Annotated in this window: 106 protein-coding genes, 3 rRNA genes and 4 pseudogenes (2 of these 113 running past the window's edge); 58 read left to right on the top strand and 55 right to left on the bottom strand. The window is 69.6% G+C overall.

Features of this window, described 5'->3' with window-relative positions; genetic code table 11:
- From FNV62_RS25125 to rrf, 4 genes are all read left to right on the top strand, one after another.
- Positions 1–85, top strand: partial view of a MarR family winged helix-turn-helix transcriptional regulator gene (locus tag FNV62_RS25125; protein WP_054230573.1) — the 3' end only. It extends 476 nt beyond the left edge of the window; the window shows 85 of its 561 coding nt (coding positions 477–561); its start codon lies off the left edge, out of view; its stop codon occupies positions 83–85.
- Positions 86–751: 666 nt separating this feature from the next.
- Positions 752–2,277, top strand: a 16S ribosomal RNA gene (locus tag FNV62_RS25120).
- 314 nt (positions 2,278–2,591) lie between these two features.
- Positions 2,592–5,713, top strand: a 23S ribosomal RNA gene (locus tag FNV62_RS25115).
- Between the two features lie 92 nt (positions 5,714–5,805).
- Positions 5,806–5,922: ribosomal RNA gene (rrf, locus tag FNV62_RS25110) — 5S ribosomal RNA — on the top strand.
- Together the 16S, 23S and 5S rRNA genes form the textbook arrangement of a ribosomal RNA operon.
- Positions 5,923–6,073: 151 nt before the next feature.
- Here rrf and FNV62_RS25105 read toward each other — a convergent pair.
- Positions 6,074–6,835, bottom strand: coding sequence for a CDP-alcohol phosphatidyltransferase family protein (locus tag FNV62_RS25105; RefSeq protein WP_054232199.1), 762 nt, complete (start codon positions 6,833–6,835; stop codon positions 6,074–6,076).
- A 123-nt stretch (positions 6,836–6,958) separates the two neighbouring features.
- Here FNV62_RS25105 and FNV62_RS25100 point away from each other — a divergent pair, with 123 nt between their 5' ends.
- Positions 6,959–7,501: a GNAT family N-acetyltransferase gene (locus FNV62_RS25100; protein WP_143602207.1), complete on the top strand. Its 543-nt coding sequence runs from the start codon at positions 6,959–6,961 to the stop codon at positions 7,499–7,501.
- A 23-nt stretch (positions 7,502–7,524) separates the two neighbouring features.
- Here the strand turns inward: FNV62_RS25100 and FNV62_RS25095 are convergent, their stop codons facing one another.
- The 11 genes from FNV62_RS25095 to FNV62_RS25045 all read right to left on the bottom strand — a co-directional run bounded on the left by FNV62_RS25095 (position 7,525) and on the right by FNV62_RS25045 (position 20,772).
- Positions 7,525–9,036 (bottom strand): type IV secretory system conjugative DNA transfer family protein, encoded by a 1,512-nt coding sequence (locus FNV62_RS25095; RefSeq protein ID WP_143608561.1) that lies wholly within the window; start codon positions 9,034–9,036, stop codon positions 7,525–7,527.
- Between the two features lies 1 nt (position 9,037).
- The gene (locus FNV62_RS25090) at positions 9,038–10,462 is read right to left on the bottom strand and encodes an ATP-binding protein (RefSeq protein ID WP_054232202.1); all 1,425 of its coding nucleotides are present in this window, start codon (positions 10,460–10,462) and stop codon (positions 9,038–9,040) included.
- Between the two features lie 14 nt (positions 10,463–10,476).
- A complete protein-coding gene (locus FNV62_RS25085; RefSeq protein WP_143608559.1) occupies positions 10,477–12,036 on the bottom strand; it encodes an SCO6880 family protein in 1,560 nt (519 codons plus the stop codon).
- Positions 12,033–13,349, bottom strand: coding sequence for a hypothetical protein (locus FNV62_RS25080; protein WP_143608558.1), 1,317 nt, complete (start codon positions 13,347–13,349; stop codon positions 12,033–12,035). The genes FNV62_RS25085 and FNV62_RS25080 overlap by 4 nt, the downstream gene beginning before the upstream one ends.
- Positions 13,339–14,199 carry a hypothetical protein gene (locus FNV62_RS25075; RefSeq protein WP_143608556.1) on the bottom strand — a complete coding sequence of 287 codons (861 nt, stop codon included), beginning with the start codon at positions 14,197–14,199 and terminating at the stop codon, positions 13,339–13,341. Before FNV62_RS25075 ends, FNV62_RS25080 begins: the two co-directional genes overlap by 11 nt.
- Before the next feature lie 186 nt (positions 14,200–14,385).
- The gene (locus tag FNV62_RS25070) at positions 14,386–14,694 is read right to left on the bottom strand and encodes a hypothetical protein (protein ID WP_054232206.1); all 309 of its coding nucleotides are present in this window, start codon (positions 14,692–14,694) and stop codon (positions 14,386–14,388) included.
- Between the two features lie 562 nt (positions 14,695–15,256).
- Positions 15,257–16,594, bottom strand: a complete 1,338-nt coding sequence (locus FNV62_RS25065) for a S53 family peptidase (protein WP_143627162.1) — start codon at positions 16,592–16,594, stop codon at positions 15,257–15,259.
- 378 nt (positions 16,595–16,972) lie between these two features.
- A complete protein-coding gene (locus tag FNV62_RS25060) occupies positions 16,973–18,349 on the bottom strand; it encodes a peptidase S8 (protein ID WP_373559491.1) in 1,377 nt (458 codons plus the stop codon).
- Positions 18,350–18,721: 372 nt separating this feature from the next.
- Positions 18,722–19,624 (bottom strand): class A beta-lactamase, encoded by a 903-nt coding sequence (gene bla / locus FNV62_RS25055; protein WP_143652102.1) that lies wholly within the window; start codon positions 19,622–19,624, stop codon positions 18,722–18,724.
- The gene (locus FNV62_RS25050) at positions 19,618–19,854 is read right to left on the bottom strand and encodes a DUF397 domain-containing protein (protein ID WP_097285312.1); all 237 of its coding nucleotides are present in this window, start codon (positions 19,852–19,854) and stop codon (positions 19,618–19,620) included. The genes bla and FNV62_RS25050 overlap by 7 nt, the downstream gene beginning before the upstream one ends.
- Before the next feature lie 72 nt (positions 19,855–19,926).
- The gene (locus FNV62_RS25045) at positions 19,927–20,772 is read right to left on the bottom strand and encodes a helix-turn-helix domain-containing protein (RefSeq protein ID WP_143608552.1); all 846 of its coding nucleotides are present in this window, start codon (positions 20,770–20,772) and stop codon (positions 19,927–19,929) included.
- Between the two features lie 268 nt (positions 20,773–21,040).
- On the opposite strand from FNV62_RS25045, the gene FNV62_RS25040 reads away from it, so the two are divergent.
- The 3 genes from FNV62_RS25040 (at position 21,041) to FNV62_RS25030 (ending at position 23,881) form a co-directional block, all read left to right on the top strand.
- On the top strand, positions 21,041–21,799 hold the full coding sequence (locus FNV62_RS25040; RefSeq protein ID WP_143627160.1) for a trypsin-like serine peptidase: 759 nt from the start codon (positions 21,041–21,043) through the stop codon (positions 21,797–21,799).
- 183 nt (positions 21,800–21,982) lie between these two features.
- Complete coding sequence (locus FNV62_RS25035; RefSeq protein WP_054232356.1) at positions 21,983–22,990, top strand: NlpC/P60 family protein; 1,008 nt, start codon at positions 21,983–21,985, stop codon at positions 22,988–22,990.
- A 189-nt stretch (positions 22,991–23,179) separates the two neighbouring features.
- The gene (locus tag FNV62_RS25030) at positions 23,180–23,881 is read left to right on the top strand and encodes a phosphatase PAP2 family protein (RefSeq protein WP_143608550.1); all 702 of its coding nucleotides are present in this window, start codon (positions 23,180–23,182) and stop codon (positions 23,879–23,881) included.
- Positions 23,882–24,020: 139 nt separating this feature from the next.
- On the opposite strand, the gene FNV62_RS25025 is transcribed toward FNV62_RS25030, so the two are convergent.
- The gene (locus FNV62_RS25025) at positions 24,021–25,607 is read right to left on the bottom strand and encodes an FAD-binding oxidoreductase (RefSeq protein ID WP_143608548.1); all 1,587 of its coding nucleotides are present in this window, start codon (positions 25,605–25,607) and stop codon (positions 24,021–24,023) included.
- Between the two features lie 191 nt (positions 25,608–25,798).
- Positions 25,799–25,975, bottom strand: a complete 177-nt coding sequence (locus tag FNV62_RS54665) for a hypothetical protein (protein ID WP_169081059.1) — start codon at positions 25,973–25,975, stop codon at positions 25,799–25,801.
- A 141-nt stretch (positions 25,976–26,116) separates the two neighbouring features.
- On the opposite strand from FNV62_RS54665, the gene FNV62_RS25020 reads away from it, so the two are divergent.
- Together FNV62_RS25020 and FNV62_RS25015 are read left to right on the top strand one after the other, a co-directional pair.
- Complete coding sequence (locus tag FNV62_RS25020) at positions 26,117–26,932, top strand: hypothetical protein (RefSeq protein ID WP_375336757.1); 816 nt, start codon at positions 26,117–26,119, stop codon at positions 26,930–26,932.
- Between the two features lie 132 nt (positions 26,933–27,064).
- Positions 27,065–27,250, top strand: coding sequence for a hypothetical protein (locus FNV62_RS25015; RefSeq protein WP_054232359.1), 186 nt, complete (start codon positions 27,065–27,067; stop codon positions 27,248–27,250).
- 42 nt (positions 27,251–27,292) lie between these two features.
- Here FNV62_RS25015 and FNV62_RS25010 read toward each other — a convergent pair whose 3' ends face one another.
- Positions 27,293–27,625: a metal-sensitive transcriptional regulator gene (locus FNV62_RS25010; protein ID WP_143652101.1), complete on the bottom strand. Its 333-nt coding sequence runs from the start codon at positions 27,623–27,625 to the stop codon at positions 27,293–27,295.
- A 362-nt stretch (positions 27,626–27,987) separates the two neighbouring features.
- Here FNV62_RS25010 and FNV62_RS25005 point away from each other — a divergent pair, with 362 nt between their 5' ends.
- Both FNV62_RS25005 and FNV62_RS25000 read left to right on the top strand, forming a co-directional pair.
- Positions 27,988–28,608: a DUF47 domain-containing protein gene (locus FNV62_RS25005; protein WP_054232360.1), complete on the top strand. Its 621-nt coding sequence runs from the start codon at positions 27,988–27,990 to the stop codon at positions 28,606–28,608.
- Between the two features lie 5 nt (positions 28,609–28,613).
- Positions 28,614–29,612 (top strand): inorganic phosphate transporter, encoded by a 999-nt coding sequence (locus FNV62_RS25000; RefSeq protein WP_054232361.1) that lies wholly within the window; start codon positions 28,614–28,616, stop codon positions 29,610–29,612.
- A gap of 689 nt (positions 29,613–30,301) precedes the next feature.
- Here FNV62_RS25000 and pstB read toward each other — a convergent pair.
- The 11 genes and pseudogenes from pstB to FNV62_RS24945 form a co-directional block, all read right to left on the bottom strand.
- A complete protein-coding gene (gene pstB, locus FNV62_RS24995) occupies positions 30,302–31,078 on the bottom strand; it encodes a phosphate ABC transporter ATP-binding protein PstB (RefSeq protein WP_054232362.1) in 777 nt (258 codons plus the stop codon).
- 53 nt (positions 31,079–31,131) lie between these two features.
- Positions 31,132–32,196, bottom strand: coding sequence for a phosphate ABC transporter permease PstA (gene pstA / locus FNV62_RS24990; protein WP_060900135.1), 1,065 nt, complete (start codon positions 32,194–32,196; stop codon positions 31,132–31,134).
- Positions 32,193–33,203, bottom strand: coding sequence for a phosphate ABC transporter permease subunit PstC (gene pstC, locus FNV62_RS24985; RefSeq protein WP_097285307.1), 1,011 nt, complete (start codon positions 33,201–33,203; stop codon positions 32,193–32,195). Before pstC ends, pstA begins: the two co-directional genes overlap by 4 nt.
- 104 nt (positions 33,204–33,307) lie before the next feature.
- Complete coding sequence (pstS, locus tag FNV62_RS24980) at positions 33,308–34,444, bottom strand: phosphate ABC transporter substrate-binding protein PstS (RefSeq protein ID WP_054232365.1); 1,137 nt, start codon at positions 34,442–34,444, stop codon at positions 33,308–33,310.
- A 264-nt stretch (positions 34,445–34,708) separates the two neighbouring features.
- A complete protein-coding gene (locus FNV62_RS24975; protein ID WP_143627157.1) occupies positions 34,709–35,131 on the bottom strand; it encodes an NUDIX hydrolase in 423 nt (140 codons plus the stop codon).
- Positions 35,132–35,141: 10 nt separating this feature from the next.
- Positions 35,142–36,245, bottom strand: coding sequence for a CHAD domain-containing protein (locus FNV62_RS24970; RefSeq protein WP_054232367.1), 1,104 nt, complete (start codon positions 36,243–36,245; stop codon positions 35,142–35,144).
- Positions 36,226–38,457: an RNA degradosome polyphosphate kinase gene (locus FNV62_RS24965; RefSeq protein ID WP_054232368.1), complete on the bottom strand. Its 2,232-nt coding sequence runs from the start codon at positions 38,455–38,457 to the stop codon at positions 36,226–36,228. Before FNV62_RS24965 ends, FNV62_RS24970 begins: the two co-directional genes overlap by 20 nt.
- A gap of 318 nt (positions 38,458–38,775) precedes the next feature.
- Positions 38,776–39,732, bottom strand: a complete 957-nt coding sequence (locus FNV62_RS24960; protein ID WP_143627155.1) for a hypothetical protein — start codon at positions 39,730–39,732, stop codon at positions 38,776–38,778.
- Positions 39,729–40,754, bottom strand: a complete 1,026-nt coding sequence (locus FNV62_RS24955) for an ABC transporter permease (protein ID WP_143627153.1) — start codon at positions 40,752–40,754, stop codon at positions 39,729–39,731. Before FNV62_RS24955 ends, FNV62_RS24960 begins: the two co-directional genes overlap by 4 nt.
- Before the next feature lie 386 nt (positions 40,755–41,140).
- Positions 41,141–41,638 (bottom strand): annotated as a pseudogene (locus FNV62_RS58040) (ATP-binding cassette domain-containing protein); the annotation flags it as partial.
- Positions 41,635–42,021 (bottom strand): GntR family transcriptional regulator, encoded by a 387-nt coding sequence (locus FNV62_RS24945; protein ID WP_143608540.1) that lies wholly within the window; start codon positions 42,019–42,021, stop codon positions 41,635–41,637. The pseudogene FNV62_RS58040 and the gene FNV62_RS24945, both read right to left, overlap by 4 nt.
- A 168-nt stretch (positions 42,022–42,189) precedes the next feature.
- Between FNV62_RS24945 and FNV62_RS24940 the strand changes: the two genes are divergently transcribed.
- The 5 genes from FNV62_RS24940 (at position 42,190) to FNV62_RS24920 (ending at position 46,988) form a co-directional block, all read left to right on the top strand.
- Positions 42,190–42,732 carry an RNA polymerase sigma factor gene (locus tag FNV62_RS24940; RefSeq protein WP_060895010.1) on the top strand — a complete coding sequence of 181 codons (543 nt, stop codon included), beginning with the start codon at positions 42,190–42,192 and terminating at the stop codon, positions 42,730–42,732.
- Entirely contained in the window at positions 42,729–43,763 is a 1,035-nt protein-coding gene (locus FNV62_RS24935) for a zf-HC2 domain-containing protein (protein ID WP_225900362.1), read from the top strand. The genes FNV62_RS24940 and FNV62_RS24935 overlap by 4 nt, the downstream gene beginning before the upstream one ends.
- Positions 43,760–44,620 carry an ABC transporter ATP-binding protein gene (locus tag FNV62_RS24930; RefSeq protein ID WP_097285303.1) on the top strand — a complete coding sequence of 287 codons (861 nt, stop codon included), beginning with the start codon at positions 43,760–43,762 and terminating at the stop codon, positions 44,618–44,620. The genes FNV62_RS24935 and FNV62_RS24930 overlap by 4 nt, the downstream gene beginning before the upstream one ends.
- On the top strand, positions 44,617–46,191 hold the full coding sequence (locus FNV62_RS24925; RefSeq protein ID WP_143627149.1) for an ABC transporter permease: 1,575 nt from the start codon (positions 44,617–44,619) through the stop codon (positions 46,189–46,191). The genes FNV62_RS24930 and FNV62_RS24925 overlap by 4 nt, the downstream gene beginning before the upstream one ends.
- Positions 46,192–46,286: 95 nt before the next feature.
- Entirely contained in the window at positions 46,287–46,988 is a 702-nt protein-coding gene (locus FNV62_RS24920; RefSeq protein ID WP_225900361.1) for an ABC transporter, read from the top strand.
- Between the two features lie 159 nt (positions 46,989–47,147).
- Here the strand turns inward: FNV62_RS24920 and mshD are convergent, their stop codons facing one another.
- The gene (gene mshD / locus FNV62_RS24915) at positions 47,148–48,074 is read right to left on the bottom strand and encodes a mycothiol synthase (RefSeq protein WP_097285301.1); all 927 of its coding nucleotides are present in this window, start codon (positions 48,072–48,074) and stop codon (positions 47,148–47,150) included.
- A 200-nt stretch (positions 48,075–48,274) separates the two neighbouring features.
- Between mshD and FNV62_RS24910 the strand changes: the two genes are divergently transcribed.
- The 4 genes from FNV62_RS24910 (at position 48,275) to FNV62_RS24905 (ending at position 52,514) form a co-directional block, all read left to right on the top strand.
- Positions 48,275–50,074, top strand: a complete 1,800-nt coding sequence (locus FNV62_RS24910) for a bifunctional metallophosphatase/5'-nucleotidase (RefSeq protein ID WP_143627147.1) — start codon at positions 48,275–48,277, stop codon at positions 50,072–50,074.
- A 244-nt stretch (positions 50,075–50,318) separates the two neighbouring features.
- Positions 50,319–50,456 carry a hypothetical protein gene (locus FNV62_RS54660; protein WP_169081058.1) on the top strand — a complete coding sequence of 46 codons (138 nt, stop codon included), beginning with the start codon at positions 50,319–50,321 and terminating at the stop codon, positions 50,454–50,456.
- Between the two features lie 70 nt (positions 50,457–50,526).
- The gene (locus FNV62_RS54655) at positions 50,527–50,667 is read left to right on the top strand and encodes a hypothetical protein (RefSeq protein ID WP_169081057.1); all 141 of its coding nucleotides are present in this window, start codon (positions 50,527–50,529) and stop codon (positions 50,665–50,667) included.
- Between the two features lie 92 nt (positions 50,668–50,759).
- Positions 50,760–52,514 (top strand): ABC transporter ATP-binding protein, encoded by a 1,755-nt coding sequence (locus FNV62_RS24905; protein ID WP_143627145.1) that lies wholly within the window; start codon positions 50,760–50,762, stop codon positions 52,512–52,514.
- Here FNV62_RS24905 and FNV62_RS24900 read toward each other — a convergent pair.
- From FNV62_RS24900 to FNV62_RS24880, 5 genes are all read right to left on the bottom strand, one after another.
- Positions 52,490–53,194 (bottom strand): response regulator transcription factor, encoded by a 705-nt coding sequence (locus tag FNV62_RS24900; RefSeq protein ID WP_143602185.1) that lies wholly within the window; start codon positions 53,192–53,194, stop codon positions 52,490–52,492. The two genes, FNV62_RS24905 and FNV62_RS24900, sit on opposite strands and share 25 nt — an antisense overlap.
- Positions 53,195–53,524: 330 nt before the next feature.
- On the bottom strand, positions 53,525–54,988 hold the full coding sequence (locus FNV62_RS24895) for a sensor histidine kinase (RefSeq protein ID WP_413083865.1): 1,464 nt from the start codon (positions 54,986–54,988) through the stop codon (positions 53,525–53,527).
- Positions 54,988–55,719 carry a response regulator transcription factor gene (locus FNV62_RS24890; RefSeq protein WP_054232381.1) on the bottom strand — a complete coding sequence of 244 codons (732 nt, stop codon included), beginning with the start codon at positions 55,717–55,719 and terminating at the stop codon, positions 54,988–54,990. Before FNV62_RS24890 ends, FNV62_RS24895 begins: the two co-directional genes overlap by 1 nt.
- Positions 55,720–56,158: 439 nt before the next feature.
- Complete coding sequence (locus FNV62_RS24885; RefSeq protein WP_097285296.1) at positions 56,159–56,407, bottom strand: hypothetical protein; 249 nt, start codon at positions 56,405–56,407, stop codon at positions 56,159–56,161.
- A 34-nt stretch (positions 56,408–56,441) separates the two neighbouring features.
- The gene (locus tag FNV62_RS24880) at positions 56,442–57,662 is read right to left on the bottom strand and encodes a S1C family serine protease (RefSeq protein WP_143602183.1); all 1,221 of its coding nucleotides are present in this window, start codon (positions 57,660–57,662) and stop codon (positions 56,442–56,444) included.
- Positions 57,663–58,028: 366 nt separating this feature from the next.
- Between FNV62_RS24880 and FNV62_RS24875 the strand changes: the two genes are divergently transcribed.
- On the top strand, positions 58,029–59,774 hold the full coding sequence (locus FNV62_RS24875) for a trypsin-like serine protease (protein ID WP_143627141.1): 1,746 nt from the start codon (positions 58,029–58,031) through the stop codon (positions 59,772–59,774).
- A gap of 147 nt (positions 59,775–59,921) precedes the next feature.
- Here FNV62_RS24875 and FNV62_RS24870 read toward each other — a convergent pair whose 3' ends face one another.
- Positions 59,922–60,944 (bottom strand): LacI family DNA-binding transcriptional regulator, encoded by a 1,023-nt coding sequence (locus tag FNV62_RS24870; RefSeq protein ID WP_054232385.1) that lies wholly within the window; start codon positions 60,942–60,944, stop codon positions 59,922–59,924.
- A gap of 71 nt (positions 60,945–61,015) precedes the next feature.
- Positions 61,016–61,807, bottom strand: a complete 792-nt coding sequence (locus FNV62_RS24865; protein ID WP_054232386.1) for a response regulator transcription factor — start codon at positions 61,805–61,807, stop codon at positions 61,016–61,018.
- A 285-nt stretch (positions 61,808–62,092) separates the two neighbouring features.
- Here FNV62_RS24865 and FNV62_RS24860 point away from each other — a divergent pair, with 285 nt between their 5' ends.
- From FNV62_RS24860 to FNV62_RS24830, 8 genes are all read left to right on the top strand, one after another.
- Positions 62,093–62,989 carry an alpha/beta hydrolase gene (locus FNV62_RS24860; RefSeq protein ID WP_097285293.1) on the top strand — a complete coding sequence of 299 codons (897 nt, stop codon included), beginning with the start codon at positions 62,093–62,095 and terminating at the stop codon, positions 62,987–62,989.
- Positions 62,990–63,071: 82 nt separating this feature from the next.
- A complete protein-coding gene (locus FNV62_RS24855) occupies positions 63,072–63,326 on the top strand; it encodes a MoaD/ThiS family protein (RefSeq protein WP_054232388.1) in 255 nt (84 codons plus the stop codon).
- A gap of 8 nt (positions 63,327–63,334) precedes the next feature.
- Positions 63,335–64,519: a hypothetical protein gene (locus FNV62_RS24850; protein WP_143627139.1), complete on the top strand. Its 1,185-nt coding sequence runs from the start codon at positions 63,335–63,337 to the stop codon at positions 64,517–64,519.
- Positions 64,520–64,669: 150 nt separating this feature from the next.
- Positions 64,670–65,422, top strand: a complete 753-nt coding sequence (locus tag FNV62_RS24845) for a DUF2993 domain-containing protein (RefSeq protein WP_054232389.1) — start codon at positions 64,670–64,672, stop codon at positions 65,420–65,422.
- A 263-nt stretch (positions 65,423–65,685) separates the two neighbouring features.
- Positions 65,686–65,766 (top strand): putative leader peptide, encoded by an 81-nt coding sequence (locus FNV62_RS58035; RefSeq protein WP_350310325.1) that lies wholly within the window; start codon positions 65,686–65,688, stop codon positions 65,764–65,766.
- A 140-nt stretch (positions 65,767–65,906) separates the two neighbouring features.
- Entirely contained in the window at positions 65,907–66,746 is an 840-nt protein-coding gene (locus tag FNV62_RS24840) for a sulfurtransferase (RefSeq protein WP_060897694.1), read from the top strand.
- Positions 66,747–66,776: 30 nt separating this feature from the next.
- The gene (locus FNV62_RS24835; RefSeq protein WP_054232391.1) at positions 66,777–67,064 is read left to right on the top strand and encodes a DUF1416 domain-containing protein; all 288 of its coding nucleotides are present in this window, start codon (positions 66,777–66,779) and stop codon (positions 67,062–67,064) included.
- Between the two features lie 88 nt (positions 67,065–67,152).
- Positions 67,153–67,413 (top strand): DUF3099 domain-containing protein, encoded by a 261-nt coding sequence (locus FNV62_RS24830; RefSeq protein ID WP_054232392.1) that lies wholly within the window; start codon positions 67,153–67,155, stop codon positions 67,411–67,413.
- Positions 67,414–67,495: 82 nt separating this feature from the next.
- On the opposite strand, the gene FNV62_RS24825 is transcribed toward FNV62_RS24830, so the two are convergent.
- A complete protein-coding gene (locus FNV62_RS24825; RefSeq protein ID WP_054232393.1) occupies positions 67,496–67,858 on the bottom strand; it encodes a DsrE family protein in 363 nt (120 codons plus the stop codon).
- Positions 67,859–68,008: 150 nt separating this feature from the next.
- On the opposite strand from FNV62_RS24825, the gene FNV62_RS24820 reads away from it, so the two are divergent.
- From FNV62_RS24820 to FNV62_RS24795, 6 genes are all read left to right on the top strand, one after another.
- Entirely contained in the window at positions 68,009–68,797 is a 789-nt protein-coding gene (locus FNV62_RS24820; RefSeq protein WP_225900360.1) for a hypothetical protein, read from the top strand.
- A complete protein-coding gene (locus FNV62_RS24815) occupies positions 68,794–69,678 on the top strand; it encodes a hypothetical protein (protein ID WP_225900359.1) in 885 nt (294 codons plus the stop codon). Before FNV62_RS24820 ends, FNV62_RS24815 begins: the two co-directional genes overlap by 4 nt.
- On the top strand, positions 69,675–70,625 hold the full coding sequence (locus FNV62_RS24810) for a hypothetical protein (RefSeq protein WP_143627137.1): 951 nt from the start codon (positions 69,675–69,677) through the stop codon (positions 70,623–70,625). Before FNV62_RS24815 ends, FNV62_RS24810 begins: the two co-directional genes overlap by 4 nt.
- Positions 70,626–70,873: 248 nt before the next feature.
- On the top strand, positions 70,874–71,449 hold the full coding sequence (locus FNV62_RS24805; protein ID WP_097285290.1) for an FABP family protein: 576 nt from the start codon (positions 70,874–70,876) through the stop codon (positions 71,447–71,449).
- An 84-nt stretch (positions 71,450–71,533) separates the two neighbouring features.
- Positions 71,534–71,971: a Fur family transcriptional regulator gene (locus tag FNV62_RS24800; RefSeq protein WP_054232396.1), complete on the top strand. Its 438-nt coding sequence runs from the start codon at positions 71,534–71,536 to the stop codon at positions 71,969–71,971.
- Between the two features lie 9 nt (positions 71,972–71,980).
- Positions 71,981–72,946, top strand: a complete 966-nt coding sequence (locus FNV62_RS24795; RefSeq protein WP_054232397.1) for a YgfZ/GcvT domain-containing protein — start codon at positions 71,981–71,983, stop codon at positions 72,944–72,946.
- Positions 72,947–72,973: 27 nt separating this feature from the next.
- Here the strand turns inward: FNV62_RS24795 and dtd are convergent, their stop codons facing one another.
- Entirely contained in the window at positions 72,974–73,411 is a 438-nt protein-coding gene (gene dtd, locus FNV62_RS24790; protein ID WP_097285289.1) for a D-aminoacyl-tRNA deacylase, read from the bottom strand.
- 258 nt (positions 73,412–73,669) lie between these two features.
- On the opposite strand from dtd, the gene FNV62_RS24785 reads away from it, so the two are divergent.
- The 3 genes from FNV62_RS24785 to FNV62_RS24775 all read left to right on the top strand — a co-directional run bounded on the left by FNV62_RS24785 (position 73,670) and on the right by FNV62_RS24775 (position 77,216).
- Positions 73,670–74,389 (top strand): hypothetical protein, encoded by a 720-nt coding sequence (locus tag FNV62_RS24785; protein WP_054232399.1) that lies wholly within the window; start codon positions 73,670–73,672, stop codon positions 74,387–74,389.
- A 237-nt stretch (positions 74,390–74,626) separates the two neighbouring features.
- Positions 74,627–75,604: an asparaginase gene (locus FNV62_RS24780; RefSeq protein ID WP_143627135.1), complete on the top strand. Its 978-nt coding sequence runs from the start codon at positions 74,627–74,629 to the stop codon at positions 75,602–75,604.
- Between the two features lie 319 nt (positions 75,605–75,923).
- Complete coding sequence (locus FNV62_RS24775; protein ID WP_143627133.1) at positions 75,924–77,216, top strand: GNAT family N-acetyltransferase; 1,293 nt, start codon at positions 75,924–75,926, stop codon at positions 77,214–77,216.
- A 229-nt stretch (positions 77,217–77,445) separates the two neighbouring features.
- Here FNV62_RS24775 and FNV62_RS24770 read toward each other — a convergent pair whose 3' ends face one another.
- Positions 77,446–77,631: a hypothetical protein gene (locus tag FNV62_RS24770; protein WP_054232402.1), complete on the bottom strand. Its 186-nt coding sequence runs from the start codon at positions 77,629–77,631 to the stop codon at positions 77,446–77,448.
- A 170-nt stretch (positions 77,632–77,801) separates the two neighbouring features.
- Between FNV62_RS24770 and FNV62_RS24765 the strand changes: the two genes are divergently transcribed.
- Positions 77,802–78,722 (top strand): winged helix-turn-helix domain-containing protein, encoded by a 921-nt coding sequence (locus tag FNV62_RS24765; protein WP_097285286.1) that lies wholly within the window; start codon positions 77,802–77,804, stop codon positions 78,720–78,722.
- An 18-nt stretch (positions 78,723–78,740) separates the two neighbouring features.
- Here the strand turns inward: FNV62_RS24765 and FNV62_RS24760 are convergent, their stop codons facing one another.
- Positions 78,741–78,929 carry a hypothetical protein gene (locus FNV62_RS24760; RefSeq protein WP_054232404.1) on the bottom strand — a complete coding sequence of 63 codons (189 nt, stop codon included), beginning with the start codon at positions 78,927–78,929 and terminating at the stop codon, positions 78,741–78,743.
- 215 nt (positions 78,930–79,144) lie between these two features.
- Between FNV62_RS24760 and FNV62_RS24755 the strand changes: the two genes are divergently transcribed.
- Together FNV62_RS24755 and FNV62_RS24750 are read left to right on the top strand one after the other, a co-directional pair.
- Positions 79,145–80,026 (top strand): GntR family transcriptional regulator, encoded by an 882-nt coding sequence (locus FNV62_RS24755; protein WP_097285285.1) that lies wholly within the window; start codon positions 79,145–79,147, stop codon positions 80,024–80,026.
- Complete coding sequence (locus FNV62_RS24750) at positions 80,026–80,763, top strand: HAD family hydrolase (protein ID WP_054232406.1); 738 nt, start codon at positions 80,026–80,028, stop codon at positions 80,761–80,763. The genes FNV62_RS24755 and FNV62_RS24750 overlap by 1 nt, the downstream gene beginning before the upstream one ends.
- Before the next feature lie 52 nt (positions 80,764–80,815).
- On the opposite strand, the gene FNV62_RS24745 is transcribed toward FNV62_RS24750, so the two are convergent.
- Positions 80,816–81,004 (bottom strand): hypothetical protein, encoded by a 189-nt coding sequence (locus FNV62_RS24745; protein ID WP_143612198.1) that lies wholly within the window; start codon positions 81,002–81,004, stop codon positions 80,816–80,818.
- Between the two features lie 194 nt (positions 81,005–81,198).
- Here FNV62_RS24745 and FNV62_RS24740 point away from each other — a divergent pair, with 194 nt between their 5' ends.
- Both FNV62_RS24740 and FNV62_RS24735 read left to right on the top strand, forming a co-directional pair.
- The gene (locus tag FNV62_RS24740) at positions 81,199–82,104 is read left to right on the top strand and encodes a GntR family transcriptional regulator (protein WP_097285283.1); all 906 of its coding nucleotides are present in this window, start codon (positions 81,199–81,201) and stop codon (positions 82,102–82,104) included.
- Between the two features lie 255 nt (positions 82,105–82,359).
- Complete coding sequence (locus FNV62_RS24735) at positions 82,360–84,597, top strand: aminoglycoside phosphotransferase family protein (RefSeq protein ID WP_225900358.1); 2,238 nt, start codon at positions 82,360–82,362, stop codon at positions 84,595–84,597.
- A 46-nt stretch (positions 84,598–84,643) separates the two neighbouring features.
- On the opposite strand, the gene FNV62_RS24730 is transcribed toward FNV62_RS24735, so the two are convergent.
- Positions 84,644–85,615 (bottom strand): zinc-binding dehydrogenase, encoded by a 972-nt coding sequence (locus FNV62_RS24730; RefSeq protein ID WP_143602164.1) that lies wholly within the window; start codon positions 85,613–85,615, stop codon positions 84,644–84,646.
- Between the two features lie 157 nt (positions 85,616–85,772).
- On the opposite strand from FNV62_RS24730, the gene FNV62_RS24725 reads away from it, so the two are divergent.
- Positions 85,773–86,378, top strand: a complete 606-nt coding sequence (locus FNV62_RS24725; protein ID WP_054232410.1) for a TetR family transcriptional regulator — start codon at positions 85,773–85,775, stop codon at positions 86,376–86,378.
- Positions 86,379–86,467: 89 nt separating this feature from the next.
- Here the strand turns inward: FNV62_RS24725 and FNV62_RS55805 are convergent, their stop codons facing one another.
- Entirely contained in the window at positions 86,468–86,764 is a 297-nt protein-coding gene (locus tag FNV62_RS55805; protein WP_225900357.1) for a hypothetical protein, read from the bottom strand.
- Between FNV62_RS55805 and FNV62_RS24720 the strand changes: the two are divergent.
- Positions 86,651–88,634: pseudogene (locus FNV62_RS24720) on the top strand (HelD family protein). The gene FNV62_RS55805 and the pseudogene FNV62_RS24720 sit on opposite strands and share 114 nt — an antisense overlap.
- A 113-nt stretch (positions 88,635–88,747) precedes the next feature.
- Here the strand turns inward: FNV62_RS24720 and FNV62_RS24715 are convergent.
- From FNV62_RS24715 to FNV62_RS24705, 3 genes are all read right to left on the bottom strand, one after another.
- On the bottom strand, positions 88,748–89,416 hold the full coding sequence (locus tag FNV62_RS24715; protein ID WP_143627130.1) for an SDR family NAD(P)-dependent oxidoreductase: 669 nt from the start codon (positions 89,414–89,416) through the stop codon (positions 88,748–88,750).
- Positions 89,417–89,549: 133 nt separating this feature from the next.
- Positions 89,550–90,398 carry a nitroreductase/quinone reductase family protein gene (locus tag FNV62_RS24710; protein ID WP_143627128.1) on the bottom strand — a complete coding sequence of 283 codons (849 nt, stop codon included), beginning with the start codon at positions 90,396–90,398 and terminating at the stop codon, positions 89,550–89,552.
- A 321-nt stretch (positions 90,399–90,719) separates the two neighbouring features.
- Positions 90,720–91,616: a sigma-70 family RNA polymerase sigma factor gene (locus FNV62_RS24705; protein WP_205522524.1), complete on the bottom strand. Its 897-nt coding sequence runs from the start codon at positions 91,614–91,616 to the stop codon at positions 90,720–90,722.
- A gap of 72 nt (positions 91,617–91,688) precedes the next feature.
- Between FNV62_RS24705 and FNV62_RS24700 the strand changes: the two genes are divergently transcribed.
- The 5 genes from FNV62_RS24700 to FNV62_RS24680 all read left to right on the top strand — a co-directional run bounded on the left by FNV62_RS24700 (position 91,689) and on the right by FNV62_RS24680 (position 95,981).
- A complete protein-coding gene (locus FNV62_RS24700; protein ID WP_205521737.1) occupies positions 91,689–92,465 on the top strand; it encodes an SDR family oxidoreductase in 777 nt (258 codons plus the stop codon).
- A 258-nt stretch (positions 92,466–92,723) separates the two neighbouring features.
- The gene (rox, locus tag FNV62_RS24695; RefSeq protein WP_143627126.1) at positions 92,724–94,163 is read left to right on the top strand and encodes a rifampin monooxygenase; all 1,440 of its coding nucleotides are present in this window, start codon (positions 92,724–92,726) and stop codon (positions 94,161–94,163) included.
- Positions 94,164–94,273: 110 nt separating this feature from the next.
- The gene (locus tag FNV62_RS24690) at positions 94,274–94,801 is read left to right on the top strand and encodes a helix-turn-helix domain-containing protein (RefSeq protein WP_060894463.1); all 528 of its coding nucleotides are present in this window, start codon (positions 94,274–94,276) and stop codon (positions 94,799–94,801) included.
- A gap of 99 nt (positions 94,802–94,900) precedes the next feature.
- On the top strand, positions 94,901–95,491 hold the full coding sequence (locus FNV62_RS24685) for a hypothetical protein (RefSeq protein ID WP_060894462.1): 591 nt from the start codon (positions 94,901–94,903) through the stop codon (positions 95,489–95,491).
- Positions 95,492–95,642: 151 nt separating this feature from the next.
- Positions 95,643–95,981 carry a DUF2516 family protein gene (locus FNV62_RS24680; protein ID WP_054232467.1) on the top strand — a complete coding sequence of 113 codons (339 nt, stop codon included), beginning with the start codon at positions 95,643–95,645 and terminating at the stop codon, positions 95,979–95,981.
- A gap of 199 nt (positions 95,982–96,180) precedes the next feature.
- Here the strand turns inward: FNV62_RS24680 and FNV62_RS24675 are convergent, their stop codons facing one another.
- From FNV62_RS24675 to FNV62_RS24665, 3 genes are all read right to left on the bottom strand, one after another.
- Positions 96,181–97,515, bottom strand: coding sequence for a PP2C family protein-serine/threonine phosphatase (locus tag FNV62_RS24675; RefSeq protein WP_097285276.1), 1,335 nt, complete (start codon positions 97,513–97,515; stop codon positions 96,181–96,183).
- 366 nt (positions 97,516–97,881) lie between these two features.
- A complete protein-coding gene (locus tag FNV62_RS24670) occupies positions 97,882–98,964 on the bottom strand; it encodes a C40 family peptidase (protein ID WP_143602153.1) in 1,083 nt (360 codons plus the stop codon).
- 429 nt (positions 98,965–99,393) lie between these two features.
- Positions 99,394–100,215 carry a class I SAM-dependent methyltransferase gene (locus tag FNV62_RS24665; protein ID WP_143627124.1) on the bottom strand — a complete coding sequence of 274 codons (822 nt, stop codon included), beginning with the start codon at positions 100,213–100,215 and terminating at the stop codon, positions 99,394–99,396.
- A gap of 278 nt (positions 100,216–100,493) precedes the next feature.
- Here FNV62_RS24665 and mshA point away from each other — a divergent pair, with 278 nt between their 5' ends.
- The 3 genes and pseudogenes from mshA to FNV62_RS24650 all read left to right on the top strand — a co-directional run bounded on the left by mshA (position 100,494) and on the right by FNV62_RS24650 (position 104,199).
- Positions 100,494–101,831 carry a D-inositol-3-phosphate glycosyltransferase gene (mshA, locus tag FNV62_RS24660; RefSeq protein WP_054232420.1) on the top strand — a complete coding sequence of 446 codons (1,338 nt, stop codon included), beginning with the start codon at positions 100,494–100,496 and terminating at the stop codon, positions 101,829–101,831.
- A 53-nt stretch (positions 101,832–101,884) separates the two neighbouring features.
- Positions 101,885–102,376, top strand: a complete 492-nt coding sequence (locus FNV62_RS24655) for a YbjN domain-containing protein (RefSeq protein WP_054232421.1) — start codon at positions 101,885–101,887, stop codon at positions 102,374–102,376.
- A 138-nt stretch (positions 102,377–102,514) separates the two neighbouring features.
- A pseudogene (locus FNV62_RS24650) lies at positions 102,515–104,199 on the top strand (glycosyl hydrolase family 28-related protein).
- A gap of 64 nt (positions 104,200–104,263) precedes the next feature.
- Here the strand turns inward: FNV62_RS24650 and FNV62_RS24645 are convergent.
- Entirely contained in the window at positions 104,264–105,064 is an 801-nt protein-coding gene (locus FNV62_RS24645; RefSeq protein ID WP_097285272.1) for a helix-turn-helix transcriptional regulator, read from the bottom strand.
- A gap of 49 nt (positions 105,065–105,113) precedes the next feature.
- Between FNV62_RS24645 and FNV62_RS24640 the strand changes: the two genes are divergently transcribed.
- The gene (locus FNV62_RS24640) at positions 105,114–105,560 is read left to right on the top strand and encodes a DUF2000 domain-containing protein (RefSeq protein ID WP_143627122.1); all 447 of its coding nucleotides are present in this window, start codon (positions 105,114–105,116) and stop codon (positions 105,558–105,560) included.
- 96 nt (positions 105,561–105,656) lie between these two features.
- Here FNV62_RS24640 and FNV62_RS24635 read toward each other — a convergent pair whose 3' ends face one another.
- Positions 105,657–106,910 carry an MDR family MFS transporter gene (locus FNV62_RS24635; protein ID WP_179858212.1) on the bottom strand — a complete coding sequence of 418 codons (1,254 nt, stop codon included), beginning with the start codon at positions 106,908–106,910 and terminating at the stop codon, positions 105,657–105,659.
- Positions 106,911–107,062: 152 nt separating this feature from the next.
- On the opposite strand from FNV62_RS24635, the gene FNV62_RS24630 reads away from it, so the two are divergent.
- Positions 107,063–107,824, top strand: coding sequence for a phosphoglyceromutase (locus FNV62_RS24630; protein WP_095853931.1), 762 nt, complete (start codon positions 107,063–107,065; stop codon positions 107,822–107,824).
- 100 nt (positions 107,825–107,924) lie between these two features.
- Here the strand turns inward: FNV62_RS24630 and FNV62_RS24625 are convergent, their stop codons facing one another.
- The 4 genes and pseudogenes from FNV62_RS24625 to FNV62_RS24610 all read right to left on the bottom strand — a co-directional run bounded on the left by FNV62_RS24625 (position 107,925) and on the right by FNV62_RS24610 (position 109,755).
- Entirely contained in the window at positions 107,925–108,197 is a 273-nt protein-coding gene (locus tag FNV62_RS24625; RefSeq protein WP_097289054.1) for a ribosomal protein L7/L12, read from the bottom strand.
- 124 nt (positions 108,198–108,321) lie between these two features.
- A pseudogene (locus tag FNV62_RS55800) lies at positions 108,322–108,465 on the bottom strand (site-specific integrase); the annotation flags it as partial.
- Between the two features lie 79 nt (positions 108,466–108,544).
- On the bottom strand, positions 108,545–109,006 hold the full coding sequence (locus FNV62_RS24615; protein ID WP_225900355.1) for a hypothetical protein: 462 nt from the start codon (positions 109,004–109,006) through the stop codon (positions 108,545–108,547).
- A 338-nt stretch (positions 109,007–109,344) separates the two neighbouring features.
- Positions 109,345–109,755 (bottom strand): cupin domain-containing protein, encoded by a 411-nt coding sequence (locus FNV62_RS24610; RefSeq protein WP_143602144.1) that lies wholly within the window; start codon positions 109,753–109,755, stop codon positions 109,345–109,347.
- Between the two features lie 582 nt (positions 109,756–110,337).
- Between FNV62_RS24610 and FNV62_RS24605 the strand changes: the two genes are divergently transcribed.
- Complete coding sequence (locus FNV62_RS24605) at positions 110,338–110,610, top strand: hypothetical protein (protein WP_143611295.1); 273 nt, start codon at positions 110,338–110,340, stop codon at positions 110,608–110,610.
- Positions 110,611–110,817: 207 nt separating this feature from the next.
- On the opposite strand, the gene FNV62_RS54650 is transcribed toward FNV62_RS24605, so the two are convergent.
- The gene (locus FNV62_RS54650; protein ID WP_167552125.1) at positions 110,818–110,970 is read right to left on the bottom strand and encodes a hypothetical protein; all 153 of its coding nucleotides are present in this window, start codon (positions 110,968–110,970) and stop codon (positions 110,818–110,820) included.
- Positions 110,971–111,158: 188 nt separating this feature from the next.
- Complete coding sequence (phoU, locus tag FNV62_RS24600) at positions 111,159–111,848, bottom strand: phosphate signaling complex protein PhoU (protein WP_054232434.1); 690 nt, start codon at positions 111,846–111,848, stop codon at positions 111,159–111,161.
- 237 nt (positions 111,849–112,085) lie between these two features.
- Between phoU and FNV62_RS24595 the strand changes: the two genes are divergently transcribed.
- Positions 112,086–112,536 carry the 5' portion of a sensor histidine kinase gene (locus FNV62_RS24595; protein WP_054232435.1) on the top strand. It continues 827 nt past the right edge of the window, so 451 of the gene's 1,278 nt are visible here — the first part of the coding sequence; it begins with the start codon at positions 112,086–112,088; its stop codon lies beyond the right edge, outside the window.

The following is a 112,536-nucleotide window of genomic DNA, read 5'->3' as shown; positions in this document are numbered from 1 at the left end:
CCTCGGCGAGGTCCTGACGCGTCTTCTACGACGCGTGGAGCACGCCCAGCCGGACGCGGGCGGCCGGCTCAGCGACCTCGATTAAAAGATCTTGACAGGGATGGTTGACACCACCCTGCTGGATCCGTAAAGTTCTCCGAGTTGCCACGGGGCCGTAACGGTTCTGCGGCAGCACCTCCGCCGCAGAAGCGGCACCCCAACCACCAGCACGATCTCCCAAACGGGTGAATTCGGCGTGCCCGAATTCAATTTGCTTGGGGCGCGGCGGTCCGATTAGGAACTGCCGAGAGGATCCGCTAAAGTTTGGGACGTCGGAACGGCCCAAGGGCCGGGAAGACAAGCCCCGCTGACTGGGAATCAGGCCCGAAAGGATCTGATAGAGTCGGAACCGCCGGAAAGGGAAACGCGAAAGCGGAAACCTGGAAAACGCCGAGGAAATCGGATCGGGAAACGGTCTGATAGAGTCGGAAACGCAAGAACAAAGCAGGACCGAAGGGAAGCGCCCGGAGGAAAGCCCGAGAGGGTGAGTACAAAGGAAGCGTCCGTTCCTTGAGAACTCAACAGCGTGCCAAAAATCAACGCCAGATATGTTGATACCCCGTCTCCGGCCGATCGGTCGGGGCGAGGTTCCTTTGAAGAAGTCCTGCCGGGCATGGTCTCGGTGGGCGCACAGCGAGGACGCTGTGAACCGAGGGGATTATTCCTCCTCTTGGTTCCGCTCTCGTGGTGTCGTCCCGATTACGGGAAAACATTCACGGAGAGTTTGATCCTGGCTCAGGACGAACGCTGGCGGCGTGCTTAACACATGCAAGTCGAACGATGAAGCCCTTCGGGGTGGATTAGTGGCGAACGGGTGAGTAACACGTGGGCAATCTGCCCTTCACTCTGGGACAAGCCCTGGAAACGGGGTCTAATACCGGATAACACCTGCCCGGGCATCCGGGTGGGTTAAAAGCTCCGGCGGTGAAGGATGAGCCCGCGGCCTATCAGCTTGTTGGTGAGGTAGTGGCTCACCAAGGCGACGACGGGTAGCCGGCCTGAGAGGGCGACCGGCCACACTGGGACTGAGACACGGCCCAGACTCCTACGGGAGGCAGCAGTGGGGAATATTGCACAATGGGCGAAAGCCTGATGCAGCGACGCCGCGTGAGGGATGACGGCCTTCGGGTTGTAAACCTCTTTCAGCAGGGAAGAAGCGAAAGTGACGGTACCTGCAGAAGAAGCGCCGGCTAACTACGTGCCAGCAGCCGCGGTAATACGTAGGGCGCAAGCGTTGTCCGGAATTATTGGGCGTAAAGAGCTCGTAGGCGGCTTGTCACGTCGGGTGTGAAAGCCCGGGGCTTAACCCCGGGTCTGCATTCGATACGGGCTAGCTAGAGTGTGGTAGGGGAGATCGGAATTCCTGGTGTAGCGGTGAAATGCGCAGATATCAGGAGGAACACCGGTGGCGAAGGCGGATCTCTGGGCCATTACTGACGCTGAGGAGCGAAAGCGTGGGGAGCGAACAGGATTAGATACCCTGGTAGTCCACGCCGTAAACGGTGGGAACTAGGTGTTGGCGACATTCCACGTCGTCGGTGCCGCAGCTAACGCATTAAGTTCCCCGCCTGGGGAGTACGGCCGCAAGGCTAAAACTCAAAGGAATTGACGGGGGCCCGCACAAGCAGCGGAGCATGTGGCTTAATTCGACGCAACGCGAAGAACCTTACCAAGGCTTGACATACACCGGAAAGCATTAGAGATAGTGCCCCCCTTGTGGTCGGTGTACAGGTGGTGCATGGCTGTCGTCAGCTCGTGTCGTGAGATGTTGGGTTAAGTCCCGCAACGAGCGCAACCCTTGTTCTGTGTTGCCAGCATGCCCTTCGGGGTGATGGGGACTCACAGGAGACTGCCGGGGTCAACTCGGAGGAAGGTGGGGACGACGTCAAGTCATCATGCCCCTTATGTCTTGGGCTGCACACGTGCTACAATGGCAGGTACAATGAGCTGCGAAGCCGTGAGGCGGAGCGAATCTCAAAAAGCCTGTCTCAGTTCGGATTGGGGTCTGCAACTCGACCCCATGAAGTCGGAGTTGCTAGTAATCGCAGATCAGCATTGCTGCGGTGAATACGTTCCCGGGCCTTGTACACACCGCCCGTCACGTCACGAAAGTCGGTAACACCCGAAGCCGGTGGCCCAACCCCTTGTGGGAGGGAGCTGTCGAAGGTGGGACTGGCGATTGGGACGAAGTCGTAACAAGGTAGCCGTACCGGAAGGTGCGGCTGGATCACCTCCTTTCTAAGGAGCATCTAGGCTGCCGGGCTTGCCCGGTGGTCCAGGGCCATTACGTCGGCACACGTTCGACGGTGGTTGCTCATGGGTGGAACGTTGATTATTCGGCGCACTTGACTGTCTTCTCCTTCCAGTACTGCTCTTCGGGGCGTGGAACGAATGAGGGAAGCGGCGAGGGTGCCGGGCACGCTGTTGGGTGTCTGAGGGTATGGCCGATTGGCTGCCTTCAGTGCCGGCCCCAGTGCACTCGAACCGGAAGGTTCGGGGTGATGGGTGGTTGGTCGTTGTTTGAGAACTGCACAGTGGACGCGAGCATCTGTGGCCAAGTTTTTAAGGGCGCACGGTGGATGCCTTGGCACCAGGAACCGATGAAGGACGTGGGAGGCCACGATAGTCCCCGGGGAGTCGTCAACCAGGCTTTGATCCGGGGGTTTCCGAATGGGGAAACCCGGCAGTCGTCATGGGCTGTCACCCATACCTGAACACATAGGGTATGTGGAGGGAACGCGGGGAAGTGAAACATCTCAGTACCCGCAGGAAGAGAAAACAACCGTGATTCCGGGAGTAGTGGCGAGCGAAACTGGATGAGGCCAAACCATATGCGTGTGAGACCCGGCAGGGGTTGCGTATGTGGGGTTGTGGGATTTCTCTTTCACGGTCTGCCGGCCGTGAGACGAGTCAGAAACCGTTGATGTAGGCGAAGGACATGCGAAAGGTCCGGCGTAGAGGGTAAGACCCCCGTAGTCGAAACGTCAACGGCTCGTTTGAGAAACACCCAAGTAGCACGGGGCCCGAGAAATCCCGTGTGAATCTGGCGGGACCACCCGCTAAGCCTAAATATTCCCTGGTGACCGATAGCGGATAGTACCGTGAGGGAATGGTGAAAAGTACCGCGGGAGCGGAGTGAAATAGTACCTGAAACCGTGTGCCTACAAGCCGTGGGAGCGTCGGGCAAGCACTTGTGCTTGCCTCGTGACTGCGTGCCTTTTGAAGAATGAGCCTGCGAGTTTGCGGTGTGTTGCGAGGTTAACCCGTGTGGGGAAGCCGTAGCGAAAGCGAGTCCGAATAGGGCGATTTAGTAGCGCGCTCAAGACCCGAAGCGGAGTGATCTAGCCATGGGCAGGTTGAAGCGGCTGTAAGAGGTCGTGGAGGACCGAACCCACCAGGGTTGAAAACCTGGGGGATGACCTGTGGTTAGGGGTGAAAGGCCAATCAAACTCCGTGATAGCTGGTTCTCCCCGAAATGCATTTAGGTGCAGCGTCGTGTGTTTCTTGCCGGAGGTAGAGCACTGGATAGGCGATGGGCCCTACCGGGTTACTGACCTTAGCCAAACTCCGAATGCCGGTAAGTGAGAGCGCGGCAGTGAGACTGTGGGGGATAAGCTCCATGGTCGAGAGGGAAACAGCCCAGAGCATCGACTAAGGCCCCTAAGCGTACGCTAAGTGGGAAAGGATGTGGAGTCGCAGAGACAACCAGGAGGTTGGCTTAGAAGCAGCCACCCTTGAAAGAGTGCGTAATAGCTCACTGGTCTAGTGATTCCGCGCCGACAATGTAGCGGGGCTCAAGCGTACCGCCGAAGTCGTGTCATTGCAGCAATACGCCCAACGGCGGCTGTGATGGGTAGGGGAGCGTCGTGTGCCGGGTGAAGCCGCGCCGGAAGGCAGTGGTGGACGGTTCACGAGTGAGAATGCAGGCATGAGTAGCGATACACACGTGAGAAACGTGTGCGCCGATTGACTAAGGGTTCCTGGGTCAAGCTGATCTGCCCAGGGTAAGTCGGGACCTAAGGCGAGGCCGACAGGCGTAGTCGATGGATAACCGGTTGATATTCCGGTACCCGCTGTGAAGCGTCAAACATTGAACCAGGCGATGCTAAGTCCGTGAAGCCGCCCCGGAGCCTTCGGGCAAAGGGGAGTGGTGGAGCCGACGGACCAGACCTGCAGTAGGTGAGTGATGGGGTGACGCAGGAAGGTAGTCCATCCCGGGCGGTGGTTGTCCCGGGGTAAGGGTGTAGGACGTCAGGTAGGTAAATCCGCCTGGCACATAGTCTGAGACCTGATGCCGAGCCGATTGTGGTGAAGTGGATGATCCTATGCTGTCGAGAAAAGCCTCTAGCGAGTTTCATGGCGGCCCGTACCCTAAACCGACTCAGGTGGTCAGGTAGAGAATACCGAGGCGTTCGGGTGAACTATGGTTAAGGAACTCGGCAAAATGCCCCCGTAACTTCGGGAGAAGGGGGGCCATCACCGGTGAGAGGATTTACTCCTTGAGCTGGGGGTGGCCGCAGAGACCAGCGAGAAGCGACTGTTTACTAAAAACACAGGTCCGTGCGAAGCCGTAAGGCGATGTATACGGACTGACGCCTGCCCGGTGCTGGAACGTTAAGGGGACCGGTTAGTCACTCTTCGGGGTGGCGAAGCTGAGAACTTAAGCGCCAGTAAACGGCGGTGGTAACTATAACCATCCTAAGGTAGCGAAATTCCTTGTCGGGTAAGTTCCGACCTGCACGAATGGCGTAACGACTTCTCGACTGTCTCAACCATAGGCCCGGTGAAATTGCACTACGAGTAAAGATGCTCGTTTCGCGCAGCAGGACGGAAAGACCCCGGGACCTTTACTACAGTTTGATATTGGTGTTCGGTTCGGCTTGTGTAGGATAGGTGGGAGACTTTGAAGCGGCAGCGCCAGCTGTTGTGGAGTCGTCGTTGAAATACCACTCTGGTCGTGCTGGATGTCTAACCTGGGTCCGTGATCCGGATCAGGGACAGTGTCTGATGGGTAGTTTAACTGGGGCGGTTGCCTCCTAAAGAGTAACGGAGGCGCCCAAAGGTTCCCTCAGCCTGGTTGGTAATCAGGTGTTGAGTGTAAGTGCACAAGGGAGCTTGACTGTGAGACCGACGGGTCGAGCAGGGACGAAAGTCGGGACTAGTGATCCGGCGGTGGCTTGTGGAAGCGCCGTCGCTCAACGGATAAAAGGTACCCCGGGGATAACAGGCTGATCTTCCCCAAGAGTCCATATCGACGGGATGGTTTGGCACCTCGATGTCGGCTCGTCGCATCCTGGGGCTGGAGTCGGTCCCAAGGGTTGGGCTGTTCGCCCATTAAAGCGGTACGCGAGCTGGGTTTAGAACGTCGTGAGACAGTTCGGTCCCTATCCGCTGCGCGCGTAGGAATATTGAGAAGGGCTGTCCCTAGTACGAGAGGACCGGGACGGACGAACCTCTGGTGTGCCAGTTGTCCTGCCAAGGGCATGGCTGGTTGGCTACGTTCGGGAGGGATAACCGCTGAAAGCATCTAAGCGGGAAGCCTGCTTCGAGATGAGTATTCCCACCCCCTTTGAGGGGTTAAGGCTCCCAGTAGACGACTGGGTTGATAGGCCGGATCTGGAAGGCGGGTAACCGCTGGAGGTGACCGGTACTAATAGGCCGAGGGCTTGTCCTCAGTTGCTCGCGTCCACTGTGTTGGTTCTGAAACCACGAACAACCCCGTTGTCGGGCCACGGCAATGGTGCGGTAGTTACAGTTTCATAGTGTTTCGGTGGTCATAGCGTGAGGGAAACGCCCGGTTACATTCCGAACCCGGAAGCTAAGCCTCACAGCGCCGATGGTACTGCAGGGGGGACCCTGTGGGAGAGTAGGACGCCGCCGAACAAATTTTGAGAAGAGCCCCAACTTCGGGTAGGTACCCGAAGTTGGGGCTTTTTTGCGTTCACTCCTGTGTCCGGCTGCGGAGGCGGCGGGTGCATGCGGGGCCGGACACCGGCCCCGCATGCACTCACTCGGGTCCTTGCAGGTGACCCGGTTACTTCAGGCGGGACGACGCGACGATCGAGACGATGTGCGCGGGGACCAGCAGCCAGACGATCGCCGTCACGGCCACGGTCGCGATCTTCGTCGCCGTCAGGTCGCCGAGCGCCAGGTCGACGATCGCCGTCACGAGCAGCAGGATGGTGCACTCGATGCCGTTGACCAGGCGGTGGAGGCCGACGGCCGAGGTGAGGCGGCGGACCCGGGCGAGGCCGCTGGAGCGCGGGACGACGGACTGGTCGGTGGCCTTCTGCATGCCGCTGTCGGAGCGGGCCACGTGGACGAGGTCCGAGGACGACTTCAGGAGCAGCACGCCGATCGCGGCCGCCAGGCCGGCCACCAGGTAGAGGTTCAGGCCGAGTTCGGCGGCGCGGATGCCCATGCCGACCATGACCGCGGCGTCGGCGAGGTAGGCGCCGAGGCGGTCCAGGTAGACGCCGAGCGGGCTGAACTGGCGTCGCCAGCGGGCCACTTCGCCGTCCACGCAGTCCAGGAGCAGATACAACTGCATGAAGAGGACGGACAGTACGGCCCCGCCCAGGCCGGGGACGACCAGGGCGACTCCGGAGAGTACGCCCGCGAAGACCATGACCGTCGTGATCTGGTTCGGCGAGACGCGGGTGCCCAGCATCAGCCGGGTCACCCGCAGGGAGAGCGATCGCATGTAAAGGCGGCCGGCCCAGTGTTCCGCCCTGCTCTCCAGCTTGCCCGCGGGGTGGATGACCTCGCGGAGTTCCTCTAGTTGGACCTTGGTCATGCGGCTTTCTCCCCTGGGATCAATGTGAGTACAGGGAAGAGCATGACGGGGTCCAGGACGGCGGGGATCGGCAGGGTGGAATTCAGGTGAGCGACGTCGGACGCGAAGACTACGGTGGGTTCCATGAACCATGTGATTCGTTCCATAAGGTCCGACGAGTGGCCCGCGGTCAAGGAGTTGAGGCTTGCCGCCCTGCAGGACCCGGTCGCGCATCTCGCGTTCCTCGAGACCTACGAGCAGTCGGCGGCCCGGCCCGACTCGTTCTGGCAGGAGCGGGCGGAAGGTGCCGCCGAGGGGGACGGGGCGCGGCAGTTCGTCGCGGTCGGGCCGGACGGGGTGTGGGCGGGTTCCGTGGTCATGCTGGTCGAGAAGGCCGGGCAGCAGGACTTCTTCGATGCCGTGATCGACCAGGACCAGGGGCATCTGGTCGGTGTCTTCGTGCGGGCCGAGCACCGGGGGAGCGGTGTGACGGACGCGCTCGTCGACGGCGCTCTCGCCTGGGCCTGGGAGCGCGGGCTTGAACGTGTACGGCTGTTCGTGCACGAGAAGAACGGGCGCGCCGAGGCCTTCTACCGCAAGACGGGGTTCGTGCCGACCGGGGGATCCGTGGCATCCCAGGGGAACGAGGGGACCCGCGATCTGGAGTTTGTGATCGTCAGGTCGTAGGTGCCGTCAGGTCGTAGGTGCCGTCAGACCGGGAGTTCGTGCTGGGGCCAGCGGGCCCTGGCCTGCTCCTGGGAGCGGAGGAGGGCCAGGGTGGGCAGGCCCTGGTCGGCTCCGGTGGCGAGCAGCTCCGGGAGCTGGGGGAGCGGGGCCACCGCGGCGACGTCGTCCAGGACGAGCGTAAGTGGTGGGTCGAGGCGACCGGAGGATGACCGTTCGGCCATGCGCCGGCCGCGCTCGACCACGCTTGAGGCGAGGGCCGTCAGGAGCGGCATCGCGCCGGGGTTCGCCTTGGGGTCCTCGATGGGTTCACCGACCACATAGAGCGTGCCCCCTTCGTTGACGAAGGAATCCAGCACGAGGGCGTCACTTCGGTTCGGGGTGCAGGATTCGCGCACGTTGACCGTGAAGAGGGCGGACAGAGCGCGGGCCGTCAACTCCTGTGCTATGTCGCGGCGTTCCGGGTGTGAGGTGAGGGCGGCCTCGAGTTCGCCCGCCGCGCCGGAGGCGGCCTTGGGGTTCGTGCGGAGGGCTCGTACGGCGTCCTGCACCTGGGTGCCCTGGGCCCAGCGGTGGACGTGGCGGAAGGCCTTGCCCTCCACCGCGGCGGCGTGCAGATAGCTGCGCAGGAGCGTTTCGGCGACGTCTGCCATGGCCTGGTCGACCTTGGCGGTGGGGCGTACGGGGCCGAGGAGGGCGATGGCTCTCGACGCGGCCGTCGCCTTGTCCTCGCAGCCGGTGGAGGGGGACCAGTGGAGGCGGGCCGGGGTGTCGCAGAGGTGAGAGGGGTCGTAGAGGAGGACGGGGCCGAGTTTGGCTCTGGCGTCCTTGGTTTCCGACCAGATGGCGGGGTTGGAGGTGACCACCAGGGCGGGGCCGTCCGCGTCTCGTACGGCCTGCGTCGCGGTGGGGCGGCGGGTTTCGGCGGGGCCGAGGATGAGCGCGCCTGCGGCGCGGGTTCCTTCCCACCCGCCCACCCGTTTACCGTCCGCTGCCAAAGAAGCCGTCGAAAGCGGTGGCTGCGAGGTCTCCTTGGACAGCTCGGCCGGCTGCGGCTCGGGTCGAGGCAGCGGGACCTCGTGATGCGGGGGGACCTGTTCGGCGACGGGGGCCGGAGCCGGTTCAGGTACCGGCGTCGGCGCCTGTCTCGCGTACGCCCCCGCCCTGCGTCTCGCTCGGACCGCACGCCACCGTGCCCACGTCCCCATCACGAAGACGGCCATCACGACCAGCACCATCAGCTGGCCGATGAACAGGCCCCAGAAGAGCCCGTATCCCGAGAGCTGGTCCGCGGGGGTGTCCGGCCAGGCGCCCGTCACGTCGTGCGGGTGCCCGATGAGGTGCCGCAGGGCCAGCGGCGTACGGGCGAAGGTGACCGCGTTCGGCCAGGCGCCGTGGGCGAACCAGCCGGCGAGCCCGGTGGCCGACCAGATCAGGAAGGTCATGCCGAGAAGGAAGGCGAGCACCCCGACCAGCAGGCCGTCCGGGATGCCGCCCTCGCTCTCCGCCTTGCGGCGGTCCCGCCCGTCCCGGCTCATCTCACGCCACCGTGGACTCGGACGAACCGTCGAGATCGGCGAGGTGCTGCTCCACGAAGGCCGCGGCGCGCTCCTCGGCCTCGAGTTCGGCGGCGCGCAGCGCGTCGTCGGCGAGGTGGTCGGCGGAGGACTCGGTCATGGCGCGGTCGGTGAAGACCAGGGGGCGTTCGGTCTCGGTGATGAGGTGTTTGACCACCTGGACGTTGCCGTTGACGTCCCAGACGGCGATACCGGGCGTCAGGGTCGGGATGATCTCGACGGCCCACCGGGGCAGGCCGATCACCCGGCCCGTCGCCCGTGCCTCGTCCGCTTTCTGGGCGTAGATCGTCCGGGTGGACGCCATCTTCAGGATCGCGGCCGCCTCCTTGGCCGCCGCGCCGTCCACCACGTCGGACAGGTGGTGGACGACCGCCACGAAGGACAGACCCAGGCGTCGGCCGAACTTCAGCAGGCGCTGGAAGAGCTGGGCCACGAAGGGGCTGTTGATGATGTGCCACGCCTCCTCCACCAGGAAGATGCGCTTCTTGCGGTCGGGGCGGATCCAGGTGTGTTCGAGCCACACGCCGACGATCGCCATCAGGATCGGCATGGCGATGGAGTTGCGGTCGATGTGGGACAGGTCGAAGACGATGAGCGGGGCGTCGAGGTCGATGCCCACCGTCGTGGGGCCGTCGAACATGCCCCTGAGGTCACCGTCGACCAGGCGGTCGAGGACCAGGGCCACGTCCAGGCCCCACGCCCGTACGTCGTCTATGGCGACGTTCATCGCCTCGGCCGACTCCGGCTCGGGGTGCCGTAGTTGTTCGACGATGTCCATCAGGACGGGCTGGCGATCGAGGATCGTCTCGTTGACATAGGCGTGTGCGACCTTGAGGGCGAAGCCGGAACGCTCGTCGAGGCCGTGGCCCATCGCGACCTCGATGATCGTGCGCAGCAGGGCCAGCTGGCCCGTCGTCGTGATCGCCGGGTCGAGCGGGTTGAGGCGGATGCCCATGTCCAGGGCCGCTGTCGGGTCCAGGCGGATGGGAGTTATTCCCAGCTCTTCCGCGATGAGGTTCCACTCGCCGACGCCGTCCTCGCCCTGTGCGTCGAGCACGACGACCTGGCGGTCGCGGAAGCGCAGTTGGCGCAGGACGTAGGTCTTCTCGAGCGCCGACTTGCCGTTGCCGGACTCGCCGAGCACCAGCCAGTGGGGCGCGGGGAGCTGCTGGCCGTACAGCTGGAAGGGGTCGTAGATGTAGCCCTTCCCGGAGTAGACCTCGCGTCCGATGATGACGCCCGAGTCGCCGAGGCCGGGTGCGGCGGTCGGCAGGTAGACCGCCTGGGCCTGGCCCGTGGAGGTGCGCACGGGCAGGCGGGTCGTCTCGACCTTGCCGAAGAGGAAGCCCGTGAAGGCGTCCGTCGCGGCGGACAGCGGATCCCGCATCAGAACATCAGCTCCTACCTGCGGATTCCGGTGGCGAACGGCAGTGTGTTGACGAAGGCCCGGTGGTGCTCGCGGTCGCACCACTCCAGCTTCAGATACGACTTTCCGGCGGAGGCGCGGATGGTGCGCTTGTCGCGGGCGAGGGCCTCCGGGGAGCGGGAGCTGACCGTGATGTAGCCGACGAGGTTGACGCCGGCGGCGCCGCTCGCGAGGTCCTCGCCGCGCTGGTCCAGGCGGTTGTGGGAGGCGATGTCACGGGGGTCGACCGTGCGGTTCATCTTCAGCTGGCGGCTGGCCTCGGCGTCGTCGTTCGTCTTCTCCGTCAGCATGCGCTCGATGGCGACCTCGGTGGGTTCGAGGTCCATCGTGACGGCGACGGTGCGGATGACGTCCGGGGTGTGGACCAGGAGCGGGGCGAGGAAGTTCACGCCGACCGGGGTCATCGGCCATTCCTTCACCCACGCCGTGGCGTGGCACCAGGGGGCGCGGGTGGAGGACTCGCGGGTCTTCGCCTGGAGGTAGGTGGGCTCCATGGCGTCGAGCTCGGCGGGCCAGGCATTGCGTTTCGTCATCGCCTGGATGTGGTCGATCGGGTGGTCGGGGTCGTACATGGAGTGCACGAGGGAGGCCAGTCGCCCCTGACCGAGCGGCTGGCGTACGCGGATGTCGGCTTCCTGGAGGCGGGAGCAGATGTCGGTCAGCTCGCGTGCCATGACGACGGCGAGCCCGGCGTCGCGGTCCAGCTTCTTGCCGCCCTGGGGACGGGCGGCGCGCGCCATGGCCTGGGCCTCGGCGGCGAGTTCACGGTTGTAGTGCATGCACGCGACGAGGTAGGCGCGGTGCTGCTCGCTGCTGGTGGACACCATGGACTGGAGCTGGTCGTAGGACTGCTGGAGCCAGGCCGGTGCCTTCTCGTCCCCGCGCTGGGAGACGTCCTTGGCGTGGGCGTCCGGGTCGGCGGGGAGCGTGCGGGCGAGCATCTGGAGGCGGGTGACGAAGCCGTCGCCGTTCGCCACGTGCTTGAGCAGCGTGCCGAAGCGGTCGACGAGGGCCTCCTGGTCCTCGCTGTCGCGCAGGCCGACGCCCGGGCCCTCGATCTCGATCGCGGCGGTGACGGTGCGGCGGTCGGCGTGCAGGAGTACGGCGATCTCGTCGGGGCCGAAGGGGGCCGCGAGCCAGGAGATCCGGCCGATGCCGGGCGGCGGCCCGATCTCGACCTCCTTGCCGTCCAGACGCGTACCGGCCTCCTGGACGCTGCTGCGGTACGTCGTGCCGCTGCGCAGGTTGCGCTTGTAACTGCGGTTGATCTCGAACCACTTGTAGAACGTGCGGCGCTTGTACGGGATGTACACCGCGGCGATGGCCACCAGCGGGAAGCCCATCAGCAGCACGATCCGCAGGGACAGGACGGGGACGAGCAAGCCGCACATCATGCCGAGGAACGCGCCCGCGATGATGAGCGCGATCTCGCCGGACTCGCGGTTCCGGCCGACGATCGCGTTCGGCCGGGCGCGGCCGATCAGATATGTACGGCGGGGCGTGACCGGATGGGACACGTGGGAATCGGTCGTCAACGCCCTTCACCTCCCGTGCGGTTGGTACTGCTGCTGTTGCGGGTGTTGCCGGTACGTGGTGGGGGTGCGGCGGGGGGGACAGATCCGCCGCCTCCGTTCGGCGTACGGGTGCTGTGGGCGGACACGCCTCCGGAGACGGGGTTCGCGGGGCGCGGCTGGCTGTTGCCGCCGCCTGCGCCGTTGTTGTCGGCGCGGGTGCTGTGGGTCTTGATGCCCTGGGCGACCAGGGTGGCGGGGGAGCTGATCACGGCCGCGGCCTTGCCTTCGGCGCCCTGCATGATGCGGTTGTTGCGGCCGTTGGCGATCTCGTCGCCGAAGCCGGGCACGAAGCGGTAGATCATCGCGCTGGCGAAGATGGCGAGCAGGATGATCGCGAGGCCGGAGACGACGGCGGAGAAGGAGTCCGGGCCGCCGTTGGTCGACAGCGCGCCGGCCAGGCCCAGCACGATCACGATGACCGGTTTCACCAGGATGACGGCGATCATGATGCCGGCCCAGCGGCGGACGTGGCCCCACAGGTTCTTGTCGACGAGCCCGGCGTAGACGACGGTGCCGAGCAGGGCGCCGACGTACAGCAGGGCGGCGCGGATGACGAGCTCCAGCCACAGCACGCCCGCGGCCAGGATCGACACCAGGGAGACGACGATCAGCATGATCGGGCCGCCGCCGATGTTCTGGCCCTTGGCGAGGGCACCGGAGAAGGTGCCGAAGAAGGTGTCGGTCTGGTTGCCGGTGGTCTTGGCGAGGACGTCGGTGACGCCGTCGCTCGCCGAGACGACGGTGTAGAGGATCAGCGGGGTGAACGCCGACGCCAGCACCGTGAGCCAGAGGAAGCCGATCGCCTCGGAGATCGCGGTGCCGAGGGGAACGCCTCGCACCGCCCGCTTCGCCACGGCCAGCAGCCACAGGAGGAGGGTGAGGATGGTGGACGCGGCGAAGACCACGGCGTACTGCTGGAGGAACTTCTGGTTCGTGAAGTCGACGTTCGCCGTGTCCTTGACCGCCGCGGAGAGCTTGTCGATGGTCCAGGACGCGGCTTCGGCGCAGCCCTTGGCCAGCGAGGAGAGGGGGTCGAGCGTGGAGGTGGTACCGGGGTCGGTGGTGACACCACTGGTGCTGCCCTTTTCGCAGTACTTCTTGGCCTCGCCGGAGATGAGCCTGCACGAGTCGGCCGAGGCGCTCGCACTCGCACTGGGACTGGGGCTCGGGCTCGGTGGAGCCGCGTAGGCGTGGGATGCCAGCAGAACGACCGCGGTCTGTACGGCCGCGACGGCGCCGGTGAGCTTGAGTACACGGCGCGGGCTACCGGGCATAAGTGAACCCTCCGTACTCCTCGATGACCTTGCTGATCTCGTCGGAGGTGGCGGCCTTGTCGTCGCCGGGGACCGGGGCGGGGCCGTCCTTCTGCGAGTCGGTGACGATCTTCCAGTCCCCGCCGGACCACTGGAGCTCGAAGGTCCACGTCTTCCAGGTCGAGGTGACGGGGTCGGTCGAGTTCTGCGCGGACATTCCGATGAGTCCCAGGTACCAGACCGACACCTTGGCGTCGGTGGCGCTGTACCGCTCGACCTTGCTGCCGACGGGGATCGTGCGGGAGACGAAGGTGCTGCCCTGGGGCGCGTTGCCGGCCGCGTCGAGTCCCAGCTTGTTGAGGAAGCCCGTCGAGTAGGCGTCGTCCAGCGGGCCCTGGAGCCGGCCGGCCGCGGCGGAGGTGTAGAGGGTGTCGACCAGGTTGTGCCGACCGGCCTTCTGGAACATGCTCGTCGACCCCAGCGCCACCGCGTAGTTCGCCGCCGCGCTCTGCGCGCCCTGCTCGCTGTGCGTGAACCCCGTGGGGATTCCCCCGGTGTTCGTGTCCACCGGGCGTTGGCCCGAGGGGGCCGTGGGGGAGGTCTTGCCGGCGTTGCCGCCTCCGTTGCCGCTTCCGGAGGAGGAAGAGGAATCGTCTCCTCCACGGTTCGCGAAGGCGATGGCCGCGATGAGGAGGACGACGACGCCGACCACCGTCACCAGGCTCCGCGAGGAGGAGCGGCCGCGGCGGGCGCCGCCGTAGACGTCTCCGGGACGGTCGGGGAGGCGGGTCCGGGTCTGGCCCGTGCCTCCGTATCCCCCGTCGTCGCCGCGGGAGCCGTCCCCGTATCCGGGTTCGTCACCGAGACTCATGTCGCGTACGCCCCCTCAACCTCTTCCTGAACCGCGTAGTACGACGGTAGTCGTGCTGGTTCCCGCGCGGACGCGGTGTGGTGACTCGACATCAGGGAAACGCAACCTCAGCCGGTGGGCACGACGGACGGGTGGGTCGGACAGGGAAGGAGGAGACGAGGTGAGGAGCCGGGTGCCCGGCCGAAGCTAGACGGCCATGCCGTACACGATGGTGAAGAGCGTGCCGAGGGAGCCGATGATGAAGACCCCGGTGAGGCCCGCGATGATCAGACCCTTGCCCTGTTCGGCGCTGAAGGTGTCGCGGAGCGCCGTTGCTCCGATGCGTTGCTTCGCCGCTCCCCAGATCGCGATCCCGAGGCAGAGCAGGATGGCGACGGCCATCACGACCTGGATCATCGTCTTGGCCTCGTTGCCCAGGCTGCCGAAGGGACCCCAGTCCGGGGCGATTCCGCCGATGATTGTGGTGATGTCGCCCTTGTCGGCTGCGAAAAGCATGTAAGTCACCGCCCCTAGTGGGTAGTTCTGCACCCCCTGCCACTGTGCGCAGAGGTCGGGCCCATTCTCGCCGACAATGCCGCTGTCGTATGTCGACTTGGCGTCATTGATTGGCGGTTTTCGTACGAATCCCTTGTCACCGGCGTACGCGGGCCCCTTTCGGGAGGCGTGCGACGGTATGCAAAGAGTCGTATGGTCACTCTGTGTATCACGGCTGGTCACGCCGGGCAATGAAGTCGAACCGGAACCTGTCGTGTGGTTCCGTCGTTAACCCCTTCTACGACGAGTGCGGGGTGGTCACCCCACCGCTCCTCGCAGCATCCCTGCGTGCCCGTCGTGTTTCTGACGGGTCGTCGAGCCGATGTTCTCCGGGTCGCGCGTCCGCCCGATGTGGACGCACGGCCGCTGCCCCGAAGGCTATCCCCGTCGCCGTGGCGCACGGAAACGGGCCGCGGCTGGTTGCCGCGGCCCGTTCCCCGCACTGCCGGAGGATCCCCACGTCCTCCCCGGCAGTTCCCCCCGCTTTCCCGTGCTTTCGGGGGTTTTCCGTGTCTCCGGCGGGTCAGCCGGTGAAGGCCGAGACTCCCTCCGGGGTGCCCCAGCCGGTCGGGCCGTCGTAGCCCGACTTGGCGGTGCACAGATAGCTGGAGCCGCAGCTGCCGTTGCTGCCGGAGGTGACGTCGTTGAGGGCCGAGGTGCCGGCCGACGCGTAGGGGAAGGACGCCGGGTAGGAGCCGCTGGAGGGGGTGCCGCCGAGGGCGTACACACCGGCGATGATCGGCGAGGACGCGCTCGTGCCACCGAAGGTGTACCAGCCGGCCGTGACCCCGTAGGAGTCGTAGACCGAGACGCCGGTGGCCGGGTCGGCGACGGCCGAGACATCGGCGATGGTCCGCTTCGAGCAGCCCGTGTCCGTCTGCCAGGTCGGCTTCGCGTCGTAGGAGGAGCAGCCGGAGCCGGTGCCCTCGGTGCTGCTGGTCTCCCAGACGCTCTCGGTCCAGCCGCGGCTGTTGGAGCTGGTGGACAGGGCGGTGCCGCCGACGGAGGTCACGTACTTGGAGGCGGCCGGGTACTCGGCGCCGTAGCCGGAGTCTCCCGCGGAGACGGTGATGGCGACGCCGGGGTGGTTGAAGTACGAGGTGTCGTAGGAGGTGTCGGAGGAGGACTCCGAGCCGCCGTAGCTGTTGGAGACGTACTTCGCGCCCAGGGTGACGGCCTCGTTCACCGCCTTGCCGAGGTTGGCCATGGTGGCGGAGGTGGCCTCGACGAGCAGGATGTTGCAGTTCGGGCAGATGGCGCTGGCCATGTCGACGTCGAGGGAGATCTCCTCGGACCAGCCGGCGTCACTGGAGGGCAGGGAGGTCGTCGAGCCGGTCTGACTGACCTTCTTGAAGCAGCCGTTGGCCGTGGTGCAGGCCGACAGGCCGTAGTACGAGCGGTACTTGGCGAGGTCCGCCTCGGCGTTCGGGTCGTTGTACGCGTCGACGATCGCGATGGTCTCGCCCGAGCCGTTGGAGGCGGCGGCGGAGGTCAGGCCGTAGGCGCTCTGGAGGTTGCTCGGCCCGTACCCGGACGGGGTGGCGGCGTCGGCGGCCTTCGGAGTGACGGCGTCCGCGTGGGCGTTGGCCTTCTGGAAGGCGGTCGTGCCGCCGGTGACCCGCAGCGCCTTGCAGGCCATCCGGCCCTTCGCGGGGGTGGAACAGGCCGGGCTCCACGTCACCTTGGAGGAGGTGGAGGTGGCAGCTGGGGTGGCCTTGGCGGCCGGGGCGGCGCTCGCGGGGCCCGCGGCGCCGAAGCCGGCGAGGACGAGAGCCGCGGTGCCGACGGCGGCCGCGCCGATACGGCGCCACCTGCCGCGTACGGCGGGTCTGGCAGGCTCTTGGGGATTCGAGGTACGCAACGGACAGCCTCCTGAGAGTGTTTGACAGGGGCAGTGCGGGTGCGCCGCCGGTGCGGTGTCCCCGGCGGAGGGCCGAGCGGCCCGCCGATGACCATCCTCTTGTTGAGTACGTGACAACAAGAGCCGTCTGGAATCCTGACTTCCGCATTACTGAACGAGGCCGCCGCGTTACTCCTCGATGGCCGCTCGATGGACTGCGGCTGAGCGCAACTTGACGCAACTCACAGCCAGGTCAAGGGATTTACCAAAGTTTCCGACCGGGTGGACGTGATGGCGAACGGGCCGCGGCAGGCTGCCGCGGCCCGTCTCGGGCACCGCCGGTGGATCCCCACTCAGTCCGTCGCCCGGCGGCTCCGTGCCGTGCGGAGGGTGATGCGATCAGCCGGTGAAGGCCGAGACTCCCTCCGGGGTGCCCCAGCCGGTCGGGCCGTCGTAGCCCGACCTGGCGGTGCAGAAGTAGCTCGTGGAGCAGGAGCCGTTGCTGCCCGACGTCACGTCGTTGAGCGCGGACGTGCCGGCCGAGCCGTACGGGAACTGCGCCGGGTACGAGCCGCTGGACGGGGTGCCGGCCAGGGCGTACACGGCCGCGATGATCGGCGAGGAGGCGCTGGTGCCGCCGTAGGTGACCCAGCCGGTGCCGTCGCCGTAGGTGTCGTAGACCGAGACGCCGGTGGCCGGGTCGGCGACGGCCGAGACGTCCGCGATCATGCGCTTCGAGCAGGAGGTGTCGGTCTGCCAGGTCGGCTTCGCGTCGTAGGAGGAGCAGCCGGAGCCGGTGCCCTCGGTGCTGCTGGTGTTCCACACCTTCTCGGTCCAGCCGCGGCTGTTGGAACTCGAGGAGAGGGCGGTGCCGCCGACGGAGGTCACGTACTTGGAGGCGGCCGGGTACTCGGCGCCGTAGCCGGAGTCACCCGCGCTGACCGTGATGGCGACGCCCGGGTGGTTGAAGTACGAGCTGTCGTAGGAGGTGTCGGAGGAGGACTCCGAGCCGCCGTAGCTGTTGGAGACGTACTTCGCGCCGAGCTTGACCGCCTCGTTCACCGCGGTGCCGAGGTTGGCCATGGAGGAGGACTTCGCCTCGACCAGCGTGATGTTGCAGTTGGGGCAGACGGCGCTGGCCATGTCGAGGTCGAGCGAGATCTCACCGGCCCAGCCGCTGTCGGCGGAGGGCAGGGAGGTCGTCGAGCCCGTCTGGCTGACCTTCTTGAAGCAGCCGTTGGCCGTGGTGCAGGCCGACAGGCCGTAGTACGAGCGGTACGCGGCGAGGTCGGAGGCCGCGTTCGGGTCGTCGTAGGCGTCGACGATCGCGATGGTCTCGCCCGAGCCGTTGGAGGCGGCGGCGTCGGTCAGGCCGTAGGCGTCCTGGAGGTCGCTGGGGCCGTAGCCGGTGGGGGAGTCGGCGGCGGCCTTGGGGGTGACGGCGTTCGCGTGGGCGTTGGCCTGCATGAAGGCGGTCGTGCCGCCGGTCACGCGCAGCGCGTTGCAGGCCATCTCCCCCTTCTTCTTGGGCTCGGCGCAGGAACGGGTCCAGGTGACCTTGGTGGAACCGGCCTTGGCGGCGGTGCTCTTGCTCACGACGGTCTTCGTCGCGGTCGTGCCGGCCGCCGCGCTCGCGTCGACGGCGGTGCCGAAACCGGCCACCAGGAGGGCGGCGGTGGCGGCGGCCGCGGAGCCCAGGCGGCGCCAGTTGGTGCGCGCGGCCGATCTGTTGCCGGGTGTGGGGGACGTGGGGGGTATGGGGGGTGTAGTACGCAACGTACAGCTCCTGAGAGAGGGTGACAGGGGCGGTGCGGGTGCTGTTGCCGTCGGTGCGGTGTCCCCGGCGGCCGGGCCGTGTGACCCGCGTAGACACTCGCTTGTTGAGTACGCGACAAACAAGAGTGATCTGGAATTCTGACTTCCGCCTTACCGAACCCGGGTGATCGGGTTACCCCTCAATGGCCCCTTGATGGCTGGAAGTTGACGTCGGCTTGACTCGTCTCGCGGATCGGCTGTGCATCGGGTGAGGCGCGGGTGGCGATGGCGGAAGCCGCCGCCCGTGGGCCGCGGATCGCACGAACGCGGCGTACACGGGGGCGGCGTCGGCCGAGTGACGACGGGGGTCGCCGACTGTCTCGGAGGCTCGCGTCAGCCCACGGCCGCGGCCAGGACCGAGGCCGCGGCGGCGACGAGAGGGCTGTCGGGGGCGGCGTCCTGCGCGGGTTTGGTGCTGAGGACGGCGAGGGCCACGGGGGCACCGTCCGGGGTCCAGGCGATGCCCACGTCGTTGCTGGTGCCGTAGTCGCCGGTGCCGGTCTTGTCGGCGATCGTCCAGTCCTCGGGCAGGCCCGCGCGGAAACGGTCGCCGCTGGTGGTGTTGCCGAGCAGCCACGTCGTCAGGCGGTCACGGTCGCGGTAGTGGAGCGCGTCGCCGAGGACGAGCCGGGCGTAGGTGCCCGCGATGGCACCCGGGGTGGTCGTGTCCTCCACCCGCCAGGGCTCCGCCGTGTTCAGCTCCGGCTCCCAGCGGTCCAGACGGGTCTTCGGGTCCCCCAGCGAGCGGCAGAAACGCGTGATCGCCGTGGGGCCGCCCAGCTCGCGGAGCAGCAGGTTGGCCGCCGTGTTGTCGCTGTAGCGGATCGCCGCGTCGCACAGCTCCCCGACAGTCATGCCGCCCGCCAGGTGCTCCGGCTCACCCGTCTTCGGCGAGTACCCGGCGAGGTCCGCCGCCGTGTAGTGGATGCGCCGGGCGAGTGTCTCCCCGTGCCGGTCCAGGTCCCGCAGCACGGCCGCCGCCGCGAGCGTCTTGAACACCGAGCAGAGAGGGAAGCGTTCCGCCGCGCGGTGGTGCACGGTGGCCTTCGTCCTCAGGTTGTACGCGAACGCGCCGATCCGCGCCCCGTGTCGCGCCTCCAGCTCTCGCAGTCTGGCGCGGGTGTCCCGCTGCCGGGGATCCTCCGCGTACGCCGGTCCCGCGCCGAGCGCGAGGGTGGCGGCGGTGGTGGTGGCCGCGGTGAGCAGGGTGCGGCGTGATGTCGTGGTTCCTAAGATCTCTCGTCCTCCAGTCCTTCCACGAAGTGGTCGAACTCGCCCGCCTGTACGCCCAGGACGAAGGCGTCCCACTTCTTCCGAGTGGTAGTGACGATGTTGGTGGGGTCGCTGGTTTCGCGGATGTGGACCAGGTCGTCGGCGCCGAAGGCGAGTTCGATCCAGGGGCCGGGTCCGGTCGCGTCGTCCGGGGCGGCGCGGACCCAGTCGAGGTCCGGGGGGACGTCAGCCACGGGGGGCTTCCCTAGGGGTGAGGAGGTGGGCGTGGAGGGCGGCGGGGGTGGCGGTGGGCATCTCGGTACTTTTCACAGGTCGTGGATCAGCTTGTGGATGAAGTCGCGCGAGTGCTCGGGGGCGAGGGACACCGATTCCATCCGGTCGAGGAGGGCGCGGTACATCCGCAGCAGGGGTTCGGCGTCGAGGAACACCGGGCCGTGGGACTGGTCGAGGCGCACGGTGTCGAGCGGGGGGACCGGTCCGTCGGCGTAGAAGACCGACTGGCCGGAACCCGGGAAGGATCCGGAGGCGAACGGGAGCACCCTGAGGGTGATGTGGTCCCGCTCGCTCATGTCCAGCAGGTGCCGCAGCTGGGACGTGGCCACGGTGAGGCCGCCGAACCGCATGCGCAGGGCCGCCTCGTGGATGACCGCCACCAGAGCGGTCGGGGCGTCCGCGAAGAGGACGGTCTGGCGCTTGACGCGGAACGACACCCGGTGCTCGATCTCCGGTGGTGAGAGCTCCGGCACGACGTGCCGCAACAGCTCACGGGCGTGATCGGTGGTCTGGAGCAGGCCCGGGATGTGCATGGTGACCGCGGTACGCAGCCGCCCGGCGTGGTGCTCCACCTCGGCGAGGTCCAGCAGTGCGGCGGGCAGGATCTCGCGGTACTCCTCCCACCAGCCGCGCGAGCGCTCGGTGGTCATGGCGCTGAGCGCGTCGACGAGGGCCTGGTCCGAGCAGCCGTAGTGGCGGGCGAGCGCGCGCACCCGTTCGGCGCTCACGCCCACGCGCCCGGCCTCCATGTTGCTGACCTGGGTCTGCTTGATGCCCATGAGCCGACCGGCCCCGGTGGCGGTCAGGCCCGCGCGCTCCCGGAGTTTGCGCAGCTCCACGCCGAAGCGGAGTTGGCGACCCGTCGGGTTGCTCCTCACGGGCTCCTCCGTCTCCTGGGTGTCGCCGGTCGCCCGCACGAATGATAGTGAACCCGATCCCTGCCAGCCGGTGAATGTGTTCACCGTTCGGCGTGTTCGTCCACAGGCTGTGGGCAGTTCGGGGCGTCGAGTGTGCGTGCGAGGGCCGGGATTGGGCCGTACGGTGGACCTGCCGTCGTGACTCCGTTGGCTCCCACCGGTGACTCATAGGAGATTCTCAGTGTGGTTCCAGGGTTTTTCTTAATTCCGTGGGCCAGAGTGTGAACCGATGAAGCGCACCACTCGTCCCCCTGGCAACCGGCGGAACGCTTTGTTCGTCGTGGTCGTGATGCTGGCCGTCACGTCCGCGTCCGTGGCGTCCGCCGACGACGGCCCCGGGCCGTTCGGCGTGACCGTGCAGGCCGACACGAACAAGGCGAGCGCCCGTGTGGGCGCCTTGTTCGGCGCGGGTGACGGCCTGAGCGGACACTTCTGCACCGCCTCTGTCGTGCACAGCGAGGGGCGGGACCTCCTGGTGACCGCCGCACACTGTCTTGACGGGGGCGGAAAGTTGCGGTTTGCCCCGGGATATCGGGACGGCAAGGCGCCGTACGGGATCTGGGACGTCAAGAAGACCTTCGTCGGTGACGCCTGGACCGGCGGTCAGGACGAGGACAGTGACGTCGCCTTCGCCGAGGTCGCCAAACAGGGCGCGAAGGGCATCGAGGACGTCGTCGGCGGGAACGGCCTCGCCACGGGGCGGGAGACCGGGGCCACCGCCGTCACGGTCACCGGCTACCCCAGCACCCTCGACGCGCCGATCACCTGTACGAACAAACCGACCGCCCACAGCCGCTCCCAGCAGCGCATCGAGTGCCCCGCCTTCGCCGGCGGCACCAGCGGCAGCCCCTGGGTGAACGGCGACGGGGAGGTCGTCGGGGTCATCGGCGGCCACGAGGCGGGCGGGGACACCGACGACGTCTCGTTCAGCGTCGTCCTCGGGAAAGAGGCCGCGAAGTTGTACAAGGTGGCGCGCAAGGGCGGCTAGGGGCGCGCGGGGCGGGTTCGACGTGTGCGGGGCGAGGTCGGGGCGTACGGGGCGGCGTCGGGGCGTACGGGAGGGGTTCGGGGCGCACTTCGCGCCCCCGTTTCTTGTCGTGTGTGATCGTTTCCTCGCGCAGGGGTCGCCTCTAGACTGACGTCCGGCGGACTCCCGTGCGGCGAGGGGCGGTTGACGGTGCGTAAGACGTGGGTCGTGGTGACCGCCGTCGCCGGGGTGGGGCTCGCCTTCACGTCGGCGCTGGTCGTCGGCGTCTACATGGTGGCCGGGAACCTCGCCAACGGGGTCGGCGGCGGATCGGTCGGGCTCGCCAAGGGCGCCGTGCCGGCCGCGTACCAGACGCTCGTACAGAAATGGGGCAATCTGTGCGGCGCGATCAATCCGGCGCTGCTCGCCGCACAGCTGTATCAGGAGAGCGGATTCAACCCGAACGCCAAGAGTCCGGCGGCGGCGGAGGGCATAGCGCAATTCATCCCCGGCACCTGGGCCACGCACGGAATCGACGGCAATGGGGACGGCAAGCGCGACGTATGGGACCCGAATGACGCGATTCCGTCGGCCGCCTCCTACGACTGCAAGCTCGCGTCCTATGTGAAGGACGCGCCCGGGAACCTCACCGAGAACATGCTCGCCGCTTACAACGCGGGGGCCTACGCGGTCATCAAGTACGGGGGCGTGCCGCCGTACAAGGAGACCCAGAACTATGTGAAGACGATCACGACTCTGGCGAAGAGCTTCGCGCGTCCGGTGAGCCGGGTGGATCCCTCTCAGCAGGCCGCCGCGGCGATCTACTACGCGCAGAAGAAGCTCGGCACGCCCTACCTGTGGGGCGGCAACGGAACCGCTGACCAGGGCGGGCGCTTCGACTGCTCGGGTCTGACCAAGGCGGCGTACGAGAGCGTCGGAGTCACCCTGCCGCGCGTCGCCAACGACCAGTACAACGCCGGACCGCACCCCGCGCGCGCGGAACTGCTTCCGGGCGATCTGGTGTTCTTCTCCGACGACCTCACCAACTCGCGGGCCATTCGGCACGTCGGTATCTATGTGGGTGGCGGGTACATGATCGACGCACCGCGAACGGGTGCCGTCATCCGCTTCGACCCCATCGACACCCCCGACTACTTCGGCGCGACCCGCGTGACCGAAGATGGCGCGAAAGCGTTGCCGACGACGGTTTGATCCCACCCCTGAGCTGCGGCGATGTATCTCTCTTCGATAACGTCTGCGTGATCTTTCGGTGGAGGGTGGAACGTACTGAAGGGGAATGTGCGTTCCTGTTGACGTAGAGCGATCTACGACCACGGGGGTGGATCGGGCGGCGCACGAAAGGCTGCGCCCGCGGAAAGACGACGAAGGGGCCGCAGCACCATGGCTGGACTCGCCGAATCCGGTTCGAACCCCGACGTGGACCTGCTGTACGACATCAACGGCCTCGCCAAGGACGCGCCGCACTGGTTCGACCGCGGCATGGAGTTCGTCGGCGAGTACGGGCTGCTGCTCGCCCTGGTCCTGCTGGTGCTGTGGTGCTGGTGGACCGTACGGCGGCGCGGCGACGAGAACGCCGCCTCGTCGGTGGCCGCGCTCGTCTGGGCCCCCCTCGCGGCCGGCGTCGCGGTGCTGGTGAACGTGCCGATAAGGGGCTTCGTGGAGCGGCCCCGCCCCTTCGTGGACCACCAGGGGCTCGACGTCCTGGTCGGTGGCAAGACCGACTTCTCCTTCGTCAGCGACCACGCGACGCTCACCATGGCGATCGGCGTCGGACTGTTCGTCGCGAACCGGAGGTTCGGGCTCGCCGGGCTAGGGATCGCGCTGCTCGAAGGCTTCTGCCGGGTCTACATGGGCGTGCACTACCCGACGGACGTCATCGGCGGCTTCGCGCTCGGCACCGCCGTCGCCCTGCTGCTGTCCCCGCTCGCCATGGCCCTGCTGACCCCGGTGATGAAGGCCGTGGAGCGCTCGCCGCGCGCCGGATGGCTGATCCGGGCGCGGAGCGTGGGGCATGCGGGGCAGGAGGCGCTGATTCCCGGGGCGCGGGCGGAGCGCCCCGAGGAGCCGGACCTCGCCGCGTAGACGCTCCGCCGGGTGGCGGTCGCCGGCTCGCGGGCCCCTGGGTGTGGTCGCGGGTCTGTGGGTGATCGCGGGTGTGGTTGCCGGTCCGCGGGTCCGTGGGGGTTGGTCGCTCAGTTCCTCGCGCCCCTTGCGGGGGCGCTCAGAGTGACTGGGGGAAGGTGAAGAAGCGGTTCGGGTCGTACTGCTTCTTCAGGGCCGCCAGGCGGGTCGCCGCGTCGCCGTAGTAGGCCTTGCGCCAGTTGGTGAGGGTCGCGTCCGTGTAGTTCTGGTAGGCGGCACCCGAGGCATAGGGGGCCATCGCCGAGTGGGCGGAGGTCAGCCAGGACTGGACCGTGGTGCCGGAGCCGCCGGCGCCCCAGGAGGCGATGTACTGGGCGAGCATGCGGGAACGCCGGTGCACGAACGCCGTCGCGGTCGGCGAGACCCGGTTGACCGCACCGCCCAGTGCGGTGAGCGCGATGCTGCCCGCGCCGCCGCGGACCGAGGAGATCTGGTGCAGCAGCGTCTGGATGCCGGCCGCGGAGATCGAGCGGTCGAAGAAGTCCGAGCGGGCCGCGTACGTCTCACGGCCGAGGGCGCCCTGCGAGGAACGGCCCGGCGTCGAGCCCGGCAGATGGCACTGGGCCTCGGTGGGGAACGAGGAGCAGCCCGCGTACGCCTCCATCGACTCCTTGTAGGAGTGCTTCCTGAGCGAGACGCTGCGCGCGGGGGCGCCGACCCTGGTGGCCAGGCGGTCCACGGCGTTCTGGAGTTCGCCGTAGGTGCCCAGGGAGAAGGCGGCGACGGAGACGGTGGGGGTGCCGCTGCCGTTCTCCAGGTGGAGCGAGGACCAGATCTCGTCCGGCTGGCTGGGGCCCCACTCCTGCCAGGCCTTCACCACGGCGGCGGCCTTCGCCCAGGGCCACGTCATGTACGCCGACACGGCCTGCGGGGCGGCGTGGGTCTTGAAGCGCAGCTCGGTGACGACACCGAAGTTGCCGTTGCCGGCGCCGCGCAGGGCCCAGAAGAGGTCCTTGTTCTCGCTCGCGTTCGCCACGACCTGCTTGCCGTCCGCGGTGATCAGCGTCGCCTGGGTGAGGCTGTCGCAGGTCAGGCCGTACGCCCGTGACACCACGCCGTGGCCGCCGCCGAGGGTCAGACCGGAGACGCCGACGGTCGGGCAGGAACCGGCCGGGATCGTGACGCCCTTCGCGGCGAGCGCGCGGTAGACGTCGATCAGCTTGGATCCGGCGCCGACCACCGCCTCGTTCGCGGACGCCCGGATGGTGTTGAGCTTGGACACGTCCAGGATCAGCCGGCCGTTTCCGGAGGACCAGCCCGCGTAGGAGTGGCCGCCGTTGCGGATCGACAGCGGGATGTTGTGGGCGCGGGCGTAGGCCATGGTCGTACGGATGTCGTCCGCGTGGGCGACGTACGCGACGGCGGTGGGCTTCAGGGAGTCGAAGCGGGTGTTGTACAGCTGGTGGGCCGTCGACCAGCTGCGGTCGCCGGGGCGGACCAGCGAGCCGTCGAGGTCCTTGGCGAGGGCCGTCCAGTTGGCGGCGGCGTGGGCGGCCACGCCGCTGCCCGTGCCGCTCTTGCCCGCGCTGGTGGTGGCCGTCCGCAGGGAGGTGTCGGCCGCGTCCGTGGCCGCCGCCTTGCCCCCGCTGCCCTTGGCGTTGCACGCGGCCGTGGCAGCCGCCGCGAGTGCGGCCGCGCCGCCACCTATGAACGTACGCCGTTGCATGTGCGCCTCCCGTTGCTTCCCGTGCGTGGGACGAGACGTGTGCCGGGTCCTGGGGGTTCCGCGGCGGACGCGCGCGGGACGGAACCGGGACATGACCGTGATCGCGCGCGGATCTCGCCCCATCTTGAACCTGGTCCAGGCCTTTTTCGGCTGAGGGCGGGCGAGAAGTTGGTCACGCCGCTTTCGGGGCGCTACGCGAGCGGTGTGTTCACCAAGTGGCCCTCGGCGTCGGTGCGGGCCAGGCTGCGGGCGCGGCGGGCCGGTCCTTGCCAGCCGCAGGTGCAGCGCGCCAGACAGAAGCGACCCTGCTCGATCGTCGTCGTTCGGTGTTCCTGGACGGGGTGGGTCTCCTCCGGCTGCTGCGCCACGCCGACAACGTTACCCAAGGCAAGCAAATGAATCGCCACCGCGTGACGGCCGTCCCTACCCGTCGTTAACCGGAACGACAGGAGGCCCGGGACGGACCGGCTGGGGGTCGGCGGACGATGGTGGCGCAGCAGCAGAGTCGGATGAGCACGGGCGTCGTCGCGGTCGCGATGGCGGGGCTCATGGTCTGCGTCGGCGGATGTTCCGTCGGCCGGGCCGGTGCCGAGGACGCGCGCGAAAGCATCACCTCCGTCGAGGTGCTGCACCGGGCCGCCGCCACACTGGAGCGCGCCGGCAGCGCCAAGACCCGTACGTCGATGGAGATGGCCACCGGCGGGACCCGGGTCACCATCCGCGGCCAGGGTGTCTACGACTTCAAGAAGCAGCTGGGGCAGTTGAAGGTGCTGCTGCCGCAGGATCCCGCGGGCGCCGTCGAGCACCGGCCGATCACCGAACTCCTCGCCCCGGGCGCCCTGTTCATGAAGAACCGCGGTGCCGGTGTCCCCGCCGACAAATGGGTGCGCGTCGACACGGCCACCCTCTCCGACGGGAACCTCGTGACCGGCGGCGCCACCGACCCGTTCGCCGCGGCGGAGTTGCTGCGGGGGGCGCGGACGGCGACGTACATGGGGAGGACGGAGGTGGCCGGGACACCGGTGCGGCACTATCGCGGGACCGCCGACCTGGACATCGCCGCGCGGAGCGCCTCGCGGGGGAACCGGAAGGCACTCGCGGCGGCGGCGAAAGGGTTCGCCACCAACGAAGTCCCGTTCGACGCCTACCTCGACGACCAGGGGCGTGTCCGCAAGCTCCGCAACCGGTTCAGCTTCATCAACGGGCGGCAGAAGGGCACCGTCGCGGTCGCCTCGACGACCTTGCTGTACGACTTCGGGGTCCCCGCCCATGTGCGGCTTCCGGAACCCGAGGACATCTTCGCGGGGAAGATCGCGGAGCCGTAGACGTCCGTCCGTCGGCGTGGCTGCCGGTGTGTGGATGAGGACGAGTTGGGGGCTGGAAATGGCCCTTCCGTGCCATGCGCGGTGTGTAGGCCGCTCCCTACTCTAGGAAGTCGGTGACGGCAGGAAGAGGTGATGCACGTGGCTCCGGTCGGCGGTACGGCAGTTCAGGACCACGTGGCCCTCGCCGAGATCGAGCTGTGCGGCGACCTGATCATCGCGGCCTCGGCCGCCCACGAGGAGCGGCTCAGCCTGGAGAGCATCGACGAGGTACTGAAGGTGGCCGAGGAGCGCACCCGGGGGACCGGCACGGGGGAGTAGGCCCGCTTCACGTCCGCACTTCGGTGTCCCCCGGTGCTTGTGTCATGTGCGCAGCAGGCGGCCGATCGCCTTCGTGGCCTCCTCGACCTTCGCGTCGACCTCCTCGCCGCCCTTGAGGGCCGCGTCCGCGACGCAGTGGCGCAGGTGTTCCTCGAGGAGCTGGAGCGCGAAGGACTGGAGGGCCTTCGTGGAGGCGGAGACCTGGGTGAGTATGTCGATGCAGTAGACGTCCTCGTCGACCATCCGCTGCAGACCGCGGATCTGGCCCTCGATGCGGCGCAGGCGCTTGAGGTGTTCGGCCTTCTGCTTGTGGTAGCCGTGGATGCCGCGGTCGTGCTCGGTCACGACGCCCCCGGCCTCGACTCCACCGCTCACGACGTCCGGGCTCCCGGCTCCGTCGCTCCCGACGTCCTCGCTCCCGACTTCCTCGGTATCGGTGGGGGCCTGGGTGTTCGAAATGTCCGGGACCTCCTGAACCGATTTGGCCTTGCCGGAGGGCGCCGTCGCGCCGGCCTCGGTGGTCGTCATCGCGTCCTCCTGATGGTCCGGTATATATACCCCTGGCGGGTATATGGTAACGAACTTTGCTGGGTATAGGGCCCTTGCCGGATGCAGGGACCGGACCCTGTGCTGATCACTGTGCCTGATGGGCGACACTGGGGGACGGCCGGTTAGCCGTGGCCGGATGATGCGCCTAGCATCAGCCTGACCGAACAAAAGGACTCCGAGGACCCCAAGTGCGCTTTCGTCTGACCCCCAGGGAGACGAGCTTCTACGACATGTTCTCCGCCTCCGCGGACAACATCGTCACGGGCTCGAAACTCCTGATGGAACTGCTCGGGGCGGACGCCTCCGCCCGGGCCGAGATCGCAGAGCGCATGCGGGCCGCCGAACACGCCGGTGACGACGCCACTCACGCGATCTTCCACCAGCTGAACTCCTCCTTCATCACGCCGTTCGACCGCGAGGACATCTACAACCTGGCCTCGTCCCTCGACGACATCATGGACTTCATGGAGGAGGCCGTCGACCTGGTCGTGCTGTATCAGGTCGAGGAGCTCCCCAAGGGTGTGGAACAGCAGATCGAGGTACTGGCCCGGGCCGCCGAGCTGACGGCCGAGGCCATGCCGAACCTGCGGACGATGGACAACCTCACCGAGTACTGGATCGAGGTCAACCGGCTGGAGAACCAGGCCGACCAGATCCACCGCAAGCTGCTCGCCCACCTCTTCAACGGCAAGTACGACGCCATCGAGGTCCTGAAGCTCAAGCAGATCGTGGATGTGCTGGAGGAAGCGGCCGACGCGTTCGAGCATGTGGCGAACACGGTGGAGACCATCGCCGTCAAGGAGTCCTGAACTCCGTGGACACCTTTGCGCTGGTCGTGACCATTCTGGTCGCGCTCGGATTCACGTACACGAACGGCTTCCACGACTCGGCGAACGCCATCGCCACGTCGGTGTCCACGCGGGCGCTGACCCCGCGGGCCGCGCTCGCCATGGCCGCGGTGATGAACCTCGCCGGTGCGTTCCTCGGGAGCGGGGTGGCGAACACCGTCAGCAAGGGGCTGATCGCGACGCCCGAGGGGTCGAAGGGGATGGGGATCCTCTTCGCCGCGCTCGTCGGGGCGATCGTCTGGAACCTGGTCACCTGGTACTTCGGGCTGCCGTCGTCCTCCTCGCACGCGTTGTTCGGGGGACTGGTGGGGGCCGCGCTCGCGGGCGGTACGAGGGTGCTGTGGTCCGGGGTCGTGGACAAGGTCATCATCCCGATGTTCCTGTCGCCGGTCGTCGGTCTGATCGTCGGCTATCTGGTCATGTGCGCGATCATGTGGCTGTTCCGGCGGGCCAATCCGCACAAGGCCAAGCGGGGGTTCCGTATCGCGCAGACGGTGTCCGCGGCGGGGATGGCCCTCGGGCATGGTCTTCAGGACGCCCAGAAGACGATGGGTGTCGTGGTGATGGCGCTCGTCATCGGCGACGTCCAGAAGTCGGACGACCCGATTCCGGTGTGGGTGAAGATCGTCTGTGCGGTGATGCTGTCGCTGGGGACGTACGCCGGTGGGTGGCGCATCATGCGGACGCTCGGGCGCAAGATCATTGAGTTGGATCCGCCGCAGGGGTTCGCCGCGGAGACGACGGGGGCGTCGATCATGTTCGCCACGGCGTATCTCTTCAAGGCGCCGATCTCGACGACGCATGTCATCACTTCGGCGATCATGGGTGTCGGGGCGACGAAGCGGGTGAACGCGGTTCGTTGGGGTGTCGCCAAGAACATCGTCCTGGGGTGGTTCATCACGATGCCGGCGGCGGCGCTGGTGGCTGCCGCCAGCTTCTGGGTCGTGGACCTGGCGTTCCTGTAGGACGCCGAACGCACGAACGCTTCTCGCCCCCGCCGCCCCTACCCGACCCATCCCCAGGGGCTCCGCCCCTTCCACCCCGCCAGGGGCTCCGCCCCCGGACCCCCGATCGCCCAAAGGGCTCGTCCTCAAACGCCGGACGGGCTGACTGACACGGGCCGGGGTGGGTGGGGCATCGGCCCCCGACCTCGTCCTTGAACGCCGGACAGACTGAAAGATGTAGGCCGGGGGGCCGGGGCATCCGCCTTCGGCCTTGTCCTCGAGCGTCGGACGGGCTGACAGATGCGGGCCGAGGCGAGGTTTTCAGGGGCGCGGGGAACTGCGCGAGCAGCCCCCACCGGCCGGTAGCCGAAGGTCTCGGGGTGGGCGGCGGATTCGGGGCGAAGCCCCGCTTCTGGGGGCGCGGGGAACTGTGCGCCGAGCCGTCGCCGGGCCCGCAGCCAAATGAATTGTGGGGCGTAGCCCCGCTTCTGGGGGCGCGGGGAACTGCGCGAGCAACATCCGTCGGCCCGCAGCCGGAAGACTTCCCGACCCCGACCGACCCCTCGCTCTTGGCCCCGCCCTTGGCACTCGTCCTCGTCCCCGTCCCCGTCGAAGACGAGCGGGCCCGCCCCCGGGAGCCAGGGGCGGGCCCTTCTCGTCCTCGCGGTGGCACCGCCATGCAGCACCGCGAGGGGTATGGGGGAAACGGCTCAGCCGAAGCGGCCGGAGATGTAGTCCTCCGTGGCCTGCACCGACGGGTTGGAGAAGATGCGCTCCGTGTCGTCGATCTCGATGAGTCGTCCCGGCTGGCCCACCGCGGCCAGGTTGAAGAACGCGGTGCGGTCGGAGACGCGCGCGGCCTGCTGCATGTTGTGCGTCACGATGACGATCGTGAAACGCTCCTTCAGCTCACCGATCAGGTCCTCGATGGCGAGGGTCGAGATCGGGTCCAGGGCCGAGCAGGGCTCGTCCATGAGGAGGACCTGCGGCTCCACCGCGATCGCCCGCGCGATGCACAGACGCTGCTGCTGACCACCCGACAGACCCGAACCGGGCTTGTTGAGGCGGTCCTTGACCTCGTTCCAGAGGTTCGCGCCCTTGAGGGACTTCTCGACGACGTCGTTCAGCTCGGACTTCTTGTACGAGCCGTTCAGACGCAGACCCGCCGCCACGTTGTCGAAGATCGACATGGTGGGGAAGGGGTTGGGGCGCTGGAAGACCATGCCGATCGTGCGGCGCACGGCGACGGGGTCGATGCCGTGGCCGTACAGGTCCTCGTCGTCGAGGAGGACCTTGCCCTCGACCCGGCCGCCGGGGGTGACCTCGTGCATACGGTTGAGCGTGCGCAGGAACGTCGACTTGCCGCAGCCGGAGGGGCCGATGAACGCCGTCACCGAGCGCGGCTCGACCGTCATCGAGATGTCTTCGATCGCCTTGTGGGAGCCGTAGTAGGCGGTGAGACCGCTTACGTCGATTCGCTTGGCCATGTCAATCACTGCTTCTTTCGAGGGGGATGCTGCTGGTCGCTGATATGGCCGCGTCAGCGACCTGTCTTCGGTGCCTTCCAGCGGGCGATGCCGCGGGCCACCATGTTGAGAATCATCACGAAGGCGATCAGGGCGAGCGCAGCCGCCCAGGCACGGTCGTACGCCGCGTTCGAACCGGCGCTGTTCGCATACTGCTGGTAGATGTACAGCGGCAGCGAGGCCTGCGCTCCGGAGAACGGGTTGGTGTTGATGAAGTTCGTGCCCCACACCAGCAGCAGCACCGGGGCGGTCTCGCCCGTGATGCGTGCGACGGCAAGCATGACACCGGTCGTGATGCCACCGATCGAGGTCGGCAGGACCACCTTGAGGATCGTGCGCCACTTGGGCACGCCGAGCGCCAGGGAGGCTTCCCGCAGCTCGTTCGGTACGAGCTTGAGCATCTCCTCGGTGGAGCGGACCACGACGGGCATCATCAGGATGGCCAGGGCCAGCGAACCGGCGAAGCCGAAGGGCTGCAGGTCCATGATGAGCATCAGGCTCAGGATGAACAGACCGGCGACGATCGAGGGGATGCCCGTCATCACGTCGACGAAGAAGGTGATGGCCGTGGAGAGCTTGCCGCGCCCGTACTCCACCAGGTAGACCGCGGTGAGTACACCGATCGGCGCCGCGATCAGGGTGGCGAGACCGACCTGCTCCAGCGTGCCGATGATGGCGTGGTAGATGCCGCCGCCGGGCTCGGAGTCCGCGACCACGCCCATCGAGTGGGTCAGGAAGTAGACGTCGAAGACCTTCACACCGCGCTTGACGGTGGTCCAGATCAGGGAGGCCAGCGGGACGACGGCGATGAGGAAGCAGACCCAGACGAGGCTGGTCGCGACGCGGTCCTTGGCCTGACGGCGGCCCTCGACGCGCGCGGCGATGCCGTACGTACCGAGGACGAAGAGGATTCCGGCGATCAGGCCCCACTGGACCTTGCTGTCGAGACCGCCGACCAGGCCGATGACCACGGCGAGCACGACGGCGCCGGCGGCGATCGCCCACGGGGACCACTTCGGCAGGGTCGCGCCGCGCAGGGTGCTGGGGCGCTTGTCCATGGCGGGTGCTGAGTGGCTCATGCGTTGGCCCCCGAGTACTCCGCGCGACGGGCGATGATGACCCGGGCCGCGCCGTTGACCAGCAGGGTGATGACGAAGAGGACCAGACCGGACGCGATCAGCGCGTCACGGCCGTCCGCGGTCGCCTCGCCGAACTTGCTGGCGATGTTCTGTGCGAAGGTGCCGCCGCCCGGGTCGAGCAGGCTGGCGTTGATGTCGAAGGTCGGCGAGAGGACCGTGGCCACGGCCATCGTCTCACCGAGCGCGCGGCCGAGACCCAGCATCGACGCGGAGATGACGCCGGAGCGGCCGAAGGGCAGCACCGACATGCGGATGACCTCCCAGCGCGTGGCGCCGAGGGCCAGCGCGGCCTCCTCGTGCATCTGCGGGACCTGGCGGAAGACCTCGCGGCTCACGTTGGTGATGATCGGCAGGATCATGATCGCGAGCAGGATGCTGACGGTGAGCATCGAGCGGGGCGCGCCGCCCTGCCAGCTGAAGATGCCGGTCCAGCCGAAGTACTTGTCCAGCCAGCCGAAGAGGCCGTTCATGTGCGGCACCAGGACGAGGGCGCCCCACAGGCCGTAGACGATGGACGGCACGGCGGCGAGCAGGTCGATCACGTAGGCGACCGGGCCGCTCAGCCTGCGCGGTGCGTAGTGCGTGATGAACAGCGCGATGGCGACCGCGACCGGAACCGCCAGGGCCATGGCGATGATCGAGGAGACCACCGTGCCGAAGGCCAGGACGGCGATGCCGAAGACCGGCGGGATGGTGTTGGTGTTCCACTCGAAGGTGGTGAGGAAGTTGCCGTGGTCCTTGCTGATCGCGAGCGAGGCGCGATAGGTGAGGAAGACCGCGATGGCGGCCATGATCACCAGCAGGAAGATGCCCGACCCGCGGGAGAGACCGAGGAAGATCCGGTCACCGGGTCGGGTGGCGCCGCGGCCCGCGCGCTTCTGCACGGCCACGGAAGGCTGGGGGGTGGGGGGAGGTGCTGCGTCTGTGTTCTGTGTCGATATGTCCATCGGGATCTCCGGTCTGCAGAGCCGTACTTGGTGTGCGGCTCCTGGCGGCGGTGCACCGGACGGTGCGGCCCGGCCCCGAACCGGGGCCGGGCCGCACACTTAGGTCAGCTCAGGCCCGCGATGGTGGTGCGGACCTTGGCGATGATGTCGGCCGGGATCGGCGCGTAGTCGATGGAGGAGAGGACCTTCTGGCCGTCCTCGCTCGCAATGTAGGTCAGGAACGCCTTCGTGGCGGCCAGCGAGTCCGACTTGTTGCCCTTGTCGCAGACGATCTCGTACGTGACCAGGGTGATCGGGTAGGCGCCGTCGGCCTTGGTGGCGCGGTTCAGCTTGAGCGCGAGGTCCTTGCCCGTGCCGATGACCTTGGCGTCCGCGATGGCCTTGGTGGCGTTCTCGACGGTGGCGTCGACCGGGGCGCTGGCGCCCGTGTCGATGCTGGCCGCCTTGATGCCGTCCTTGGCGAACGACAGCTCCATGTAGCCGATGGCGCCGGCGGTCTGCTTCACCTGCTGGGCGACACCGGAGGACTGCGGAGCGGACTGGCCGCCCTTCGCCTGCCAGGCCTTGCCGCCGGAGTACTTCCAGTCGGCGGGGGCCGCGGCGATGAGGTACTTGGTGAAGTTGTCCGTGGTGCCGGACTCGTCCGAGCGGTGGAACGCCTGGATCTTGAGGTCGGGCAGGTTGACGCCCGGGTTCAGCTTCGCGATCGCCGGGTCATTCCACTTGCTGATCTTGCTGTCGAAGATCTTGGCGACCGTCGAGGCGTTCAGGACCAGCTTGTCGACGCCCGGGACGTTGAAGCCGACCGCGATCGGGCCGCCGACCATCGGGAGGTCGATGCCCTGGCCGCCACCGGTGCACATCTTCTTGGAGGCGGTGATCTCTTCGGGCTTCAGTGCGGAGTCGGAGCCGGCGAAGGCGACCTGGCCCTGGGTGAACGCGGTGACGCCGGCGCCGGAGCCGCCGCCCTTGTAGTTGATCTGCACGCCGGAGCAGGCGGCGCTGAACTCCTTGACCCAGGCGTCGATCGCGTTCTTCTGCGCGGACGAGCCGTCGGCGAGCAGCTGGCCCTTGGCGTTGTCACACTTGATCGAGCTGGCGGAGCCCGTCGTCGCGCCGCCCGTGGCGCTGCTCTTGCTGCCGGTGTCGTCGGAGCCGCACGCCGTGAGGGCCAGGGCGCCGGAGACGGCGACAGCACCGAGCGAAAGGGCGCGAAGCCGGTTCTTGCGCTGAAGCTTCACTGTTGGGGTGTTCCTTCCAGGAGCCGCCGTCTGGTTGGCGGCGTGCGAGGTCTGTGTGATGCGGACGCAGGAGGCGTTCCGCACCGGGTAAGGCCGAAATTAGGCAGATCAGGTGAAGGCGTCGATGGCCGTAAGTGAACGGAGGGTGAACCCCTGTGGGCGGTGCGGTGAGGTCACGGAACGCTTACGTCGAGGACACGGTGGGATCCCGATCGTTGTTACTGCATGTGACCGGGTGTGTACGTATATGGCCGAAAGGTTCGGCTAGGTGAGGTGCAACACGCTCAGCAGGGCGTCGACCAGATCGGCGTCCCTGGGCTGGGTCAGACGGTCGCGGGCCGCCGCGGGGGAGAGCCACAGGACGCGGTCGACCTCGTCGTTCGGAGTGAAGTGGCCGTCCGTCGCCTCGGCAGCCCAGTAGCGGACCTCCTTGGGGCGGCCGGCGACGGGATAACGGAGGGTGGGCAGGGCCGTGCCGGGCACGGCGGTGTACCCCGTCTCCTCCCGGACCTCCCGCAGTGCCCCAGAGAGCGGTTCCTCGCCGCGCTTGAGCTTGCCCTTCGGATGCGACCAGTCGTCGTACTTCGGCCGGTGGACGAGACATATCTCCAGCTCACCGCCGAGTGGCGAGCGGCGCCACAGGACGCAGCCCGCCGCCCGTACGGCCTTGAAGGTGTCCTCGGTCATCAGGCCTCCCTCACGGGGTGCGCACGGTTTCCTTCTGCCAGTTCTGCTGGAACGCGAACCGTGCCGCCTCCACCTCGTGCCGCTGGTCGGCGTGGAGCACGCCGAGCGCGTACGCGGTGGCCGGGGCGATGCGCGGGGTGCGGGCCGCCGCCGCGGCGGCCGCGGCCGCCTCCGCCGCGTCCCGGTGTCGGTTGAGGGCCTGACCCGCGCGGAGCAGTCGTACGTCGATGGGGGCGTCCTCCCCGTAGAGGACCTCGCACGCGTAGCGGTGCAGGCGCAGCAGCAGCCGGACCTGGTGCCAGGGCGCGTCCTGGGGGTGGGGCGCGGTGTCCGCGGAGAGGCCGTGCACGAGGGCCTCGGCGTTGTACGGGTGGCCCGCGGTGACCAGCGGCAGCGCGGCGACCGCGTCGGTCAGCCGGTCGGACGCGGCGGCGGCCAGCGGGCGCAGGTCGGCCGTGGCGGCCGCCGGGGTGAGCGGCACCTCGCTGGCGAGCACGGCGACGCTGTCCGCGACGGCGTGGAAGCGGGAGGAGCCGAGCGCCTGCAGCGCGGCCGAGTGGGCCCGGGTGCGGGCCAGCGTCAGCTGGCGGTCGAGCAGCGCGCCCGCCTTCGCGGCGCCGACGGTCAGACTGCCTTTGGCCGGCGCGCCGGTGTCCTGCGCGGCCTGTGCCGGGAAGCCGGCCGCGCCCGAGAGCCGGTTCAGCGCGCCGATCAGCCGTTCCAGGCGGGCCGCGTAGGCGTGTTCACGGGCCAGGGTGCCCGAGAGCCACGCCAGTTCGGGCCGCATGCCCTCCGACCACTCCGCGTCGAGCAGCGGTCGGAAGGTGTGCAGGGTGCCGCTGATGCGGCGGGCCGAGCGGCGCAGGGCGCGCGCCGCGTCGACCGATTCCCCGGAGCCGTTCTCTCCCGCTCGTGACCCGTCCCGCGACTCGGCGCGCGACTCCGTTCTCGGCTTCGCCCGGGCGGTGGTACCCGCGTCGGAGCCGTTCTCCCGGTGCTGTCGCAGGGAGCGGAGGAACTCCGTGGCCTGGGCCCTCAGGTAGCCCGCGAGGGCGTCTCCTGACATGGGCCCGGCCGGGGAGTCGGTGGGGGGTTCAAGGTGTTGCTGTGCCACGCCGGCGCCTCCGGGCGTCTATGAGCATCTCCTGGACGTTGCGCAGGGGTTGGCCATCCGCGTCGGTCGAGTGCCGGGTCCACTCGCCGTCCGGGCCCAGGTGCCAGGAGGCGGTGGTGTCGGACATCCCGGTCTCGAACAGCCGGTTGAGGGCTGCGCGGTGTGCCGGGTCGGTGATCCTGACCAGGGCCTCGATCCGCCGGTCCAGGTTGCGGTGCATCATGTCCGCGCTGCCGATCCAGACCTCGGGCTCGCCGCCGTTGCCGAAGGCGAAGACACGGGAGTGTTCGAGGAACCGGCCGAGCACGGACCGTACGCGTATGTTTTCGGACAGGCCGGTGACGCCCGGCCGGACCGCGCAGATGCCACGCACCCACACGTCGACGGGCACTCCGGCCTGGGACGCGCGGTACAGCGCGTCGATGATCGCCTCGTCCACCATCGAGTTGCACTTGATGCGGACGTAGGCGGGGCGTCCGGCGACGTGGTGCTGGACTTCCTTGTTGATCCGCGCGATCAGCCCGTCGCGCAGGGACTTGGGGGCGACGAGCAGACGGCGGTAGGTCTCGCGGCGCGAGTAGCCGGAGAGCCGGTTGAAGAGGTCCGACAGGTCCGCGCCGACCTGCGGGTCGGCGGTGAGCAGGCCGAGGTCCTCGTACAGCCGGGCGGTCTTCGGGTGGTAGTTGCCGGTGCCGACGTGGGAGTAGCGCCGGAGCGTCTCCCCCTCCTGGCGGACGACCAGCGACAGCTTGCAGTGGGTCTTCAGCCCGACGAGCCCGTACACGACATGGCAGCCCGACTCCTCGAGCTTGCGGGCCCACTTGATGTTGGCCTGTTCGTCGAAGCGCGCCTTGATCTCGACGAGGACGAGGACCTGCTTGCCGGACTCGGCGGCGTCTATCAGCGCGTCGACGATCGGCGAGTCGCCCGAGGTCCGGTACAGCGTCTGCTTGATGGCCAGCACGTCCGGGTCGGCCGCCGCCTGCTCCAGGAAGGCCTGTACGGAGGTGGAGAAGGAGTCGTACGGGTGGTGCAGCAGGACGTCGCGCTCGCGCAGGGCGGCGAAGATGTCGGGCGCGGACGCCGACTCGACCTCGGCCAGGTCGCGGTGCGTTCCCGCGATGAACTTCGGGTACTTCAGCTCGGGCCGGTCGAGGGCGCCGATGCCGAAGAGGCCGGTGAGGTCCAGGGGACCCGGCAGCGGGTACACCTCGGCCTCGGAGATCTTCAGTTCCCGTACGAGGAGATCGAGGACGTACCGGTCGATGGACTCCTCGACCTCCAGGCGCACCGGCGGCCCGAAGCGGCGCCGCATGAGTTCCTTCTCCAGCGCCTGGAGCAGGTTCTCGGCGTCGTCCTCCTCGACCTCCAGGTCCTCGTTCCTGGTCAGCCGGAAGGTGTGGTGCTCCAGGACCTCCATGCCCGGGAAGAGCTCCTCCAGGTGTGCCGCGATCACGTCCTCGATGGGGACGTAGCGGTTGGGGGAGGCTTCCAGGAAGCGGGAGAGCAGCGGCGGGACCTTGACGCGCGCGAAGTGCCGGTGGCCGCTGACCGGGTTCCGTACGACGACCGCGAGGTTCAGGGACAGACCCGAGATGTACGGGAAGGGGTGCGCGGGGTCGACCGCCAGCGGGGTCAGGACCGGGAAGATCTGGTGCCGGAAGAGGGTGAAGAGGCGGGCCTGCTCCTTCTCCGTCAGTTCGCTCCAGCGGACCAGATGGATGCCCTCCTCCGCGAGTGCGGGGGCGACGTCCTCCTGGTAGCAGGCCGCGTGCCGGGCCATGAGCTCGCGCGAGCGGGCCCAGATCATCTCCAGGACCTCGCGGGGCTGCAGGCCGGAGGCGGACTTGGTGGCCACGCCGGTCGCGATGCGGCGCTTCAGTCCGGCCACCCGGACCATGAAGAACTCGTCCAGGTTGCTGGCGAAGATCGCCAGGAAGTTCGCCCGTTCGAGCAGGGGCGTGCTCGGGTCCTCGGCGAGCTCCAGCACCCGCTCGTTGAACGCGAGCCAGCTGCGCTCGCGGTCGAGGAACCGGCCCTGCGGCAACATGATGCCGTCCTGCACCAGGTCCTCGTAGGCGTCGAGGTCGGCGTCGATGTCGGGCTCGAGGTCGGAGACGTTCGCCGCCACGGTGTGCGGGCGGTGCGCGGCGATGGAGCCGACGGAGGGCTGAGGGTGCTGCACCGGTGCCTGGGCGCTGGGCTGGTTCATGGACCCATTCTTCCGCGCCGGGAGCGAGACCGGCGCGTCGGAGAGCGCGAGCGGCAACGGGGTGAGGCGGATGTTCCCGTTCCGCGACCCCGGTACCGCCTTGCTCCCCGTCGTCGGAGAGGTCTCGTGCTCCGGCGGAGGCGACGGCTCTGGCACGGCGGGCTTCATTGGCTGAGCGTCGCAAGCCCGTCTGAATCGATGGTTACGGCGACATGACGTGCGGGATATCGGGGAGCGGCTCCCGGACGTCTACATGCCCGGGAACGGCGTACGCCCCACCCCCCGTGAGGGGCGTACGCGGCCCCGGCATGGGGGGAGCTATGCGGTGCGGCGGCGCAGCAGCCGGAAGGCGGCGGCGGTGGCCGCGGCGGTCACGGCGAGGACGATGCCGGTTTCCACCAGCTGGAGGGGCCAGAAGTGGGAGGCGGGGTGGTAGTGGCTGAAGTAGCCGGTGACGTCGTGGGCCGCCAGGCACTTCTCGCTCTTGCCGCACCCCGGGTCGGCGATGTGGGCGCCGGTGGAGGTGACGGCGCCCTTGTCGCCGAACAGGACGTTCGACGGGGTGGCGTAGCCGGTGGCCAGGGTGCCGTGGCCGGTCGCCCAAGGCCACAGGTGCGGGCGGGCGGTGCCGAGGGCGGTGTCGACGAGTGCCGTGGCGATGAACGCGAGGCCGCCCGCGGCCAGGGCACGGCGCAGGAGCAGGCCCGCGAGGGCGCCGACGGCGAGGCCGAGCAGCGACAGGGCGACGGCCAGGGGGCCGTTGGCGGTGAAGGTCGCGTCGTCCCACCAGTTCCAGGTGACCGGCACCTTGTGGGCGTCGAACAGCAGCCGGTGCACCAGGACCAGGACCGTGCTGCCGGCGGTGATCAGCGCGGCGGGCACCGCGAGCGTGGTGGCCAGCCAGCGGGTCGGGGAGACGCCCTGGGTCCAGGAGAGGTGGGCGGTACCGGTCTCCAGTTCGCGGCCTATGAGGGCGGCGCCCGCCCAGACGGCGGCGACGTAGGGGATCGCGCCGATCGTGACTTCGACGCCGGCGTGGGCCAGGTGGTAGCTGCTGATGGCGCTGCTCCAGCCGCAGCCGTGGGAGCCGCACTTTCGCCGCCAGTCGGCCCGGGCGGCACTCGCCCCGGGGCCGTAGGCCCACAGCAGGACACCGGAGAGGGCGGCGAAGATCACCGCCCAGATGATCAGGGCGACGCGGTGCAGGCGCAGCACCGCGTGCCACATACGGGCCGGTCGCGGGCCGGCCGTCGGGACGGTGGCCAGGGCGGTCATACGGCGGACTCCTTGCGGCTGTGCGTCGAACCGGTCTGGCGCTTGAGGAGCTGGAACGCGGCCACCGTGAGGATGGCGGTGACGGTGAGGATGATCGCGGTCGCGGTCAGTTGGAGGGGCCAGTAGTGGGAGTAGGGGTGGTAGTCGTTGTAGTAACTGACGGCGTCGAGCTTGGTGTACACGGTCCGGCAGTTCCCGTCGGTGATGGGGCCGCACTGCGGGTTGGCGATGCGTGCGCCGGTGGACGTCAGCAGGCCCTGGGAGACGCTGATGCCGGAGCCGGACGGGACGCTGTGCTCGAGGCTGCTGACCTTGGTGACGGTGGGCCAGAGGTGGGGTGTCGCCAGCGCGATGACGCTCCACAGGAAGCCCGTGGCGCACAGTGAGCCGATGAGCGAGGCGAGGGAGTTGCGCTTGACCAGGCCGAAGAAGGCGCCGCTCACCAGTCCCGCCAGGGCCATGGCGCCGGTCGCCGTGCCGTTGGCGGCGTAGGTCCCGATGTCGTACCAGTTCTTGGCTGTGTCGATACGGCCCTGGCCCGTCGACCAGGCCCAGTGGTGCAGGCCCACCAGGAGGCCGGAGCCGACGGTGACCAGTACGGCCGGGAGGGCGAGTTTGGCGGCGAGCCAGCGGGCGGGGGAGATCGACTGCGTCCAGGCCAACTGCGCGGTGCCGTTCTCCAGTTCGCGGCTGGTCAGTGTGGCGCCGGACCAGGCGGCGACCAGGAACGGGACCGCGAGGACGGCGATCGTCGTGTAGGTGTACCAGTCCTTGTAGCGGCCGATCGCGTACTGGTCGTAGGTGCAGGTGTCCGTCTTGCAGGCGTTGTACTGCTTCCAGGCCTCGGCCGACGCGTCGGTGAGCGGGCCGCCGAGCCAGAGCAGGAGGGCGCCGACGACGATCACGAGTCCCACCCAGGCGAGCAGGGCCGGCCGGTGCAGTCTCAGCAGCCAGCGGAGCAGGCTCGGCGTGCCGGACCGGCGTCCGGTGGACGGGGGCGCGGGCGTGGCGAGGGCGGTCACGCGACGGTCTCCTCGGTCTTGGCGGGGGCGGCGGTGGCCTGAGGGTTGCGCAGGTAGGAGAGGACCAGCTCCTCCAGAGAGGGCGTGCCGGTCTGCCAGTCGCCGGGCACCGGGGCCGCCGGGCGGATCATTGCCGTGAGCTGGCGGCCGGTGGTGTGGGACTCGACGACGGAGTGTGGGTCGAGCACCGTCTGTGCGGGAGCGGACACGTGTACGTGGGCGGCCAGCAGGTCATCGATCTCGCCGGCCAGGCGGACCTGGCCGTCACCGATCAGGAGCAGGTGGTCGCAGGAGTTCTCCAGCTCGGCGACCACGTGCGAGGACATCACGATCGTGGTGCCGAACTCGGCGGCCTGCGCCATGAGCAGGCCCATCATCTCGTGCCGGGCCAGCGGGTCCAGGTCGGCCATCGGCTCGTCCAGGAGCAGCAGCTCGGGCCGCTTGGCCAGTGCGAGGGCGAGGGCGACGCGGGTGCACTGGCCGCCGGAGAGCGAACGGATGCGGGACTTCGGGTCCAGGTCGCCGTGGGCCACGATGCGGTCGGCGGTGGCCGCGTCCCAGCGGTCGGTGTTGAGGTCGGCACCCATGGCCAGCGTCTCGGCGACCGTGAGCTGCTGATACAGCGGCTTGTCCTGGGCTACGTAGGCGACCCGCTCGCGGGCCACGCCCGGACGCTCCCCCAGGACGGCTATCGCACCCTCGGTGGGGGCCAGCAGCCCGGCGGCCAGTGCGAAGAGCGTGGACTTGCCCGCGCCGTTGGGGCCGACGACGGCGCAGATCCGCCCGGTGGGCAGCCGGAAGGCGCAGTCCCGCAGCGCCCACCCTCCCCGCCTGCCGAAACGCTTGCCCAACGCGGCGGCCTCGATCGCGGCGGTGCCTGTCATGAGGGTTCTCCCTGGAAGTGCTTTTCGAGTACGGCGGTGAAGAGCGCGGCGACGTCGTCCCGGCCCAGACCGGACGCCCGGGCCCGTTCCGCCCATGCGTCGAGTTCGGTGCGCAGGGGCGAGTCGGCGGGCGTGGTGTTCAGGCTGCGGCGCACGAACGTGCCCAGGCCGCGTCTGGCCTCGACCAGGCCCTCGCGCTCCAGCTCGCGGTAGGCCTTCAGGACGGTGTTCGGATTGATCGCCGTGGCCTCCACGACCTCGCGGGCCGTGGGGAGCTTGTCGCCCGGCTCCAGCATCCCCAGGCGCAGCGCCTGTTTGGTCTGCTGGACGATCTGGACGTAGGTGGCGACACCGCTGCGCCGGTCGATGCGGTATTCGACCACTCGAACAACCACCCTTTCACTAATTGAGTAGTGAAAGGGTGGTGCAAGGAGGTGTCCGGAGTCAAGCCCGAAAATCGCGGAGGCGGGCCGGGAGGCCGCGGAGGCGAGCCCGGAAAATTCGATGCCGGATGCGTGAACCGTTCGGCGGGGCTCGTCCGATGAGGGGATGTGAGGGAAACGAGAAGCGACGGAGAGCTGCTGCGGGCCATCGCGGCGGACACGGACCGTCGCGCCTTCGAGGAGCTGTACCGGCGGTATGCGCCGTGGCTGACCGCACGGCTGCGCGGCCGGTGCGCCGATGCCGGGGTCGTCGACGACGTCGTGCAGGAGACCTTCCTCGCCATCTGGCGCGGCACCGCGAGTTACCGGGAGGAGGGTGACGCGGCGGGCTGGCTGTGGCGCATCGGCTCGCGGCGGCTGATCGACACGCTGCGCGGCGACGGCGCGCGCGGCCGGTTGCGCCAGACACTGGCCCGCTTCCGCCACCGGCACGAGGCCTCCGCCGAGGAGCGCGTCCTGGCCGGGGTCGAACACGGCGACCTCGCCGGCGCGTTGATACGGCTCTCGCCCGAGCTGCGCGCCGTCCTCCAGGCCACGGTGATCGACGGACTCACGACCCGGGAAGCGGCCGTCCTGCTCGGCATTCCACCCGGCACGGTCAAGACGCGGGCCCTGCGGGCGCGCAAGCAGCTGCGGGAGGAGCTGGCATGAGCGGCGGAGATGACGAGGCCATCGGCGGAGACCGCCGGGACATGGGTGGGGGTGGAGAGAACATGAGTGGGTGGGACGAGGACGCGGCCGCCGGTCGGAGCACGTCCGGTGCGGGCGCGGGTGACGCCGATCGGACTGCGTCCGGCGCCGACGGTTCCCCGGACGGGCGGTGGCACGCGGACGCCGAGGACCTCCGGGCCTATGCGCGGGGCGAGTTGGCGCCGCCCCGGCTCTGGTCCGTCGACACCCACCTCGTGGCGTGCGCGCCCTGCCGGGAGGCGCTCGCCACCGAGAGCGATCCGGTCGTCCTGGACGCCGGATGGGAGCGACTCGACGCCGAGCTGGACGCGCCACGACCACGGCTGCTCGAGTCGCTGCTGGTGCGGATCGGCGTCGCCGACCACACGGCACGGCTGCTGGCGGCCACGCCTGTGCTGCGCCGCTCCTGGCTGGCCGCGGTCACCCTCGTGCTCCTCATGGCCGTGGTGGCGACCGACGCCGGACGGGCGGCCTCGCCCACGCTGTTCCTCGCCCTCGCCCCCCTGCTCCCGCTCGCCGGTGTCGCGCTGTCCTACGGATCGGTGCTGGACCCGACGTACGAGATGGCCGTGGTGTCACCCCTCCACGGATTCCGGCTGCTGATGATCCGCACGGTGGCCGTGCTCACCACCGGCCTCGTTCTGAACGGCCTCGCGACCCTCGCACTCCCCGCGTACGGGCTGCGCGCGCTGGCCTGGCTGCTGCCCGCCCTCGCCCTCACCGGGACGGGGCTCGCACTGACCGCCCGCTGGGGGCCGGTCCTGCCGCCCTGCCTGGTCGGCGGAGCGTGGGTCGCGCTGCTGATGGTGGCCCACGCGAAGGCCGACGGCGGCACCCTCGCGCCGTTCACGGCACTCGGCCAGGGCGTCGCCGCCGCGGTCGCGGTACTGGCCGCCGGGCTGCTCTATCTCGTACGGGACCGGTTCGACTTCTCCCCCTCGCACGCCTTCTTCGCCGACCACACCGACTTCTCCGACAGGAGCGCCGCATGACCCCCACCGTCTCCGCCTCCGGGCTCACTCTCCGGTACGGCGGGACCGTCGCCCTCGACGACGTCTCCCTGCGCCTGAGCGAGGGCGTGACCGGGCTGCTCGGGCCCAACGGCGCCGGGAAGACCACCCTGTTGCGGGTGCTCGCCACCGCCGTGCCCGCCGACCGGGGAGCCTTCACGGTGCTCGGGCACGACCCCGGCACATCCGCCGGCCGCCTGGACGTGCGGCGCGCGCTGGGCTATCTGCCGCAGACCCCGGCGTTCCACCCGGACTTCTCGGCCTTCGAGTTCGTCGACTACGTGGCGATCCTGAAGGAGCTGACGGACCGCTCCGCCCGGCACCGGGAGGTGCGGCGCGTGCTGGAGGCCGTCGACCTGTCCGACGTACGGGGCAAGCGCATCAAGAGGCTTTCGGGCGGTATGCGCCAGCGGGTCGGGCTGGCCGCCGCGCTGGTCGGCGACCCCGGCTTCCTCGTCCTGGACGAGCCGACCGTCGGCCTGGACCCCGAACAGCGCATGCGGTTCAGGGAAATGATCGCCGAGGCGGGCATGAGACGCACGGTGCTGCTCTCCACCCACCAGACCGAGGACGTCGCGATGCTCTGCCACCGCGTGATCGTCATGGTCCGCGGCAGTGTCCGCTTCGAGGGCACCCCGGCCGAGCTGACCGCGCGGGCGGCGGGGCGGGTGTGGAGCAGTACGGCCCGCGACCCCGGCGCGAGAGCCGGCTGGCGTACGGGCACGGGTTCCTTCCGCAACGTCGGCGACCCGCCCAAGGGTGCCGAGCTACTCGAACCGACCCTGGAGGACGGCTACTTGCTCACTCTCGACGGCGAGCCGGCGGAGGTGGCGGCATGAGCGAGCTGGTGACCCGCACGGTCGTGGAGGAGGCGGCCCCCACGGGGGTGGAGCCGCCCGCCCAGGACCTGCACCCGAACAGGACGCGGGCCGTCATCGCCCTCGCCCGCTTCGAGGCCCGCGAACTGCTGATGCAGATCCCGATGCTCGTCTTCCTCCTCCTGTACGTCGCCTACACCGGCTGGGGGATGTTCAACGGCCGGGAGGGCATGGACGACTATCCGGTCCTCCACGATGTCGACCGGTCCACCCAGACCGCCCCCCTCCTCCTCGCCCTCGTGCTGTTCGTCAGCATCAACCGCGCCGTGCTCCGCTCCCGCAGGCACGGCACCGACCGGCACTTCGACGTGCTGGTCATGGAGCCGTGGCGGCGCTCGCTGGCCCACGCCCTGTCGGCCGTGCCGTTCGCGGTGTTCACCGCGCTGGTCGTGGGATTCGAGTTCACCTGGGCGGCCCTGAAACCCGGCGCGGTCGGCCACGGCTCGCTCGCCGAACTGCTCGTGGGCCCCCTGTCGATACTCCTCGCCGGAGCCCTCGGCGTCCTGGTCGCGCGGTCGATCCCCTTCACGTTCGCCGTGCCGCCCTTCGTCATCGTCATGTACGTCCTCACGACCCTCCTGGCCGCGAGCACACAGGGCACGCACTGGGTGCGATGGCTGGCACCGGTGGTCACCGAGGAAGGCGCCCACCCGTTCCCCGCCGACCTGCTGGGCCGCCCGGCCGCCTGGCACGTGCTGTATCTGGTGGGGCTCATCGTGCTGCTGCTGTGCCTCGCGCTGCTGATCAGCGGCGGTCGTACGCCCAGGATCAAGGCGATCACGGTCCTCGCCCTCGCCGCCATGGCCCAGGGCATCGTGGGGCAGGCCCCGGGTGACTCGGCCGCGCTGATCGCGGCCCGCGCGAAGGCGTCCGCCACCCCGGAGAAGGTGCAGACCTGCGTCACGCACGAAAGGTCGACGTACTGCGCCTACCCCGAGTGGAACGGCCAGACCGCCGACTGGGCCGAGGTGGTCCAGCGCGTCCAGTCCCTCGCGGGCGGCCCGGCCTCGGCCGAGCGGCTGACGGTGCGCCAGCGGGTCGACGCCCGCTCCGGACTGGAGAGCGACGCCGCGCTGGAACCGGCCAAAACGCCGGGGGTCGTGACCGTCGGCACGCGCTGGGGCGGCAACCGGATCCCGGAGTTCGCCGTGGGGGTGGCCTCGGTTCTGGTGACAGGGGACGAGGCGTCCAGCGTCGACGTGTGCGACGCCCGCGCGGTGATCATCATGTGGCTGGCACTGGGCTCGGAGTCCCACCCGCTGACCATGCTGCGCCATGTCCGCATCGACGACTCCATCACCGGCGGAGGGCTCGCCCTCGCGCCCACGAACCCGATCTCCATGAACGCCGCGCAGACAGAAGTGATCAAGGAGCTGCTGCAGAAGCCCCGTTACAGCGTCATCCCCAAGGTGAAGGCCCACTGGTCGGAGCTCACGTCCCCCAAGACGACGACGGCGCAGGTGGCCCAGCTCCTGGGAGTGCCGGCGCCGAGCGACCCGGGCGCGCTGAGCGTCAAGACATGCGGGGAGTGACGGTGCTCGACGACGCAGGTACGGCCGGGGGTACGGAGAGCGCTGGAAGCGGCGGAACTGCGGGAAGTGGGGTGACCGTGGGAATGGGAAGTGAGGTGACCGCGGAAAGTGGGGTGGCCGCGGGCGGTATCCCGTCCCGGGGGCGCCCGTACATCGTGGCCCGCGCCCTCCTCCGTCCCCTCTGGCGCACCCTTCCCCGGCGGGCGCTGGTGACCGGTGCCGTCCTGGGGCTGCTGTTCGCCGGGATCCCGCGGCTGTTCTCCCTCCGGCTCGACACGGGGGCCGGCCTCAACCTCCTGCGGGCCGCCGCGCTCACCTTCGCCCTGGGCCTGGCCTTCCTGCTGGACGATCCGGCCCGGCACATCACCGCGGCGGTGCCGACCCGGCGCCCGGTGCGGGTCGGCCTGCGGGTGGCGCTCGTCGCCCCGTCGGCCGTGCTCTGGTGGACGGCGGCGCTGTTCCTCATACCGGAGCAGGCCCGGCCGCCGGTGGGCGCCGTGACCTTGGAGGCCGCCGCCACGGCGTTGCTCGCGCCGGCGGCCGCGGCGGTCATGGTGCGGTTCACGAACCGGGCCGAGCCGGGAGGCGCGGTGTGCGTCGGGCTCCTGGCCATGGCGGTGCTGGCATCCCTGCTGCTCCCCGAGCGGTGGACGCTCTTCCCCGCTCCGTCCGCCCCGCGCTGGGAAGGCGCCCATCAGACGTGGGCGGTGGTCCTGGTCGCGGCGGCGCTGGCCGGGGCGTGGTCCTGCGCGGAACCCCTACGGAGGTGGCGCCCCGCCGCCTTCGCGCACCGGTGACACGAAGACGCGGGCACGGACGGGCAGGGACACCGGACAGGCGGCAACACCGGACCGGCAAGGACACCGCCGACCGACAGACACCGGACCGGTGAGGACACCGGGCCGACAGACACCGGACCGGTGAGGACCGGCCCGGTGAGGACACCGGGCCGACGGTCAGGACTCGCTGCGGTACATCAGGTCCGTCTCGTGCGTGCGGAAGCCGAGCCGCTCGTACACGGTCAGGGCTGCCTTGTTGTCGGCGTCGACGTAGAGCATGGCGGTCGGCAGGCCCTGCCGGGCGAGGTGGCGGAGCCCGATCGTGGTGAGGGCCTTGCCGAGACCGCCGCCCTGGGCACCCGGGCGGACTCCGAGGACGTACACCTCACCGAGGCCCTCCTCGGCGTGGACCTTCGTCCAGTGGAAGCCGACGAGTTCGTCGCCGCGGAAGGCGAGGAAGAACCCGGACGGGTCGAACCACACCTCCGCCTTGCGGTCGTCCAGGTCACGCTGGGTGAGGGAGCCCTGCTCGGGGTGGTGGGCGAAGGCCTCGGCGTTCAGGGCGAGCCAGGCCGCGTCGTCCTGGCCGGGCACGAAGGTGCGGACGTGCACGCCGTCCGCGAGCTTCGGTTCGGGCAGGTCGAGGTCGGTCAACGGCCGCCGCAGCTGGCGCAGTTCGCGGAAGAGGGTGAGGCCGAGGACCTGGGCGAGATGCCGGGCGGCGGAGTGCCCGCCGTGCGCCCATACGCGCAGCCGCTTGCCGGACTCGGCGAGCAGGGCCGAGCCCAGGGCCCGACCGTGGCCGTGGCCGCGGTGCGCCGGGTGCACGACCAGTTCGGCCGCCGGGGCCTCCACCGGGTCGGTGTCCTCCAACTGCGCGTACCCGATCAGCTCGTCGCCGAGGGTCAGCAGCAGATGGCGCACGCCCTCGCGGGCGCCGCCCTTCAGCTGGAGCCGGCCCTGCTCGGAGACCGCCTGCTGCCCGTCGGCCCGGGCGGCCTCCGCGAGCAGCCGGAGCACGTCCTCGGCCTGGGCCGGGGAGAGCGCGGTGTGGGTCTCGATGGAGCGGGTGAGGGCGTGGGGCGCGGTGTCGTCGCTGGTCATGGATACGAGGGTACGGCGCGGTGTTTTGCGGACAAGGAGTTGCGCGGAGTCGATGTGGCTCGTGGCGGGGCGAGGAGGGGCTTCCGTCAGACGGTGGTGAGGCGATGGCAACCAGTCTGTAACCCCGAACCCCCTGTTGTGCTACGCGCGTTGATTCTAAAGTGCGCGTAAAACCACAGCCGTCCCACAGGGGGGAACCCATGCTGCCGACGCCCCGGCACAGACGTACCCATCGCATCCTCGCCGCCGCCGCTGGGCTGGCCACCGTCGGCGCCCTGGCCGCCGCGATGCCCGCGAGCGCAGGGCAGGACAGGTCGACCCCGCACCACCACCCCGGCAGCGGCCGCTACCAGGACGTACAGCTGCTGTCCTTCAACGACCTGCACGGCAACCTGGAGCCGCCGGCCGGGTCGTCCGGCCGGGTCACGGAGCTCCAGGCGGACGGCACGACGAAGTCGATCGACGCGGGCGGTGTCGAGTACCTCGCCACGCATCTGCGCGAGGCCCGCAAGGGCAACAAGTACTCCATCACGGCCGCCGCCGGAGACATGGTCGGCGCCTCCCCGCTGATCTCCGGGCTCTTCCACGACGAGCCGACGATCGACGCGCTGAACAAGCTCGACCTGGATGTGACGAGCGTCGGCAACCACGAGTTCGACGAGGGCGCCAAGGAGCTGGGCCGCCTGCAGAACGGCGGCTGCCACCCCACGGACGGCTGCTACGACAAGAAGGCCAAGTTCCGGGGCGCCGACTTCCCGTACCTCGCGGCGAACGTCACCGACGAGAAGACCGGCAAGCCGATTCTCAAGCCCTACTGGGTGTGGAAGAAGAACGGCGTCAAGATCGGCTTCATCGGCGTGACGCTGGAAGGCACCCCGAACATCGTGTCGGCCGACGGCGTCAAGGGACTGAAGTTCGGCGACGAGGTCGAGACGATCAACAAGTACGTCAAGGTGCTCCAGCGCCAGGGCGTGAAGTCGATCGTCGCGCTGATCCACGAGGGCGGCGCGCCCGCGTCGACGGCGTACAACTACGACTGCGACAGCCCCGGCGCCGGTGACGGCATCTCCGGGCCGATCGTCGACATCGCCAAGAACGTCACGCCGGCCGTGGACGCCCTGGTCACCGGTCACACCCACCAGGCGTACGCGTGCACCGTCCCGGACCCGGCGGGCAACCCGCGCATGGTGACGTCGGCCTCGTCCTTCGGCCGCCTCTACACGGACACGACGCTGACGTACGACCGCTGGACCGGCGACATCGCGCGTACGGCGGTGAAGTCGGCGAACCACGTGGTCACCCGTGACGTGGCGAAGGCCGCCGACATGACGTCCCTGATCAGCAAGTGGAAGACGCTCTCCGCCCCGATCGCCTCGCGTCCCATCGGTTACATCGCGGGCGAGATCGGCAACACCGGTAACGAGTCCCCGCTCGGCGACATGATCGCCGACGCGCAGCTCGCGTACGCCAAGTCCGTCGACCCCGAGGCCGACCTCGCGGTGATGAACCCGGGCGGCATCCGCGCCGGGCTCACCTATGCGGCGAGCGGCAGTGAGGGCGACGGGGTGGTGACGTACGGGGAGGCGTACACGGTCCAGCCGTTCGCCAACACCGTGAACCTGGTGAACCTCACCGGCGCTCAGGTGATCACGGCACTCCAGCAGCAGGTCAGCGGGGCCAACGAGGCCGCGCCGAAGATCCTGCAGATCTCCAAGGGCCTGACCTACACGCTGGACCTGACGAAGACCGGCGCGGCGCGGGTGGTCGCCGACTCGGTCAAGCTCAACGGCGCGGCGATCGACCCCGCCGCCACCTACCGCGTCGCGATGAACTCCTTCCTCGCGGGCGGCGGCGACGGCTTCGCCGAGCTCGGCAAGGGCGGAGACGTCCGGGTCGGCGGCGACGACCTGGCGGCCTTCGAGTCCTACCTGACGGCCAACTCCTCGGCCACGGCGCCGTACCCGGTGCCGACGGCGGACCGGATCACGGTCGTGCGGTAGTCCCTTACGGAACAGGCGGGGCCGGTACGCGGACGCGTACCGGCCCCGCTTTTTTCGACCTAAATTCTGTGTGAGCAGTGGATTGGTTCCACGGTCCATCTGAGAATTTGTTTCAGCCGTAATTCATTGAGGTCTCAGTCGAATTGGCGATTTCAGGGTCCGAGGTCCCGTAGTGTTTTCCATGTCGAAAGCGAACAGCGCAAACGGCAAAGGGAATTCACCCGCAGGGAACAAGGAGACACCCATGAGCTTCCACAAGATCGCCCCCGTCAAGAAGCACCACAAGCCCGCCCCGGCCCCGAAGCAGCCCGCGAAGCGCCGGCCCGCCAAGCCGGCTCCGGTGGCGCAGAAGCCCGGGCGCCGCCCTGTCGGCAACAAGTAAGCAAGCTCCACCCCGATCAACAGATCCCTCCGCGACCAGCGGATCAGTCAAAGCTACGAGAGGGAAACCCATGAGCTTCCACAAGATCGCCCCCGTCAAGAAGCACCACGAGGCCGCCCCGGTCGCGAAGCGCCGGCCCGCCAAGCCGGCCCCGGTGGCGAAGAAGGCCGTCGCTCCGAAGAAGCGCCCGGTCGGCCGTCAGGGCCAGTAGCAGCCCGCGCGAGGTGGGGTCCCCGGGAATTATCGGTTTCCGGTGGCCCCGCCTCGGCCATGTTCCGGATCGGAAAGGGAAGTTGATTTGATATGCGGGAAGTACGGGAGGCATTCGCACGCTTCTGGCCGCTGACGCGCGGCGACCGCACATGGCTGCTGCTGATCATCGGCTGCGTGGTCGTGGCCGCGCTCGCCGAGACGGCCTCGATCCTGCTCTTCGCACAACTCACGGACCACGCCCTGAAGGCCGGTTCGCTCTCCGCGTTCTGGGAGCCGGCCGGAGCCTGGCTGGGCGTCGCCGTGATCGGCGCGATCGTCGGCTACCTCGGCAACTCGCTCGCCGTGTGGACCGCGGAGAGATTCGTCCTGCGCCTGCGCGCGAGTGTCTTCCGGCACGTCCAGGACCTGGCGCCCGACTTCTTCCAGAAGCACCGCCAGGGCGACCTGGTCGAACGGCTCACCGGTGACGTCGAGGCCATCGAGCAGATGGTCGTGTCGGGTGTCGTCGGGACGGTCTCCGCCGCCTTCTCCGCCGTCTTCTACGCCACCGCCGCGCTCTGGCTGCGCTGGGACCTCGCCCTCGTCACCTTCCTCCTCGCCCCCCTCTTCCTCGTCGCCGCCCGCCGGTTCGCCAGCCGCATCAAGACCGCCTCCCAGGAGGAGCGGGCCGCCGACGGCGCGATCACCTCGGTCGTCGAGGAGTCCCTCGGCAACGTGGTCCTCACTCAGGCCTACAACCGCCGCCGCGCCGAGGAGAAGCGGCTCGACCGCGAGGCGCGGGCCTGGATGCGGGCGTCGGTGCGCGGGGCACGGGCGAGCGAGATGTACGAGCAGTTCGTCGAGGTCGTCGAGACGCTGTGCGTGCTCGCGGTGATCGGCCTCGGCGCCTGGGAGATCTCGAAGGGGCGCATGTCGCTGGGCCAGTTGCTCGCCTTCGCCGCGTTCCTCGGCTACCTGTACCCGCCGATCCGCAATCTGGGGCAGCTCGGTCTCACCCTCACCGCCGCCACCGCCGGCGCGGAACGCATCCAGGAGATCCTGGACACCGAACCCGCCGTCACCGAACCCGCCGAGCCCGTCCGGGAGTGGCCCGTGCACGGCTGGGTCAGCTTCCACGGCGCGTCGTTCCGCTACCCCGGAACCGACCGCGAGTCCCTGCACGACGTGACCTTCACCGCGGGACCCGGCGAACTCGTCATCGTCACCGGCCCGAGCGGCGCCGGAAAGTCGACGCTCTCCAAACTCCTCACCCGCTTCTACGACCCCACGGCCGGCGTGGTCTGCCTGGACGGCGTCCCGCTGCCCGACGTGTCCCTGGAGTTCCTGCGCGAGAACGTGGCGCTGCTGCCCCAGGAGACACTGATCCTGCACGGCACGATCCGCGAGAACATCGAGTGCGGCAGGCCGGGCGCGTCCCGGGCGGACATCGAGCGGGCGGCGACGGACGCGGTCGCGCACGACTTCATCAGCGCGCTGCCCGACGGGTACGACACCGAGATCGCGCCCGGCACGGCCACCCTGTCCGGCGGCCAGCTCCAGCGGATCGCGATCGCCCGCGCGATGCTGCGCGCCGCGCCCGTCCTGGTCCTCGACGAGCCGACCGCCGGGCTCGACTCGATCGCCGCACGCCGCGTGGTGCAGCCGCTGCGGCGGCTGATGGCGGGCCGTACCACCATCATGATCACGCACGATCTGAGCCTGGCCCCCGACGCCGACCGGATCCTGGTGGTGGACGGCGGCCGACTGGTGGAGGCGGGCACGCACGACGAGCTGATGGCGTGGGGCGGGGCGTACGCCCGGCTCGCGACACCGGAACTCGGCTACTTGGCGGCGCGGAGCGTGTAGCCGAGCCCCCGCACGGTCTGGATGAGCCGCGGTTCGCCGCGGCTCTCCAGTTTCCGGCGCAGGTACATCACGTACACGTCCAGCGTGTTCGACGTCGGCTCGAAGTCGAAGCCCCAGACCTCCTTGAGGATCTGGGCGCGGCTGAGGACCTTGGCGGGATGCCGGAGCAGATACTCCAGCAGGGCGTACTCGGTCCTGGTCAGGTCGAGGGGGCGGTCGCAGCGGGTCACGGTGCGGGTGGGCCGGTCCATGGCGAGGTCGGCGAAGGCGAGCCGGTCGTCGAGACGGGGGGCGCACTGTTTCGGCCGCGGGCAGCGGCGCAGCAGGGCCCTGACCCGGGCGAGGAGTTCCTCGGCGGCGAAAGGCTTCATGAGGTAGTCGTCGGCGCCGTTGTCGAGGGCGACGATACGGTCGCCGACCGCGTCCCGGCCGGTGATCATGAGGATGGGGACGGTGGACCCGGAGGCTCTGATCCGGCGGGTCGCGGCCAGCCCGTCGAGGCCGGGCATGGTGACGTCCATCAGCACCAGGTCGGGCCGCTCGTCCACGCCGGCCACCAGTTCGAGGGCCTCGCGGCCGTCCCCGGTGAGGACGGTCTCGTAGCCCTCGAACCTGAGCAGCCGGTCGAGCCCCTCACGTACGGCCTCGTCGTCATCGGCCAGCAGGATCTTCCGCGCCATCCCCCCAACGTGTAACGGGGTGCTGTGGGAGGGCTTGGAGAGGGGTGTGGGGAGGCTGGGCGGTGTCCGCGCCCAGCCTCCCCGGCCGGGAAGACCCGGCCTTCCCCAGGAGGCCCCCCGGCCTCCCGGGGAGTCATGAAGCGGCGATGTACGTCGAGACGCAGCGATGGACGCCACGAGGTCCCGGTGGACGTCACGAGGCAGTCGCCACCGGGGGAGGAAAGGTTGCCGCGGTGAAGCAACGCGAACGCGCCCCCGTCCGGTGAGGGACGGGGGCGCGCGGTGCCCGGCGCTGTGGGTGGGCCTGCGGAGCCTGTGGAGGCGGTGGTCCTAGGGAGCCTCGGGGGGCGGTGTGGGCGCGCCCGGCAGTCGTAGCGTCGCCACCGTTCCGCCGCCCTGCGCCGGTTGCAGGGACACCTCGCCGCCGGACTGCTGCACGGTCCTGGCCACGATCGACAGGCCCAGGCCCGAGCCCGGCAGTGCGCGGGCGGACGGGGAGCGCCAGAAGCGGTCGAAGACGTGCGGGACTTCCTCGGAGGGGATGCCGGGGCCGTGGTCGCGGACGGTCAGTTCGCCGGCCTTGAGGATGACCTCGATGGCCTCGCCCTCGGGGCTGAACTTCACCGCGTTGTCGAGGATGTTCACGATCGCCCGCTCCAGCGCGGACGGCTCCGCCCGTACGAACCAGGGCTGGAGGTCCGCCGTGATCGTCAGCTCGGGGCCGCGCAGGCGGGCCCGGTGCAGGGCCGCCTCGACCGTTTCCTGGAGGTCGACCACCTGGATGCGGTCGCCCGACTGGCCCGCGTCCGAACGCGACAGCGTCTGCAGGTCGCCGATCAGCGCCGCCAGCTCCGCCATCTGCGCCTTCACCGACGACAGCAGTGCCTTGCGGTCCGCCGGGGGGATCGGGCGGCCCGTCTCCTCGCTGCGGGTGAGGAGCTCTATGTTCGTACGCAGCGACGTGAGCGGCGTACGCAGCTCGTGGCCCGCGTCGGCGATCAGCTGCTGTTGCAGCTCGCGGGAGTTGGCGAGGGCGGACGTCATCGAGTTGAAGGAGCGGGAGAGACGGGCGACCTCGTCCTCGCTGTCGTCCTCGACGGGGATACGGATGGAGAGGTCCTCCGTGCGCGCCACGTGCTCCACGGCTTCGGTGAGCTTGTCGACCGGGCGCAGGCCCGCGCGGGCGACCGCCAGGCCGGCGGCTCCGGCGCCGACGACTCCGATGCCGGAGACGAGGAGGAGGACGAGGGCGAGGTCGTTGAGGGTGGCCTGGGTGCTCTTCAGGGGGATGGCCACGAGGAAGGACGCGTCCTGGACCAGGACCGGGCCGCTGCCCGGAACCTCGCCGGCGACGACGAGTGGCATGGTGATCACCTGTACGTCGTTGCCCTCGCTGTCGGTTCCGGTGCGGATTCTGGTGACGTCCCAGCTCGGGTTCTTGGCCTCGTCCTTGTCGCTCTCGGTGACCTTCACCGTGCCCGCGGAGCCGTCGAACGTACAGGCGGTTCCGTTTGCCTGGACCACCTGGGAGTAGTACTCGGACCGCCCGCGGGGGCCGTCACTGCCGCTCTTCGGGTCCTTGCCGCAGTTCTTTATGGCGCGCTGGAACGATCCGTAGGCAATGGGTCCCTTCTGTGCTTTGAGGGTGTTGTCGATCTCGTCGTACAACTTCCCCCGCACTATGAACCAGCAGGTCACCGAAACCGCCGCCACCCCGAACGCCACCGCCGCCGCGACCAGCATGGCCAGCCGGGAGCGGATCGGCAGGGATTTGAACCGGCGCAGGATCCTCATCACTCGGCGCCGCCCGACCGCAGGACGTACCCCACGCCCCGCACCGTGTGGACGAGGCGCGGCTCGCCGCCCGCCTCGGTCTTGCGGCGCAGGTACATGACGTAGACGTCGAGGGAGTTGGAGGAGGGCTCGAAGTCGAAGCCCCAGACCGCCTTGAGGATCTGCTCGCGGGTGAGGACCTGGCGCGGGTGGGCCAGGAACATCTCCAGCAGGGTGAACTCGGTGCGGGTCAGTTCGACCGCCCGGCCCCCGCGCGTGACCTCGCGCGTCGCGAGGTCCATCCGCAGGTCGCCGAAGGTCAGCGCGTCGTCGTCCGGGGTGCCGACCGTCGCGGTCGCGTAGGAACTGCGTCGCAGCAGTGCCCGGACCCGGGCGAACAGCTCGTCCAGCTCGAACGGCTTGACCAGGTAGTCGTCCGCGCCCGCGTCGAGGCCGGTCACACGGTCGCCCACGGTGTCGCGGGCCGTCAGCATCAGGATGGGGGTCGTGGTGCCCGCCCCGCGCATCCGGCGGGCGGCCGTCAGGCCGTCCATCCGGGGCATCTGGATGTCCAGGACGACCAGGTCGGGCTGGTACGCGGTCGCCTTCTCCAGCGCGTCCGCTCCGTCGACCGCGACCTGGGTGTCGTATCCCTCGAAGGCGAGGCTGCGCTGAAGTGCTTCGCGCACGGCCGGCTCGTCGTCGACGATCAGGATGCGCTGGGTTTCACGGTCGCCTTCGGCGGGGCTCATGGGCGTGGGTTCCTAGGGGTGCGGTGGGGCGGGGCCGGACGCTTTCAGCCTCGCACGTTCCGGCCGGGGCAGAAAGGATCAGCGGAGATCGGCGGGGATCGGTCGGAATCGACGGTGATCAGCGTGGATCGGAGTGGATCGGCCGGGATCAACGGTGATCGGCGTGGATCGGCGTGGATCGGCGTGGATCGGAGTGGATCGGTCGGGATCTACGGGGATCGACAGGGACGGGTCCGGATCGGCGGGGATCGGCCGGATCGATTCGCCGTCTCAGGCTTGCAGCCAGTTCGGCGAGTTCGGCGAGTTCGGCCTGCCCGGCCCCCTCAGCCTGCTCGGCTCACTCGGCTTCCTCAGCCCCTGCGGCTTCCTCGGCTTCCTCGGCTTCCTCAGCCCCCGCGGCCTCCTCGGCCCCCTCAGGCAACGCGGAGCGCTCGTCGGCTCAGACCCCCAGCGCGCTCAGCTGGCTCAGGCGGCTCAGGCGGCTCAGCGGGACCTTGCGGCGGTGCGGGTGATCGGCGGAGGTGTGCAGGCCCATCATCTGCGGCTGCGGGACCGTCCTCTGCGACTGCGGGACCGTCACCTCCGGAGCCCGGGGCACCGGCCGGTGCAGTTCACGGGCGACGGAGAGGGCCAGGTCGAGGCCGGCGGGGTCGGTGCCTTCGATGCCGTGGGAGACGCGAGTGATCATTTCAACCTCCGAGAAGGACTTGGCCGAGAAGGACTCAGCTGTCGGAACCGCCGGCCCGCAGGCTGGCGAGGTCCGACTTGACGGTGTTGATCGGGATGGCGAAACCGAGGCCGACGCTGCCCGCGCTCGACGAGCTGGACGAGGAGTTGGCGGCCGAGTACATCGCGGAGTTGATGCCGACGATGTTGCCGTTCATGTCGATGAGGGCGCCGCCGGAGTTGCCGGGGTTCAAGGACGCGTCGGTCTGGATGGCCTTGTACGTGGTCGTCGAGGAACCGGTGTCGCCGTTGAACTGCTGGCCGCCGAAGGAGAACGGCCACTGGCCGCTGCCGCCGCCCTGCTGCTGTTGCTGGCCCTGGCTCTCGTCCGTGGAGACGGTGACGTCACGGTTGAGCGCCGAGACGATGCCGCTGGTGACGGTGCCGGTCAGTCCTTCGGGGGAGCCGATCGCGACGACGTCGTCACCGACCTGGACGCCGTCGGAGTTGCCGAGCGTGGCGACCTTCAGGCCGGAGGGCGCGTTCTCGAGCTTGATGAGCGCGAGGTCTTTCTTGCTGTCGGTGCCGACCACCTTCGCGGTGTACGACTTGCCGCTGCTCAGCCGCACCTTGATCTCGGAGGCGCCCGAGATGACGTGGTTGTTGGTGACGATCTCGCCGCTCGACGAGATGATCACACCCGAGCCGGTGGACGAACCCGCGTTCGAGGTCGCGCTGACCTCGACGATACTCGGGCTGACCGCCTGGGCGACACCGGCGACGGTGCCCTTCTTGGCGGCGGCCACCACGGTGGTGCTGGTGCTGCTCGACGCGGTGTCCTTGCCGGTCAGCTCCTGTATGCCGTACGCGGTGCCGCCTCCGATGGCGGCCGCGACTATCGCCACGGCGGCGAGCAGGACGATCGTGCCCTTCGCGCGCTTCTTCGGCGCGGGGGCCGGGGCGGCCGGGACCGGCTGCGCCTGGAGTACCGCGGTGGAGGAGACGGCGTCCGGCTCGGGGTAACCGGCGTAGGCGCCGCCCGCGCCGTGACCGCCCGCACCGCCGTCGCCACCCCGACCGGAGCCCGGCCACACGGTGGTACTCGGGTCGACGGCGACCGGAGCGACCGGCTCGTACGCCGGCGGCGGCGGCCACTCGGGGTTCACGGGAGAGGAAGAGACGGGCTGCTGCTGGGGGTACGCCGCCCTCATGGGGTCGGTCGCCTGGTGGTCGTCGCCCTGGGGGTACTCGCCGCTGCGGCGGAAGCTCTCGGTCATGGAAAAAGCTTGTCCCCCGATCATGAGAGCTTCCTGAGGGGCCGCTGAGAAGCCCGACAGAACCTCGTATGCCCGATATAAAGGCGCCCGGGCCCGCTGAAATCCGGGAAACAGCGGGTTGCCTGGGGGTGATGTCACGGAAGGCGACGGACGAATACTTGTCTGTCTGCTGTGTAGTACATGTGTTCTGGGGCGGATGAGGCCTACGATCTCCGCGCCGGAGGGGGGCTCCGCGGTGTGCCTGAATCGATGCAGGCGGTTGCCGGCCATGGCCAGCGACCGCTGCCGTCGATCGGGCCGGTGCGTCGTACGCCCTTCTCGGGCCTCCTACATGGAATCCACACGCACCCACACCAGGAGCCCTGAGTGATACGTGCCCTGCGCGACCGCTGGAGACGCCCCGCCACGGCGTTGCCGACGGCCGCTCTCGCGCTGGCGCTGACCTGCGCCGGCGCCTTCGCGGCGCAGCCCGCCACCGCGGCGGACGGACCCTCACTGCCGGAGGTGAGCCAGTCCCAGCCCGCGAAGCCGACCGTCTCCGACAAGGAGCTGCGCGGCCGGGTCGCCGCGGCCGTCAAGGACCGGGCGACCCCGGACACGACCCCCAAGAAGACACCCTTCATCATCGGCGGCACCGAGACGACGATCTCCTCCGCGCCGTGGATGGTCCAGCTCTCCTACTACGACAGCACGGCCGGCGTCGGCTACTTCTGCGGCGGCACCCTCGTCGCCCCGAACAAGGTCCTGACGGCGGCCCACTGCGTCGCGGGCCTGGACTGGGTGAAGAACGGCGCGGTGCTGGCCGGGGCCACCGGACTGCTGGACGACACCAGCGGCACGGTCGCGGGCGTCTACCGCCAGTGGAACCACCCGCGCTACAACTCCACGACCGTCCAGAACGACATCGCGGTCCTCACGCTCGACCGCCCGCTGGACCAGCAGTGGCAGCGGCTGGTGGCCGCCGGTGACAGCGCCTCCTACAAGGCCGGCAACTCCGCCACCGTCTACGGCTGGGGCCTGACCTCCGGCGCCGACGGCGCCGACCTGTCGGCGAACCTGCGCAAGGTGACCCTGCCGCTCGTCGCCGACTCCACCTGCAACTCCGCGATGCAGTCGGTCCTCGGCGAGGACGACTTCGTCGAGGGCGCGATGTTCTGCGCGGGCACCCCGGCGACCGGCACCGACGAGGGCACCAAGAGCCCCTGCAACGGTGACTCCGGCGGTCCCGTCATCGTCGGCGGCAAGGTCGTCGGCATCGTCTCGTGGGGCGTCGCGGGCTGCACCGCGAAGGGCGCCTACCCGGTGTTCACCAAGGTGTCCTCGTACACCTGGGCCGCTCAGCCGCGCATCGACGACGCGGACATGACGTTCGACGGCAAGGCCGACCTGCTGGAGCGCACGCCGTCCGGCGGCCTCTTCCAGCAGGACAGCAAGGGCACCTCGCTCGCCGCCCGCGCCTACCAGGGCAGCGGCTGGCAGAACGCCAGCTGGGTCCTCCAGGCAGACCTGGACCGGGACTTCTACCAGGACCTGATCATGCGCGACAAGGGCGACGGCAAGCTGTACCGCAGCTACCTGAACCACACCTCCGGCGAGTACGACTGGATGCAGATCAGCACGGTGTGGGGCGGCTACAAGTCGTACGCCATCCCCGGCGACATGACGGGTGACGCCCGCCCCGACCTGGTCGCGGTGGACGCCGACGGCTCGGTCTACCTCTACCCGGGCAAGGGCAACGGCCAGTTCTACGGCAAGGTCAAGGTCGTCGACAGGGCCTGGAAGAACGTGAAGATCTTCGGCCACGGCGACCTGTCCGGCGACGGCAGGTCCGACCTGCTGGTCCGCAACAGCTCCGGCGTTCTCTACCTCTACCGGGGCACGCAGGTCGAGAAGACCCCGTTCGCGGCACGGATCCAGGCGCGTACGGGCTTCACCTTCACCTCGTACGTCTCCAACGGCGACGTCACGGGCGACGGCATCGCGGACGTCATCACCCGCGACTCCGCCGGCAAGCTCTGGCTCTACCCCGGCACCAACAAGGCCTCCAGCAGCCTCTTCGGCTCACGGATCGGCCTGGGCAGCGGCTTCAACCAGTACAACCTGCTGTTCTAGCTCAGCACCAGGATGCGCCTGCCCCTGTGATCCCGCGGGGGCAGGCGCGCCCCTTTTAGGGGCGCGGGGAACTGCGCGACCAGCCACATCCGGCCCGCAGCCACTTACAACCCCAAGCCGCAGCTACTCAAAACCACAAGCCCGCAGCTACTCACAACCACAAGAACGCCGGACGACCAACCGCGACGGAAACACCTTCAACCGCTCGCGCCGCGACCCCGCGACCCGCAACCCGTCATCCAGTACGAGATCCACCGCGGCCCGCGCCATCGCCGACCGGTCGGAGGCGATCGTCGTCATCGGCGGATCCGTCAGCGCGGCTTCCTTGACGTCGTCGAAACCGGCCACGGCCAGCTGCCCCGGAACGTCGATGCGCAGCTCACGCGCGGCGCGCAGCACGCCGATGGCCTGGTCGTCGGTGGAGCAGAAGATGGCGGGCGGGCGGTCGGGACCGCCGAGCAGCTGGAGGCCGACCTGATAGGCGTCGTAGCGGTTGTACGGCGCTTCGAAGAGGCGCCCCTCGGTGGGGATCCCGGCCTCCTGCATCGCGCGCCGCCAGCCCTCGACGTGGTCGGAGACCGGGTCGCCGACGGTCGGGGTCTCCGCGATGCCGCCGAGACAGGCCACGTATTCGTAGCCATGTTCGAGGAGGTGGCGGGTGGCGAGCTGGGCGCCGCCGACGTCGTCCGTGACGACGGCGACGTCGTCGATGGCCTCGGGGCGCTCGTGCAGCAGCACCACGCGGGCGTCCCACGCGTCGATCTCCGCGGCAGCGTTGTCATTGAGCGCGTGGCTGACGAGGATCAGCCCGGAGACCCGCATGCCGAGGAAGGCGCGCAGGTAGTGGACCTCGCGCTCGGCGATGTAGTCGGAGTTGCCGACGAGCACCATTTTCCCGCGCTCGGCGGCGGCCTGCTCGACCGCGTGCGCCATCTCCCCGAAGAAGGGCTGGCGCGCGTCCGGCACGATCAGGCCTATGAGCTCGGTCCGCCGCGACGCCATGGCCTGGGCGACCCGGTCGGGCCGGTACCCCAGTTCCTTGATCGCGGCGAGAACGCGCTCGCGCGTGGCCGGGGCAACCGGCCTCGGTCCGTTGTTGATGACATAGCTGACAACGGCGGTGGACGTACCCGCCAGTCGCGCTACATCGTCCCTCGTCACCTTGGCCACGCGCGGAGTCTACGCGGATGGACCCGCCGCTGGGCAGGGCGTACGGAGGCTTGCTGCGCCTCCGTTATCGCCTACTGCGCCTCCGCCGCCGCCTCGACCGTCTCGACGGCGTCCAGGTGCGCCGTCTCGTCCGCATCCTCCGGCTTTGGCTGGGCCGCCCTGGCCCTCGCCTCGTCCGCGGCGCGGTCCACCTTCTCAGGTGTAACGAATCGATAACCGACGTTCCGGACGGTACCGATCAGCGACTCGTGCTCGGGTCCGAGCTTCGCGCGCAGCCGTCGTACGTGGACGTCGACCGTCCGCGTGCCGCCGAAGTAGTCGTAGCCCCAGACCTCCTGGAGCAGCTGGGCGCGCGTGAAGACACGGCCCGGGTGCTGCGCGAGGTACTTGAGGAGCTCGAACTCCTTGAAGGTCAGGTCGAGGACCCGGCCCTTGAGCTTGGCGCTGTACGTCGCCTCGTCGACCGAGAGGTCGCCGTTGCGGATCTCCATCGGGGAGTCGTCGTTGACGATCTGCTGGCGGCCCATGGCCAGCCGCAGCCGTGCCTCGACCTCCGCCGGTCCCGCGGTGTCCAGGAGCACGTCGTCGATGCCCCAGTCGGCGGTGACGGCCGCGAGGCCGCCCTCCGTCACGACGAGGATCAGCGGACAGCCGGGCCCGGTCGAGCGCAGCAGCTGGCACAGACTGCGCACCTGCGGCAGGTCACGCCGGCCGTCGATCAGGATGACGTCGGCACCGGGGGTGTCGACGAGAGCGGGGCCTTCCGCCGGAGCCACTCGCACGTTGTGCAGGAGCAGGCCGAGAGCGGGAAGCACCTCCGTCGACGGCTGAAGAGCATTGGTCAGGAGCAGCAGAGAACTCATCGCGCCCCACCTGCCTGGGTCGTCCTACGGTCATGCAAGGTTCGCTCGCCCATAACGTCTGGTTCCTCCTCGGTCCCTGCGAGGACGTTTGCGGCACTGCTTCCTACGGTGCGGCTCCCGCGCCCCTGGGAGTCGCCGGACGGCCCACGGGGGGTCGCCACACGTTCTATGCGTTCGTGGGCTCCGTACACCTGCGGTTTCCCGCTTCGTATACAACGCTTCAGAAAGCACAAAAGGACCCGGGGGCTACGCTGCCCGAGTCCTCTGCCCAGCAGAATAGCCCACATGAGCTCAGGTCCGGCAGGTCAAGCGACGGGATCTTCCGATCGTCCACCCCTTGAGACGCCCCCGCGCACCCCTTTGCGGAGGTTTCTGCACACGGTCGACGGGGTGACGATCGATGCGGCGTACGACCCTGGAGCGCGGCCTTCTGGTGACTCGGCCACTGGCCTGAACGATGTGGTCATTGTCGTCGCGCACGGCTTCACGGGCGATCTGGACCGTCCGCACGTGCGGCACGCCGCGGCCGTCCTCGCCCGGCACGCGGCGGTGGTCACCTTCTCCTTCCGTGGTCACGGCGCCTCCGGCGGCAGTTCCACGGTCGGTGACCGCGAGGTCCACGATCTGGCCGCCGCGGTGGCCTGGGCCCGCGAACTCGGGCACACGCGTGTGGCCACCGTGGGCTTCTCGATGGGCGGTTCGGTGGTGCTGCGGCACGCGGCGCTGCACCGTGGCCCGGAGGGTGGCCCGGACCGGGGCGCGGAGATGGAGCACGAGGGGCGCACAGAGGCGCGTACGGACGCCGTGGTTTCGGTGAGCGCACCCGCCCGTTGGTACTACCGGGGTACGGCCCCTATGCGGCGCCTGCACTGGCTGGTAACCCGGCCCGTGGGCCGCGCGGTCGGCCGATACGGTCTGCGCACCCGGATCCACCACCGTGACTGGGACCCGGTGCCGACCTCCCCGGTCGAGTCGGTCCCGCTCATCGCGCCCACTCCGCTGCTGATCGTCCACGGCGACCAGGACGGCTACTTCCCGGTCGACCACCCGCGGATGCTCGCCGCCGCCTCCGGCGGCCACGCCGAGCTGTGGATCGAGCACGGGATGGGCCACGCCGAGCACGCGGCGGACGACGAGCTGCTCGGCCGTATCGGGGCATGGGCCGTCGCGGCGGCGGGCTAGCCTGACCGTGTTCACAGAGACCACTGATGACCAACCACTGATGACTGATCCGTGTTCACGGAAAACACGATTGAGGAACGAGATGGCAAAGGGCACGGTGCGTTACTGGGCCGCCGCCAAGGCCGCGGCGGGCGTCGCGGAGGAGCCGTACGACGCGGGCACGCTCGCCGAGGCGCTCGACGCGGCCCGCGTGCGGCACCCCGGAGAACTCGTCCGCGTGCTGCGGCGATGCTCCTTCCTCATCGACGGTGACCCCGTGGGCACGCGCGAACATGAGACGGTACGGCTGGCCGAGGGCGGCACGGTCGAGGTGCTCCCGCCGTTCGCAGGAGGGTGAGCGAGACGATGAGCGACCAGCCGTACGAGGGCCGGTACGAGGGTCCCTACGAGGGGTACGACCCGTATCCACAGCCTCAGCAGCAACAGCGGCAGGGGCACGGGCAACCTCAGCAGCACCAGCCGCAGCAGCAGCCCGAGTGGCCGCAGCACACCCAGCAGTGGGAGGGGCAGACCTGGGAGACCCAGGTGCAGCCCTCGATGCCGGCGGCGGACACGACGTATCTGCCGCCGCAGGGCTACCAGGCGTACCCCGAGCCGCAGACGTACGGCACGGTCGGGCAGCCGCTGCCGCAGGAGGCCCCGGCGCCGACACCGGAGTGGACGCCCGCGTACCAGCCCCCTGTCCAGCAGGCGCACGGCACCGGCACCGGCGGCGTGGTCACCCCTGACAGCGCCTCCGGCTACGGCCCCCCGACCGTCACCGGCAACGCCCGCGTCACCGACGCCCAGCGCGCCCGCGCCGAGGGCCGCTCCCCGATCATCGAACCCGGCCTCCAGCCCGCCGTGCTCACCGCGGTGCTCGGACTGCTGCTCTCCGGGACGGCGGCGATCGGGCAGTACGCCCTCGTCGTCCCCCTCGTCCTCCTCCAGGCCGTCACCGCGGCGGGCTGGTTCCGGCTGAACGGGATGTGGCCGGCCCGTCAGGGCATCGCGCTGGCGTTCCTCGGCGCGGTCACCGCGGACGTCGCGCTCCTCGCGGCGGGCCGGGAGAACGCGCCCGCCGCGATCCTCGGCACCCTCGGCGTGTGGGTCCTGCTCACCCTCGTCCTGCAGCTGCGCAGCCACGCCGACCCGGACACCCGGATGTACGGCCTGATGGCGACCGTCGCCTCGGCGGCTCTCGCGATCATCGCGACCGGGCACCTCGCGGCCGAGCCCGACGCCGTCACGGTGGGCGCGGCCGCGGTCGCCGTCGCGATCCTCGCCCGCGCCCTGCCGCTGCCCACCGCGGCCTCCGTGGTGGTGGCGCTGCTGGCCGCCGCGGGCGCCGGTATCGCGGTCGGCGGGATGACGGACCTGGGCAGCAAGGGGGCCTTCCTCGGCCTCGGCGCCGGGGTCTGCGCGCTGATCGGCCACCGGGTCGCCAGCTACGACTACCCGTCCCGCTTCGTCCACTTCACCGCGGGCGTGGCCCTGCCGCTGGCCGCCGCGGCCCCCGCGGTGTACCTGCTGGGCCGCGCGCTCGGCTAGGGCCGGACAGGTCCTAGGGCCGGTGGCTGTTCGTCACAGGTGATCTACAACTACTTCGGAGGGCCCCCGTCGCGGGGCCCTTCGGGGTTAGGTTCGCAAGGGAGGGCCACTCGGTCGTCCGGATCCGTCCGAGGTGAGGGAACACCGCGCATGCGTGCACTGCGAATAATCCTGATCGTCACCGTCATTCTGGGCGGCCTGTTCGTGATCGCGGACCGGGTGGCGGTCGGTTTCGCGGAGAACAAGGCTGCGGACCGGATCAAGAGCACCGAGGGCCTGGCGAGCACACCGGACGTGTCCATCAAGGGCTTCCCCTTCCTCACCCAGGTCGTCGGTGGCGAACTCGACGACGTGAAGATCGGCATCAAGGACTACGAAGCCTCGACGAGCGGCGCGGGCAGCGCGGGCGGCACCGGCACCATCCGTATCGACGACCTGAACGCCGAGATGCACGGCGTCGCCTTCAACGGCGACTACAGCTCCGCCACCGCCAACAGCGCCACCGGCTCCGCGTCCATCGGGTACGCCGAGCTGCTCAAGACCGCCAAGTCCCAGGCCACGCAGGTCGGTCCCGGGGTCACCGCCCGGGTCGTCGGCCTCTCCGACGGCGGCAACGGCAAGATCAAGGTGGCGGTCGAGGTCAGCATCGGCGGCACCACGGTGCCCCAGCCGGTCTCCGTGCTCAGCTCGGTCACGGTCGTCGGCGGCAACACGGTCAAGGTGCACGCGGACTCCCTCCCCAAGCTGGGCGTCGCACTTGCCGAGAACCGGGTGCGCGCGATCACCGACTTCGAGCAGAAGATCGGCGAGTTGCCGGGCGGCATCCAGCTCGACACGGTCCAGGCGGGAGCGAACGGCGTGGACGTCTCCGTGAAGGGTTCGAACGTCAAGCTGGTCGGGTAGAAGGGTCAGCGGCCGGAGGACTGAGGTCAGCGGACCGAGGGCAGAGGCAGAGGTCAGGGAGACTGCGGCCGGAGAGCTGTCCGAGGGGCGAGACGGGCCCGTCCGTACCGCAGATGTGCGATCGGTGTGATGACGGATGCGGCCGCCCGGAATCCCTGCGACGGCCGCTCCGGTGGTGAAGGCGTCCCACATCCCGGACGATCGCATCTCAGCATCCGACACACCGGTGACATGCCCGCCTGTCCGTCCCTACGATCGGACCCATGAAGCGACAGGCGGATCTCACGAAGCGGCGGGCAGTAGACCTGTGCCGCGTCGCCGCCATGCTCTGTCGCACCTTCTGAGCGGGACATTCGTCCGTCCGCCCTCCCCTGGCCCCTCTTCGCCAGGGTCCCCGTGCGCGCCGCGCAGCCTCGACAGGCATGACCGCGCACCCTCTGTCTAACGCACCGCCCCGCCGCAACTGCCCCGGAGGAGAAACAGCATGAGCCGCAGCGACGTCCTGGTCGACGCCGACTGGGTCCAGGACCACCTGGACGACCCGAGCGTGGCCATCGTCGAGGTCGACGAGGACACGTCCGCGTACGAGAAGAACCACATCAAGAACGCGATCCGGATCGACTGGACCAAGGACCTCCAGGACCCGGTCCGCCGTGACTTCATCGACCAGGAGGGCTTCGAGAAGCTCCTGTCGGAGAAGGGCATCGCCAACGACACGCTGGTGGTCCTCTACGGCGGCAACAACAACTGGTTCGCGTCCTACGCCTACTGGTACTTCAAGCTGTACGGCCACGAGAACGTCAAGCTCCTCGACGGTGGCCGCAAGAAGTGGGAGCTCGACTCCCGCGACCTGGTCGTCGAGGTCCCCAACCGTGCCGCGACCGACTACAAGGCCAAGGCCCAGAACACCGCGATCCGCGCCTTCCGCGACGACGTGATCGCCTCGATCGGTTCGCAGAACCTGGTCGACGTCCGCTCGCCCGACGAGTTCAGCGGCAAGCTGCTCGCCCCGGCCCACCTTCCGCAGGAGCAGTCGCAGCGTCCGGGCCACGTCCCGACCGCCCGCAACATCCCGTGGTCGAAGAACGCCAACGACGACGGCACCTTCAAGTCGGACGACGAGCTCAAGGAGCTCTACGCCGAGGAGCAGGTCGACCTCGCCAAGGACACCATCGCGTACTGCCGTATCGGTGAGCGTTCCGCGCTCACCTGGTTCGTGCTGCACGAGCTGCTCGGTGTGCAGAACGTCAAGAACTACGACGGCTCCTGGACCGAGTACGGCAGCCTGGTCGGCGTTCCGATCGAGCTCGGCGCCAACAAGTAACCCTCAAGGCCTGAAGGACGGAATCGAAATATGTGTGGAGCGAAGGCCGGCGGCCCCGACGCCTCGACGATCAAGCCCGGTGAGACCACCATCCAGGGCCAGGTGACCCGCGACGGCGAGCCCGTCACCGGTTACGTGCGTCTGCTGGACTCGACCGGCGAGTTCACGGCGGAGGTCCCCACCTCCGCGACGGGCCAGTTCCGCTTCTACGCGGCCGAGGGCACCTGGACCGTACGCGCCCTGGTCCCCGGCGGCACCGCGGACCGCACGGTCGTCGCCCAGACGGGCGGCCTCGCCGAGGTCGCGATCGCCGTCTGACGGCACCTCTGAGTGGCCGGAGGGCCGCACCCCAGGGTTGGACGCTCGGGGTGCGGCCCTTCGGCATGTACGGGCCTACGCTTGAGGTATGTACGCACGACGGCGACACGTCTACTTCGCCATGATGGGGACGTGCATCGGTCTTTTCGTCCTGGCCTGGGGAGTCGTAAGGATCTGGTCGATTCCCGTGGCCGTGGGGATGTGTGTGGTGGCGATGGTGATTCCGCCGTTCGCCGCGATGGTCGCCAACCGGCGGGGGCCCGACGACCGCTGGTGGGACGACCCGTCCGGGGATCAGAAGTCCGACGAGTGGTGGGACGAGCTCGACGGCAAGAAGCGCCGCCCGTAGCTCGACGGCGAGAAGCGTTGCCCGTAGGAGGGCGCGCGCAGCACCTTCCGTACACGCAACACCTTCCGTACGCGCGGCACTTTCAGTAAACGAGTGCCTGGGTCTCGTCCGCCATCGCCTCCTGGACGAACACCTGGGCGCCCGCGATGCGTACGCCGTCGATGACGTCCTTCTCCGTGATGTCCCGGCGCGCCGCGCACTGGGTGCACAGGGTGAGCCGGCCCGCGGCCAGGACCGAGTCGATCAGATCGGGCAGCGGCGCCGCGTGCGGCAGCTCGAACTCGGCGGCCCGGCCCGGCAGCGCGAACCACGCGGACTCGCCGGTCAGCCACAGGGAGACCTCGACCCCGCTGGCCACGGCCACCGCCGCGACCGTGAACGCCTGCGAGCAGCGTTCGGGGGCATCGGCCCCCGCCGTCACCTTGATCACGAGCTTCTTCGCCATGGCCGCATCGTAGTCCGGGGGCGTTCGGGGAGAGTTCGAATCGTGATCATGTCCCTTACAACCCCGTGAGGTTGCCATGGGTCTCCTGTGCGCGCGGATATGGAATCCGCGCGTCGCGTTCCGTGGGGGGATGTCGTGGAAGTCGAAGAGATGGATGAGGAGATCCGAGAGGAGATCCCTGAGGAAAACCGTGAGGAGATCCCTGAGGAGATCCAGGAGGAAACGCCTCGCGTACGTCGGCGGGGGCGTACGGCCCTGTTGATCGCCACGGCCGCCGTGCTCGGGTTGGTCGGGGGCACCTGTGCCGGTTTTCTGATCCAGGCCGACCGGGAGCCGACCAAGCTGCCGTCGCTCTCGCAGCCCGTGGTCGCCCAGGCCCGGGGCGCCGGTCCCGAACCCCTGTCCGCCGCGCGGGACCGCCGGGTGAAGACCGACGACGACCTGCGCAAGCTGCTGGTCAAGCGGCCGAAGGGGACGCGGGACGCCGCGTACCTGCCGGGCGACAAGGGCTGGATGGGCATCGCCGACTACGCGGAGGAGTACACCAAGCCGGCCATCGCCTTCAGCGATCTGGTCAGGGCCGAGTTCCGGCGTGCGGCTGCCACCGGCTGGACGGTGGGCAGCACGTACAGCGTGGAGGTCCGCCTCATCCAGTACCGGCAGGAGGAGAAACTCGGCGCCTCCGACGCCGCCGCCGAGGGCCGCTACTGGGCGAACACGAAGAGCGGCACCCACGTCTGGGCCGTCCCGGGGACGGGCGACGGCATGGCCTACGTCCACACCAAGCCGGACACGAAGCCCGGTTACCTCCCGATGTACGAGGCCGAGGCGCACGCCTGGCGCGGTGACATCGCCATGGAGATCTGGATCTACGACACCAAGCCGATTCCCAAGGCCAAGATCATGGACCTGGCCGAGCGGCAGATGGAGCGGCTGTGACCGACGAGCAACCGATGAGCGAGCAGCCCGTCCAGGAGCCCGCGCCCGAATCCGCCGCGCCCGAATCCGCCGCGCCAGAATCCGTCGACCTGGAATCCATCGACCCCGTCAAGAAACCCAAGAAACCCCTCCGCCGGGGGCGCATCGCCGCCGTCGCCGGATCCGTGCTCCTCGTCGCGGCCGTCCTAGGCGGCGCCGGCTACACCGTCGTGACCGTCCAGGACGCCGACCGTGACCCCGGCGCGCCTTCCTGGACCTTCCCGGTTCCCGCCCCCAACGACGCCAAGACGGCGAAGACCGCCTCGGGACTCGCCGCGATGCTCGTGCCCTATGGCACCGAGGGCTCGAGCCGGGGCCCGGACATCGGCGAGTTCGGCTCCGACGCCTCGCTCAGCGGGCCCGAGGCCACCGCTCTGCGCAAGGAGGCGCTGCGCGACCTGCCGCGTTCCCAGCGGCGGGAGTTGGAGAAGCGGATCGACAAGCAGCGCACCAAGGGCATCGCGATGCGCAGCTACCTCAGCACCTCCAGCGGGTTCAGCTCCACGCTGTATGCCGACAGCGGCTTCACCATGAGCATCGAGTTGGCCCAGATCGAGGACAAGGCGGCGGTGAAGGGCATGTCGACGTTCCAGAACGAGTTCTTCGACGCCCTCAAGATCTTCCGCAAGGGGCCCGAGATCAAGGGCCACAAGAACGCCGAGTGCTTCCTGCCGCCCAAGGACAAGGACGAGAAGCTCGACATGATGGTCTGCTCCGCCTACCAGGGTGACGTGCTGGTCAGCGCGACCGCCTACGGGGCCAAGCCGTTGAACACCAAGGGTGTCGCGATGCTGCTGCGCGAGCAGCTCGACCGCATCGCCGAGCCGGGGGAGGCGGTATGACCGAGCAGACGAGCTCCGTCGAGGACGCGGCGGCGACGCCGGTCGAGGACGCGACGCCGGTCGAGAACGCCACGCCGGTCGAGAACGCCACGCCGACGCCCGTCGAGGACGGGACCACGACTCCGGTCGAGGTGCCGGACGCGCTGGCACCCGCCCCCGAGGACGCACCGGCCCCGGTGCGCAAGGACCGTCGGGTGCTGCGGGCCCTGCTGCGCTGGACCGCCGCCACCGTGGTCTTCGCGGCGGTCGGCACGTCGGTCGCGTACGGCATCACCCGCATGGACCGCACCGACGTACCCGGTCTGGCGACGGAGTCGGACGGGCGCTGGGACTACCCGACGATCACCCGGCCGCCGCTGCCCTCCGGCAGCCCGCGCCCGCTCGCCGAGTCGAACAGGACCGGCACCCACTACGCCGACCTGCGGCGGCTCGTACTGCCCGCCCCGAAGGGCGCACACGAAGACGCGGCGCTGCGCGGGACGGACGGCTGGCTGGCGACGAAGACGTTCCTGGCGGAGTACGCCACGCGGGACGACCGGGAGACGGTCGGGCAGCAGCTGACCGACCACGGTCTGCGGCACATCGCGGCGCGCGGCTGGACGACGCCGGACGGTACGCACACACGGATCTACCTGTTGCAGTTCGACTCGGTCGTCGTCGCGGACGAGGTGAACTCGCCCGGGCTGACCAGCTACAGCTCGCCGATCTACGCACTGCGCGGCGCCGAGCGGGCGATGGCCGACGACCGGTTCCCGGACCGCGCCACGGTCGACGACGTGATCCGTCACGCGTACGACGAGATCAAGCCGTACGGCGCCGAGCAGGTCCGCCAGGCGTACCTCTCGGCCGGGGACACCCTCGCCCTGATCGTGCAGTCCCGCAAGGGCGCCGCGAAGGCGGTGCCGTTCCAGCAGACGGTGGTCCTCCAGAGCCAGCTGCTCGGCTGAGCAGGCCGGGGCGTACCTCGCAAAGAATCGCCCAGGAGTACCTCGCAGAGAGCCCCGAGCCCCGGCCCACTAAGCTGGGGCTCGGCTTTTGTACCGCCCACCCCGCTCATCCGAGGAGCACCCCGTGGAGATCTTCTTCGAAACCCTGCTGGTCCTGGTCTGCGTCGGCGTGCTCGCCTTCGCCGGGCTGACCGTGAAGAAGCTGTACCAGGGCCAGCGCTGACCCCCATCGAGGAACTGCCGAGCTCATGATCGAGATCCCGTCCGACCTGCACAAGGACCTGCTTCCCCTTGCCTTCCTGCTCGGCGACTGGGCCGGTGCGGGCGTTCACGACTTCCCCGGCTCCGAGAAGTGCAACTTCGGGCAGGAGGTCACCTTCACCCAAGACGGACGGGACTTCCTGGAGTACCACTCGCGCACCTGGGTGCTCGACGCCGAGGGGAACAAGGTCCGGCCTCTGGAGACCGAGTCGGGCTTCTGGCGCATCGACGGCAACCGCAAGGTCGAGGTCGTCATGATCCGCGACGACGGGGTCGTCGAGATCTGGTACGGCGACCTGGCCGCCAAGCAGCCGCAGATCGACCTGGTCACCGACGCTGTGGCGCGCACCGCCGCGTCCGCCCCGTACAGCGGCGGCAAGCGCCTCTACGGCTATGTGAAGAGCGACCTCATGTGGGTCGGTGAGAAGCAGACCCCCGAGGTCGAGCTGCGCCCCTACATGTCCGCGCACCTGAAGAAGGTCGTCACTCCGGAGGACGTCGAGCGCTGGGCCAAGGCCCTCCCGGACGACATGCCGGACGACGGAATCGCGTTCTTCAAGTAGCCAGGAAGCGGTTCGGAAGTGGTCCGGCCGGTTCGGCTGTTCTCCTCAGGTCGTCACATCCAGGAATGGTCCTAGACTTCCTGTGTGGTGAGCATCGACTGGAAGAGCGACCTGAGGCAGCGCGGCTACCGGCTGACGCCGCAGCGCCAGCTTGTCCTCGAAGCCGTGGACACCCTGGAGCACGCGACCCCCGACGACATCCTCATCGAGGTGAGGAAGACGGCGTCGGGGGTCAACATTTCCACCGTCTACCGGACCCTGGAACTCCTGGAGGAGCTCGGTCTGGTCAGTCACGCGCACCTCGGGCACGGCGCGCCGACCTACCATCTCGCCGACCGGCATCACCACATCCACCTGGTCTGCCGGGACTGCACGAACGTCATCGAGGCCGACGTATCGGTCGCCGCGGAGTTCACCGCGAAGCTCCGGGACACGTTCGGCTTCGAGACGGACATGAAGCACTTCGCGATCTTCGGTCGCTGCAAGGACTGTTCTCTCAAGAGTTCAACTACCAAGTCGTAGGCTAGGTGTATGAAGAGCCCTCTCCTGTCCCTGCCCGGCGCCGTCCCCGCCGAAGGCGTGGATGAACAGGTCGCAGCCCATTACGGCGACCTGTTCCGCGAGCAGCGCGCCCTCGCCGACGGCAACGGCTTCGTGGACCTCTCGCACCGCGGCGTCGTCGCGGTCACCGGCGAGGACCGGCTGAGCTGGCTGCACCTGCTGCTCACCCAGCACGTCACGGACCTCCCGGCGGGCCGCGCCACCGAGGCGCTGATCCTCTCCGCGCACGGCCACATCGAGCACGCGCTGTATATCGTCGACGACGGCACCACGACCTGGGCCCACGTCGAACCCGGCACCCAGGACGCGCTGCTCGCGTACCTGGAGTCCATGAAGTTCTTCTACCGCGTCGAGACCGCCGACCGCACGGCCGACTTCGCGGTCGTGCACCTGCCGGCCGGTTCGATCGCCGAGGTCCCCGAGGGCGTGGTCGTACGCGAGACGCCGTACGGGCGTGATCTCTTCCTGCCGCGTACGGACCTGGAGTCGTACGCCGAGAAGGCCGGACCGGCGGCCGGGCTGCTGGCCTACGAGGCGCTGCGCGTCGAACACCACCGCCCGCGGCTCGGTTTCGAGACCGACCACCGCACGATCCCGCACGAGCTGGGCTGGATCGACACCGCGGTGCACCTCCAGAAGGGCTGCTACCGGGGCCAGGAGACCGTCGCCCGCGTACAGAACCTGGGCAAGCCCCCGCGTCGGCTCGTCTTTCTGCACCTGGACGGCAGCGAGGTCCATCTGCCGCCGCACGGCGCCGAACTGCGCCTCGCGGACGACGGCCCCGACGGCCGGAAGATCGGCTTCATCACCACCTCCGTACGCCACCACGAGCTCGGCCCGATCGCGCTCGCCCTGGTGAAGCGGAACGTGCCGCTGGACGCGCGGCTGCTGGCGGACACGACGGCGGCGGCGCAGGAGGTCGTGGTCGAGCCGTAGGGGCTCAGACGGGTCGCATCTCCTGGGTCACATCTCCAGGAGCACGGTGAACGGGCCGTCGTTCGTCAGTGAGACGCGCATCTGCGCGCCGAACCGGCCCGTCGCCACCGTGGCACCCAGCGCGCGGAGTTGGGCCACGACCTCGTCGACGAGGGGTTCGGCGACATCGCCGGGGGCGGCCGCGTTCCAGGTGGGGCGGCGGCCCTTGCGGGCGTCGCCGTACAGGGTGAACTGGCTGATGACGAGCAGCGGCGCGTCGATGTCGGAGCACGACTTCTCGTCCGTCAGCATCCGGATGGACCAGAGTTTGCGGGCCAGTTGGGCCGCCTTCTCCTTGGTGTCGTCGTGCGTGACACCGACGAGGACGCACAGCCCCTCGCCGTCGATCGCCCCGACCGTTTCCGGACCGTGTTCCCCGTTCACGACGACGCTCGCGCCGTCCACCCTCTGCACCACCGCACGCATGGCCACCATCATGCCGTGCGGGGAGGAGCCCCCCTGCACGGGGCTCAACGCCTTCGCTGCACAGGGCTCAATGCTTTCGCGCGTGATCCCTGACCTCTTTCGAGGGGTCCTTTGGGGGTTTCTTTTTGCTCCTTACCCCCCCATCTGGGGCCGATCGGGGGCACTCGGTCACATAGCGGCCACTTGGGGTGGCACGATGCGTGTGTTGCGGTGCAACCGTGGGGTGGACCGCGCCGGTCGAGGGGACGGTAGAGGCACATGAGCACACCGAGTACCGGGCAGCAGCCGCCCGGGGCTGTGTCGTTGACCCGTACGAGTCCGCGGGCGGGAGGCGGTCGTTCGGGGGTTCATCGTCCTCCCGTGCAGCGCACCGACAGCCCGCTGCCCCCGGACCCGCCCGCGCCCGAGCTGCCCCTGCTGCGGCTGCCCGAACTGCGGACCCTGCGGCGCGACGCGCAGCGCGACGAGGCCGACCTCAGCTATGTGCGGCGGCTGCTCCAGGGGCGCATCGACATCCTGCGGGCGGAGCTGGCGCGCCGCGGGGGACTGCGGGCGCCCTCCGCGATGTCGGGAGCGCCGCTGGTCTCGGGCCTGGGAACGAGTCCGGGGCTGCGTCCGGCCGGGGGGAGGGGAGCGGGTTCCGGTTCCGGCGGGGCGTCGGTCGTCGACCGGCTCGCGGAGATCCTGACGGACGCGCCCGCCCGGCACCGTTCGTCGGCCCGCCATGTGACAGTGGGCACACCGTACGGCGAGGAGTACCGGCGGCTGGCCGCGGACATGCTCGCCGAGGTGGAGCTGTCCGACCTGGAAGCACGTACGGACGACGAGCTCGGCGCGGGGATGGGGCGGCTGGTGCGCTACGAGCAGCAGGTCTCCCGGCGGCGCCAGCGCCTGCAGCGCACCGCCGACGATTGCAGCGCCGAGATCGCCCGCAGGTACCGTGATGGGGAAGCACAAGTAGACGACCTGCTCATGTGACGCGGTGGCCCCCGGCGATCCCGGGGGAGCGTGCGACGGCTGCGGCGGCGCCGGCGCTCCGGGACATCCGGGGCCGGGCCCCATGGCTGCGCACGGTTCCGCGGTGCGGCGGCCGCGCCCGGGAACAGCCCGGGTCGCGGTCGTGGGGCTCGGCCGGGGACACGCCATCGGGGGACCTCCCGTACGGTGCCGCGGTTCGATCACCGGGCGGGTCCCTGTCATGGAAGGCCACCGCCGATGTCCGCCGCCGCTCCTGCCGTCCCCGCAGACCCCTTCATACCGCCTGTTCTCGCCGAGGTCGTCCGTTCGGGATTCGTCGAGGGGCGGCATCGGGGCAGCCTGGTGCTGCTGGCCGCGGACGGGTCGGTCGAGCTGGCGCTGGGCGAGGTGACCGCGCCGGTCTTCCCGCGTTCGTCGAACAAGCCGATGCAGGCGGCGGGTGTGCTGCGGGCGGGGCTTGACCTGGCAGGCGAACGGCTGGCTCTCGCCGCCGCCAGCCACTCCGGGGAGGCCTTCCACCGCGATCTCGTCCAGAAGATGCTGGCCGAGCACGGGCTGGACGCCGGGCAGTTGCAGTGCCCGCCGGATCTGCCGCTGGACCCGGCGGAGGCGGAGACGTATCTCGCCGGGGGCGCGGTCCGTGACCGGGTCACCATGAACTGCTCCGGCAAGCACACGGCGATGCTCGCGGTGTGCGCGCTGCGAGGCTGGCCCCTGGACTCCTACCTGGACCCCGGGCATCCGCTCCAGCAGCTCATCCACACGGTGGTCGAGGAGGCGGCGGGGGAGTCGGTGGCGGCGGTCGGTACGGACGGCTGCGGTGCGCCCCTGATGGCGATCAGCCTCACGGGCCTCGCGCGTGCCTTCCGCTCCTTCGTCCTCGCGGCCTCCGGCTCCGCCGAACGCCGTGTCGCCGACGCCATGCGCGCCCACCCGGAGTACGTCGCCGGCACGCGCCGTCCCGACACCTGGCTCATGCGCGAGATACCGGGTGCCCTCTCCAAGATGGGCGCGGAGGCCGTCCAGGCGGTGGCCCTCCCCGACGGCAGGGCCCTCGCCTTCAAGATCGACGACGGCGCCACCCGCGCACTCGGCCCCGTCCTCGCCCGCGCCCTGTCCCTCCTGGGCACGCGATCCCCGATCCTCTCCAAAATCGGCCACGCCCCCCTGACCGGCGGAGGCATTGAGGTGGGCGAAATCCGAGCGACGTTCTAGCCCCACCCTCCAAACGCCCCTAGCCCCCGCCGCCCCATCCCAGGGGCTCCGCCCCTGCACCCCTGCGCCCCCCGGGGGCTCCGCCCCCTGGACCCCGCATCGGCCTGGGTGGGTGGCCTCGGCCTCAAACGGTGGACGGGCTGAAGATGCGCGCGAGCGCATCGAGGGGCGCGGGGAACTGCGCGACCAGCCCCCACCAACCCGCAGCCGAAAGGACGGCTCACGGGGTCCGGGGCGGAGCCCCGGGGATGGGACGGGTAGGGGCGGCGGGGGCGAAAACGGTGCGACAGGGGCCTGTCCGGCGCCCTAGCGTGCCCCCATGAGCCGTCGCGAAGAAATCGACGTACGAACGATCACCGAGGCCGAGATCCCGGCCTGGATCCGCGCGCTGAACACGGGGTTCCTACGCTCCCCGGCCGTATCGGACCAGGAGATCACCAACCGCGGTTCGAGCGTCCTCCCGCAACGAACCCTCGGCGCGTTCGACACCGGCCTCCCCCACTCGCGACCTCGCTCGAACGGGGAAACCCCCATCATCGCCACCTTCCGATCGTTCCCGCAGCAGCTCACCACCGTCGGCGGCACCCCCGTCCCCGCCGACGCCATCACCAACGTCTCCGTCACCCCCACCCACCGCCGCCGAGGCCTCCTCACCCGCATGATGGCCACCGACCTCACCGCGGCGAAGGACCGCGGCGACGTGGTCGCCACCCTCATCGCCGCGGAGTACCCGATCTACGGGCGGTACGGCTTCGGCCAGGCCACCACCGCCACCGAGTGGACCATCGACGTCTCCAGGTCGGGCCTGGACCCCCGCTGGTCCGGGCCGACCGACGGCGCCCGTATCGACCTGGTGGACGGCGACGACGTACGCAAGCTCGGCCCGGACCTGCACGACCGCCTCCGCCGCACCCAGCCGGGCGCGGTCAGCCGCGACGAGCGCTGGTGGCAGATCAACACCGGCGCACTGATCCTGAGCGGCGACTCCTGGAAGGAACCCTTCTACGCCGTGTACCGCTCGGCGACCGGCGAGGTGGAGGGCCTGGTCTCGTACGAGTCGGACGACAACTGGGGCGACGTCAAGCAACCGCTGAACACGGCGGAGGTGAACTGGCTGATCACGGTGACCCCGGCGGCCGAACGCGCCCTGTGGCAATACGTCTGCTCGATCGACTGGATCGCCCACGTCAAGACCGGCTGGCGGGCCCCCGACGACCTGCTCCCGCACTTCCTCCCCGATCCGCGCGCCGCCCGCATCACGACCCAGGCGGACTGGCTGTGGGTGCGGATCCTGGACGTAGTACGGGCTCTGGAGGCGCGTACGTACGCGGGGTCCGGGACCTTGGTCCTGGACGTCACCGACGGGGACGGACTGTCCGCCGGGCGCTACCGCCTGGAGGCCGGACCCGACGGGGCGACCTGCGCGCCGACCACGACGACCGCCGATCTCACCCTGAACGTGGGCGAGTTGGCGGCCCTGTGGCTGGGCGACGAGTCGGCGGTGCGGCTTGCCGCGCTCGGGCGGGTGCACGAAGAACGAGAGGGCGCCGCCGTCGTCGCCGACGCCCTGCTCCGCACGTCCAGGCGACCGTGGTGCCCGGACATCTTCTGATTCCGATTCCGATGCTGATTCCGATTCCGAATCGTGCGGCCTGTAAGGCTGGTGTGGGGCTCCTTCCGGTTTTGTCGGTGAGTGGTGGTGCACTGCATCCGTAGCCGTGCGGTTGTGCGGTTGTGTGGTTGTTCGATGGTGCGGTGGTGCGTTGAACGGACTGACCGAGCTCCCGGCTCCCCTCCGGAGGGGAGCCCGGTCAGCCGGACTGCCGGACGGTGGCGTCCGATCAGCCGGACTGGGCGAGCAGCATCACGAGCAGGACGGCTCCGATGCCGCTGATGGTGGTGTTCTTGGCCTTGAGGCCGACGGACAGCGCGACGAACGCGATGATGCCCAGCGGCCCGTACTTCCACTGGATGAGTTGCTCGAATCCGATGGCGAGGGCGGCGACGGCGAGGGCGATGAGCGGCATGACGTTCCCTCCTTGGGGTCCTGGGGAGGACGACTCTGGCGGCCAACCCTCGGAAAGTGTGACCATGTTGCGTAAGTTGGCAACCAACTCACTGATACTTATCTCCGCGTTGGGTCGACTCATAACCACCTATCCTGCAACTGCCCAAAGATGGCGCGAAGTTGTAGTGTTTGGTCGTGGAACCGGAACACGCCTCCGTCAATGGACGGAACAGGTCACCACGGCCACAGAGGTCACACCGCGAGGTGGCCGACGAGCTGCGCAGCCGGATCAGGTCCGGCCAGCTGCGGCCGGGGCAGCGCATGCCCACGCAGGCCAAGCTGGCCGACGAGTTCGGAGTCGAACGCGGGGCGGTCCGGCAGGCGCTGCGCATCCTGCAGTCGGAACATCTGCTCGTCAACGTGTCCAAAGGAAGCCCGGCGACCGTCGCCGACACCCTGGGACGGGCTCTGACCGGCCCGGAAGCCTCACCGCAGCCCACCACGGTGGCACTCGGCGGCCGGATCACGGCCGCCTTCGAAGCCCCGCACGTGGAGATCGACGCGCTGTGCCTGACGTCGATATCGCTCACGCTTGCCATGGGCGAACCCCTCCGGCAAATTCACGCGGGCCGAATAAAACCGGCCAGGGTGGACGTCCGTGTGCTGCTTCCCAGCAGTGACATCGACCTCGCCTTTCCCGCGCCGGTGGACGCACCGGTCGACGCCTCGACGGCCGGCCGGCTCCAGCGCAGTTGGCTGACCAACCGCAACGCCCAGGGCCAGGTGCTGCGCCACAACCTGCTCGCCCTGCGTGCCACGCACGGCATCGACGTCAACGTCACCTTCCGCGCGCTCCCCTTCACCCCGCCGGTGAAGTTGTACCTGCTCAACGGGGTCGAGGCGCTCTTCGCCTACTACACGCTGACCAGGCGCGAGGAGGAAGTGGACCACGAGTACCTGGAGATGTACGACGTCCAGGGCACTCAGTCCATGCTGTTCCCCTTCGCGCAGGGGACCGGGCTGCGGGACACCACGTTCGTGGAGCAGTCCCACCTCTGGTTCAACGCGCTGTGGGAGACCATCAGCTCGAAGCTGCTGCTCTCGAACTGACCGACTCTCCCCTGCACGTCACAGGGCAGGACCCGCGACCATCAGGGCGAGGACGACCGCGCCGATGGAGCTGCAGGTGGGGCTCTTGGCCTTGATCCCGATGGTGAGGAGCAGCAGGCCGATGACGCCTGTCGTGCCGTACTGCCACTGCACGAACTGGTCGAAGCCGACGACGAAGAGGGCGGAGAGAAGGGCTATGGCGGGCATGGGCGGTTCTCCTGCTTCTACTGTGGCGTGGTGGTTCCTCTGGGGTGTGCGAGGGTGAGGCCGGGTGAGTCGGTGAACGGACTCGGGTGGGGGAGGCAAAACTTCCGCCAACTTGGCTAAGTTGGTGACCAACTCTGATTAAGTTGTCCCCACTTGGCTACTAGCCATAAACAACTTTCAAACAACTCCCCGTAGATGGACGAGAGTTGTAGCGTTTGGTCGTGACCCAGGAGAACGTTGCAGTGAACGGCAGCAGAAGGCTCTCGCCCCAGGAGATCGCCGACGTCCTGCGGGATCGGATCCGAGCCGGTGACCTCAAGGCGGGCGACCGCCTGCCAACTCAGGCCGAGTTGGCAGAGGAGTTCGGTGTCGAGCGGGGCACCGTCCGGCAGGCCCTGCGCGCGCTCCAGGACGACGGACTGCTGAGCAACGTCAGCAAGGGCAGCCCCCCGCGGATCGCGGAGCCGCCGGCCTCGGCCGGGAACGAGCCTCAGACGACGATGGTCGGACTGGCTCCCCGGCTGGCCGACGCGTTCTCCGCGCCGCACGTCCGGGTCGACGCGGCCTGCCTGACCGCCGAGACCCTGATGCTGGCGCTCGGCGAACCGGTCCGGCTGATCCACGAGGGCCGTATCCGCCCGGAGTCGATCGACGTCCGCATCCTGCTCCCGTCCCGGGACATCAACCTCGCCTTCCCGGTCCCCGTCGACGGCCGCGGTGACGACGACCCGGTCCACGAACGCTGGCTCGCCCAGCGCAACGCCCAGGTCCACGTTCTCCAGCACAACCTGCGCGCCCTGCGCTCCTCGCACGGCATCGACGTACGCGTGGCGTTCCGGGCCCTGCCCTTCACCCCGCCCATCAAGCTGTACCTGCTCAACGGCGTCGAGGCTTTAATCGCCTACTACATGGTCACCCGGCGCGAGGAGGAGATGGCCGACGTGACGCTGGACATGTACGACGCCCTCGGCTCGGACTCCCTCCTCTTCTCCTTCGAGAAGCGGACCGGTCAGCGGGACGCCGCGTTCGTGGAGCAATCCCAGAAGTGGTTCGACGCCCTCTGGGAAACCATCACCACGGACCTGACACTCTCCTAGTGACTTCTGATACGGCGCAGACCGAACCTGTGGCAGCAGAGACCGAGAACTTGCGGGAAGTGATCGAACGCGCTCGCTTTGTGCTCTTCGACTTCGACGGGCCGATCTGTCGGCTGTTCGCGGGGCACTCCGCGGAGGATGTGGCGAAGGACCTGGTGGAGTGGCTGGAGCGGCAGGGGCTGCGGGGACTGCTCACCGAGGAGGAACAGGTCCACCCGGACCCGATGGTCGTCCTGTACGCCGTCCACCGCCGCCATCCGCACAGCGATCTGGTGAGCGAGTTGGAGGAACGTCTCACCCAGCAGGAACTCAAGGCGGTGCCGTCCGCCTGGCCCACCGCGTACGCGGACCCGCTGATCCGGACCTGGAGCGCCGTCGGCGCACGGCTGGCCATCGCGACCAACAACTCGGCCCGCACCGCCACCAGTTACCTCGCGAGCCGGGATCTCACCAACTGCTTCGCCCCCAACGTCTACGGCCGGGGCCAGGACCTGCACCACCTCAAGCCGGACCCGCACTGCCTCAACCGCGCCCTGAACGCCCTGGGCGCGGCCCCCGCCGCCGCCCTGATGATCGGCGACGCCCCCTCGGACTACGAGGCCGCCCGCCAGGCCGGCGTCCCCTTCCTCGGCTACGCCCGCACCGCCTACAAGGAGAAACTCCTGCGCGAAGCGGGCGCCGAGGACGTGGTGAGCTCACTGGAGCCTGTGCTGAGGGTGCTTCGGGGGTCGGCGTGAATCGTCGGCAAGCCTGCAGGTGCCAGGCCTGGAGGTGCCAGGTCTGACCGCGTCAGGTCTGGATCTGAAGGGTCAGCAGGAAGAAGAGGGCTGCCGACCACCAGGCCAGGGGTGGGTGTCCCGCTCGGACCCCCACCAGAAGGAGGGTCAGCAGAACCAGACCCACCAGGCCGAGCTCCATCCGCACGAGCTGCGTCACGCCGAGCTCGAGTCCCACGCCCACCAGTTGAAAGAAGATCACGTATCCCACCCCGTCCACTTCAGCGAATCCGTCAACTAGTCGTCCAATTGGACTGGTTACCTCGAATTGGATGTGCCCTGTCTGCTTGATCCCTTAACGGGCAGTCAACTTCCAGCCCTGCCAACCTTCCAATCCGGTCACTCAAGTGCCGGGAAGCGGGTTTGCCCAGGGAGTGGGCGAGGTACGGTCGCGGTGTGAGCGGAGAACGCGGCGAGGGAGGCGGTACGGAGTTCCAGCGCATCCTGGAGACGCTGCGAACCCGTATCGCCGACGGCACGTACGCGATCGACTCCCACTTGCCCGCGCAGCGTGAGCTCGCCGAGGAACTCGGGGTCTCCCGCGACACCGTGCAGCGTGTACTGCGAGAGCTGAACAACGAAGGCTGGATCAAGTCCCGTCAGGGCAGCGGATCGCGGGTCGTGAAGAGCCCGACCCACCTGGGCAACCCGAAACAGGAAGTGCCCCGGGTGCGCGCGACTCTGGGCACCTTCGTCGCACGGGCATTCGCCCAGCCGACCGTACGACTGGACGTGTTCACCCTCACCTCGGAGTCCCTGGACGCCCACATCCGACTCCAGGCCGAGCACATCCGGCTCAAGGAGATCACCCCCGAGCGCATCGAGCTGCGCATACTGTTGCCCTCGGAGTCGCTGGACCTTCCCTACCCGCGCATGAAGAAGTCGAGTGAGGACCAGTCCGCGCAGCCGGAACCCGACCAATCGGGCCGGTTGCAGGACCGGCTCCGTGCCATCACCGGGCGGCATACGATTTCGTTGCGTGCCGCTCTGCGCGATCTGCAGACGGAGGGTCTGGTGCCCTCAGTGCGGGTGGAGATCCGGCATGTGCCACTGGCTCCGGCGTTCAAGCTGTATCTGCGCCCGGGCGTCGAGGCGCTGTTCGGCCCGTATCAGGTGGTGGAGCGGCCCATCCTGCTGGACGACGGCGTGGAGGTCGAAGCCACGGATGTCCTCGGTCTCGGATCGACCCTGACCCGTCACGTCAACGACGAGGGCGATCCGGACTCCTCCGGGTCTGTGTTCATGGAGAGCATGCAGGCCTGGTTCGACTCCTGCTGGCTTCTCCTCGCGGATGCGCCCTGAGGCGACGGCGGGAGCCCCGGGGCGACGGCGGGGAGCACTGGGCCGACGGCCGGGAGCACTGGGGCTGCCCTCGGTCCGACGGGAAGTCGACCGGGCCTCCAACAACTCCGTGTTTCCGGGAGGTACAACTCTTTCTCAAGTAGGCACCGATTTCGTAGAGGACTCAGCCGGACTTCTGGACGGGCACTAGGGTGTGCTCACCCTCATCGCCATGCATGAACATCAGCGATTATGCACAGTTATTCAGGAGTGACCGTGGGTGTTCCGTCGCTGTCCGGCCTGTCCGGCCCGCCGGCTCTGGAAAGTGCGGCGGACACGGCGTACGAGGACTTCGTGCGCTACGCCAGGGCATTCGGGTCGTTCGGCCGCGGTCACCACAACCGGAACTACATGGTGCGCCCCTTGACGGAGAACGACTCCCGTCTCGTGGCGTGCGACGACCGTGCGCCGGTGACGGTACGGGAACGTATCGCCTCGGTCGTGCCCGTGGTCATCAGAACCTGGCAGGACGAGGCGGAGATCCTCAACACGATCTGGCGCGTGCTGCCGCACGTTCCGCGGTGCCTGGTCAAGCGCGGTGACGTGACCATCCTCAGCTATGTCGAGGGCGTGCCGCTGTCGCGCATCTGCCCCAACGGCAAGCCGGTGGACTCCAGCCTGATCCTTGCGCTGGTGGATCTTCTCGCGGACATGACGCAGGTTCGCAGGCAGCACCTCCCTGCGCTACCGGCGTCCTGGCCGCGCTCCAGCAGGGACAGCCGAGGCTTTCTGCGGGCGTTGGCATCAGCGGCTGAGGAACAGATCCGCCGGCGTAACTGGAATGATTTCGGCGGGCTGTTCGCGATGCTGGGCATCCCCGAGGACGCGATGGTGCGGTTCGCGGAACGGGTGCCGACGCTCATCAGCCGCCCCTTCAGCCTGCTCCACACGGACCTGCACCGGGACAACGTCATCGTGTCGTACGACGGTGACCCGCCCCTGATCTGCGTCGACTGGGAGCTGGCGAGCTACGGCGATCCGCTGCACGACCTCGCGACGCACCTCGTGCGCATGAAGTATCCCGACCACCAGTGGCCCGAGGTGATCGAGGCGTGGCGTGAGGTCATGGGCCGACGGCGGCTCAAGGCCGTACACGGGCTGGACCGGGACCTGAAGCACTACCTGGCCTTCGAGCGCGCCCAGTCCGTCTACCCGGACGTGATGCGAGCCGCCACGTCGCTCCGTGGCTCCTTCGACCAGCGGGAACTCGAAGCGGCGACGCAGGAGGTGTATCGAGCCCTGAGGCTGGCCGAGGAACCGCTGCGGCTCGCGAGCGTGCCGGACACGGCCGAGATCGAGCGCATTCTCTTCCGCTGGAACGAGTCCCACGCGGGCCGAGATCACCCGAACGGTCCGATCTCACAGATCGTCTGGGAACCCGACGACCGAGTCCAGCCGCATCCACGGTTTCCGGCGCCCGTCGTGAGCAGGGCCCTCTTCGAGGAGGGGGCCGCATCCGCGGAACGTGTGTTCAAGGGAACGGCCCATCTCAATACGGCGGTACGGGTGCCGGGATACCCCCTTCCCGTCATGGTTCGCCGGAAGATCGGGACGGCGAACGCCCGGGAGCGCCGGTTCCTCAATGAGCATGCCGTTCTGGGCGCCATCGAGCGGTCAAACGTTTCCGTACGCGCCCCGAGAGTGCTGGCGCTGGGCACCAGCGGCCTGCGGGAGCAGTTCACCATCCAGTCCTACGAAGGTCCGGCGGACGGGTTCCGCCCACCGGACCACCCCACGGACGGGCTCCGGCCGCACGAGGCGGACGATCTCGTGGATCAGCTCGCGGCGCTGACCTTCGTCGCCTACGAGACACTGGATCCCGAAGCGGCGCGGTTGAATTTCTACCGGGAGCTTCAGGGCGAACTGGTCCGCATGGTGACCGAACTCCCCCCGGCGACTCGAGACCTGATGCGAGAACTGGGGCTCCCCAACGGAGGCCGTCTCGGTGAGATCCTCGGTCGCCACACCCTGGTCCCGCGCCGCCCCGTTCTCCTGCACGGCGACCTCAACCCCTGGAACCTCGTGCGCCGTGAGAGTGGCGGTCTGACCCTCATCGACTGGGAGATGGCGATGGTCGGTGACCCGCTGTACGACCTGGTCCGCCACATACACCTCACCCCCACGCGTCCGGAGATCCGTGAGCGCCTGTTCTCCCGCTGGGCCCGTCTGCTGCCCGAGGACTGCACGAAGGGCTGGCGTGAGGACTGGCGTGTCTACCGTTGGATGGAAGTCGTCCGCTCGGCCTATGTGGACCTCGACCGCCTCGTGACCGGCGACAGCCTGGACGCCCCCAACGTCCGGCGTGCGGTGGACGCCTACGCGATGACCCTGGCCGGAGCCACGGCAGCACTGGGACTCCCGGACAAATCGACCGCGAACCCCTATCTCGCCCGTGCGCTGCCGCGGGGAGACCAGGGGGGCCAACGGACAGCCGAGCACTTCGCGGACGCCTGACCTGTTGCCGGCTGCGGGCGGTCGGCGGCCTCGATGCTGCGCTCTCTCACACCTCCAGCACCACCTTCCCCACCAACCCCCGCCCCTCAATAGCCGCATGGGCCTGGGCCGCGCGTTCGAGTGGAAACACCTGCCCGATCACCGGCCGCAGCCGCCCCGCCGCGGCCTCGGCATAGGCGTCGGAGGTGAAGCGGCGCAGGTCGGTGGGGCCGAACTGGACGTCGGCGATGCCGAAGAGCTCGATCCCCCGGCGGGTGGCCTCCTCCGTGTCGAGGGGAGAGAAGCCGCCCGACGGCGCCCCGTGGGCGGAGAACCGGCCGCCGTCGACCGTCAGAGGCAGGGCCGCGGCCCCCAGGTCGCCGCCCACACCGTCCAGGACGACGTCCGCCCCCTCGACAGCTCCGCCGAGAGCCTTGCGGGCGGCGGACACCCAGTCGTCCCGGGTGGCGTCCACCACGTCGTCCGCCCCGAGGTCCCGTACCAGGGCGAGTTTGGCGTCCCCGCGGGCCACCGCGACCACCCGCGCCTCGCGCTCGTGGGCCAGTTGGACGAGCAGCGTGCCCATGCCACCGGAGGCGCCGAGGATCAGTACGCGGTCGCCGGGGCCCACGGCGGTCAGATCGAGCAGGCCGTTGGCGGTGACGCCGTCGTGCACCAGGGCCGCCGCGCCGCGCAGGTCCAGGCCGTCGGGTACCACCGTCAGCGCCGACACCGCCGCCACGGCCCGCTCCGCGTAGCTGCCCGTGACATAGGACGTGACCCGGCGCCCCAGCCACTCGCCGGGAACGCCCGGCCCCACGGCACCGACGACACCGGACACGCCGCCCCCGGGGACGTACGGCGGAGTCACCTGGAACCATTCCCGCCCCCACCCCGCCCGCACCTGCGTCTGCACGAAGATCGTGTCCGCGTACGCCACGTCGATCACGACCTCCCCCGGCCCCGGAACCGGATCGGGAAGCTCCACGGGAACCAGGACCTCGGGGCCGCCGAACTCCTTCACCTGCACTGCACGCATCGCAACGCTCCTCAAAGCCGAAGACAGGCATGGCCGAACGCCGGACAGTCTTCGACCTGAAGCCTGGTTGAGGTCAAGGAGGACCAAGGAGAGCCAGGGAGAGCCGGGGAAGGTCGGGGAGGTCAAGGAGGTGCCGGGGCGTGCGTAGGCTCGGGGCATGGGTGAGATCGGACTGCGCGAGCGCAAGAAGCAGCGGATGTACCAGGCTGTCTCCGACATCGCGATCGGACTCTTCCTGGAGAAGGGGTTCGACGCCGTGTCCGTCGCGGAGGTGGCCGCCGCCGCCGAGATCTCCAAGCCGACGCTCTTCCGGTACTTCCCGACCAAGGAGGACCTGGTCCTGCACCGGTTCGCCGATCACGAGGACGAACCCGCGCGCGTCGCCGCCCGCGGACCGTCCCCGTTGACGGCGCTGCGCCGGCACTTCCTCGACGGGCTGGAGCGTCGCGACCCCGTCACCGGCCTCAACGACGCCCCGCAGGTCCTGGCCTATCACCGTCTCCTCTACGGGACGCCCTCCCTGGCCGCCGGGATGTTCAGATACCTGGAGCGGTCCGAGGCCGCGCTCGCCGGGGCGCTCGGCGGCGACCTCGGCGCCCGGCTCGCCGCCGGACAGATCATCGCCGTACAGCGCGTCCTCGCCCTGGAGAACTGGCGGCGGATCGCCGACGGTGAGGCCGTCGAGCAGGTGGGGCCCGACGCGGTCGCCGCGGCCGAGGAGGCGTTCGCGCAGCTGGAGGCGGGTCTTCCGCGCTATGCGTAGCTCCATGGGGATGAGTGACCGGGCAAGGAGGGCTACCAAGTAAAGAATATTACTCGGTAACGTTATTCGGTATCCTTGGCCGAGTGACGTCAACCGACCCCGCCCTCGCCCGCTCCCTCACCCGTGAACGCGCCCACCACGACGCCTGCCGGGCCGGCCTCGCCGCGATGGTCGACGGCGCCGAGGAGCAGGTCGTCACCGGCGAGGACGTCTCCGCCTCCGGTGCCGACGCCGAAGTGCTCGGCCGGCAACTGCGCGGCCAGGCCAGGGACCTGCGCGAACTCCCCGAAGGCCCGCTGTTCTTCGGCAGGCTGGACTTCGCCCCCGGCGGTGGTGAACACGCCGGGCAGAGCTACCACATCGGCCGCCTGCGCATCACCGAACACCCCGCCGCCCCACCCCTTGTCGTCGACTGGCGGGCCCCCGTCTCACGCTCCTTCTACCAGGCGAGCGCCCGCGACCCCCAGGGCGTGGCCGTGCGCCGGCGCTTCGGCTGGGCGCCCGGGAGCAAGGGGGACTCGGCGGACCTCACCGGCCTGGAGGACGAACACATCGGAGGGAGCCGACCGGATCGGGACGGCCACCGGGGTGAGCACGGCCACCGGGGTGAGCACGGCCACCGGGGTGAGCACGGCCACCGGGATGAGGACGGTCGCCGGGGCGAGGACGGTCGCCGGGATCGGGGGCACGAAGACCCCTGGCTTCCGGAGAGCCGCATTCTCACGTGCGAGATCGAGCGCCCCCGCGTCGGCCCCATGAGGGACATCGCCGCGACCATCCAACCCGAGCAGGACCACCTCGTCCGCGGGGACCTCGCCACGTCCATGTGCGTACAGGGCGCCCCCGGCACCGGCAAGACGGCCGTCGGCCTGCACCGGGCCGCGTACCTCCTCTACACCCACCCCCAGCGCATCCGCCGCGGTGGACTGCTGATCCTCGGCCCCAACCCCACCTTCCTCGCGTACATCGCCGAGGTACTGCCCGCCCTCGGCGAGAGCGGCGTACGACAGTCGACGCTCGGGGACGAGATCGCCCGCCACCCCGTCACGGCGCGCGACGACGAGCGCGCCGCCGCCGTCAAACACGACGCACGGATGGCGGAGGTCCTGCGCCGGGCCCTGTACGGGAACGTCGGCACGTACGCCGACCCGCTCGTCGTGCCGGACGGTTCGTACCGGTGGCGGCTGTCGGCCGAGGAACTGAACCGCATCGTGGAAGGCGTACGGGCGGAAGAACCCCCGTACGGCATCGGGCGCGAGCGGGTGCGGACGCGGGCCGTGCGGCGTCTGCGGGAACAGGCCGAATGGCGCGCCGGGCCCCAGACGAACGCCTGGGCGCGGAAGGTCTCGGGGTCCCGGCCGGTCGGCGCGTACGTCGACGCGGTCTGGCCCCGGATGCGGCCCGAGGAAGTCCTCGCCCGGCTCCTCACCGACGCCGAGGCGCTGGCCGACGCGGCGGACGGGCTGCTGGACGCCGACGAGCGGAAGGCGATCCTGTGGGCGAAGCCGCCCCGCTCGTACAAGTCGGCCCGGTGGTCGGCCGCCGACCTCGTCCTGCTCGACGAGGTCGCCGGGCTGGTCGAACACCCGGAAGGCTACGGCCACGTGGTCGTCGACGAGGCGCAGGACCTGTCACCGAATGGAGTGCCGGGCGATCGCGCGCCGGGCCCCCTTCGGCTCGCTCACGGTGCTCGGGGATCTCGCCCAGGGCACGACGCGCTGGGCGGCCCGGGAGTGGGGCGAACTGCTCGGGCATCTCGGGAAGCCGGATGCGGCCGTGGTGCCGCTGACGATCGGGTTCCGGGTGCCGGAAGCCGTCGTCGGGCTCGCCAACCGGCTGCTGGCACGACTCGACGTGCGCGTACCGCCGGCTCGGTCACTGCGCAGGGACGGGGAGCTGACGGTCCGCGCGGTTCCCGACGCACGGGACGTACTGGCCGCCACCGTCGACGCGGTGCGCGGCGCGCTCGCGCGGGAGGGGTCCATCGGCGTCATCGCGGCCGACCCGGACGTCGGGGGAGTGCGCGAGGCGCTGCGCGCCGCCGGGGTCGAGGCCGCGGGGCCCGAGGAACTGGGCGCACGTGTCGCGGTGGTGCCCGCCACCCTCGCCAAGGGACTCGAGTACGACCATATGGTGGCCGTCGAACCGGCGGCCGTCGCCGAGGCGGAGGCGCGCGGCCTGCACCGGCTGTACGTGGTGCTCACCCGGGCCGTGTCGCGGCTGGAGGTCGTGCACGCGCGGCCCCTGCCCTGGTGACCCGGCGGCTACCGGGGCCAGGACCGGCCGTGTGACGCGGCGGCTACCGGGGCCGGGACCGTCCGTGTGACCCGGCGGCTACCAGGGCCGGGGCCGGCCGGGTGACCCGGTGGCTACCACGGCAGGGGCTGTCCGTCGCGGAAGAAGCCGCCGGTCGGGCCGTCGTCCGGGAGCGTCGCCGCCCATACGACGCTCGCGGCGCCCTCCGCGACCGGGCGCCCACCGGGACCGCCCATGTCGGTGGCGACCCAGCCGGGACAGACGGCGTTGACGAGGACCCGGTCGGGGCCCAGTTCGGCGGCGAGCATGCGGGTGAGGGCGTTGAGGGCCGCCTTGGTCGACGTGTACGCGGGGGTGCCGCCGCCCATGGACGCGAGGGACGCGACCTCGCTGGAGACGTTGACGACCCGCGGGTGCGCGCTCGCCCGCAGGAGCGGCAGCAACGCCTGCGTCAGCCGCCAGGGCCCGTAGAGATTCGTCTCGGCCGCCTCCCGTACGACGTCCAGGTCGGCGTCGGTCGCGCGCTGCCAGGTGTCGTACGTGATCGCCGCGTTGTTGACCAGCACGTCCAGGGCGCTGAGGTCCCGGGCGACCGCGGTGATGTCCGCCTCGGACGTGACGTCCAGGCGCAGCGGGTGCGCGTCGGGCCCGGCGGCGCGGGCCGCTTCGGCGGCGGCCTCGGCGGATCTGGCCGTCAGAAACACGGTGTGGCCCGCGACGGCCAGCTGCCGGGCGACCTCGCGGCCGATGCCGCGGTTGGCGCCGGTGACGAGCGCGATCATGTGGGGTGCTCCTCGGGACGGTGACCGGACCACGGTAGGCGTACGGGTCCGGTCACCGCCCGCGCCACTCGGCGGAGGCCGGCCGGGCTCGGGAGCGAGCCAGGGGCCGGGGTCGGCCGGGCTCAGGAGTGGGTCAGGGGATGGTCACTGCCTCCAGGGCCGGGGTCAACTGTTCCTCCTCGTAGGCGAGATGGGCTTCCAGCTCCTCCGTCAGGCGCACCACCTCGGGGAGTACGCGGGTCGGGTCCGCGGGCCGCTCGCCGACCACCCGGCGCAACTCCTCGATCAGCACCGCGATCCGCTCGTGTTCGACGCGCAGCCGGTCCAGGACCGGGGTGAGGCCGGGGTGGCGGTCGGCGAGGACACGGAAGAGACCGAGGTCCTCGCCGGCGTGGTGCCGGTGCAGGCCCTGGCAGAGGGAGAGGCAGTTGACCCGGAGCTGGGCGCCGAGGGAACTGCCCGAGACGGCGAACTCTTCGCGGATGAGCGCCAGTTCGCGCCGGAAGGCGTCGTGGACGACCCTCAGTGCCTCGCCCGGTGAGCCCGCGTCGACGTGCGGCGGACCGTCCCGGGGGATCTCGCGGAGCGCGACGACGGGGATCACCCGGTCCGTCTTCGCCTGGTACTCCGCCCATCCCTGGTCGGCCTCCACCGCGCGGGCGAAGAGCCGGTCGCGCTCGGCGCCCTCGAGGACGACGGCCTCGGCGTCGTAGGTGAAGACGCCGCTCTCGACCCGCACGCGCGGGTGGGCGACGAGGTTGCGGTACCAGTCCGGGTGCCGGTGCGCGCCCCCGGCGGAGGCGATGACGATGACGCGGTCGCCGCCGTCCGGGTAGTAGCCGACGGGGGTGGTGTGCGGGGTTCCGGTGCGGGCGCCGGTGGTGGTGAGCAGAAGGAGCCGGGCTCCCTCGAAATATCCGCCGACTTTCCCGTGGTGGGCGCGGAACTCTTCGATGACTTGCTGATTGAAGGGGTTGGGCATGCGTCGCTTTCTTTTGTTTTCGGGCAGGGTGAATTGCCGCGGGGCGTTTTGGGGCGCGGCGCGGTAAGGGGGTGCGGGAGAGCGCGCGGAATTCCGGAAGAAGCGGACGCGCGGTGAGGTGAAGAGGTGATGCGAAGAAGAGGGCGGTCGGGGTGGGCGGGGCTCTACCCCGCCTCGGCCTCACTCGGAGGCCGGGCAACCAACTCGCTCACGGCACAAGGCCGACCCGGCAGTCATGGGCGCAACGGTAATGCCGTACGCGCGTCGAGGCAATCCCGTATCAAGTGAAATACGGGATTGCCTCGGTGGCTTTCCTCGCTGTCAGTTGTCGAGAACGGCGATTTCGAGGCGGCCCAGTCGTTCCGGCTCCGCGATCACGTCGATTCCGGTGATCAGACCGTCCGTGAACGCGAAGACGAGTACCACGGAAAGCCGGCCGCGCGGAGCCATCGCCAGGCCGACCGTCCCGTCGACGAGCGCGACCCCGGTGAACGCGGCGCGGCCGGTCGCGGCCATCGCGCCCTTGGCCACGGTGTGCGCCCCGCGGACCACGACGGGTTCGGGGGTGGGGATGACGGCCTTGTCGGCGTGCAGGACCACGTCGGGGTGGAGCAGGGCGACCAGCGCGTCGAAGTTCCCGCCCCGGGTGGCGGCGAGGAACGCGTCCACGACCCGGTACCGCCGTGCCAGGTCGGACTCGGGCAGCGGCGAGGCGCCCTTGACCCGCCGCCGGGCCCGGCTGGCGAGCTGGCGTACGGCGGCCGGGGACCGTTCGAGCATCGGGCCGATCTCGTCGAAGGGCACGGCGAACATGTCGTGCAGCACGAAGGCGAGCCGTTCGGCGGGCCCCAGCGTGTCGAGTACGACGAGCAGGGCCACGCCCACGGAGTCGGCGAGCTCCGCCTCCTCTTCGGGGTCCCGGCCGCTCGCCGGGCCGACGACGGCATCGGCGACCCGTGCGTCGACGTGGACGTCGAGGGACTCCTCGCGCTGTCGTTCACGCGTGCGGAGCAGGTTCAGACAGACCCGGGCCGCGACCGTGGTCAGCCATCCGGCGAGGTTCTCGACGCCGCTCGTGTCGGCGCGGCCGACGCGCAGCCAGGCCTCCTGGAGGGCGTCGTCGGCCTCGCTCAGCGAGCCGAGCATGCGGTAGGCCACCGCGCGCAGATGGGACCGGTGTTCCTCGAAACGTTCCGCCGCCAACACGTTCTCCCCCACCGTCTCCCCCACCGTGTCACGTTCCTTCCTCGCCGGGTGTCAGAGCAGTAGACCATCGAGATTGGAGAGGCCATGACGATTTTGACGACACCCATCCTGGTCACCGGCGGCACGGGCACCCTCGGGAGCCATGTCGTCCCGCTGCTGCGGGCGGCCGGTCGCGAGGTGCGGATCCTCAGCCGCCACAGCCGTGAGTCCGTGGCGGACCCCGGCGTCGAGTACGTCGCGGTCGACCTGCTCACGGGCGAGGGGATCGAGCCCGCGCTGGCGGGGGTGGACACCGTTCTGCACCTGGCGGGGGGCAACAAGGGTGACGACAGGGCGACGCGGAATCTGGTGCGGGCCGCGACGAACGCCGGTGTACGGCACCTCGTGCACATCTCGGTCATCGGCGCGGACACGATGCCGATCGGCTGGTTCAGGACCCAGCTGGCGGCCGAGCGGGAGGTCACGGAGTCCGGCATTCCGTGGACGATGCTGCGTGCGGCCCAGTTCCACGACCTCGTCCTGACGATGGCGGAGAAGATGGCGAAGCTGCCGGTCGTCCCGGTCCCCGGCGGACTGCGGTTCCAGCCGGTGGACTCGCGCGAGGTGGCGGCCCGGCTGGTCGAGCTGACGCTCGGGGACCCGGCCGGTCTCGTCCCCGACCTGGCCGGCCCGACGGTGTACGGCCTCGGCGACCTCGTTCGTGGCTACCTCGAGGCCGACGGCAGGCGCCGCCCGCTGCTTCCCCTGCGGATGCCCGGAAAGGCCGGCCGCGCCTACCGGGCCGGCGACAACCTCTCCCTCACCGACGCCGACACCGGCAAGCGCACATGGGAGAAGTTCCTCGCGGAGCGGGTGGGTTGAGCGAGGGAGAGCGAGAGAGGGAGAAGCGAGGGAGATCTGCTGAAAGCCTGGCCGCCTTCGCCGGCTACGGAAAGGGGGCCACCCAAAAGGGGTTGCCCACTCCTTTCCACTCTCAACGTATAGCGCACAGGGGGGCTTGCGGCAAGGCCCGGGGCGTGCCGCAGAATGGCCGGCCAAGGCCAGTACCTGCGGAAATGGCGGATTCGCGAAGTGCGTGCGGCCGAAACCCAATCTCGTTGAATGGGCGTTTGAGGTTTGATGATTGACGTGATCGTGGTCGGCGGTGGACCGACCGGCTTGATGCTGGCCGGAGAGTTGCGGCTGCACGGTGTGCACGTGGTCGTACTGGACAAGTTGACCGAACCGACCCAGGAGTCCCGCGGGCGCGGCCTGCACACGCGCAGCGTCGAGATCATGGATCAGCGCGGTCTGCTGGACCGGTTCCTCGCGGTCAGTGAGAAGTTCCAGGTCGGCGGTTTCTTCGGCGGCATCCTCAAGCCGTGGCCGGACCGGTTGGACACGGCTCACCCGTACGGTCTGTCCACCCTGCAGCCGGCCACCGAGCGGCTGCTCAACGAGCGTGCCCTCGAACTCGGCGCCGAGATCCGGCGTGGTTGCGAAGTGGTCGGGCTGAGTCAGTCCGACGACGGGGCCGGGTCCGGGGTGACCGTCGAGCTGGCGGACGGCACGCACCTGCGCTCGCGCTATCTCGTCGGATGCGACGGCGGCCGCAGCGTGGTGCGCAAGGAGCTCGGTGTCGGTTTCCCCGGTGAGCCCGCCAAGGTCGAGACGCTGCTGGGCGACATGGAGATGACCGAGGATCAGGCGACGGTCGCCGCCGTCGTCGAGGAAGTCCGCAAGACCCAACTGCGGTTCGGCACCATCCCCAACGGGGACGGCACGTACCGCGTCATCGTGCCCGCCGAGGGCGTGTCCGAGGACCGTACGACCGCGCCGACCATCGAGGAGTTCAGGCAGCGGCTGCGGGCCGTCGCGGGCACCGACTTCGGCGTGCACTCGCCGCGCCGGCTGTCCCGGTTCGGTGACGCCACCCGGCAGGCCGAGCGCTACCGGGTCGGCCGGGTGCTGCTGGCCGGCGACGCGGCGCACATCCACCCGCCGACCGGCGGGCAGGGGCTCAACCTCGGCGTGCAGGACGCGTTCAACCTCGGCTGGAAACTGGCCGCCGAGGTCAACGGCTGGGCACCGGAGGGGCTCCTCGACAGCTACCACGCCGAACGGCACCCGGTGGGCGCCCGCGTGCTGGACAACACCCGCGCGCAGATCACGCTGCTGGGGACCGATCCGGGTGCGACCGCGCTGCGGGAGCTGTTGTCGAAGCTGATGGACTTCGAGGAGGTGAACCTGTACGTGACCGGGATGATCACAGCGGTCGGGGTCCGCTACGACTTCGGCCAGGGCCATGAACTGCTCGGCGGGCGGATGCGGGACGTGGGGCTGAAGCGCGGGCGCCTCTATGAGCTGATGCACGCCGGTCGCGGGCTGCTCCTCGACCAGACAGGCCGGCTCTCGGTGGCGGGCTGGGCGGACCGGGTCGACCACGTCGTCGACGTCAGCGAGGAACTGGACGTGCCCGCGGTGCTGCTGCGGCCCGACGGCCATGTGGCGTGGGTCGGTGAAGACCAGCGGGATCTGGTCGGCCGACTGCCCGAGTGGTTCGGCGCCGCGGTCGGTTGAGCGCGCAGGCACCCCTTCGTGGCCCGGCGCGCGGGCACCCCTTCGTGGCGCAGCGCACTTTTGCAAGCGGGTGCTTGCAATTGTTAGCGGAGGTGCGGCAAGGTGGAGGCATGGCATCACTCAACGTCGGCAATCTCGGTGAGTACCTGCGCGAGCAGCGGCGCAACGCGCAGCTGTCGTTGCGGCAGCTCGCCGACGCCGCCGGGGTGTCCAACCCGTATCTGAGCCAGATCGAGCGCGGGCTGCGCAAGCCGAGCGCGGAGGTGTTGCAGCAGGTCGCGAAGGCGCTGCGGATCTCCGCCGAGACGCTGTACGTGCGAGCCGGCATCCTCGACGCCGAGCGGGACCGGGACGAGGTGGAGACACGTGCCGTCATCCTCGCCGATCCCACGCTGAACGAGCGGCAGAAGCAGGTGCTGCTCCAGATCTACGAGTCCTTCCGCAAGGAGAACGGATTCGAGATCACGCCGGACCTGGCCCGGGGAATGGCCCAGAACGTGACCCAGGACATGGCGCAGGACGAGGCACAGGGCATGGCAGAGCACATATCGGGCACCCAGCAAGCGCCGGACACCGCCGTCCGGGGCCCCCGCACGGCCGACGGCAGCGATGCCGATCCGCAGCAGACCGCCAGTTGACGACGACGACGTGCAGCACCGCCGGCCCGCACGCGGGCCTGCCGGTCTTGCCGCGGAACACCAAAACCCTCAGCTGAAAGCGACCGGAGGACCATCACCATGGCCATCACCGACGACATCCGCAAGGCCGCCACGGACCCCACCCCGCTGTACTTCCTGGCCGGCACCGCCGACCTGGCCGTCCAGCAGGCGAAGAAGGTCCCCGGCCTCGTGGAGCAGATCCGCGCCGAGGCCCCGGCGCGGATCGAGACCGTGAAGAACATCGACGCGAACACCGTCCAGGAGAAGGCCGCCACCCGCGCGAAGGAAGCGCAGGAGACCATCCAGGCCAAGGTCACGGAGTTCATCAGCACCCTCGACACCGACCTGAAGAAGCTCGGTGAGTCCGCTCAGGACCTCGCCCTGCGCGGTGTCGGCGTCGCCGCCGAGTACGCCGTGAAGGCCAAGGAGACGTACGAGAAGGTCGCCGAGCACGGCGAGCAGACCGTGAAGACCTGGCGTGGCGAGGCCGCCGAGGAGATCGAGGAACTGGCCATCGCCGTCGAGCCGAAGGCCGAGCCGGTCGAGGTCAGGTCCGAGGACAAGCCGGCCGCGACCGCCGCCGTGCCCGCTCCGGCCAAGAAGCCCGTGGCGAAGAAGGCTCCGGCCCGCAAGGTCACCGCCAAGAAGCCGACGCCGCCGGTGAAGTAGCGGACGACGGGACTCCTCGTCTCAGGACGGAAGGTCCGGACGAAGGGTCCGGGCGAAGGGTCAGGACGACGGGCCGGGCACTCTCAGAGTTCCCGGCCCGTTCTGCGGGTACGGTGGCCGTAGAGATGAATCGACTCGGGCGGTGGGCATAGTGCTGTTGACGGCATTCGGCGGCTTCTTGTCGCTGATCTTCCTTGCCATGCTGGTGCTCGCCGTGGTGGCACTGGTGATGGCGGCGGTGGCTCGCGAAGACGCGTACCGCGCGGCCGACAAGCAGAACAAGATGTTCTGGCTGATCATCCTGGGCATCACGGTGGCCGTGAACCTGCTGGTCCCGATCATCTTCCTGCAGATCGCGGGGCTGGTCGCCACGATCGTCTTCTTCGTGGACGTACGCCCCGCGCTCCGTCAGGTCTCCGGCGGTGGCCGGGGCCGCCGCGGCGGAAGCAGCAGCGACGGCCCGTACGGCCCCTACAACGGAGGCCGCTGACCACCGGCGGTCACCTTCAAGTCGACCACCGGCGGTCAGTCCTGCGGGCCTGAGGGTTACGCGGGCCGGGCCGTCGGGCAGGCCCGACCGTCACACGCTCGTACGGCGTGACCGTTACGCGGTCATCCGGCGGTCAGGGCGTGACCGTCACACGGTCGTACGGTGATCACGGCGTGACCGTCACACGGTCGTACGGCCATCACGGCGTCCGGTCCAGCAGGAGCACCGCCACGTCGTCCGTCAGCTCTCCGCCGTTGAGGTCCCTGACCTCGTTGACCGTCGCCCGCAGCAGCTCCTCGCCCGTCAGGCCCTCGGCGAGCCGGCGGCGTACCAGGTCCACCATGCCGTCCTGGCCCAGCCGCTCCTTGCCCTCGCCGATGTGACCCTCGATCAGGCCGTCGGTGTAGAGCATCAGACTCCACTCGCCGCCCAGCTCCACCTGCTGGCGCGGCCAGCGGGCACCGTGCAGCAGGCCGAGCGCCGGGCCGCCGTTCTCGTACGGCAGTAGCTCGGCGGGCCGGCCGGGGCGGGAGATCAGCGGGGACGGGTGGCCCGCCAGGCAGAGCCCGGCGCGGCGCCCGTCCGGCGCGATGTCCACCGTGCACAGCGTCGCGAAGATCTCGTCGTTCTCGCGCTCGTGCTCCAGGACCTGCTGGAGGGTGGACAGGAGTTCGTCGCCGCACAGGCCCGCGAACGTCAGCGCCCGCCAGGCGATGCGCAGCTCCACGCCGAGCGCGGCCTCGTCGGGCCCGTGTCCGCAGACATCGCCGATCATGGCGTGCACCGTGCCGTCGGGCGTACGGACCGTGTCGTAGAAGTCGCCGCCGAGCAGGGCGCGGGAGCGCCCCGGGCGGTAGCGCGCGGCGAAGCGGAGCGAGGAGCCCTCCAGGAGAGGGGTCGGCAGCAGACCGCGCTCCAGGCGGGCGTTCTCCTGGGCGCGCAGCCTGGACTCGGTGAGTCGGCGCTCGGCCTTGTCGGAACGTTTCCGCTCCACCGCGTACCGGATCGCGCGGCTCAGCAGCCGTCCGTCCAGCTCGTCGCGGAACAGATAGTCCTGGGCGCCGACGCGCACCGCCTCCGCGCCGCGCTCGGCGTCACCGGAGGCGGTGAGCGCGAGGACGGCGTGCCGGGGCGCGAGCCGCAGCACGTGCTTGAGCGTGGTCAGCTCGTCGTCGCTCTCGGTGGCCGCCCGGCCGGGGGCGGGCAGCGCGAGGTCGAGCAGGATGCAGTGGACGTCGTCGGTGAGCAGCCGCTCGGCCTCGGTGAGGTTGCGGGCGGTGCGGATGCGGATCGGCTTGCCGGCCGCGTCGAGCATCTCGGGCACGCTGAGCGAACCCGCCGGGTCGTCCTCGATGACCAGCAGGGTCAGATTGGTGGTGCTGTCGACCGGGGTCGTGGCGGCATGGGGCGCCGGTGCTGCCCCGGCCGGGCCGCCGGTCGCTTCTCCGGATGGGCCGCCGGGTGAGAACGCGCCTTGAGCCTGACCGCTCTCCGCGGCCGGGATCGCTCTCTGCCGCGGTATGGGTACGGGCATCGTGTGGGTTCCTTCCCTCCCCCCGAGGGCGTGGTGGGGCGAAGGTCCTCGACCCACCGACGGGGACCATAGCGGTAGCGGACGCCGCAACGGAATGGTGTGCGTCGTGGCGTCCGGCAGGCGGCCACCGTCATATGCCGCATCCTGTACCGCACTTGGACAGGATGCGGTTGTCCCCGGGATGACGAACGTCACGTCCACGAAGTTGAGGGGTATGTACAACCGTGGGGTGGGTCACGTGCGGTGCATCACGAGGGCCAGGGCGCTTTCTCGGGGTTGGTGGCGGTTTGGCCGTCCAGGCCGATCGGCCGGCCCGATCCGCCCCGGCTCCCCGCGCCCCGCCTCGGCTCCCTATGCCCCGCCCCGTCACGCGTCCGGTCGTACGACGCCCAGTATCGGCATGGACCCGGCCCCCGTGATCGTCACCGTCCGGCCCGGCCGCGGTGCGTGCACGATCGCGCCGTCGCCGATGTACATCGCCACATGGCTGGCGTCGTCGAAGTAGATGATCAGGTCGCCGGGGCGCATGTCCTTGACGTCGACATGGGGAAGCTGCTTCCACTGCTCCTGCGAGGTGCGCGGAATGCCGTGGCCGGCGGCGGCCCAGGCCTGTGAGGTCAGCCCCGAGCAGTCGTACGAGCCCGGGCCCTCGGCGCCCCACTCGTACGGCTTGCCGATCTGGTCGGTGGCGAACTTCACCGCCTTCTTGCCCTGCTCGGACGCCTTGCCGCTGATCTCGGCGAGGATGCCGGAACTCAGCCAGGCCGTCTGCGCCGTGTACGCGGCCTCCTCCTCGAGCTTCGCCAGCCGCTCCTTCTCCTTCTTCTGGAGCTGGGACTCCAGCTTCTCGGCGGCGGCGATCTGCTTCTTGATCTCCTTCTGCGCCGTGGCCTTGGCCTGGCGGTTGGCCTCCAGCTTCTGCCACTGCGCGGAGGCGTCCTTCGCGTACTGCTGCAAGTCCTGTTGCGTGCGGGTCATCTCGGCGAGCAGCCCCTTGGTCGCGTGCTCGCCCTGGAGCACCCGCCCCGCGCCGTCCAGGTACTGCTGGGGGTTGTCGCTCAGCCACAGCCGCATCTCGGGCGGCAGACCACCGCCCCGGTACTGCGCCCGGGCCGCGGCGCCCGCGCGGTCCTTCAACTCGTCCAGCTTGTCCTGGCCCTGGACGATCACGCGGGCCAGGTCGACGATCTCGGCCGACTGCTGCTTGGCCTGCTCCTCGGCGGCGTTGTACGCGTCCGTGGCGACCGCCGCGTCGTGGTAGAGAGCGTCCAGCTTCTTGCGGATCGCCTCAAGGTCCTTGCCGGCCGGCGAGGTTGTCGGAGTCGGTGTCGGTGTGCGCATGGGCGCTGGTGTCGGGCTCGCGTACGCCACGCCCGGTGCCGACAGCACCGCGCAGGCACAGGCCAGAACCATGGCCGCCGTGGTCAGGCTCCGCTTGCCGGATCCCATTGCTCCGCCCCCAAACTGATTTACCGTCAGTAACTTATGGACGCCTGGGGGATCGTGCCATGTCGGCGCGCAATGCGACAGAGATGGGCAAGAACTCCCTTCCCTCCGGCCCGCCTCCGCGAAACGATCTCCCCGCCTGTGTGACGAGTCAGTCACGCAGTTCGTTCCGTGCAGCTCACAGGCGTGCGGTGGCCACCCCTCCACCGACGCGGCACGCCCGCGCGGCCCCCGGCGTCAACCGCCCGCACGACACTCCGACCTCGCACACCCACGTGTCCTGGTTCGTCGGGCCCCAGCCTTCAACGCCCGTGCCTCGCCCGGGTGTCCGGTGTCTGTGCGGCGCTTGACGCCCGTGCGTCATCGAGACGTCGCACGCCTGTCCGGCACCCCGCGCCGCGCGTCCCGCACCCCGGGCCCTGCACCCCGCGTTTACGCGAAGGCCCCGCGGGGCGCCAACGCCTCCCAGCGCACCGTGACTTCGCCCTGGCGCCAGCGGGATATTCCGTCCGTCACCGGCCAGTCCGCCGTCAGGTCGCCGACCGTGCGTATCCAGCGCTGCCGCGCGCCGTACGAGGCGTACGGCGCGGCTGCGGCCCAGGCGCGGTCGAAGTCGCGGAGGAACGCGTGCACGGGCTCGCCCGGGACGTTGCGGTGGATCAGTGCCTTGGGCAGGCGCTCGGCGAGGTCGGACGGGCGGTCCAGGGAGCCCAGGCGGGTGGCGAAGGTGACCGTGCGCGGGCCCTCGGGGCCCAGGGCGACCCAGACGTGCCGGCGGCCGATCTCGTCGCAGGTGCCCTCGACGAGCAGCCCGCCCCGGGAGCCGGGGCCCGCAGGTGCGAGGCGTGCGCACAGACGCTGCCAGACCTCGGCGACCTGCTCCTCGTCGTACTGGCGCAGCACGTTCGCCGCGCGGATGAGTGAGGGGCTGCCGTGCACCGGGACCTCGAAGCCGCCGTGCCGGAAGACGAGTCCCTCGCGCTCGTACGGCCGGGCCGCCGCGACCCTCGCGGGCTCGATCTCCACGCCCACCACGCGGGCGCGGGGGGCGGCCGTGCGCAGGCGGGTCAGCAGCTCGACCGCGGTCCAGGGAGCCGCCCCGTATCCGAGGTCGACCGCCACCGGGTCGGCGCTTCTGCGCAGCTCGGCGCCGTGGGTGGCCGCGATCCAGCGGTCCATGCGGCGCAGTCGGTTGGGGTTGGTCGTCCCGCGCGTCACCGTACCCACGGGGCGGGACGCGGCGCGGGTTGTCATGCGTACGAGAGTAGGCGGCCGGGAGGAAGCCCGTGCGGGCCTGTGGATAACCTCCGGCAGCCCGCCGTCAACCTGTGGAAAAGAGGTGGAGAAGAAGGGAGCGGAGCCGCGCACGCAACTCGCCCTCGAACGGTTGAGCGACTCTCGGTAATGATTCGGCAAAGGGGTGCGGGAGGGAGCGCGGAAGGGAAATGGAGCGGACCGCTCCGGCGTTGGCGCTCTCTGGAGGGTGCCGTGCGTCCTCCGACCGGCATGCCCGCAGCAAGGAGGAACGCCACGTGAGCCAGTACGTCAGCAGGCTCGGGCGACGCTCCCCGGCGACGCCCTCACGGCTGAGGCTGCACCGTAGGCCCCGTCGCGTGGCGATGCTCTCCGTCCACACCTCGCCGCTGCACCAGCCCGGCACCGGCGACGCCGGCGGCATGAACGTCTACATCGTGGAACTCGCCCAGCGCCTCGCCGCGATCAACATCGAGGTCGAGATCTTCACCCGGGCCACCACGGCCGCCCTCCCGCCGACCGTCGAACTGGCCCCCGGCGTCCTCGTCCGGCACGTCGACGCGGGTCCGTACGAGGGCCTCGCCAAGGAGGACCTGCCCGCCCAGCTGTGTGCCTTCACGCACGGCGTCATGCAGGCCTGGGCCGGGCACCGACCCGGTTACTACGACCTCGTGCACTCGCACTACTGGCTCTCCGGCCACGTCGGCTGGCTCGCCGCCGAGCGCTGGGGCGCGCCCCTGGTGCACGCGATGCACACCATGGCCAAGGTCAAGAACGCCGCGCTCGCCGAGGGCGACACCCCCGAGCCCGCCGCCCGTGTCATCGGCGAGACCCAGATCGTGCGCGCGGCCGACCGTCTCATCGCCAACACCTCCGAAGAGGCCGACGAGCTCGCCCGCCACTACGAGGCCGAGCCCGGCAAGGTGGCCGTCGTCCACCCGGGCGTCAACCTCGACCGCTTCCGCCCGGCCGACGGCCGCGCCGCCGCCCGCGCCCGCCTCGGGCTCCCGCAGGACGCGCTGATTCCGCTCTTCGCGGGCCGCATACAGCCCCTGAAGGCCCCCGACGTGCTGCTGCGCGCGGTCGCCGTCCTCCTGGACGAGCGCCCCGAGCTGCGCGGCAACATCGTCGTCCCCGTGGTGGGCGGCCCCAGCGGTACCGGTCTCGCCAAGCCCGAGGGGCTGCAGAAGCTCGCCGCCCGGCTCGGGATCGCCGATGTCGTGCTGTTCAGGCCGCCCGTCGACCAGGAGCAGCTCGCGGACTGGTTCCGGGCCGCGTCGGTGCTGGTCATGCCCTCCTACAGCGAGTCCTTCGGGCTGGTCGCCATCGAGGCGCAGGCGGCCGGCACGCCGGTCCTGGCGGCCGAGGTCGGCGGGCTGCCCGTCGCCGTGCGCCACCAGGAGACCGGATTCCTGATCCCGGGGCACGATCCCGTCGCCTACGCGCGCGTACTGCGCGATTTCGCCGACGACCAGGCGCTGTCGGCGCGCATGGGCGAGGCCGCCGCCCGGCACGCGCAGCGCTTCGGCTGGGACACCGCGGCCGCCGCCACGGCGGACGTGTACACGGCCGCCGTACAGGCCCACCGCCGCAAGGTGCGCGCCCACCAGGGCTGACGCGCGCACCGCCCGAGGGTCGGTCCGTCGGACGCCTGACGTACGCTCCCTCCATGGCTGACGCAGCGTCGATCATCGAGCAGGTCCTCACCGAGGCCGAGCTGGAGTGGGAGAGCCCCAAGGCGGGCTCGTACGTCGTGAAACTGCCCGGCACCCGCAAGCTCTCGACGACCGTCTCGCTGATCGTCGGCAAGCACTCCCTGTCGCTGAACGCCTTCGTGATCCGCCACCCCGACGAGAACCACGAAGGCGTCCACCGCTGGCTCCTGGAGCGCAATCTCAAGCTCTATGGCGTGAGTTACGCGGTCGACCCCCTGGGGGACGTGTATCTGGTCGGCAAACTGCCGCTCGGCGCGGTCACGCCGGACGAGGTCGACCGGCTGCTCGGCTCGGTCCTGGAGGCCGCCGACGGCGCTTTCAACACTCTCCTTGAGCTCGGTTTCGCCTCCGCGATCCGCAAGGAGTACGCCTGGCGGGTGTCTCGCGGCGAATCGACCCGCAATCTGGATGCGTTCACCCACCTGACCCAGCGTCCCGCTGGCTGAATTCCAGGTCCAGTCCAACTAAGTAGTGCACGACCCCTTCCCGGTCAGGGGTCTCAGTGGCATGCTCACCGCCGACGCAGATCTGAACGTCATTCACATCCATGGAAGCCGATGGAATGCGACGGAAGGCGGGCGGGTATGAGCGAGGACTACGTGAGCATCACCAGACGGGGCCTGCTCGGCAGTGCCGTGGCCGTGGCGGCCGCCATGGTGACCGGCGGACCGGCGACGGCCGCGACCGCTGTCGCACGCCCTCGTGACCCAGGTCAAGTCCCCACCATCTGGCGGGAGTTCACCCGCACCCCCTTCACCCACCCGCAGATCCCGTACGTCGGCAGGGCCGGCCATCGGGGCGGGTCGGCGCGCTTCCCCCGCCGCCCCGTCGTGGCCGACGTCCGCGCCTACGGCGCCGTCGCGGACGGCACCACGGACTGCGCGCCCGCGATCAACCGTGCCATCGCCGCTGCCGGGAGGGCCGGCGGTGGCACGGTGCTCATCCCGCCCGGCACCTTCCGCATCGACGGCCTGATCCGCATCGGCCACTCGAACGTCGTGCTGCGCGGCGCCGGCAGCGACCGTACGAAGCTGTACGCGACCAGGAACCTCACCGAGCTGATCGGTGTCTACGGCTCCCGCTACGGCGGCGACAAGTCGTCCTGGTCCTGGGCGGGCGGCCTCATCTGGCTCGCGCCCACGGCCCGTTGGGACTCCCTCGTCGCCGCCATCAAGGACAAGGCCTGGCCCTTCGAGGGCTGGACCGGCAACAAGCGCGACGAGTGGGAGACCCTGACGACCGTGGCCCCCGCCACCCGCGGCTCCTGGTCGGTGACGGTCGCCGACCCCCGCCCCCTGAAGCCGGGCCGGCTCGTCCTCCTGCGACTCGCCGACGACGCCGACCACACCCTCCTGGAGCACATGTCGGGCGGCGGCCCCGGTCCCGAGGCGTACTACTGGGACGACAAGACCAAGCTCACGAGTTACGTCCCCTACGAGTGGCCCGTACGCATCGCGCGGGTGCGGGGCAGAAAGGTCACCCTGGAGCGGCCGCTGCCCCTCGACGTACGCCCCGAGTGGGACCCGCGTCTGACGACCCACGTCGAACCGCTGACCGGCTCCGGTGTCGAAGGCCTCACCCTGGAGGCCGTCGAGACGCCCCAGTCCCCGCACCTCCTCGACAAGGGCTACAACGGGGTCGTCCTCCAGTGCGCGTACGACTGCTGGGTCGACGACGTGACGGTCCGCCACGTCGACAACGGCTTCGGATTCGTCGCCGCCTCCGCCTGCACCCTGCGCCGCACCCGTGTGGCGGGCCGCGGCTCGCACCACCCGTACTTCTGCCGCGAGGGCTCGCACGACAACCTCGTCGAGGACTTCACCATCGAACAGCGCACGGTGCCGGCCCCGCCGAACACCCAGCTCCACGGCATCAACGTGGAAGGCCTCTCTCCTCCTACAACGTCTGGTCGCGCGGCGACCTCCGGATGGGCACCTTCGATTCCCATCGGGGCCTGCCCTTCGCCAACGTCCGCACCGACATCACCGTCGACAACAACGGCCGGCACGGCGGCGACGCGAGCGCCGGTCCGCTCTTCGGCGCACGCTTCACCCACTGGAACATACGTGTCACGAACGGCCGTGCGGGGTTGATGAAGATCGACGGTCTGGCGCCCTACTCCGCCACCGTCGGCGTCAACGAGGTGACCGAGTTCGACCAGATCGACGTCCCCGACTTCACCGGCGACCTGCACTCCCGCCTGGAGCTGTACGGGACCACGGACGTCGTACGCCCGCGCAATCTGTACGAGGCCCAGCGGGACCTCTGACTCGGCCGAGCGTGTCGTACCCGACGAAGGTAACCGTGAGGCGTGTGGGGCGTACCCACGGCGGTCACGCCGGCCTGGAGCGCGCGTAGCGCCCCGGAGTCACCCCGACCAACTTCTTGAAGTGCCGGGTGAGATGGGACTGGTCGTAGAAGCCGGTCGCCGACGCCACCTCGCCCGGCGGCCGGCCCTCGAGGAGGAGACGGCGGGCCCGGTCGACACGGCGGGACATCAGGTACTGGTGGGGTGCGATGCCGTAGGCGCCGCTGAACGCCCGTACCAGATGGGCGGGATGGGCGTGCACGAGCCGCGCGGCCTCGTCGAGGCCGATGCCCTGGGTGAGGCGTCCGTCGAGGAGTTCGCGCAGGGTGCGGGCGAGGGTGGGGGAGTCGCGCGGGGTGGCGGCGGGAGTGCTGGGCCGCAGATGCGTGCGCAGCCGCTCGGCGATGAGCGTCAGTCTGCTCTCGGCCTCCAGTTCGTCACCGGGGTGACCGAGCGCGGTGTGCAACTGGCCGACGCGCCGTCGCAGTACGGGGTCACGCAGGTCGGGCCCGTCCACCGCGGACCCGATGAGGTCCTCGCCCAGATGCGTGCCGTCGAGATAGACGACGCGCTTGCGGAAACCGTGCGCGGTGGCCGGGGAGCCGTTGTGCGGGACGTGCGGCGGCAGCAGGGACACCGTGTCGTGCGGGGTGCCGTGCTCGTGCCGGTCCAGGTCGTACCGTACGGCCCCGTCGTCGACGATGAGCAGCGTCCAGGCCTCGTGCACGTGCATCGGATAGGCGTACTCGGTGAAGTGGGCGTGGAAGACCTCCACGACACCCGGAACGCGCGAGCGCCAGGCGGAGACCTCCGGCTGAGCGACCATGCAAAGAACGTACAAGACGGCGTCGTGCCGCGGTCGGCAGTCTCGATCCATGAACAGTGAACCTCGATCCATGAACGGTGAACCGATCCGCTTCGATACGAAGATCGTCGTCCTGCTGCGGGACGACCTTGAGCCCTGGCAACGTCTGAATGTCACGTCCTTCCTGGTCAGCGGCCTGGGCACACAGGTCCCCGAGGTGATCGGAGAGCCGTACGAGGACGCGGACGGGGTGGCGTATCTGCCGATGTTCCGGCAGCCTGTGCTGGTTTTCGAGGGGACGAAGGAGGTCCTTGTGGCGGCACACGGCAGGGCGCTCAGCCGTGCGCTGCCCCGGGCCGTCTTCACGTCGGATCTCTTCGGCACCGGCAACGACCGGGACAACCGGGCGGCGGTGCGGGCTGTCACGACGGCTGGACTGGATGTGGTGGGGCTGGCCGTGTACGGGCCTCGGAACGCGGTGGACAAGGTGGTGAAGGGGGCGCGGATGCATCCGTGAAGCCGACGGGGGCGCTTTTTCGGGGAGTTCCTGTGCTTGAGGGAGGCTCGCAGCTGCTGGGACCGCGTGGGGTGCGGGTGGCGCGGCGAGTCGGCGTCAGGCCGCGCTGACCTCGGGCTTCGCCACCGTCGGGCCGGCCTCCACCGCCGGTTCCTCCGTGGGCAGCCGCCGCATCAGCAGGCCGTACCCGAGCCCGGCCACCGTGCCCACCAGTGCGCACAGCCCCCACAGCCAGGCGGCCCCGAACCGGTCGATGACCACGCCGGACATCAGGGGAGCGATCAGCGCGGCGAGTGACCAGGAGAGGGTGTACATGCCCTGGTAGCGGCCCCGGCCGTGGGTCGGGGAGAGCTGGACGACCAGGCCCGTCTGGGTGGGCGCGTTGACGATCTCGGCCAGGGTCCACACGCACACGGTGAGCGCGAAGACGCCCACCGACCCGGCGAAGGCGGTGAGCCCGAAGCCGTACCCGGCGAGGACCGAGGAGATCACGAGCAGCCGGCGCGGATCCCGGTGCTGGATGAAACGGGTGACCGGGATCTGCAGCGCGACGATGAGGACGCCGTTGACGGCGATCGCCATGCCGTAGTCGGCGGGTGTGAAGCCCGCTCTGCCCATGGCGACGGGGAGTCCCACGGAGCCCTGCTGGAAGACCAGGGCGACGAGGAAGGACAGGCCGACGACGCTCATGAAGCGCCGGTCGCGCAGCACGGTCCCGAGGCCGACGTCGTCCTTCGCCTCCTTGGCGTTCTGCACCGGCCGGGACTCCGGCAGCTTCGCGAAGACGAGGAGCGCGCAGGCCAGGGTCATGCCGGCCTCGATGAGGAAGCCGGCGAGGTAGCTGAACTCGGCGATGAAACCGGCGGCCATGGAGGAGACGGCGAAGCCGAGGTTGATCGCCCAGTAGTTGAGGGAGAACGCCCGGACGCGGTCCTCGGGCCGCACGATGTCGGCCATCATCGCCTGGACGGCGGGCCGGGAGGCGTTGCTGGCCATGCCGACCAGGAAGGCGACCGCGGCGATGCTCACCGGGTCGTGCATGAAGCCGAGCAGCGCGACGGAGGCGGCCGTGGAGGTCTGTGCGACGAGGAGCGTGGGCCGGCGCCCGAGCCGGTCGGTCATCACGCCCGCGCCGAGCGAGGAGACGACACCGCCGAGGCCGTGCAGGGACGCCACGAGACCCGCGTACGAGGCGGAGTAGCCGCGGTCGAGCGTCAGGTACAGAGCCATGAAAGTGGCGACAAAAGCGCCGAGTCGGTTGACCAGGGTGCTGGTCCACAGCCACCAGAACTCGCGGGGGAGCCCCGAGACGGTCTCTCGGGCGGCGCGTCGCATGACGGCGAGTGGCATCGGTCGTCCCCCACGGATGTAAGCGGCTCATGTACTGATGGCAACTTACGAGCGGGAGGTCTCCGGGGGCCACTCAATTAACAGATGCCGTCAACTGTCCGCCTTCCGGGCAGGGGCGCGAGGGGACGAAGGCTTCCATTACGCTCGGACGTATGGCCGACGCACCGTACAAGCTGATCCTCCTCCGCCACGGCGAGAGCGAATGGAACGCGAAGAACCTGTTCACCGGATGGGTGGACGTCAATCTCAACGAGAAGGGCGAGAAGGAGGCAGTCCGCGGCGGTGAGCTGCTGAAGGACGCCGGCCTGCTGCCCGACGTCGTGCACACCTCGCTCCAGAAGCGCGCGATCCGCACCGCCCAGCTCGCGCTGGAGGCCGCCGACCGCCACTGGATCCCCGTCCACCGCTCCTGGCGTCTGAACGAGCGGCACTACGGCGCTCTCCAGGGCAAGGACAAGGCCCAGACCCTCGCCGAGTTCGGCGAGGAGCAGTTCATGCTGTGGCGCCGCTCGTACGACACCCCGCCGCCGCCCCTCTCCGACGACAGCGAGTTCTCGCAGGCGAACGACCCGCGCTACGCGTCGATCCCGCCGGAGCTGCGCCCCCGCACGGAGTGCCTGAAGGACGTCGTCTTCCGCATGCTGCCGTACTGGTACGACGGCATCGTCCCCGACCTCCTCACCGGCCGCACGGTCCTGGTCGCCGCCCACGGCAACTCGCTGCGCGCCCTCGTCAAGCACCTCGACGGCATCTCCGACGCCGACATCGCGGGCCTGAACATCCCGACCGGCATCCCGCTCGCCTACGAGCTCGACGCCGACTTCAAGCCGCTCAACCCCGGCGGCACGTACCTCGACCCGGATGCGGCCGCGGCCGCGATCGAGGCGGTCAAGAACCAGGGCAAGAAGAAGTAACCTGACTTGATCAAGCCCCCTACCTGCGGGTTATCCGCTAGTAGGGGGCTTTTCGGTGGCCTTGGGCCCTCTCTGGGCCATCTGCTGCTTGACCGGGCCGTCAGGCCTTGACGAATTCCGGCTCAGGCTGTGCCCTCACCTCTGCCTGTGCTCCCACATCGCGGAGAGCCGCGACCGCCGCCTCTGCGTCCTCCTGAAGCACGCCGTCGAGAATCCTTGCGGGCACCTGCGTTGCCAGAACCTTGCTGCGCCAGAGACTCAGTCCCGTCAGCCGACGTACGACTTGGGCGACGTCCAGCACACGGGCGCCAGGGTCGGTGAGCAGCACGTCATGAGGCACGTCGTCGCACACCAATAAGAAGTACTCCGTCATTGCTCTCCCCGTCCCCGTCCCTGGCCCGGAGAGTACGAGCCCTCAGCCGCCATGTCGCCTCGATTGGCCAGGGTCCGAGTGGCCCAGGTACTCGGCGAGGGCCTTGATGTCCACGCTCGGGGACCGGGATCACCCCGGCACCGGCGAGCACCCGCTTCCACATCTCCTCGTTGCGGGAGGTGCGCCAGACGTGGACCCCGCGCGGTCCGGTGAAGATCAGCCGCTTGGTCACCGGTGGCCCGTCCGCGACCTTCCACGGCAACGTGATCGGCGTACGGGACGGGAGCTGGGGAGAGTGGTGGGTTGTTGGGGGGTGCTGTGCTGCGGCGGAGGATGAAGTGCCGGATTCACCGGCCGCCCCTGGTCTCGATGTGGATCCTCGTCAGCGCAAACAGGATCAGGAGGTCGAGTGTCATCGCGGGGATGGCCCACAACGGGTAGTACGGAACGAACATGAACTGGGTGATCAGGCTGATCCCTGCCACCGCTACACCGGCCCCGCGGCCCCAGCTCTTGTCTGTCAGGACTCCCAGGCCCGTGATGACAAGTGCCACTCCGATCACAAGGTGAATCCAGCCCCAAGCGGTCAGGTCGAACCGGTAGGCGTACAGGGACGCGGAGAACAGGGTGTCCTGTGCGATGCCGGACGCGCCCATGAGAATGCTGAGGGGCCCGCTGAGCAGCATCATGATCCCGGCGAACGAGGAGGCCTCATTGATCGTTTCGCCGCTGCCGGGCCTTCCGGGGCCTTTCCGTGTCCTGTCCGGCACCGTTGTCATGGCAGCACCCTTCCTGTACAGCGCGGTCACCGACGCACACTGCCCGTGCGAGGCCGGCCACGCTCCCCCTGACAGCATCACCGCAATCCTTCGGCACCGCGACCGCAACCCTCGTCGCCATCACGGCATTGCCGGAGGTGCCGCGAACACTCACGCCTCAACAGGGGTACGGGGCACCCTCCGACTGCGTGACAACGCCCACACGTAGCGGACAACCACGTACGAGTGCGGACCATCGCAGAAGGCCGGTGTCTCGCGAGGTGCCGGGGAAGAGTGCTCAAGGCCATCCGCAACGATGCCGGACGGGGACGTACACCAGCGGCTCCGTCCGGCCGTCGCGTCAGCCCACGGCAGCGGCCGGGGCGTCATCAGGGCTGGGCAACTCGCAGGTGTCGCCGTTCGGCCAGTTCCTCCGCGCCGACCACGGTCAGAACCGGGGTGCCCGGCGGCGCGAACATGGTCACCACTAGCTGCGACTGCGCGTCCGGAAGGTTGTTGGCGCCCTGGTAGTGGATCACGTCGCCCCCGGGCTCGAACAGGGCGTCACCGGCCTTGAGCACCCGGGGCGGCTGCCCCTCCAGCTCGAAGAGGATCTCGCCCTGGGTCACGTAGCCGAAGAGCGGCCCGGGGTGCCGGTGCGGGGGCGCGCCCGGGTCACCGGGCGGCAGGGTGACCCGGATGGTCCGGGCCTCGGCGCCGGCCGGGATCCGGGCCGCCGCCTCCGGCAGGGTCGTGATCACCTCGACGCCTGGGGGCTGGTGTGCGTGCTCAGCGCTCATGCATTCCTCCATTCCTCCAAACAGGGACTGTCCACAGAGAGGACAAGACGGCTTCCTCGTTTGTGACAGCCCTACGGGTGTGACAGCCCTACGGGCCGAAGCGGCTCGCGCCATTCGTTCTGCCGGTTGCCGGTTGCCGGTTGCCGGAACGCGGCGGGACGCCTTCAGCCGTCGCCAAGGTCCTCTCGGCAACCCGGTGTTGGGTGCCCAGCCCGGAGCCGTGGTCAGTAGCGCGTCGGGCAATCGACGGCCTCACGCCCAGGGACCAAGGCGAGACGGCGGTACTGGTCGTGGTCGTACCCGCGGTCGCCGAGCACGGCGTAGGGGCGGCGCCTGGGCCGGCGCGCTTGCCCCGCACCGGTGGGACCGCCCGGCCGAGCGGAATGAGCCGGTCAGGAGGGTCCCGTCGTCGGGCCGCAGTGCGCGCGGCGGCGGGTTGTTCTAGCGTCGAACACAGGAGGGGCAGTCCTGCCGAGCCGCCGAGTGCGGGGCCCGAGGCCACGGCCGTACACCGGGCGCCTCCGCTGCTCGGCACCTTGAATCCGCGAATCCTCGACCAACCCCGGAGAGCAGGTGCCTTCCATGCACACGGCGGCCCGTATCGCCGGTGTCCTCACCGGCCTGACCCTCGCACTCGGCGGCGCGGCCTTCGCCGCCCCCGCCGCCCACGCGGACATCCCGGCCTGCACGAACATGGTCCGACAAACGGGCGTCGACGTCTCGGACGCCGTCAGATCGGCGTGCACCCAAGGTGTGCACGGTGACCTGCGGGGCTGTGTGAGCGCCCTGACCCAGGTCGGCACGCCGGGCGGCGCCGCGACCGGTGCCTGCCGCATGGCGGCCAACCCTCCGTGACGGCGAACATGCCGGGCGTCCAGGACAGGGCCGGGAAATAGGTCGGCCGTCGGCGAAGCCGCCCCGGTACGTCGTGCCGTCGACGACGATGCGCCGTGATCCCTCGCGACCCGGTGCCATGGGTCCTGGCGGGGCCTCCGGTCCGGTGACCGCATGCAGAAGGGGCCCCGTCGTGGTGACGGGGCCCCTCTGACTGGGGCTACGTGATCAGCCGCACTGGCACGGGTTGCCCGACTGGCAGCCGCACCCGCAGCCGGAGCCGCAGCCGCAGGCGCCGAACAGCGGGAGACTTTTGATGTCGGCGGGCTGGTCGGTGTCGCGGTCCAGGGTCGGGTCGGGCGTGGCGGGAGAATCGGCCATGGTGTCCTCCTCAATGAGGCCTCAATGAGGCATCGAGGCCGGGTGCCTACGCCTGTACGCCTGGGCGCCCGGGTGTAGGCGCGAGTGCCTACCCCCATTGCATGCCCGCTCCCCTGGGCGCATCAACGGCGCACTGAGGCTCGCCCGCGCCCCCGGAGTGAGACGGCAGCCCCGGGCGCTCCCGGACCTCAGACGCCCTCGGCCCCCGTGACCGGCTGAATGTCGGGCTGGAGCTCGTCCGCGTGCTCACCGGTCACCAGGTACACCACGCGCTTGGCCACCGACACCGCGTGGTCGGCGAAGCGCTCGTAGTAACGGCCCAGCAGGGTGACGTCGACGGCGGTCTCGATGCCGTGCTTCCAGCGGTCGTCCAGCAGGTGCTGGAAGAGCGTGCGGTGCAGCAGGTCCATCTCGTCGTCGTCCTGCTCCAGCTGGAGCGCCAGGTCGACGTCCTTCGTGATGATCACCTCGGCCGCCTTCGCCATCAGGCGCTGCGCGAGCTGGCCCATCTCCAGGATCGTGGCGTGCAGGTCGTGCGGGATCGCACGCTCGGGGAAGCGCAGCCGGGCCAGCTTCGCCACGTGCTGGGCCAGGTCGCCGGAGCGCTCCAGGTCGGCGGACATGCGGAGCGAGGTGACGACGATACGCAGGTCCGTCGCCACCGGCTGCTGGCGGGCCAGCAGGGCTATCGCGCGGGCTTCGAGCTCGTGCTGGAGATCGTCGACCTTCTGGTCGGCCGCGATCACGCTCTCGGCGAGCTTCAGATCGGCGTCGAGGATGGCCGTCGTGGCGCGTCCGATCGCCGATCCGACGAGCCGGGCCATGTCGACCAGGCCGTCGCCGATCGAGTCAAGTTCCTCGTGGTACGCGTCACGCATTTGGTTTGTCCCTCTCTTACGTCACCTTGGGGCCCGGGGCCGGGCTGCCCTGACCGCCGGACGGACCGCCGGACGGGCCCCGTGAACCCCACGCTCCCACGTTCCGGCCCGTACGCGTCCGTTTCCGGCACCCCAAATGAACCATCCCTGGCTCCTGGGTGAACTCTGGGCGACGAGTGTTCGAGGTCGCACTCCGATGGCTGTGGCCTGGCGTGACGACATGCCTAACCTGGGGGCATGGACGTGAACGCGGCGGTCGCCGCAGCGGCAGCGATCGCCGGAGTGCTCACCGGTGTCATCGCCATGCTGGCGTTCCGCTGGAGCGAGCGCGACCAGAAACGCCCCACCCGCACATCCCTGCACACGGACCCGGTGCTTCCGCCGGGCGTCGACACGGTGCTCTCCGTGCTCCGGTCCTCGGCCGTCGTCCTCGACGAGGCCGACGCCGTGGTCAAGGCCAGCTCGGCCGCGTACGCCCTCGGGCTGGTGCGCGGCGGCAAGCTCGCCGTCGAGCCGATGATGCAGATGGCCCGCGACACCCGTCGCGACGGGGAAATACGCCAGGTCGAGCTGGATCTGCCGAGGCGGGGGACCGGACGGGGGGAGGCCCTGGCCGTCTCCGCGAGAGTCGCCCCGCTGGGCTCCCGGCTCGTGCTGCTCCTCGTCGAGGACCTCACCGAGGCCCGGC

The organism is Streptomyces sp. RLB3-17 (genome assembly GCF_007113425.2).
Lineage (GTDB): Bacteria > Actinomycetota > Actinomycetes > Streptomycetales > Streptomycetaceae > Streptomyces > Streptomyces mirabilis_D.
The sequence above is the reverse complement of the archived record's forward strand: the minus strand, read 5'-3'. Positions and strand labels throughout refer to the sequence as shown.

Excerpts from the sequence above, each read along its gene's own strand:
- FNV62_RS24645 (WP_097285272.1), bottom strand. The coding sequence starts at position 105,064 with ATGGTCGCTCAGCCGGAGGTCTCCGCCTGGCGCTCGCGCGTTCCGGGT.
- FNV62_RS24830 (WP_054232392.1), top strand. The coding sequence starts at position 67,153 with ATGTACGCACGACGGCGACACGTCTACTTCGCCATGATGGGGACGTGC.
- FNV62_RS25105 (WP_054232199.1), bottom strand. The coding sequence starts at position 6,835 with ATGACCAAGGTCCAACTAGAGGAACTCCGCGAGGTCATCCACCCCGCG.
- FNV62_RS24625 (WP_097289054.1), bottom strand. The coding sequence starts at position 108,197 with ATGACGGAGTACTTCTTATTGGTGTGCGACGACGTGCCTCATGACGTG.
- FNV62_RS24965 (WP_054232368.1), bottom strand. The coding sequence starts at position 38,457 with ATGAACCAGCCCAGCGCCCAGGCACCGGTGCAGCACCCTCAGCCCTCC.
- FNV62_RS24960 (WP_143627155.1), bottom strand. The coding sequence starts at position 39,732 with ATGACCGCCCTGGCCACCGTCCCGACGGCCGGCCCGCGACCGGCCCGT.
- FNV62_RS24710 (WP_143627128.1), bottom strand. The coding sequence starts at position 90,398 with ATGCCCAACCCCTTCAATCAGCAAGTCATCGAAGAGTTCCGCGCCCAC.
- FNV62_RS24775 (WP_143627133.1), top strand. The coding sequence starts at position 75,924 with ATGAGCCGTCGCGAAGAAATCGACGTACGAACGATCACCGAGGCCGAG.
- pstA (WP_060900135.1), bottom strand. The coding sequence starts at position 32,196 with ATGAGCCACTCAGCACCCGCCATGGACAAGCGCCCCAGCACCCTGCGC.
- FNV62_RS24840 (WP_060897694.1), top strand. The coding sequence starts at position 65,907 with ATGAGCCGCAGCGACGTCCTGGTCGACGCCGACTGGGTCCAGGACCAC.
- FNV62_RS24760 (WP_054232404.1), bottom strand. The coding sequence starts at position 78,929 with ATGCCCGCCATAGCCCTTCTCTCCGCCCTCTTCGTCGTCGGCTTCGAC.
- FNV62_RS25025 (WP_143608548.1), bottom strand. The coding sequence starts at position 25,607 with ATGCAACGGCGTACGTTCATAGGTGGCGGCGCGGCCGCACTCGCGGCG.
- FNV62_RS24975 (WP_143627157.1), bottom strand. The coding sequence starts at position 35,131 with ATGACCGAGGACACCTTCAAGGCCGTACGGGCGGCGGGCTGCGTCCTG.
- pstB (WP_054232362.1), bottom strand. The coding sequence starts at position 31,078 with ATGGCCAAGCGAATCGACGTAAGCGGTCTCACCGCCTACTACGGCTCC.
- FNV62_RS24810 (WP_143627137.1), top strand. The coding sequence starts at position 69,675 with ATGACCGAGCAGACGAGCTCCGTCGAGGACGCGGCGGCGACGCCGGTC.
- FNV62_RS24820 (WP_225900360.1), top strand. The coding sequence starts at position 68,009 with ATGGATGAGGAGATCCGAGAGGAGATCCCTGAGGAAAACCGTGAGGAG.
- FNV62_RS24670 (WP_143602153.1), bottom strand. The coding sequence starts at position 98,964 with ATGGGATCCGGCAAGCGGAGCCTGACCACGGCGGCCATGGTTCTGGCC.
- FNV62_RS24895 (WP_413083865.1), bottom strand. The coding sequence starts at position 54,988 with ATGAGGATCCTGCGCCGGTTCAAATCCCTGCCGATCCGCTCCCGGCTG.
- FNV62_RS25070 (WP_054232206.1), bottom strand. The coding sequence starts at position 14,694 with ATGCTTTTCGCAGCCGACAAGGGCGACATCACCACAATCATCGGCGGA.
- FNV62_RS54660 (WP_169081058.1), top strand. The coding sequence starts at position 50,319 with ATGAGCTTCCACAAGATCGCCCCCGTCAAGAAGCACCACAAGCCCGCC.
- FNV62_RS24700 (WP_205521737.1), top strand. The coding sequence starts at position 91,689 with ATGACGATTTTGACGACACCCATCCTGGTCACCGGCGGCACGGGCACC.
- dtd (WP_097285289.1), bottom strand. The coding sequence starts at position 73,411 with ATGCGTGCGGTGGTGCAGAGGGTGGACGGCGCGAGCGTCGTCGTGAAC.
- FNV62_RS24770 (WP_054232402.1), bottom strand. The coding sequence starts at position 77,631 with ATGCCGCTCATCGCCCTCGCCGTCGCCGCCCTCGCCATCGGATTCGAG.
- FNV62_RS24665 (WP_143627124.1), bottom strand. The coding sequence starts at position 100,215 with ATGACAACCCGCGCCGCGTCCCGCCCCGTGGGTACGGTGACGCGCGGG.
- FNV62_RS24605 (WP_143611295.1), top strand. The coding sequence starts at position 110,338 with ATGCACACGGCGGCCCGTATCGCCGGTGTCCTCACCGGCCTGACCCTC.
- phoU (WP_054232434.1), bottom strand. The coding sequence starts at position 111,848 with ATGCGTGACGCGTACCACGAGGAACTTGACTCGATCGGCGACGGCCTG.
- FNV62_RS24795 (WP_054232397.1), top strand. The coding sequence starts at position 71,981 with ATGAAGAGCCCTCTCCTGTCCCTGCCCGGCGCCGTCCCCGCCGAAGGC.
- FNV62_RS24805 (WP_097285290.1), top strand. The coding sequence starts at position 70,874 with ATGATCGAGATCCCGTCCGACCTGCACAAGGACCTGCTTCCCCTTGCC.
- mshD (WP_097285301.1), bottom strand. The coding sequence starts at position 48,074 with ATGACCAGCGACGACACCGCGCCCCACGCCCTCACCCGCTCCATCGAG.
- FNV62_RS24630 (WP_095853931.1), top strand. The coding sequence starts at position 107,063 with ATGGCCGACGCACCGTACAAGCTGATCCTCCTCCGCCACGGCGAGAGC.
- FNV62_RS54650 (WP_167552125.1), bottom strand. The coding sequence starts at position 110,970 with ATGGCCGATTCTCCCGCCACGCCCGACCCGACCCTGGACCGCGACACC.
- FNV62_RS54655 (WP_169081057.1), top strand. The coding sequence starts at position 50,527 with ATGAGCTTCCACAAGATCGCCCCCGTCAAGAAGCACCACGAGGCCGCC.
- FNV62_RS24730 (WP_143602164.1), bottom strand. The coding sequence starts at position 85,615 with ATGCGTGCAGTGCAGGTGAAGGAGTTCGGCGGCCCCGAGGTCCTGGTT.
- FNV62_RS24780 (WP_143627135.1), top strand. The coding sequence starts at position 74,627 with ATGTCCGCCGCCGCTCCTGCCGTCCCCGCAGACCCCTTCATACCGCCT.
- FNV62_RS24825 (WP_054232393.1), bottom strand. The coding sequence starts at position 67,858 with ATGGCGAAGAAGCTCGTGATCAAGGTGACGGCGGGGGCCGATGCCCCC.
- FNV62_RS24930 (WP_097285303.1), top strand. The coding sequence starts at position 43,760 with ATGACCCCCACCGTCTCCGCCTCCGGGCTCACTCTCCGGTACGGCGGG.
- FNV62_RS24675 (WP_097285276.1), bottom strand. The coding sequence starts at position 97,515 with ATGCCCGTACCCATACCGCGGCAGAGAGCGATCCCGGCCGCGGAGAGC.
- FNV62_RS24890 (WP_054232381.1), bottom strand. The coding sequence starts at position 55,719 with ATGAGCCCCGCCGAAGGCGACCGTGAAACCCAGCGCATCCTGATCGTC.
- FNV62_RS24690 (WP_060894463.1), top strand. The coding sequence starts at position 94,274 with ATGGCATCACTCAACGTCGGCAATCTCGGTGAGTACCTGCGCGAGCAG.
- FNV62_RS24715 (WP_143627130.1), bottom strand. The coding sequence starts at position 89,416 with ATGATCGCGCTCGTCACCGGCGCCAACCGCGGCATCGGCCGCGAGGTC.
- FNV62_RS24785 (WP_054232399.1), top strand. The coding sequence starts at position 73,670 with ATGAGCACACCGAGTACCGGGCAGCAGCCGCCCGGGGCTGTGTCGTTG.
- FNV62_RS24860 (WP_097285293.1), top strand. The coding sequence starts at position 62,093 with ATGAGCTCAGGTCCGGCAGGTCAAGCGACGGGATCTTCCGATCGTCCA.
- FNV62_RS24725 (WP_054232410.1), top strand. The coding sequence starts at position 85,773 with ATGGGTGAGATCGGACTGCGCGAGCGCAAGAAGCAGCGGATGTACCAG.
- FNV62_RS24910 (WP_143627147.1), top strand. The coding sequence starts at position 48,275 with ATGCTGCCGACGCCCCGGCACAGACGTACCCATCGCATCCTCGCCGCC.
- FNV62_RS24845 (WP_054232389.1), top strand. The coding sequence starts at position 64,670 with ATGCGTGCACTGCGAATAATCCTGATCGTCACCGTCATTCTGGGCGGC.
- FNV62_RS25080 (WP_143608558.1), bottom strand. The coding sequence starts at position 13,349 with ATGCCCGGTAGCCCGCGCCGTGTACTCAAGCTCACCGGCGCCGTCGCG.
- pstC (WP_097285307.1), bottom strand. The coding sequence starts at position 33,203 with ATGGACATATCGACACAGAACACAGACGCAGCACCTCCCCCCACCCCC.
- FNV62_RS25075 (WP_143608556.1), bottom strand. The coding sequence starts at position 14,199 with ATGAGTCTCGGTGACGAACCCGGATACGGGGACGGCTCCCGCGGCGAC.
- FNV62_RS24610 (WP_143602144.1), bottom strand. The coding sequence starts at position 109,755 with ATGAGCGCTGAGCACGCACACCAGCCCCCAGGCGTCGAGGTGATCACG.
- FNV62_RS24835 (WP_054232391.1), top strand. The coding sequence starts at position 66,777 with ATGTGTGGAGCGAAGGCCGGCGGCCCCGACGCCTCGACGATCAAGCCC.
- FNV62_RS25030 (WP_143608550.1), top strand. The coding sequence starts at position 23,180 with ATGGCTGGACTCGCCGAATCCGGTTCGAACCCCGACGTGGACCTGCTG.
- FNV62_RS24640 (WP_143627122.1), top strand. The coding sequence starts at position 105,114 with ATGAACAGTGAACCTCGATCCATGAACGGTGAACCGATCCGCTTCGAT.
- FNV62_RS24900 (WP_143602185.1), bottom strand. The coding sequence starts at position 53,194 with ATGGCGCGGAAGATCCTGCTGGCCGATGACGACGAGGCCGTACGTGAG.
- FNV62_RS24905 (WP_143627145.1), top strand. The coding sequence starts at position 50,760 with ATGCGGGAAGTACGGGAGGCATTCGCACGCTTCTGGCCGCTGACGCGC.
- FNV62_RS24855 (WP_054232388.1), top strand. The coding sequence starts at position 63,072 with ATGGCAAAGGGCACGGTGCGTTACTGGGCCGCCGCCAAGGCCGCGGCG.
- FNV62_RS24685 (WP_060894462.1), top strand. The coding sequence starts at position 94,901 with ATGGCCATCACCGACGACATCCGCAAGGCCGCCACGGACCCCACCCCG.
- FNV62_RS24635 (WP_179858212.1), bottom strand. The coding sequence starts at position 106,910 with ATGCCACTCGCCGTCATGCGACGCGCCGCCCGAGAGACCGTCTCGGGG.
- FNV62_RS58035 (WP_350310325.1), top strand. The coding sequence starts at position 65,686 with ATGAAGCGACAGGCGGATCTCACGAAGCGGCGGGCAGTAGACCTGTGC.
- FNV62_RS24880 (WP_143602183.1), bottom strand. The coding sequence starts at position 57,662 with ATGACCGAGAGCTTCCGCCGCAGCGGCGAGTACCCCCAGGGCGACGAC.
- FNV62_RS25015 (WP_054232359.1), top strand. The coding sequence starts at position 27,065 with ATGCACGTGGCTCCGGTCGGCGGTACGGCAGTTCAGGACCACGTGGCC.
- rox (WP_143627126.1), top strand. The coding sequence starts at position 92,724 with ATGATTGACGTGATCGTGGTCGGCGGTGGACCGACCGGCTTGATGCTG.
- FNV62_RS25020 (WP_375336757.1), top strand. The coding sequence starts at position 26,117 with ATGAGCACGGGCGTCGTCGCGGTCGCGATGGCGGGGCTCATGGTCTGC.
- FNV62_RS24935 (WP_225900362.1), top strand. The coding sequence starts at position 42,729 with ATGAGCGGCGGAGATGACGAGGCCATCGGCGGAGACCGCCGGGACATG.
- FNV62_RS25040 (WP_143627160.1), top strand. The coding sequence starts at position 21,041 with ATGAAGCGCACCACTCGTCCCCCTGGCAACCGGCGGAACGCTTTGTTC.
- FNV62_RS25100 (WP_143602207.1), top strand. The coding sequence starts at position 6,959 with ATGAACCATGTGATTCGTTCCATAAGGTCCGACGAGTGGCCCGCGGTC.
- FNV62_RS24865 (WP_054232386.1), bottom strand. The coding sequence starts at position 61,807 with ATGAGTTCTCTGCTGCTCCTGACCAATGCTCTTCAGCCGTCGACGGAG.
- FNV62_RS25095 (WP_143608561.1), bottom strand. The coding sequence starts at position 9,036 with ATGAGCCGGGACGGGCGGGACCGCCGCAAGGCGGAGAGCGAGGGCGGC.
- FNV62_RS24885 (WP_097285296.1), bottom strand. The coding sequence starts at position 56,407 with ATGATCACTCGCGTCTCCCACGGCATCGAAGGCACCGACCCCGCCGGC.
- FNV62_RS24850 (WP_143627139.1), top strand. The coding sequence starts at position 63,335 with ATGAGCGACCAGCCGTACGAGGGCCGGTACGAGGGTCCCTACGAGGGG.
- FNV62_RS24925 (WP_143627149.1), top strand. The coding sequence starts at position 44,617 with ATGAGCGAGCTGGTGACCCGCACGGTCGTGGAGGAGGCGGCCCCCACG.
- FNV62_RS25090 (WP_054232202.1), bottom strand. The coding sequence starts at position 10,462 with ATGCGGGATCCGCTGTCCGCCGCGACGGACGCCTTCACGGGCTTCCTC.
- FNV62_RS24655 (WP_054232421.1), top strand. The coding sequence starts at position 101,885 with ATGGCTGACGCAGCGTCGATCATCGAGCAGGTCCTCACCGAGGCCGAG.